General features: G+C 66.7%; 100 protein-coding genes (2 of these 100 cut by a window edge). 53 read left to right on the top strand and 47 right to left on the bottom strand.

From position 1 onward, the window contains the following. From ACSQ3M_RS03255 to ACSQ3M_RS03240, 4 genes are all read right to left on the bottom strand, one after another. Positions 1-290, bottom strand: partial view of a SufB/SufD family protein gene (locus tag ACSQ3M_RS03255; protein ID WP_436148628.1) — the 5' portion only. The gene continues 1,060 nt to the left of window position 1, outside the view; only the first 290 of its 1,350 coding nucleotides appear in the window; the start codon lies at positions 288-290; its stop codon lies off the left edge, out of view. Then, positions 290-1,042 (bottom strand): Fe-S cluster assembly ATPase SufC, encoded by a 753-nt coding sequence (sufC, locus tag ACSQ3M_RS03250; RefSeq protein ID WP_436148627.1) that lies wholly within the window; start codon positions 1,040-1,042, stop codon positions 290-292. Before sufC ends, ACSQ3M_RS03255 begins: the two co-directional genes overlap by 1 nt. A gap of 110 nt (positions 1,043-1,152) precedes the next feature. After that, positions 1,153-2,625 (bottom strand): Fe-S cluster assembly protein SufB, encoded by a 1,473-nt coding sequence (gene sufB / locus ACSQ3M_RS03245; RefSeq protein ID WP_436148626.1) that lies wholly within the window; start codon positions 2,623-2,625, stop codon positions 1,153-1,155. Positions 2,626-2,685: 60 nt separating this feature from the next. Beyond that, entirely contained in the window at positions 2,686-3,891 is a 1,206-nt protein-coding gene (locus tag ACSQ3M_RS03240; RefSeq protein WP_436148625.1) for a cysteine desulfurase family protein, read from the bottom strand. 292 nt (positions 3,892-4,183) lie between these two features. Between ACSQ3M_RS03240 and ACSQ3M_RS03235 the strand changes: the two genes are divergently transcribed. Then, positions 4,184-4,855, top strand: a complete 672-nt coding sequence (locus ACSQ3M_RS03235; protein ID WP_436148624.1) for an alpha/beta hydrolase — start codon at positions 4,184-4,186, stop codon at positions 4,853-4,855. A 10-nt stretch (positions 4,856-4,865) separates the two neighbouring features. Here the strand turns inward: ACSQ3M_RS03235 and gcvA are convergent, their stop codons facing one another. Further along, a complete protein-coding gene (gene gcvA / locus ACSQ3M_RS03230; RefSeq protein ID WP_436148623.1) occupies positions 4,866-5,816 on the bottom strand; it encodes a transcriptional regulator GcvA in 951 nt (316 codons plus the stop codon). On the opposite strand from gcvA, the gene ACSQ3M_RS03225 reads away from it, so the two are divergent. Both ACSQ3M_RS03225 and tyrS read left to right on the top strand, forming a co-directional pair. After that, the gene (locus ACSQ3M_RS03225; protein ID WP_436148622.1) at positions 5,815-6,165 is read left to right on the top strand and encodes a DUF1127 domain-containing protein; all 351 of its coding nucleotides are present in this window, start codon (positions 5,815-5,817) and stop codon (positions 6,163-6,165) included. The two genes, gcvA and ACSQ3M_RS03225, sit on opposite strands and share 2 nt — an antisense overlap. Before the next feature lie 94 nt (positions 6,166-6,259). Next, positions 6,260-7,510 (top strand): tyrosine--tRNA ligase, encoded by a 1,251-nt coding sequence (tyrS, locus tag ACSQ3M_RS03220; protein ID WP_436148621.1) that lies wholly within the window; start codon positions 6,260-6,262, stop codon positions 7,508-7,510. A 70-nt stretch (positions 7,511-7,580) separates the two neighbouring features. Here the strand turns inward: tyrS and ACSQ3M_RS03215 are convergent, their stop codons facing one another. Continuing rightward, on the bottom strand, positions 7,581-10,988 hold the full coding sequence (locus ACSQ3M_RS03215; RefSeq protein ID WP_436148620.1) for a hypothetical protein: 3,408 nt from the start codon (positions 10,986-10,988) through the stop codon (positions 7,581-7,583). 293 nt (positions 10,989-11,281) lie between these two features. On the opposite strand from ACSQ3M_RS03215, the gene ACSQ3M_RS03210 reads away from it, so the two are divergent. Both ACSQ3M_RS03210 and ACSQ3M_RS03205 read left to right on the top strand, forming a co-directional pair. After that, complete coding sequence (locus ACSQ3M_RS03210; protein ID WP_436148619.1) at positions 11,282-11,746, top strand: peroxiredoxin; 465 nt, start codon at positions 11,282-11,284, stop codon at positions 11,744-11,746. Positions 11,747-11,894: 148 nt separating this feature from the next. Next, positions 11,895-13,172 carry a M23 family metallopeptidase gene (locus tag ACSQ3M_RS03205; protein WP_436148618.1) on the top strand — a complete coding sequence of 426 codons (1,278 nt, stop codon included), beginning with the start codon at positions 11,895-11,897 and terminating at the stop codon, positions 13,170-13,172. 96 nt (positions 13,173-13,268) lie between these two features. Here ACSQ3M_RS03205 and ACSQ3M_RS03200 read toward each other — a convergent pair whose 3' ends face one another. The 5 genes from ACSQ3M_RS03200 to ACSQ3M_RS03180 form a co-directional block, all read right to left on the bottom strand. Then, positions 13,269-14,378 (bottom strand): SGNH/GDSL hydrolase family protein, encoded by a 1,110-nt coding sequence (locus ACSQ3M_RS03200; protein WP_436148617.1) that lies wholly within the window; start codon positions 14,376-14,378, stop codon positions 13,269-13,271. Next, a protein-coding gene (gene prfB, locus ACSQ3M_RS03195; RefSeq protein ID WP_436148616.1) for a peptide chain release factor 2 occupies positions 14,375-15,503 on the bottom strand; the annotation gives its coding sequence in 2 pieces (ribosomal slippage) (positions 14,375-15,433 and positions 15,435-15,503; 1,128 coding nt in all). The genes ACSQ3M_RS03200 and prfB overlap by 4 nt, the downstream gene beginning before the upstream one ends. Positions 15,504-15,600: 97 nt before the next feature. Next, positions 15,601-15,822, bottom strand: a complete 222-nt coding sequence (locus ACSQ3M_RS03190; RefSeq protein ID WP_436148615.1) for a hypothetical protein — start codon at positions 15,820-15,822, stop codon at positions 15,601-15,603. 41 nt (positions 15,823-15,863) lie between these two features. Next, entirely contained in the window at positions 15,864-18,311 is a 2,448-nt protein-coding gene (locus ACSQ3M_RS03185; protein ID WP_436148614.1) for a penicillin-binding protein 1A, read from the bottom strand. Positions 18,312-18,466: 155 nt separating this feature from the next. After that, positions 18,467-19,663 carry an N-acetylmuramoyl-L-alanine amidase gene (locus tag ACSQ3M_RS03180; RefSeq protein WP_436148613.1) on the bottom strand — a complete coding sequence of 399 codons (1,197 nt, stop codon included), beginning with the start codon at positions 19,661-19,663 and terminating at the stop codon, positions 18,467-18,469. A 710-nt stretch (positions 19,664-20,373) separates the two neighbouring features. On the opposite strand from ACSQ3M_RS03180, the gene ACSQ3M_RS03175 reads away from it, so the two are divergent. After that, positions 20,374-23,139, top strand: coding sequence for an Rne/Rng family ribonuclease (locus ACSQ3M_RS03175; RefSeq protein WP_436148612.1), 2,766 nt, complete (start codon positions 20,374-20,376; stop codon positions 23,137-23,139). Positions 23,140-23,194: 55 nt separating this feature from the next. Next, on the top strand, positions 23,195-23,569 hold the full coding sequence (locus ACSQ3M_RS03170; protein ID WP_436148611.1) for a hypothetical protein: 375 nt from the start codon (positions 23,195-23,197) through the stop codon (positions 23,567-23,569). Between the two features lie 22 nt (positions 23,570-23,591). Here ACSQ3M_RS03170 and ACSQ3M_RS03165 read toward each other — a convergent pair whose 3' ends face one another. The 5 genes from ACSQ3M_RS03165 to ACSQ3M_RS03145 all read right to left on the bottom strand — a co-directional run bounded on the left by ACSQ3M_RS03165 (position 23,592) and on the right by ACSQ3M_RS03145 (position 30,051). Beyond that, positions 23,592-25,856, bottom strand: a complete 2,265-nt coding sequence (locus tag ACSQ3M_RS03165) for a mechanosensitive ion channel family protein (protein WP_436148610.1) — start codon at positions 25,854-25,856, stop codon at positions 23,592-23,594. Positions 25,857-25,915: 59 nt separating this feature from the next. Further along, complete coding sequence (locus ACSQ3M_RS03160; protein WP_436148609.1) at positions 25,916-27,106, bottom strand: pyridoxal phosphate-dependent aminotransferase; 1,191 nt, start codon at positions 27,104-27,106, stop codon at positions 25,916-25,918. Between the two features lie 63 nt (positions 27,107-27,169). Further along, a complete protein-coding gene (locus ACSQ3M_RS03155; RefSeq protein ID WP_436148608.1) occupies positions 27,170-27,736 on the bottom strand; it encodes an ImmA/IrrE family metallo-endopeptidase in 567 nt (188 codons plus the stop codon). Positions 27,737-27,797: 61 nt separating this feature from the next. Further along, positions 27,798-28,766 (bottom strand): Gfo/Idh/MocA family protein, encoded by a 969-nt coding sequence (locus tag ACSQ3M_RS03150; protein ID WP_436148607.1) that lies wholly within the window; start codon positions 28,764-28,766, stop codon positions 27,798-27,800. Positions 28,767-28,824: 58 nt separating this feature from the next. Beyond that, positions 28,825-30,051, bottom strand: a complete 1,227-nt coding sequence (locus tag ACSQ3M_RS03145; RefSeq protein WP_436148606.1) for a diguanylate cyclase domain-containing protein — start codon at positions 30,049-30,051, stop codon at positions 28,825-28,827. A 171-nt stretch (positions 30,052-30,222) separates the two neighbouring features. On the opposite strand from ACSQ3M_RS03145, the gene ACSQ3M_RS03140 reads away from it, so the two are divergent. The 22 genes from ACSQ3M_RS03140 (at position 30,223) to ACSQ3M_RS03035 (ending at position 55,068) form a co-directional block, all read left to right on the top strand. Next, entirely contained in the window at positions 30,223-31,143 is a 921-nt protein-coding gene (locus ACSQ3M_RS03140) for a MerR family transcriptional regulator (protein WP_436148605.1), read from the top strand. 87 nt (positions 31,144-31,230) lie between these two features. Next, entirely contained in the window at positions 31,231-31,908 is a 678-nt protein-coding gene (gene tenA / locus ACSQ3M_RS03135; RefSeq protein ID WP_436148604.1) for a thiaminase II, read from the top strand. A 239-nt stretch (positions 31,909-32,147) separates the two neighbouring features. After that, positions 32,148-33,362 carry an MFS transporter gene (locus ACSQ3M_RS03130; protein ID WP_436148603.1) on the top strand — a complete coding sequence of 405 codons (1,215 nt, stop codon included), beginning with the start codon at positions 32,148-32,150 and terminating at the stop codon, positions 33,360-33,362. Positions 33,363-33,608: 246 nt separating this feature from the next. Next, positions 33,609-34,859, top strand: a complete 1,251-nt coding sequence (locus ACSQ3M_RS03125; RefSeq protein WP_436148602.1) for an ABC transporter substrate-binding protein — start codon at positions 33,609-33,611, stop codon at positions 34,857-34,859. 166 nt (positions 34,860-35,025) lie between these two features. Continuing rightward, complete coding sequence (locus ACSQ3M_RS03120; protein ID WP_436148601.1) at positions 35,026-35,880, top strand: AraC family transcriptional regulator; 855 nt, start codon at positions 35,026-35,028, stop codon at positions 35,878-35,880. Beyond that, on the top strand, positions 35,873-36,886 hold the full coding sequence (locus ACSQ3M_RS03115; RefSeq protein WP_436148600.1) for a branched-chain amino acid ABC transporter permease: 1,014 nt from the start codon (positions 35,873-35,875) through the stop codon (positions 36,884-36,886). Before ACSQ3M_RS03120 ends, ACSQ3M_RS03115 begins: the two co-directional genes overlap by 8 nt. A 2-nt stretch (positions 36,887-36,888) precedes the next feature. Beyond that, on the top strand, positions 36,889-37,977 hold the full coding sequence (locus tag ACSQ3M_RS03110) for a branched-chain amino acid ABC transporter permease (protein WP_436148599.1): 1,089 nt from the start codon (positions 36,889-36,891) through the stop codon (positions 37,975-37,977). Continuing rightward, complete coding sequence (locus ACSQ3M_RS03105) at positions 37,974-38,762, top strand: ABC transporter ATP-binding protein (protein ID WP_436148598.1); 789 nt, start codon at positions 37,974-37,976, stop codon at positions 38,760-38,762. The genes ACSQ3M_RS03110 and ACSQ3M_RS03105 overlap by 4 nt, the downstream gene beginning before the upstream one ends. Further along, on the top strand, positions 38,755-40,995 hold the full coding sequence (locus ACSQ3M_RS03100) for an ABC transporter permease (protein WP_436148597.1): 2,241 nt from the start codon (positions 38,755-38,757) through the stop codon (positions 40,993-40,995). The genes ACSQ3M_RS03105 and ACSQ3M_RS03100 overlap by 8 nt, the downstream gene beginning before the upstream one ends. Then, on the top strand, positions 40,992-41,867 hold the full coding sequence (locus ACSQ3M_RS03095; RefSeq protein WP_436148596.1) for a phosphoenolpyruvate hydrolase family protein: 876 nt from the start codon (positions 40,992-40,994) through the stop codon (positions 41,865-41,867). The genes ACSQ3M_RS03100 and ACSQ3M_RS03095 overlap by 4 nt, the downstream gene beginning before the upstream one ends. A gap of 27 nt (positions 41,868-41,894) precedes the next feature. Then, positions 41,895-44,651 carry a flotillin domain-containing protein gene (locus ACSQ3M_RS03090; protein WP_436148595.1) on the top strand — a complete coding sequence of 919 codons (2,757 nt, stop codon included), beginning with the start codon at positions 41,895-41,897 and terminating at the stop codon, positions 44,649-44,651. An 11-nt stretch (positions 44,652-44,662) separates the two neighbouring features. Continuing rightward, the gene (locus ACSQ3M_RS03085) at positions 44,663-45,100 is read left to right on the top strand and encodes an SRPBCC family protein (protein WP_436148594.1); all 438 of its coding nucleotides are present in this window, start codon (positions 44,663-44,665) and stop codon (positions 45,098-45,100) included. A gap of 2 nt (positions 45,101-45,102) precedes the next feature. Continuing rightward, positions 45,103-45,555: an SRPBCC family protein gene (locus ACSQ3M_RS03080; protein ID WP_436148593.1), complete on the top strand. Its 453-nt coding sequence runs from the start codon at positions 45,103-45,105 to the stop codon at positions 45,553-45,555. Between the two features lies 1 nt (position 45,556). Next, on the top strand, positions 45,557-46,378 hold the full coding sequence (locus ACSQ3M_RS03075; protein ID WP_436148592.1) for an FAD binding domain-containing protein: 822 nt from the start codon (positions 45,557-45,559) through the stop codon (positions 46,376-46,378). An 11-nt stretch (positions 46,379-46,389) separates the two neighbouring features. Then, entirely contained in the window at positions 46,390-46,872 is a 483-nt protein-coding gene (locus ACSQ3M_RS03070) for a (2Fe-2S)-binding protein (RefSeq protein ID WP_436148591.1), read from the top strand. 14 nt (positions 46,873-46,886) lie between these two features. Further along, the gene (locus tag ACSQ3M_RS03065) at positions 46,887-48,647 is read left to right on the top strand and encodes a xanthine dehydrogenase family protein molybdopterin-binding subunit (RefSeq protein ID WP_436148590.1); all 1,761 of its coding nucleotides are present in this window, start codon (positions 46,887-46,889) and stop codon (positions 48,645-48,647) included. Position 48,648: 1 nt separating this feature from the next. Beyond that, entirely contained in the window at positions 48,649-49,692 is a 1,044-nt protein-coding gene (locus ACSQ3M_RS03060; RefSeq protein ID WP_436148589.1) for a xanthine dehydrogenase family protein molybdopterin-binding subunit, read from the top strand. A gap of 4 nt (positions 49,693-49,696) precedes the next feature. Next, positions 49,697-50,581, top strand: a complete 885-nt coding sequence (locus ACSQ3M_RS03055) for an AAA family ATPase (RefSeq protein WP_436148588.1) — start codon at positions 49,697-49,699, stop codon at positions 50,579-50,581. Then, positions 50,578-51,693 (top strand): vWA domain-containing protein, encoded by a 1,116-nt coding sequence (locus ACSQ3M_RS03050; protein WP_436148587.1) that lies wholly within the window; start codon positions 50,578-50,580, stop codon positions 51,691-51,693. Before ACSQ3M_RS03055 ends, ACSQ3M_RS03050 begins: the two co-directional genes overlap by 4 nt. Next, the gene (locus ACSQ3M_RS03045) at positions 51,690-52,571 is read left to right on the top strand and encodes an amidohydrolase family protein (RefSeq protein ID WP_436148586.1); all 882 of its coding nucleotides are present in this window, start codon (positions 51,690-51,692) and stop codon (positions 52,569-52,571) included. The genes ACSQ3M_RS03050 and ACSQ3M_RS03045 overlap by 4 nt, the downstream gene beginning before the upstream one ends. Before the next feature lie 17 nt (positions 52,572-52,588). Continuing rightward, complete coding sequence (locus ACSQ3M_RS03040) at positions 52,589-53,437, top strand: N-acyl homoserine lactonase family protein (protein ID WP_436148585.1); 849 nt, start codon at positions 52,589-52,591, stop codon at positions 53,435-53,437. A 14-nt stretch (positions 53,438-53,451) separates the two neighbouring features. Beyond that, entirely contained in the window at positions 53,452-55,068 is a 1,617-nt protein-coding gene (locus ACSQ3M_RS03035) for an isochorismatase family protein (RefSeq protein ID WP_436148584.1), read from the top strand. Positions 55,069-55,167: 99 nt separating this feature from the next. On the opposite strand, the gene ACSQ3M_RS03030 is transcribed toward ACSQ3M_RS03035, so the two are convergent. Further along, complete coding sequence (locus ACSQ3M_RS03030) at positions 55,168-55,824, bottom strand: O-methyltransferase (RefSeq protein WP_436148583.1); 657 nt, start codon at positions 55,822-55,824, stop codon at positions 55,168-55,170. A 95-nt stretch (positions 55,825-55,919) separates the two neighbouring features. Here ACSQ3M_RS03030 and ACSQ3M_RS03025 point away from each other — a divergent pair, with 95 nt between their 5' ends. After that, the gene (locus tag ACSQ3M_RS03025) at positions 55,920-56,558 is read left to right on the top strand and encodes a TetR family transcriptional regulator (protein WP_436148582.1); all 639 of its coding nucleotides are present in this window, start codon (positions 55,920-55,922) and stop codon (positions 56,556-56,558) included. Positions 56,559-56,776: 218 nt separating this feature from the next. On the opposite strand, the gene ACSQ3M_RS03020 is transcribed toward ACSQ3M_RS03025, so the two are convergent. After that, positions 56,777-60,502 (bottom strand): vitamin B12-dependent ribonucleotide reductase, encoded by a 3,726-nt coding sequence (locus ACSQ3M_RS03020; protein ID WP_436148581.1) that lies wholly within the window; start codon positions 60,500-60,502, stop codon positions 56,777-56,779. Positions 60,503-61,209: 707 nt separating this feature from the next. Between ACSQ3M_RS03020 and ACSQ3M_RS03015 the strand changes: the two genes are divergently transcribed. From ACSQ3M_RS03015 to ACSQ3M_RS03005, 3 genes are all read left to right on the top strand, one after another. Next, complete coding sequence (locus ACSQ3M_RS03015; RefSeq protein WP_436148580.1) at positions 61,210-61,905, top strand: NIPSNAP family protein; 696 nt, start codon at positions 61,210-61,212, stop codon at positions 61,903-61,905. Between the two features lie 72 nt (positions 61,906-61,977). Continuing rightward, positions 61,978-62,388: an NADH:ubiquinone oxidoreductase subunit NDUFA12 gene (locus ACSQ3M_RS03010; protein ID WP_436148579.1), complete on the top strand. Its 411-nt coding sequence runs from the start codon at positions 61,978-61,980 to the stop codon at positions 62,386-62,388. A gap of 95 nt (positions 62,389-62,483) precedes the next feature. Continuing rightward, the gene (locus ACSQ3M_RS03005) at positions 62,484-63,680 is read left to right on the top strand and encodes an MFS transporter (RefSeq protein ID WP_436148578.1); all 1,197 of its coding nucleotides are present in this window, start codon (positions 62,484-62,486) and stop codon (positions 63,678-63,680) included. Between the two features lie 9 nt (positions 63,681-63,689). On the opposite strand, the gene ACSQ3M_RS03000 is transcribed toward ACSQ3M_RS03005, so the two are convergent. After that, positions 63,690-65,036, bottom strand: coding sequence for an Nramp family divalent metal transporter (locus ACSQ3M_RS03000; RefSeq protein ID WP_436148577.1), 1,347 nt, complete (start codon positions 65,034-65,036; stop codon positions 63,690-63,692). Positions 65,037-65,273: 237 nt separating this feature from the next. Here ACSQ3M_RS03000 and ACSQ3M_RS02995 point away from each other — a divergent pair, with 237 nt between their 5' ends. After that, positions 65,274-65,888 carry a DUF2155 domain-containing protein gene (locus tag ACSQ3M_RS02995; RefSeq protein ID WP_436148576.1) on the top strand — a complete coding sequence of 205 codons (615 nt, stop codon included), beginning with the start codon at positions 65,274-65,276 and terminating at the stop codon, positions 65,886-65,888. A gap of 2 nt (positions 65,889-65,890) precedes the next feature. Continuing rightward, entirely contained in the window at positions 65,891-66,271 is a 381-nt protein-coding gene (locus ACSQ3M_RS02990) for a VOC family protein (protein ID WP_436148575.1), read from the top strand. 7 nt (positions 66,272-66,278) lie between these two features. On the opposite strand, the gene aat is transcribed toward ACSQ3M_RS02990, so the two are convergent. From aat to ACSQ3M_RS02965, 5 genes are all read right to left on the bottom strand, one after another. Then, positions 66,279-66,956, bottom strand: coding sequence for a leucyl/phenylalanyl-tRNA--protein transferase (gene aat / locus ACSQ3M_RS02985; RefSeq protein ID WP_436148574.1), 678 nt, complete (start codon positions 66,954-66,956; stop codon positions 66,279-66,281). Positions 66,957-67,118: 162 nt separating this feature from the next. After that, entirely contained in the window at positions 67,119-68,483 is a 1,365-nt protein-coding gene (accC, locus tag ACSQ3M_RS02980) for an acetyl-CoA carboxylase biotin carboxylase subunit (RefSeq protein ID WP_436148573.1), read from the bottom strand. Positions 68,484-68,512: 29 nt separating this feature from the next. Further along, positions 68,513-68,977 carry an acetyl-CoA carboxylase biotin carboxyl carrier protein gene (gene accB, locus ACSQ3M_RS02975; protein WP_436148572.1) on the bottom strand — a complete coding sequence of 155 codons (465 nt, stop codon included), beginning with the start codon at positions 68,975-68,977 and terminating at the stop codon, positions 68,513-68,515. A 235-nt stretch (positions 68,978-69,212) separates the two neighbouring features. Beyond that, positions 69,213-70,952, bottom strand: a complete 1,740-nt coding sequence (locus ACSQ3M_RS02970) for a hypothetical protein (protein ID WP_436148571.1) — start codon at positions 70,950-70,952, stop codon at positions 69,213-69,215. A gap of 111 nt (positions 70,953-71,063) precedes the next feature. Continuing rightward, complete coding sequence (locus ACSQ3M_RS02965; protein WP_436148570.1) at positions 71,064-71,846, bottom strand: DsbA family protein; 783 nt, start codon at positions 71,844-71,846, stop codon at positions 71,064-71,066. A 373-nt stretch (positions 71,847-72,219) separates the two neighbouring features. On the opposite strand from ACSQ3M_RS02965, the gene ACSQ3M_RS02960 reads away from it, so the two are divergent. Beyond that, the gene (locus ACSQ3M_RS02960) at positions 72,220-72,501 is read left to right on the top strand and encodes a YARHG domain-containing protein (RefSeq protein WP_436148569.1); all 282 of its coding nucleotides are present in this window, start codon (positions 72,220-72,222) and stop codon (positions 72,499-72,501) included. 175 nt (positions 72,502-72,676) lie between these two features. On the opposite strand, the gene ACSQ3M_RS02955 is transcribed toward ACSQ3M_RS02960, so the two are convergent. Beyond that, positions 72,677-73,390, bottom strand: a complete 714-nt coding sequence (locus tag ACSQ3M_RS02955) for a DNA helicase (RefSeq protein ID WP_436148568.1) — start codon at positions 73,388-73,390, stop codon at positions 72,677-72,679. Between the two features lie 137 nt (positions 73,391-73,527). Next, positions 73,528-74,463 carry a LysR substrate-binding domain-containing protein gene (locus ACSQ3M_RS02950; protein ID WP_436148567.1) on the bottom strand — a complete coding sequence of 312 codons (936 nt, stop codon included), beginning with the start codon at positions 74,461-74,463 and terminating at the stop codon, positions 73,528-73,530. A 120-nt stretch (positions 74,464-74,583) separates the two neighbouring features. On the opposite strand from ACSQ3M_RS02950, the gene ACSQ3M_RS02945 reads away from it, so the two are divergent. The 5 genes from ACSQ3M_RS02945 (at position 74,584) to ACSQ3M_RS02925 (ending at position 78,428) form a co-directional block, all read left to right on the top strand. Further along, positions 74,584-75,309, top strand: coding sequence for an SDR family oxidoreductase (locus tag ACSQ3M_RS02945; protein ID WP_436148566.1), 726 nt, complete (start codon positions 74,584-74,586; stop codon positions 75,307-75,309). A gap of 11 nt (positions 75,310-75,320) precedes the next feature. Then, positions 75,321-75,782: a carboxymuconolactone decarboxylase family protein gene (locus ACSQ3M_RS02940; RefSeq protein ID WP_436148565.1), complete on the top strand. Its 462-nt coding sequence runs from the start codon at positions 75,321-75,323 to the stop codon at positions 75,780-75,782. A gap of 11 nt (positions 75,783-75,793) precedes the next feature. Next, a complete protein-coding gene (locus ACSQ3M_RS02935) occupies positions 75,794-76,165 on the top strand; it encodes an Atu4866 domain-containing protein (protein WP_436148564.1) in 372 nt (123 codons plus the stop codon). Between the two features lie 146 nt (positions 76,166-76,311). Then, positions 76,312-77,817: a helicase HerA domain-containing protein gene (locus ACSQ3M_RS02930; protein ID WP_436148563.1), complete on the top strand. Its 1,506-nt coding sequence runs from the start codon at positions 76,312-76,314 to the stop codon at positions 77,815-77,817. Positions 77,818-77,819: 2 nt separating this feature from the next. Beyond that, positions 77,820-78,428, top strand: a complete 609-nt coding sequence (locus ACSQ3M_RS02925; protein ID WP_436148562.1) for an HAD-IA family hydrolase — start codon at positions 77,820-77,822, stop codon at positions 78,426-78,428. Positions 78,429-78,430: 2 nt separating this feature from the next. Here ACSQ3M_RS02925 and ACSQ3M_RS02920 read toward each other — a convergent pair whose 3' ends face one another. Further along, positions 78,431-79,000, bottom strand: coding sequence for a TIGR00645 family protein (locus ACSQ3M_RS02920; RefSeq protein ID WP_436148561.1), 570 nt, complete (start codon positions 78,998-79,000; stop codon positions 78,431-78,433). A 213-nt stretch (positions 79,001-79,213) separates the two neighbouring features. On the opposite strand from ACSQ3M_RS02920, the gene ACSQ3M_RS02915 reads away from it, so the two are divergent. From ACSQ3M_RS02915 to ACSQ3M_RS02905, 3 genes are all read left to right on the top strand, one after another. Then, a complete protein-coding gene (locus ACSQ3M_RS02915; RefSeq protein ID WP_436148560.1) occupies positions 79,214-79,663 on the top strand; it encodes a BA14K family protein in 450 nt (149 codons plus the stop codon). 132 nt (positions 79,664-79,795) lie between these two features. Continuing rightward, positions 79,796-80,575 carry an exodeoxyribonuclease III gene (gene xth, locus ACSQ3M_RS02910; RefSeq protein WP_436148559.1) on the top strand — a complete coding sequence of 260 codons (780 nt, stop codon included), beginning with the start codon at positions 79,796-79,798 and terminating at the stop codon, positions 80,573-80,575. Positions 80,576-80,577: 2 nt separating this feature from the next. Beyond that, positions 80,578-80,868 carry a putative quinol monooxygenase gene (locus ACSQ3M_RS02905; RefSeq protein WP_436148558.1) on the top strand — a complete coding sequence of 97 codons (291 nt, stop codon included), beginning with the start codon at positions 80,578-80,580 and terminating at the stop codon, positions 80,866-80,868. A gap of 26 nt (positions 80,869-80,894) precedes the next feature. Here the strand turns inward: ACSQ3M_RS02905 and ACSQ3M_RS02900 are convergent, their stop codons facing one another. The 3 genes from ACSQ3M_RS02900 to ilvD form a co-directional block, all read right to left on the bottom strand. Next, positions 80,895-81,263, bottom strand: a complete 369-nt coding sequence (locus ACSQ3M_RS02900) for a hypothetical protein (protein ID WP_436148557.1) — start codon at positions 81,261-81,263, stop codon at positions 80,895-80,897. Between the two features lie 164 nt (positions 81,264-81,427). Continuing rightward, a complete protein-coding gene (locus ACSQ3M_RS02895; protein WP_436148556.1) occupies positions 81,428-82,291 on the bottom strand; it encodes a tetratricopeptide repeat protein in 864 nt (287 codons plus the stop codon). A gap of 76 nt (positions 82,292-82,367) precedes the next feature. Continuing rightward, positions 82,368-84,098 (bottom strand): dihydroxy-acid dehydratase, encoded by a 1,731-nt coding sequence (gene ilvD, locus ACSQ3M_RS02890; protein WP_436148555.1) that lies wholly within the window; start codon positions 84,096-84,098, stop codon positions 82,368-82,370. Positions 84,099-84,762: 664 nt separating this feature from the next. On the opposite strand from ilvD, the gene ACSQ3M_RS02885 reads away from it, so the two are divergent. From ACSQ3M_RS02885 to ACSQ3M_RS02875, 3 genes are all read left to right on the top strand, one after another. Then, entirely contained in the window at positions 84,763-85,776 is a 1,014-nt protein-coding gene (locus ACSQ3M_RS02885) for an extracellular solute-binding protein (RefSeq protein WP_436148554.1), read from the top strand. Beyond that, positions 85,773-87,470: an ABC transporter permease gene (locus ACSQ3M_RS02880; protein ID WP_436148553.1), complete on the top strand. Its 1,698-nt coding sequence runs from the start codon at positions 85,773-85,775 to the stop codon at positions 87,468-87,470. The genes ACSQ3M_RS02885 and ACSQ3M_RS02880 overlap by 4 nt, the downstream gene beginning before the upstream one ends. Before the next feature lie 179 nt (positions 87,471-87,649). Then, positions 87,650-89,398 carry an AsmA family protein gene (locus ACSQ3M_RS02875; RefSeq protein WP_436148552.1) on the top strand — a complete coding sequence of 583 codons (1,749 nt, stop codon included), beginning with the start codon at positions 87,650-87,652 and terminating at the stop codon, positions 89,396-89,398. A 149-nt stretch (positions 89,399-89,547) separates the two neighbouring features. On the opposite strand, the gene gyrA is transcribed toward ACSQ3M_RS02875, so the two are convergent. From gyrA to ACSQ3M_RS02860, 3 genes are all read right to left on the bottom strand, one after another. Further along, positions 89,548-92,271 carry a DNA gyrase subunit A gene (gene gyrA, locus ACSQ3M_RS02870; RefSeq protein ID WP_436149280.1) on the bottom strand — a complete coding sequence of 908 codons (2,724 nt, stop codon included), beginning with the start codon at positions 92,269-92,271 and terminating at the stop codon, positions 89,548-89,550. Between the two features lie 293 nt (positions 92,272-92,564). Continuing rightward, a complete protein-coding gene (locus ACSQ3M_RS02865; RefSeq protein WP_436148551.1) occupies positions 92,565-93,068 on the bottom strand; it encodes a hypothetical protein in 504 nt (167 codons plus the stop codon). 68 nt (positions 93,069-93,136) lie between these two features. Continuing rightward, a complete protein-coding gene (locus tag ACSQ3M_RS02860) occupies positions 93,137-94,120 on the bottom strand; it encodes a Bug family tripartite tricarboxylate transporter substrate binding protein (protein WP_436148550.1) in 984 nt (327 codons plus the stop codon). A gap of 254 nt (positions 94,121-94,374) precedes the next feature. Here ACSQ3M_RS02860 and ACSQ3M_RS02855 point away from each other — a divergent pair, with 254 nt between their 5' ends. Then, the gene (locus ACSQ3M_RS02855; protein ID WP_436148549.1) at positions 94,375-95,007 is read left to right on the top strand and encodes a MarC family protein; all 633 of its coding nucleotides are present in this window, start codon (positions 94,375-94,377) and stop codon (positions 95,005-95,007) included. 61 nt (positions 95,008-95,068) lie between these two features. Here the strand turns inward: ACSQ3M_RS02855 and ACSQ3M_RS02850 are convergent, their stop codons facing one another. The 4 genes from ACSQ3M_RS02850 to ACSQ3M_RS02835 all read right to left on the bottom strand — a co-directional run bounded on the left by ACSQ3M_RS02850 (position 95,069) and on the right by ACSQ3M_RS02835 (position 98,140). Then, positions 95,069-96,418 (bottom strand): PepSY-associated TM helix domain-containing protein, encoded by a 1,350-nt coding sequence (locus tag ACSQ3M_RS02850; protein WP_436148548.1) that lies wholly within the window; start codon positions 96,416-96,418, stop codon positions 95,069-95,071. 99 nt (positions 96,419-96,517) lie between these two features. Further along, complete coding sequence (locus tag ACSQ3M_RS02845) at positions 96,518-96,907, bottom strand: hypothetical protein (RefSeq protein WP_436148547.1); 390 nt, start codon at positions 96,905-96,907, stop codon at positions 96,518-96,520. Between the two features lie 71 nt (positions 96,908-96,978). Continuing rightward, positions 96,979-97,326, bottom strand: coding sequence for a gamma-glutamylcyclotransferase (locus ACSQ3M_RS02840; RefSeq protein ID WP_436148546.1), 348 nt, complete (start codon positions 97,324-97,326; stop codon positions 96,979-96,981). 148 nt (positions 97,327-97,474) lie between these two features. Then, the gene (locus ACSQ3M_RS02835) at positions 97,475-98,140 is read right to left on the bottom strand and encodes a DJ-1/PfpI family protein (protein ID WP_436148545.1); all 666 of its coding nucleotides are present in this window, start codon (positions 98,138-98,140) and stop codon (positions 97,475-97,477) included. A gap of 74 nt (positions 98,141-98,214) precedes the next feature. On the opposite strand from ACSQ3M_RS02835, the gene ACSQ3M_RS02830 reads away from it, so the two are divergent. Then, positions 98,215-99,177, top strand: coding sequence for a GlxA family transcriptional regulator (locus ACSQ3M_RS02830; RefSeq protein WP_436148544.1), 963 nt, complete (start codon positions 98,215-98,217; stop codon positions 99,175-99,177). 12 nt (positions 99,178-99,189) lie between these two features. On the opposite strand, the gene ACSQ3M_RS02825 is transcribed toward ACSQ3M_RS02830, so the two are convergent. Then, positions 99,190-100,368 carry an E22 family MetX-like putative esterase gene (locus ACSQ3M_RS02825; protein WP_436148543.1) on the bottom strand — a complete coding sequence of 393 codons (1,179 nt, stop codon included), beginning with the start codon at positions 100,366-100,368 and terminating at the stop codon, positions 99,190-99,192. A 230-nt stretch (positions 100,369-100,598) separates the two neighbouring features. Next, positions 100,599-101,714: a M20 family metallopeptidase gene (locus tag ACSQ3M_RS02820; RefSeq protein WP_436148542.1), complete on the bottom strand. Its 1,116-nt coding sequence runs from the start codon at positions 101,712-101,714 to the stop codon at positions 100,599-100,601. Between the two features lie 246 nt (positions 101,715-101,960). Here ACSQ3M_RS02820 and ACSQ3M_RS02815 point away from each other — a divergent pair, with 246 nt between their 5' ends. Then, positions 101,961-102,161, top strand: coding sequence for a hypothetical protein (locus ACSQ3M_RS02815; RefSeq protein ID WP_436148541.1), 201 nt, complete (start codon positions 101,961-101,963; stop codon positions 102,159-102,161). Here the strand turns inward: ACSQ3M_RS02815 and ACSQ3M_RS02810 are convergent. The 3 genes from ACSQ3M_RS02810 to ACSQ3M_RS02800 form a co-directional block, all read right to left on the bottom strand. Then, on the bottom strand, positions 102,148-103,734 hold the full coding sequence (locus ACSQ3M_RS02810) for an ABC transporter substrate-binding protein (RefSeq protein ID WP_436148540.1): 1,587 nt from the start codon (positions 103,732-103,734) through the stop codon (positions 102,148-102,150). The genes ACSQ3M_RS02815 and ACSQ3M_RS02810 overlap by 14 nt on opposite strands. 121 nt (positions 103,735-103,855) lie before the next feature. After that, the gene (locus tag ACSQ3M_RS02805) at positions 103,856-105,067 is read right to left on the bottom strand and encodes a DUF2336 domain-containing protein (RefSeq protein WP_436148539.1); all 1,212 of its coding nucleotides are present in this window, start codon (positions 105,065-105,067) and stop codon (positions 103,856-103,858) included. Further along, a complete protein-coding gene (locus ACSQ3M_RS02800; protein WP_436148538.1) occupies positions 105,064-106,200 on the bottom strand; it encodes a lytic transglycosylase domain-containing protein in 1,137 nt (378 codons plus the stop codon). The genes ACSQ3M_RS02805 and ACSQ3M_RS02800 overlap by 4 nt, the downstream gene beginning before the upstream one ends. Positions 106,201-106,336: 136 nt before the next feature. Here ACSQ3M_RS02800 and ACSQ3M_RS02795 point away from each other — a divergent pair, with 136 nt between their 5' ends. Beyond that, the gene (locus ACSQ3M_RS02795; protein WP_284170215.1) at positions 106,337-106,828 is read left to right on the top strand and encodes a MaoC family dehydratase; all 492 of its coding nucleotides are present in this window, start codon (positions 106,337-106,339) and stop codon (positions 106,826-106,828) included. Next, positions 106,828-107,706 (top strand): HpcH/HpaI aldolase/citrate lyase family protein, encoded by an 879-nt coding sequence (locus ACSQ3M_RS02790; protein ID WP_436148537.1) that lies wholly within the window; start codon positions 106,828-106,830, stop codon positions 107,704-107,706. The genes ACSQ3M_RS02795 and ACSQ3M_RS02790 overlap by 1 nt, the downstream gene beginning before the upstream one ends. 182 nt (positions 107,707-107,888) lie before the next feature. Here ACSQ3M_RS02790 and ACSQ3M_RS02785 read toward each other — a convergent pair whose 3' ends face one another. Genes ACSQ3M_RS02785 through ACSQ3M_RS02775 form a run of 3 tightly spaced genes read right to left on the bottom strand, consistent with a single transcriptional unit; the run spans position 107,889 to position 109,263 of the window. Then, a complete protein-coding gene (locus ACSQ3M_RS02785) occupies positions 107,889-108,074 on the bottom strand; it encodes a hypothetical protein (RefSeq protein WP_436148536.1) in 186 nt (61 codons plus the stop codon). A 5-nt stretch (positions 108,075-108,079) separates the two neighbouring features. Continuing rightward, a complete protein-coding gene (locus tag ACSQ3M_RS02780; protein ID WP_436148535.1) occupies positions 108,080-108,688 on the bottom strand; it encodes a flavin reductase family protein in 609 nt (202 codons plus the stop codon). Positions 108,689-108,693: 5 nt separating this feature from the next. Continuing rightward, positions 108,694-109,263, bottom strand: a complete 570-nt coding sequence (locus ACSQ3M_RS02775) for a nitroreductase family protein (RefSeq protein WP_436148534.1) — start codon at positions 109,261-109,263, stop codon at positions 108,694-108,696. Between the two features lie 114 nt (positions 109,264-109,377). Here ACSQ3M_RS02775 and ACSQ3M_RS02770 point away from each other — a divergent pair, with 114 nt between their 5' ends. Then, positions 109,378-110,301, top strand: coding sequence for a hypothetical protein (locus ACSQ3M_RS02770; protein WP_436148533.1), 924 nt, complete (start codon positions 109,378-109,380; stop codon positions 110,299-110,301). 15 nt (positions 110,302-110,316) lie between these two features. Here ACSQ3M_RS02770 and ACSQ3M_RS02765 read toward each other — a convergent pair whose 3' ends face one another. Beyond that, entirely contained in the window at positions 110,317-111,147 is an 831-nt protein-coding gene (locus ACSQ3M_RS02765; RefSeq protein ID WP_436148532.1) for an SGNH/GDSL hydrolase family protein, read from the bottom strand. After that, on the bottom strand, positions 111,084-112,239 hold the 3' portion of the coding sequence (locus tag ACSQ3M_RS02760) for an OpgC family protein (RefSeq protein ID WP_436148531.1). Its footprint extends 29 nt past the window's final position; only the last 1,156 of its 1,185 coding nucleotides appear in the window; its start codon lies beyond the right edge, outside the window; its stop codon occupies positions 111,084-111,086. The genes ACSQ3M_RS02765 and ACSQ3M_RS02760 overlap by 64 nt, the downstream gene beginning before the upstream one ends.

Here is a 112,239-nt window from a genome sequence, read left to right as displayed (position 1 = left end):
GTGACGAAGCGCCGGCCGGCGATGGTCTGCAGCGCCAGCCGGTCGGCGATCGCCTGCGGCCGTGCCGGGCGACGCGCCAGCGGCATCGCCTCGCGCACCAGATTGCGCAGATCGGTATAGCGCCAGGATTCGAGCCGGCGATGCGGCAGGCCCTTGGCCTCGAAGCCGGCGAAGGCGTCTTCGCGCAGCTTGCGCATCGCGCCGGCGCCCGGCAGCTCAGCCTTGATGCTGGCGAACTGCTCGGCGAGCTGCTGCTCGGCCGCGGTCTTGAGCGGGGTGATAAGCGCCATCACGCCGCCTCGGCATAGGCGGCGTAGCCGCTCTTCTCGAGCTCAAGCGCCAGTTCCTTGCCGCCGGTCTTCACGATCCGGCCCTTCGACATCACGTGCACGGTGTCGGGCACGATATGATCGAGCAGGCGCTGATAGTGGGTGATGACGAGGAAGCCGCGATTCTGGGCCCGCAGCGCGTTGACGCCGTCGGCGACGATGCGCAGCGCGTCGATGTCGAGGCCGGAATCGGTTTCGTCGAGAATGCACATCGACGGCGCCAGCAGCGCCATCTGCAGAATCTCCATGCGCTTCTTTTCACCGCCGGAGAAACCGACATTGAGCGGCCGGCGCAGCATCTCGCGGTCGATACTCAAGCTGTCGGCGGCAGCGTTGACCTGCCTGATGAACTCCGGCGTCAGCAATTCGGCCTCGCCGCGCGCCTTGCGCTGGGCGTTCATCGCCGCCTTGAGGAAGGTCATGGTGGCGACGCCCGGGATCTCCAGCGGGTACTGGAAGGCGAGGAAGATGCCAGCGGCGGCGCGGGCATCGGCCTCCATCTCCAGCAGGTTCTCGCCATTGAGCAGGATCTCGCCGTCGAGGACCTCATAGTCCTCCTTGCCGGCGATGACGTAGCTCAGCGTCGACTTGCCGGAGCCGTTCGGCCCCATGATCGCAGCGACCTCGCCGGCGTTCACGGTGAGGTTGAGGCCGTTGAGGATCTGCTTGTCCTCGTCGGCGATCTTAACGACCAGATTGCGAATTTCGAGCATAGTTCAGAGTTCCATTCTGCTGGAGATGGTCGGATCAGGCCCAACCATGACGCGGTTCACCCTGGCGTCATGCCCGGGCTTGACCCGGGCATCTCGGAAACGATCGGGCGTCAGCCCACGGAGCCTTCAAGGGAAATCGTGATCAGCTTCTGCGCCTCGACGGCGAACTCCATCGGGAGCTGCTGCAGCACCTCCTTGACGAAGCCGTTGACGATCAGCGCCACCGCCTCCTCCTCGGAGAGGCCGCGCTGCTGGCAATAGAACATCTGGTCCTCGCCGATCTTCGACGTGGTCGCCTCGTGCTCGAAAATCGCGGTCGCGGTCTTGGCCTCGATATAGGGGATGGTGTGGGCGCCGCACTGGTCGCCGATCAGCAGCGAGTCGCAATTGGTGAAGTTGCGCGCGTTCGTCGCCTTGCGGTGGGCCGAGACCATGCCGCGATAGGTCGAGTCGGATTTGCCCGCCGCGATGCCCTTGGCGATGATCTTCGACGTCGTGTTCTTGCCGAGATGCAGCATCTTCGTGCCGCTATCGACCTGCTGCGCCCCGTTCGACACCGCGATCGAGTAGAACTCGCCACGCGAGCCGTCGCCGCGCAGGATGCAGGACGGGTACTTCCAGGTGATCGCCGAGCCGGTTTCGACCTGCGTCCACGAGATCTTCGAGTTCTTGCCACGGCAATCGCCGCGCTTGGTCACGAAGTTGTAGATGCCGCCCTTGCCCTCGGAATCGCCCGGATACCAGTTCTGCACGGTCGAGTACTTGATCTCGGCATCGTCGAGCGCGATCAGCTCGACCACCGCCGCATGCAGCTGGTTCTCGTCGCGCTTGGGCGCCGTGCAGCCTTCGAGATAACTCACATAGGAGCCCTCGTCGGCAATGATCAGCGTGCGCTCGAACTGGCCGGTATTCTGCTCGTTGATGCGGAAATAGGTCGACAGCTCCATCGGGCAGCGCACGCCCTTGGGGATGTAGACGAAGGAGCCGTCGGTGAAGACGGCGCAGTTCAGCGTGGCGAAATAATTGTCGGTCACCGGCACGACGGTCGCCAGGTACTTCCGCACCAGCTCGGGGTGCTCCTGGATCGCATCCGAGATCGAGCAGAAGATCACGCCGGCCTGTGCCAGCTCCTTCTTGAAGGTGGTGACAACCGAGACCGAGTCGAACACCGCATCGACCGCGACCCGGTTCTCGGGTGCGACGCCGGCCAGAATCTCCTGCTCGCGCAAGGGGATACCGAGCTTCTTGTAGGTTTCGAGGATCGCCGGATCGACCTCGTCGAGCGATTGCGGCGAGGCGCCGCTCTTCGGCGCGGCGTAGTAATAGATGTCCTGGTAGTTGATCGGCGGGTAGTTGACGCGCGACCAGGTCGGCTCGGTCATCGTCTTCCAGCGCCGGAAGGCGTCGAGCCGCCATTCCAGCATCCAGGCCGGCTCGTTCTTGCGCGCCGAGATATAGCGCACCGTGTCTTCGGTCAGGCCCTTGGCGGGCTTGTCCATCTCGATCTCGGTGACGAAACCGTATTTGTACTCGGTCACGTCGATCGACTTGACCTGATCGATGGTCTCCTGGACCGCTGCCATCTCTACACTCCTGTCGCGGGTTCAAGGCCCGCCGGTTCGGTCTTGCTCTTGCGGATGGCCTCAGGCGGCTGCCTGAACCTTCCGGTTCGGGTTCGCGGCCAGCGCCTTCGCATAGGCCGCGATAAACTGGTCGATGTCTGCCTCGCAGGTGGTCCATCCGAGCGAGGCGCGCAAGGCCCCTTCGCTCATGACAGGGTCGACGCCCATGGCTGACAGGACGTGCGAGCGCCTGACCTTGCCGGACGAGCAGGCCGAGCCCGAAGACAAAGCGACGCCGGCGAGATCGAGCATGATCAGCGCCGTCTCGGCCTTGATGCCGGGCGAGGCGAAGGCGGAGGTATTGGGCAGGCGCAGAGCCTTGCCACCGAACACCACCGTATCGGGCGCCAGCGCCACGAGTTGGGTTTCAAGCCGGTCACGCAAGGCAGCCAGACGGGTCGCCTCAGCCGCAAGCGCCCTGCCTGCTTCATCTGCGGCGACGCCGAAGCCGACGATGCCCGGCAGGTTCTCGGTGCCGGCGCGCCAGCCGCGCTCCTGACCGCCGCCACGCAAGGGCTTGTCGGCGAGTTCGAGAGCGCCGGTCCGGAAGACGATAGCGCCGACGCCCTTGGGGCCACCGATCTTGTGGGCGGACAGCGTCAGAGCATCGGCGCCCAAGGCATTGATATCGATTGCGATCTTGCCAGCGGCCTGGACCGCGTCGGAATGCACGAGTGCGCCATGGCGCTTGGCGATGCCGACGATCTCGGCGATCGGCTGCACCACGCCGGTCTCGTTATTGGCGAAATGGACCGAGACCAGCGCGCGTTCAGCGGGGCACTCGACTCCAAATCGCGACAGCCGTGTATCGAGCCAGCCGAGATCGACGAGCCCCTCGCCATCGACCGGGATCACCTCGACCTGGCCGGCCGGGAAACGGTGGCCGTCGCGCACGCAAGGATGCTCGCTGGCGCTGTGCAGCAGCAGCGTCACCGGCGCCCGCACGCAATCGCGCGCGCCGCTGCAATCGCTGAGGCCAGGAGACAGGATCGTCGCATTGGCTTCGGTGCCGCCGCTGGTGAAAACGACATTGCTCGCCTTCGCGCCGACGAGCGAGGCGACCTGCTCGCGCGCCTGTTCGATTGCGCCACGCGCCGCACGGCCCTCACTATGGACGGAAGACGGGTTGCCCGGCATCTGCAACGCGCGCAGCATCGCCTCGGCCACGGCCGGGCGAACCGGCGTCGTGGCGTTATGGTCGAGATAGCTGCGGGTCGTCGCAAACACCTGCGCTTTTGCTCCGCTCCGGAGGGCTTGCCCGAAGACGCGGCACGAAATGCTTGAAATCGCACCCCTGCGCCGTGCTATAGCCGCCCGTCCGAGCCGCGATGAACCGGAACAGTAAGCGACATCCGCTTGCACGTTCCAGTTTTGTTCACGGCCGTTAGAACCATTCTAAGTGCCTGATGTAGGGCGCGAGCGGCGGGGTCGTCAAGGGTGGAACGGGTAGTTGGCAGCCGCATGGCCGCTTTCGGCCCGATTCACCGGCGGCTTTCGTCCAGCAAGAGGCGGGATCAGAATGCCTGAGGTAATTTTCAACGGACCGGCCGGCCGGATCGAGGGCCGTTACCAGCCCGCCAAGAAGCGTGGCGCGCCCCTGGCGATCATCCTGCACCCGCACCCGCAGTTCGGCGGGACGATGAACAACCAGATCGTCTACAACCTGTTCTATACCTTCGTGAACCGCGGCTTCTCGGCCCTGCGCTTCAATTTCCGCGGCGTCGGCCGCAGCCAGGGCCAGTTCGACCACGGCGCCGGCGAGCTCTCGGACGCGGCCGCCGCCCTCGACTGGATGCAGGCGCTGAACCCCGAGGCGAAGAGCTGCTGGATCACCGGCGTCTCCTTCGGCGCCTGGATCGGCATGCAGCTCCTGATGCGCCGCCCCGAGATCGAGGGTTTCATGTCGATCGCGGCGATGGCGAACCGCTACGACTTCTCCTTCCTCGCCCCCTGCCCGTCCTCCGGCCTGTTCGTGCACGGCTCTGAGGATCGCGTCGCTCCGGTCAAGGAGGTGATGGCGGTAATCGAGAAGGTGAAGACCCAGAAGGGCATCCAGATCGAGCACGTCGTGATCGAGGGCGCCAACCACTTCTTCGACGGCCGCGTCGAGCAGCTGATGGAGCAGGTCAGCGTCTATCTCGACCGCAAGGTCGGCCCCGAGATCCTGAAGAGCGAGCAGGAAAAGGCCTGAGCCGCCTGGCTCACGCTGATGGGTGGATCAAGCCCCGGCTCGCGGCCATGAAGGGCAGCGTCATCTCTGCTGCCCGCGCCTCCGCCAGTATCCAGTCCCGGAACAGCCTGATCTTGCGCTCGCGCTGGCGTTCCACCGGATAGACGACCCAGTAGGCCCATTGGTCGCGTATGGCGTGCTCCACCGCGAAGACGAGCCGCCCGGCCGCGATATCGTAGGCGAAGAGCTCGGGCACGGCCATCGCGACGCCGTGCCCGCGCATCGCGGCCTGGACGTTCATCGCCTGCATCTCCAGCGACATCGCCCGCCCGCCCTGCTCGGGCCGGTCAAGGCCGAGATCGGCGAACCAGACCTTCCAGGACGTCTCGTCGGGACTGAGCAACGGCGCGCGCAGCAGATCGGCCGCCTCGCGCAGTTGCAGCCGGTCGCGCAGTTCGGGGGCACAGAGCGGCGCATAGTGGCAGGCGAACAGCTTCTCCGCCGCGACACCTGGCCATGAGCCCGGCCCATAGCGCACGGCAAGATCAACAGCCTCGGTGGCGAAGTCGACGAGATGCTGCGAAGTCCGGACGCGCACGGCGAACTGCGAGTTCTCGATCTGGAATTGAGCCAATCGCGGTGACAGCCAGTTGATCGCCATCGTCTGCAGCGAGGAGATCGTCAGGACCGTCTGGTTTGCCTCGCAGATGTCGCGGAACACCGTCCCGATATCGGCGAGCGCCTTGCCCACCGGCCCTGCGAGCCGTTGACCGATCGCCGTCAGCACGACCTGGCGCGGTTGGCGCACGAACAGCGCAGCTCCGACGCGATCCTCCAGCAGCCGGATCTGATAGCTCACGGCAGCCTGCGTCATGCCGAGTTCCTCGGCGGCGCGGGTGAAATTCTGGTGGCGCGCCGCAGCCTCGAAAACGCGGACCGCGGCGAGGGGCGGAAGCTTCGGCGGCGGCGGAGGCACGGGCATGCCAAAGCATAAGCTCTCTTTATGGCAGATGACAATCTTCAGCTTTGTCGCCCTGCCCCGCCTGGCCCAGATTCACCTCACATCAGCGGGCACTGCCGCCTGCTCCACCGAGGATCGAATCATGACCTGCCTTTCGCAAACCGTGCCGCTCGCCCCACGCGGCGGTGCTTCCCTCCTGCACGGCCTGCTGGCGCTCTGGCAGCGCCACGCGAGCGGCGCTCGCACGCGTTACCCTCTCGCGACGCTGGACGATCGCGCGCTCCGCGACCTTGGGCTCACACGCGAAGTCCTGGAGCCACCGCACCGCAGCATCCGCGCCGGACTATGGCTCGATCGCATTCCCGGATGAGACCCGCGGCGGTTCCGCCGCAAAACCGGTTTCCACTTTGGCGGAACATGCTCTAGACGACGGCGAGACGATAAAGAGCAGATCCCAGGCCGCCATGACCGCCTTCAAATCCGATTTCCTGCGCGCGCTCGACGAGCGCGGCCTCATCCATCAGGTCTCCAACCCGGAGGAGCTGGACGCGCTCTGCCGACAGGGGCCGCAGACCGCCTATGTCGGCTATGACGCGACCGCGACCAGCCTGCACATCGGCAATCTGATCTCGGTCACCATGCTCTACTGGTTCCAGGAGACCGGGCATCGGCCGATCACGCTGATGGGCGGCGGCACCTCGATGGTCGGCGATCCGTCCTTCCGCGACGACCAGCGCAAGCTTCTCTCCATCGAGGAAATCAACGCCAATATCGAGAGCATCAAGAAGGTCTATTCGCGCATCCTGCGCTATGGCGACGGCCCGACCGATGCGCTGATGGTGAATAACGCCGACTGGCTGCTCAAGCTCAACTATGTCGAGTTCCTGCGCGAGGTCGGCCGGCACTTCTCGGTCAACCGCATGCTGTCCTTCGACTCGGTCAAGCTGCGGCTCGATCGCGAGCAATCGCTGTCCTTCCTCGAATTCAACTACATGATCATGCAGGGCTACGACTTCGTCGAGCTCAACCGCCGCTATGGTTGCCGCCTGCAGATGGGCGGCTCCGATCAGTGGGGCAACATCATCAACGGCGTCGACCTTTCGCACCGCATGGACGGCAAGCAGCTGTTCGCGCTGACCACGCCGCTGCTGACCACCTCCTCCGGCGCCAAGATGGGCAAGACCGCCAGCGGCGCCGTTTGGCTCAATGGCGACCTCTTCAGCCCCTATGAGTTCTGGCAGTATTTCCGCAACACCGAGGACGCCGATGTCGGCCGCTTCCTCAAGGTGTTCACCCGCCTGCCGCTCGCAGAGATCGCCAGGCTCGCGGCGCTCGGCGGCTCGGAGGTCAACGAAGCCAAGAAGGTGCTCGCAACCGAGGCGACCGCGCTGCTGCATGGCCGCGAGGCGGCTGAAGCCGCGGCCGAGACCGCCCGCAAGACCTTCGAGGAAGGCGGGGCCGCCCACGACCTGCCGAGCGTCGAGGTGCCGTCAGCCGAGCTCAAGGCCGGGGTCGGCGTGCTCAACGCCTTCGTCACCGCCGGTCTCGTGCCTTCGACCGGCGAGGCCCGCCGCCAGATCAAGGCCGGCGGCCTGCGCGTCAACGATGCCCAGGTCAGCGACGAGCGCGCGACGCTGTCGCCGGCCGACCTGGTCGACGGCGCGATCAAGCTCTCCTTCGGCAAGAAGAAGCACGTCCTGCTGCGGCCGGTCTGACGGACGCCCATCGCCAGGCAAGAGATGGTTTGAGCGCCCGGCTTGCAACGCAAGCTGGGCGCTTCTGCATCTAGCGTTCCGCGGCACTCGGCGCGGGTAATCTGGCGCCCGGACGCGGCTGTTCCAATGGCCCGCCGCCGAGCGGATCGACGAAGCGGCGCAGGATGCCGGGTGCGATCGCCGAGAGCGGGTTCACGGTCATCGTCGGCTGGCTGGCCGAGCCCGAGACGCGGAAATTCACCGCGAACAGGCCGCCATACTGCCCGCCGCCAAGGATCATGCCGACCACGGGCACCTGGGCGAAGGCGTTGTTGAACGCATAGCCCGGCACGAAAGTGCCGCCTATGTCGACACGGTCGCGGCCATAGTCGACGCTGCCCTGGATGGTGAAGCCGACCTGCTGGCCCCACAGCACCGCGTCGCTGACATCGATCCGGCTGGCACTGCGCACGAATTCCGCCCGTAGCTTGGTGAAGGCGACATCACTCGCATCGATGCGCGCAGCCGGCGCTCCGGTGCTGTCGAGCGCGTTCGGCGTCTGGGAGCCCGGTGGGCCGACGACGCGGCGCAAGGCCGGCTCGTCCCGCACAGTGAAATTGCGCAGGAGCAGCTCGCCAGGCTGGCGCCCTTCGCCGGCCCCGAGCTGCAGGACCAGGTCGCCGCCATAGGCGCGGCGATAGAGGTCGAGGAAGCGCAGCGTGGCGCCCCCGTTCTCCGACTGCATGACCAGTTGGCCGGCGCCATCGCCCTGCTTGGCCTGCTTGATCGAGAGATCGGCCTTGCCGATGCGGCCTTGATAGGCGACCGAGCGCAGCGTCCCGTTCCGACGCGAGAGCTTGAGCTGCGAATTGCCGAGCGCCTCATTGTTGAAACCGGTCAGGATCGGCACGTCGAGATCGAGATCGAAATCCGGGCCCGATGCAGCGCTCTGGCCGCCGCGCGCGCCGCGGGTCGGAGCTGCCGGCGCGTCGAACAGGTCGCGGATGAAAGGCCTTGCATCGAGCACGGCCCCGCGCACCGAAAGCTTGGTCACATTGCCGTCGCGGCCGATCTCGACCTTTGTCAGATTGTCGCCGGCCGACAGGCGCAATTGCGAGAAGCTCGCGCTCTCGAATGTGTTCTGCTTGGTCAGCGAGATCCGCCCCTTGGCCAGCAGCGGCGCACTCTCGATCGTCAGGTCTTCGAGATCCGGGCCATCGTCGTCGACGACATAGGTGAAAGCTGCCTTGCCGGCCCGGCCCGCAGGCTTGCTCACGCCTGGTACGCCTGAATCGATCGCGGCCTTGGTCAGGTCGACCTCGACCCGCGGCGGCGCCTCCGGGGTCTTGCCCAGCGGCTTGATCACCTTGAGCTGCACCGGCCCGCTGATGCCGGTCTCGGGGCCGAAGCCCCGCCGCTTGAGCGCGGCGTTGTCGAGGCTAAGCGAGACGGTCGCCTCGCCCTGCCCCTTGGCGTTCTGCTTGAGTTCGATCGGCGCCTTGTCGCCGCCGACCTTGCCCTCACCCTTGATCGAAAGCTGACCACGATCATAGACCAGGGCCAGATTGGCGCCGTCGAGCTTCTCGCCGCCGAGCAGGTTGTCGGAAGCGACATTGGACAGGGTGCCGCTGCTGCGGATCACGACGTCGGCGAATTGCAGGTCGTTGACGAGCGGCAAGGAGAGCTGGCTGGTCAGATCGACTGCCCCACGCAGCGCCCCCGGCTCGATCTTGAGCGGCGAGAATTCGCGCAGGGACGGGAAGTTGAGGAGAGCGACCAGCGCATCGGCGGAGCCCGTCGACTTGAAGCTCATCCGCGCCTGCGGCCGATCCGCCCAGGTGTCGGACATGGCGAAGGTGCCTTCGCTCAATGTCAGCTTGCGACCGTCGCCGAGTTCGGCCGTGGCTTGCGAAATCACGAGGTCGACAGTGCGGCCGGTCGTCGAACCCACGACACGCGCATCGGTGAGGAGCGGCAGGCCCGGATTGGGCAGGAAGCTGACCTGAGAGGCCTTCAGCTTCACGGCGACGGCGTCTTCGTCCATGCCCTTGCCGCTCGACAGCCGCATGTTTGCTTCCGGCGACATCGTCACCTTGACGTCGATCTCCTCGACCCGCCCGCTCTGTACCATCTCCGACAGGGCAGCGTGCAGCCCCGGCGAAGTCACCGCCGGCCAGACCGCGAGCGCGGCCCGCATATCGGTGTCGACGGCCCTGATCTGGAACTGATGCGAGTTCTGCTCGTCGCGTCGGCGCGCCACGCCCGAGCCTTCGGCGTTGATCAGCGGCCCCTTGATCGAAAGCTGCCCGAGCCGGATCTCGCCCGCACCGGGATCGACATCGAGCTGCGTGCGCAGCGCCGAGATCGCGACGGCGGCATCCTTGCCGATGCCGGCAACCTGCCCGGCTCCGTCCAGGGCCAGCCGCCAGATGCCACCCTCGTTCCGCGCCTGCCCGCTGCCGGCAAGCTTCGTCTCACCGGCCTGGAGTTCGGCAGTGGCGACCTTGATCGTCTTGAGGCCGTCCTCGCTGGTGAAGTCGAGCTTCGCCCCTTGCACCGCGATCGGGTCGAGCCCGGCATTGTGGACACGGACAACGCCCGGCGCGACGGTCAGCCCCGCCGTGAGCTTACGCTCACCGTTGCCTGCCTGGGTCAGCGAAATCTTGCCGCTGAGCGCCATGCCATCCAGCGCGACCATGGCATTACCGAAGGCGAGTGCCACGGCCTCGGCCGGCTCGAAACGCTGGATATCGATGGTCGCGCTGCGCGTTCCGTCGGGAGCGTTCGACAGGTCGATGGCCAGTTCCTTCCAGCGCGGCCCGATCCGCCCCTTCATCGACAGGCGGGCCTGCCCGCCGCCGAACCGCTCCAATCTGACGTCGACGTCTTCAAGGCCGGATCGTTGCCGCCCGGCCGGATCGATCAGCGTGACACGCGCTCCACCAATGCCGGCGACCTCGAGCGAGCCGAGCAGGCCTTCGTTCGAGACCAGTGCGCCGATCGCATTCATGGCGCCGGCGAAAGCGTCCCAGTCGACCGGATCACCGGCCACGGGTGTCTTCGATACCTGCTCCGGCTGGGCATCCTGCTCCAGCAGCAACGATCCGTCCTGCCTGACACCGAGCCGGATATTGACGCCGCGCAGGTCGAGCGAGACCAGGCGGATATTGCCGCGGAGCAGCGCCATCGCGTCGTAGCCGAGGACAGCCTCCGGCGCCCGGAACGATGCCCCACCGGCATGCCGGAACGACACCTCGCGAACCCGCAAGCGCGAACGGCCGTCGACACGATCGAGCTCGGCCTGCGCGGCCGTGACCTTCCAGTTCGGCCCGAGCCGCTCCTCGATGGCGGTGGAGATGCGGCCTTCGAGCCCTGAAAGGGGGATGAAGCCGCTGACCAGCAAGGCGGCCGCGACAAAACCGAGGGTCACCACCGCAACGCAAACGGCCACTGCAATGGTGACGATACCGCGCCAGGCGCGTTTCGCTACGGCGGCCACCTCCTGGCATTCCGCCGCGGAAGTCGCGCCAGATGCGGAAGTAACACTGATCTTGCTGTTCTCGGTCAAACGGAAACGCTTCTTGTCTTGCTGCTCGAATCGTGCGGATCGATGTAACGGCTCCGGCGGCGGGCCGCCTTGCTGTCCGCATGATGCGCCTGATCCCGGGAGCGGTACAGCAACACGCAAGCTAGCTGATTCGTTCCGGGCGGTTCTGGTCTGTGGTCTGAGCCGGCTTGTCGCAGGCGGCTTGCCCGGCCCTTGCACGTGATCGAGACCAAAGGAAGGCGAAGATGGCGTTGAACGAAGGCATTGCGGCCCCGGACTTCACCTTGTCGACGGATGGCGGCGGCTCGCTCACACTCTCCAGCCTGCTCGGCGGCAAGGTCGTGCTCTACGCCTACCCGCAGGACGACACGCAAAGCTGCACCAACGAGGCGCTCTCCTTCGACGCACTGCGCGAGGAATTCGCTGCTGCGGGCGCCACAGTGATCGGCATCTCGCCCGATTCGGTGAAGCGCCACGACAAGTTCAAACAGAAGTACGGGCTGCACCTCACTCTGGTTTCGGACGAGGAGCGCAAGGCAATCGAGGCCTACGGCCTCTGGGTCGAGAAGCAGATGTACGGACGTCAGTATATGGGGGTCGAGCGCAGTACTTTCCTGATCGATGCGACGGGCAGGATCGCTCGCGTCTGGGCCAAGGTCAGGGTCAAGGGCCATGCCGAGGAGGTGCTCGCCGCCGCCCGGGAACTCTGACGCTTACAGGCCGAAATCCTGCGAAATCGGCCGCGGTTTGCGATTGATTAACCCTAACGGGGTCTAATCGAACCATCGCAGCGTCAACTCGGTTTTGCGTATGATTCCCTCGGATTCTCGTGCCCAAGCTCCTGGCCCCGCACTCCCGGTGACCGGGATCCTGTCCCGCCGCAGCTTCACGATCAGCCGCTCGACCGCGCTGTTCGGCCTGAGCCTGCTGGCGCTGACCACCGCATGGAGTGGGGCCACGAGCTGGTACATCCTGCGCAAGGACGATCTCGCCGCACGGCTGATCACTCGCGAGACCTCGCGCCAATACGCTTATGAGGACCGGATCGCGGCGCTGCGCGCCGATGTCGATCGGCTCGCTAGCCGTGCCTTGCTCGATCAGGACGGGGTCGAGGCCCGCGTCGGCGAGATCGCCACGCGCCAGGCCGAGCTTGAATCGCGGCAGTCCCTGGTCAACGCCGTTGCCGAGAGTCTGCAATCGGCCGGCATCGGCGTGTCGCAGGCCGCGAAGAACCCGCTGCGCCAGCGCATGATCAAGCCCGAGGAGCCGATCCGTGCCTCCGGCGTCACCAGCTTCGCGCCTTTCGCCTCCGGCAAGCCGACACCGGCGCCGGAGACCCTGCCGCTGCGCGGCGCCGACGACCGTCCGGCCCCCTGGCAATCGGGCGAGGCCGAGGAGCCTGTGCCGCCAGCCAAGCGTGTCGCCGGGGCGCTGATCCAGCTCGATCAATCGATCGAGCGCAGCTCGGCCGCCCAGCTTGCAGCCCTGCGCGACATCGACCGGACCCTCGGCGAAACCCAGAAGACGCTGCGCGGCGCGCTCGCGGAAACCAGGCTGGACACAGACAAGCTCGCAGCGGCGAGCTCTGTCGCAAAGGGTGTCGGTGGACCGCTCGTCCCCCTCAACATCGATCCTGCCGCCGGCCCCTTCGAGGCGACACTGAGTTCGTTGCAGCCCCGCATAGCGACTGTATTCAACCTGCGTGGCCTCGCCGAACGGTTGCCGCTGAACAGGCCGCTCGACGGAGAGCTCGAGCTGAGCTCCAATTATGGCTACCGCGCCGATCCCTTTACGCGTGGGGCCGCTCTGCACACCGGCATGGACCTGCGCGCTGAGCACGGAGCGCCGGTACGCGCCACGGGCCCGGGAAAAGTCGTGACCGCCGAGTATTCGGGTGGCTACGGCAACATGGTCGAGATCGAGCACGCAAACGGCCTGACCACACGCTACGCTCACATGTCGGCGATCCTGGTCAGCCTGGGGCAGACGGTGGCCAGCGGAACCCTCGTCGGCCGCGTCGGCTCGACTGGCCGCTCGACCGGGCCGCATTTGCACTACGAAACCCGTCTCGACGGCGACCCGATCGATCCCAACCGTTTCCTGCGCGCCGGCAACAAGCTCGCCGGCCGGGTCTGAGGCTCACGTCCTCAGGAGTAGTTTTCCAAGCTCAATCATCTTCACAGATCGCCGAAACACTTACGCGCAGCGATCTGTTTTGATTCGTGAATCAGTTCAACGCAAGGCTTCGGCGATGGCGGCGGCTGCGACCTGATGGCCGTACTCGTTCCAGTGCGCGTCGGCCTGGAACTCGAAGCGCTTGCCAGCCCTGGCCCATTCGGCGGCGAAAACCGGATGCAGGTCGAGGAAAGCGATACCGTGCTTGCCGGCCATCTCGGCGGCGATCCGGTTGAGCTTCAGCGCCGGGCTGTCGGCCCGGCCGGCATAGATCGCCTCGCGATCGCCATCCATAACGATCTGGAGCTTTGCCCCGATCGCGTCAGCGCGGGCCTTTAGCCGGCCGAACAGGTAATCCGTCGCGATGCGGATATCGGCCTCCTGCGCCAACACGCTCGCCACGTCGATATTGGCCGCAAAGCCGTCCTCGCCCGCGGCCCTGGCCGGACCGAGGATCGCATCGACCAGCGCCTGTGGCCTGACCTGCCAGCGATAGAGCAGGAAGCGGGCCGTCGCGCTCTGGCGGACGAATTCGAGCCAGCCGGCGCGCCAGGGCTCGGGCGTGACCTCGCCGACGACCTTGCCGCCTTCGATCTTCAGCTTGAGGAAGCTCGAGGTGTAGCGCCCCGGCTTGAAGGCGAAGCTCTCGTCGAAATCATTATGGACCAGGTTGACGACGATCCGATCGGGCCGCCGCGGCACGACCTCGCGCTCGATCATCTGCAGATACTGGCTGAGCGGAGCGCCGGCGACCCCGAAGCGCTGAATCTCGACCGGCCCCGCGACAGCCAGCTTGGCGCCAACCGCTTCGGCATAACTCTTGTCGAACGGCACCTGCAGCGCCTCGACGAAACTGTCGCCGACGAAGGCGATGCGGGTGACGCCGGGCTTGCGCTCGACCGGGTAGTCCGGCAGCGGCGAGTTCCAGCCCTGCGCATTGATCCGATAAGGCGCCGCGATCTCGTCGCGCACGCGCCAAACGCCGTTCTGCCCCGGCTGGTAGCGCACCACCTCGTTGACGAATGCATTGCGCGGCACATCGCTCGCCGGCAGCACGAAGCGGAACAGCACGAGCTCGCAGAACAGCAGGAAGACGACGACGCTGCCGACCGAGACCGCGAGATTGATCAGGATCTCGCGGCCGCGGGAGCGTTTGCCCCCGCTCAATCGAGGTCCTCGACTTCGACGGTCGTGCCATAGACGCGCTGCGCCAGCGACGCCTCCATGAACGGGTCGAGTTCGCCATCGAGCACGTCGGCCGGCGCCGTCGAGGCGACGCCCGTGCGCAGATCCTTCACCAGCTGATAGGGCTGCAGCACATAGGAGCGGATCTGATGGCCCCAGCCGATGTCGGTCTTGGAGGCCTGCTCGGCATTCGCCTTGTCTTCGCGCTTCTTCAGCTCAACCTCGTAGAGGCGGGCGCGCAGCATGTCCCAGGCCTTGGCCCGGTTCTTGTGCTGCGAGCGCTCCTGCTGGCAGGTCACTGCGATCCCGGTCGGGATATGGGTGATGCGCACCGCCGAGTCGGTCGTGTTGATGTGCTGGCCACCGGCGCCCTGGGCCCGGTAGGTGTCGATCCGGCAGTCGGATTCCTTGACGTCGATGATGATCCGGTCGTCGACCACCGGATAGACCCAAACCGATGCAAAGGAGGTTTGCCGCCTTGCATTGGAGTCAAACGGCGAGATCCGCACCAGCCGGTGCACACCCGATTCCGTCTTCAGCCAGCCATAGGCATTGTGGCCCTTAAACTGCAGCGTCGCCGACTTGATGCCGGCCTGGTCGCCGTCCTGATAGTCGAGCACGTCGACCTTGAACTTTCGCCGCTCGCCCCAGCGCCGGTACATGCGCAGCAGCATCTCGGCCCAGTCCTGGCTCTCGGTGCCGCCAGCGCCGGGGTGGATCTCGACATAGGTGTCGAGCATGTCGGCCTCGCCCGAAAGCAGGGTCTCGACCTGCCGGCGCGCCGCCTCGACCTCGACCGCCTTGATCGCAGCCTCGCCCTCGGAGACGGTCGCCTCGTCGTCTTCCATCTCGCCGAGCTCGATCAGCGTCAGCGCATCGTCGAGATCGCGCTCGAGCTTGGCGATGCCGTTGATCTGATCCTCGAGCGAGGTTCGCTCGCGCATCAGCTTCTGAGCGGTCTCGGCGTCGTTCCAGAAATCCGGGCCTTCGGAGAGCGCGTTCAGCTCCGCCAGGCGTCGTTGTGCGACATCCCAGTCAAAGATGCCTCCTCAGCAGTCCGATCGACTGCTTGGCGTTGTCGAGTTGCGTCTGAATCTCTGGGCGCATGGAGCTGGATCGAAGTCCTGTACAAAAGGGGCTGTCCGGGCGCTGGCATAGAAAGGATGCGCGGCGCTGTAAATGCCCGGCCCTGAATGGCCGGCGCTCAGAAGCCGCAGGCGAGGCAATGGCGCCCGCCGTCATGGCGATATTCGGCTTTCCAGTAATGCGGGTCGTTGATGTCCGCGTAGTCGAGCCCCGCCGTCAGCGTGTAGCGTTTGCGAAAGGGTCGTTGGAGGATCACCAGCAGCTCGCAATGCGGAGGCCAGTCGGCGATCTCCGCGATCCGGTTGCCGCGCGCCAGTTCCGCCCGCAGGATATCCCGCAAAGGCGCGGCGAGCGCCGCCGCCCTGGCGGGAATGGGAGGGCTCAGTAGAGCCCGCCGGTGCCGGAGCCGACCGAGCGACCGCCCGCCGGAGCAACACTCATCGCCCCGCCCGTGCCGTCGGACGCGCCGATCACCGAATAGCTGTCCGGCGGCGCCGTGCCCGGCTTGAACGCTTCCAGGATACCGCCTTCGCCGCCGGCGCGCATGCCGGTACGCGGATCGACCCGGATCAGCTTGATGCCGGGCGGCACGCGGAATGGCGTCGCCGGCTTCTCCTTCAGCGCGACGGTCATGAAATCGCGGAAGATCGGTGCGGCATACTGGCCGGCGGTCGCCGAATTGCCGAGCGATTTCGGCTTGTCGAAGCCCATATAGACGCCGACGGCGAGATCGGGCGAGAAGCCGACGAACCAGACGTCCTTGGCGTCGTTGGTGGTGCCGGTCTTGCCGGCGAGCGGCTTGCCGACCGACTTGACCACCTGCGCCGTACCGGCGTTGACGACGCCTTCCAGCATCGAGACCATCTGGTAGGCGGTCAGCGGGTCGAGCACCTGCTCGCGATTATCGACCAGGCGCGGCTCGCGCTGGTTCGCCCATTTATCGGCCTCGCAGCCCTCGCAGGTGCGCTGGTCGTGCTTGTAGATCGTCGCGCCCCAGCGGTCCTGGATGCGGTCGATCAACGTCGGCCGGATGCGCTTGCCGCCATTGGCCAGCATCGAATAGGCCGCGGTCATCCGCATCACCGTGGTCTCGCCGGCGCCAAGCGACATCGAGAGAACCGGCAGCATATCGTCATAAATGCCGAAGCGGCGGGCATACTCCGCGATCAGCGGCATCCCGACATCCTTGGCGAGGCGCACCGTCATCAGGTTCTTCGAGAACTGGATGCCGTAGCGCAGCGTCCGCGGGCCGGTGAACTTGCCGTCATAGTTGCTCGGCGTCCACATGCCGAGGCCGCCACCCTGGTCGACCTCGATCGGCGCGTCGAGCACGATGCTGGACGGGGTGTAGCCATTGTCGAGCGCCGTCGCATAGACGAAGGGCTTGAACGACGAGCCCGGCTGGCGCAGCGCCTGCGTCGACCGGTTGAATTCCGACTGGTCATGCGAGAAGCCGCCGACCATGGCGAGCACGCGGCCCGAGAACGGGTCCATCACGGTGATGGCGCCATTGACCTCGGGCATCTGGCGCAGGCGGACCTGGCCAGGTTTGCCGTCGAGCGGCTCGACATAGACCACGTCGCCCGGCGCGACCGCCTGCGAGACGCGGGTGCGCCGCGTCCAGCGGATACCGTCCGGGCCGAGCGTCACCGTCTCGCGCTCCGGCCGGAGCTGGCCCGATGTCTCGCGCACCGGCTGCAAGCCGAGGCGCGCGCTGTCGCCGGCAACGTCGAGCACGACGGCGAGGCGCCAGGGCTTGACGTCGCCGAGCACCGGCAATTCGGCGATGGCGAGGCCCCATTCGCGGCTCGCCGCATCGATCTTCTGGATCGCGCCACGCCAGCCGCGCGCCTCGTCGAAGCGCACGAGACCATCGACCAGCGCCTTGCGCGCCATCAGCTGCATCTTGGGATCGACGGTGGCGCGTACCGAGAGCCCGCCCTCGAGCAGCTTCTTCTCGCCATAGCGATCCTGCAGCTCGCGCCGGATTTCCTCGGCGAAATAGCCGGCGGCGATCTGGTTCGGCGAGACCGTGCGCGGATTGACGCCGAGCGGCTGCTTCTTGGCAGCCTCCGCATCGGGCCGCTTGAGGAAGCCGTTCTCGGCCATGCGGTCGAGCACGTAGTTGCGGCGCTCGATCGCGCGCTCGCGGTTGCGGAACGGGTGCAGGTCGGTCGGCGCCTTCGGCAGCGCCGCGAGATAGGCCGCTTCCTGCGCGTTCAGCTCATGCACCGACTTGCCGAAATAGTTCAGCGCCGCCGCGGCGACACCATAGCTGCCCTGCCCCGGTGCCGGTGCGCCGAGATAGATCTCGTTGAGATAGAGCTCAAGGATCTTGTCCTTCGAGTAGGTCGACTCGATGCGCAGCGCGATCAGCGCCTCGCGGATCTTGCGCTCAATGCTCTGCTCGGAGCCGACCAGGAAGTTCTTCGCCACCTGCTGGGTGATGGTCGAGGCGCCCTGCGGCCGGCGGCCAGAAGCGCGATTGCGGAAGTTCGAGATCGCAGCGCGGGCGAGGCCCTCGGGGTCGACGCCGAAATGCTTGTAGAAGTTCTTGTCCTCGGCCGAGAGGAAAGCGTCGATGATCAGCTTCGGCACTGCCTGGATCGGCAAATAGAGCCGGCGCTCCCTGGCGAACTCGGCGATCAGGCTGCCGTCGCCGGCATGGACGCGGCTCATCACCGGCGGCTCGTAATTCCGCAGCTGCGCCGAATCGGGCAGGTCTTTGGAGTAGTGCCAGATCACGCCGGCTGCGCCTGCGACACCGATGACGAACAGGATCGTACCGGCGGCGAACGCCCATCCGAAAAGGCGCAATATGAACCGCATCGAGAAATTTGACCTCGGCTAACGGCAGCGGCGGCGCCCTCCCCCGTTGGCGTCGCGCCGTGCCCGGCTAATCTTGAACTCGTCTCTATATCATGGCGGACATGGCGGAACCGTGGCTTTACGACCACAAATCGCCATCTTCGACCACTCCACCGTCAAGGCTTGCTCTGCGCAGCCTTGCCCGGTGTCTGCAGGCGTTCGAAATACTGGTCGATCGCCTGCTGGACAGCCGCCGAGGCCTGGTTGCGCCAGCCCTCGGAATTCAACAACTCGGCATCCTTGGGGCTCGACATGTAGCCGAGCTCGATCAGAACCGACGGCACATCGGGAGCGGTCAATACGCGAAAACCTGCGGAACGCAACGGAACCTTGTGCATCTTGACCGAGCCGCCGAGCCGCTCGACCAGATTTCGCGCGAAGATCGTCGAGAAGCTGCGGGTCTCGCGCTTGGCGAGATCCATCAGAATGCCGGCGACATCATGCACGTCCTCGCTCGAATCGAGGCCGGCGACGGCATCCGCCTGGTTTTCCTTTGCCGCCAGCCGCGCCGCTTCGGCATCGCTCGCGCGCTCCGAGCCGGTATAGATGGTGGCGCCGCGCACATCCTGCGCTTGTGCCAGCGAATCGGCATGGATCGAGATGAACAGGCTGGCCTCGACTCCCCGCGCGATACGGACACGGTCGCCCAGCGAGATGAAGGTATCGTCCGAGCGGGTCATGATCACCCGGTAGCGCCCTTGCGCCTCGAGCTGCTCCTTCAGCTTCAGCCCGAAGGCGAGCACGACCGCCTTCTCGGCGATCGCAGCAACCTGGGTGCCGGGATCGATACCGCCATGGCCAGGGTCGATCACCACGATGCGGCGCGAATCGCCCTCGGCCTTGCGTTCGACCGGGATGCTCGGCAGCTGTGCCTTGGCGGCTTCTTCCCGGGCGAGAGCGACGAACTCCTCGCGGCTCGTGCGCTTCAGCTCGATGGTGAGCTCGCCAAAGCCGCCGCGCTGCGGCTTGACGGAGACGCTCGCCACCATGGCTGGCTGCGCAAGGTCGAGGATGATGCGGGCACGGTCGGCCATGAACAGGCCGTAGCGGAAACCGGAGACGAAACCGGCCGATTTGCGGCCCTGCTTCGGCTCGATCTGGAAATTGATCGACGGCAGGTCGACGATGACGCGATCCGGGCCCGCCATCACGGTCGCGCTCGCGGTCACCGGTCGCGACAATGTCAACGTCAACCGGACCGTATCGCCCTGAGCTTCGATGCGCGCATCGGTGGCGACGGGAGAATCGCTGGCGCCGCGGCCGCTGTTCGCCGCCACAGTGGTCGCAAGCAGGCAGCCCAGCGCCGCGGTCACGACAAAATGCCGCGCCAGCATGGCGATTCGGCCGATGCACGCCACAGAAAGGCGAAGCCCGTGCAGCAGGAGAAAGCTCCTCGATTCGCTTGCTCGACGCTTAACGAAGGTTAACCATAGCGCCGCCATTCGTTGACAACCCGTTACCATGCGGGCGTAGCGCCGGGAACCGCCCGCCAAAACTTGGCCACTGTTAACGCGCTTGCAAAAATGCATCGCCTGTCTGTAATGGAGATGGTTGCAACGCGAAGGCTACCGCAGCGCACAAGCTGGGCCATTGGCCCGCCCGCGCCCTGCGAATTGGCCGAACGACCGGATCGGTTAAACCGATCCGCGCCGGCGCGGAGGCAGCCAACAACGGAATCGTCCGCGGACGAGCCTGCGCCAGGCAGCAATCGGCGCCGGTCTTCTTGTCCGCGAGCGTGTCAAACGCGGTGTGCCTCGTTCTAGAGGTGCGCTGTAGGTCAAAGGTCAGATGTCGGGGCAAACGACGCCGCTTTCCCTTTCGGTGTTTCGTCGAGACCTTTCAGGTGGCGACGGGCTTTTTGCCCGCCCCGCCGCTCGCTCCCGTCGTCGTCTCTTGATCGAATTCCTTCCCCTGCAACATGCCGGCCACAGCCGGCTTACGCGCGGTGCCCCTGCCCGCGGCCGCGGATTCGCATCCGCAGCCCGGCGGATTGCCAAGGCCGCCGCGCCAATGGATTTGTCCCATGGCCAACAAGATGCTTATCGATGCCACCCACCCGGAAGAGACCCGGGTCGTGGTGTCCCGCGGCTCTCGTATCGAAGAGTTTGATTTCGAATCCGCCAGCCGCAAGCCGCTCCGCGGCAATATCTATCTGGCGAAGGTGACGCGCGTGGAGCCCTCGCTCCAGGCCGCCTTCGTCGAATATGGCGGCAACCGCCACGGTTTCCTCGCCTTCTCCGAAATCCATCCGGACTATTATCAGATCCCGATCGCCGACCGGCAGGCGCTGCTCGCCGAGGATGCCCGCGCCGAGCGCGAGGAAGAGCACGATGAGGAAAAGCGCGAGCGCCGCGGCCGCCGTGGCCGCCGCGATCGTGACGGCCGCGACAACCGCGCCAAGCGCACCGCCGAGAGCGGCGAGACCGTCAGCGCCGAGGCCGAGGCACCCAACGGAACTGTCGAGACCGACGGCAAGGAAGCCGCCATGGTCAATGAAGGCGCGCCCGCCTTCGGCCAGTCCTTCGCCCCGGCCGTTGCCGAATCCGACAGCGAGAATGTCGTCGAGAACGCTGCGCCGCTGACCTTCGAGACCACCGAGGTCGCCGCATCGGAAGATGGTGGCGAGGAGACAAAGGCACGCCGGCCGTCGCATGACGACGAGAGCGGCGACGACGAAAACGGCAGCGAAGAGGCCCAGGAAGAGCCAGAGCAGCTCGGTGGCGGCGACGCCCTCGACGACATCGCCGAACGGCCACATCGCCATTCGCGCCGCCAGTACAAGATCCAGGAGGTGATCAAGCGCCGCCAGATCATCCTGGTCCAGGTTGTCAAGGAAGAGCGCGGCAACAAGGGCGCGGCTCTCACCACCTATCTCTCGCTCGCCGGCCGCTATTCTGTGCTGATGCCGAACACCGGCAAGGGCGGCGGCATCTCGCGCAAGATCACCAATGCCGAGGACCGTAAGCGCCTGAAGGAGATCGCCCAGGAGCTCGAGGTGCCGGAGGGGATGGGCATCATCCTGCGCACCGCCGGCGCCTCCCGCACCAAGCCCGAGATCAGGCGCGACTACGAATATCTGATGCGGATGTGGGAGAGCGTGCGCGAGCTCACGCTCGGCTCGGTCGCCCCGGCGCTGGTCTATGAGGAGGGTAACCTCGTCAAGCGCTCGATCCGCGACCTCTACAACAAGGATATCGACGAGGTTCACGTCGCCGGCGAGAACGCCTATCGCGAGGCGAAGGACTTCATGCGCATGCTCATGCCGAGCCATGCCAAGAGCGTGAAGCCCTATCGCGAGCAGACCCCGCTCTTTGCCGCCTTTGGCGTCGAGAGCCAGCTAGACGCGATGTTCTCGAACACGGTGACGCTGAAGTCGGGCGGCTACATCGTCATCAACCAGACTGAGGCGCTGGTCGCGATCGACATCAACTCCGGGCGTTCGACCCGCGAGCACAACATTGAGGACACCGCCCTCAAGACCAATATCGAAGCGGCGGAGGAGATCTCCCGCCAGCTGCGCCTGCGCGACCTTGCCGGCCTCATCGTGATCGATTTCATCGACATGGAGGAGAACCGCAACAATCGCGCCGTCGAGAAGAAGCTCAAGGACTGCCTGAAGAACGACCGCGCCCGCATCCAGGTCGGCCGCATCTCGGCTTTCGGCCTGCTGGAGATGTCGCGCCAGCGCATCCGCACCGGCGTGCTCGAGAGTTCCTCGGTGCCCTGCGCGCACTGCGCCGGCGCCGGCCTCGTCCGCTCGACGCCGTCGATCGCGCTGCAGATCCTGCGCGCGCTCGAGGAGGCGCTGATCAAGAGCGCCTCGCATAACCTCGAGGTCCGGACCCGGCCGGAGGTCGCACTCTATGTGCTCAACCAGAAGCGCGCCCATCTGCGCGACCTGGAGGAGCGCTTCAACATCGCCATCATCATCTCGGCCGACGCCGCTCTGCTCGGCACCCGTTACTTCGAGGTCGAGCGCGGCGAGTTCGTCGGCAACGAGAACCGCGTCGTGCCGGTGTCGAGCATGCGCGCCGAGGCGATCATCGACGAGCCGGAGGATGACGATGTCGTCGAGGCCGAAGTCGAGGTTGAGGTCGAGGTTGAGAGCGAGGCCGAAGGCGAGACCGGGGCTGAGCCGCGCGCCGCTGCCGAGGGCGAAAGCCAGGAGAGCCGCGACGGTCGGCGTCGGCGTCGGCGTCGGCGTCGTCGGCGCGGTGGCGAGCGTGACGGGCAGGACCAGCAGGGCACTGCCGAGGGCGACGACCAGGCCGAGGGCGATGATGACGACTCGGACGAGAACGCTGCTCCGGCTCCCGTCGCGGTTGCCGCCGAGGACGCAACCCCGGCCGTAACCGAAGCGCCTGCTCCGGAGGCCGAGGCCAAGCCGAAGCGCGCGCGCCGCGGCCGTGCCAAGAAGGCCGACGCGGAGGCTGAAACCGTCGAAGCCCCCAAGGAAACCGCAAAGGAAGCGGCAAAAGAAGCCGCCAAGGCAGTGGAGAGCACGGGCGAGAGCGTCGCCGAGCCGGCCGAGAAGCCGAAGCGCAGCCGCTCGCGCAAGAAGGTCGTGCCGATCACCGAGGATGGCGTCGCTGCCGCTCCGGTCGAGCCGGTGACCGCTCCCAAGCCGACCAAAGCCGCAGCCCCTCAGCCGGAGCCTGCTGCCGAAGAGCCGCCTACCCCGCCTGCACCACGCATAGTCGAGGAGCCGGTCGCAGTCGTGCTGACACAACCGGATCCGGACCGGCCCAAGCGCGGCGGCTGGTGGAACAAGCTGGCCGGACGCAAGTAAAAATCGGGGCCGTCGCGAGCAATCGCGGCGGCCTTTTTCATTGCGGGAGGAAGGAATGCGCCCGCCGCGAAGCCGTGAGCGCCTGGTGGTGAGGGCGATCGCCTGTGCCGGATTGCTCGGCCTTGCCTGGCTTGCCCAGCAGACGATCGGCTGGCTCGGCGTCGGCCTGCTCGGCCTGTTCACCCTCTTCGTCGCGGTGCGTTACGAGCTGGAGGGCAACCTGCCTGTCGGCCCGCAGATGACGCCCGACCTCTATGCCAGCCAGTTCCACAAGCACGGTCGCGAGCACGCCGCCGAACGCGCCGGCCAGCGCCATGAATGGGTGAACCAGCTCTCCGCCGCTCGCCTCGCCGCCGGCATCGGTGCCCTGTTGGCGCTGATCGGCTTCGGCTTCTTCTTCATGCTGGATTTCGGCTACCAGCCCGGGTGAAGGCACCCGGCCCGGTCGAGGTTCATTCAGCCGCCGGCGCGAGCGGGGTCGGCGGCGGCACGGCCGCGATCGCCGCGGCAGCGCTCCTGCCGCCCCCTTCCTTCACCGTGACCGCATTCGAGGCGAACGGAACCCCCGCCTCGTTCAGCCCGCGATAGACCCGCTTCAGCGCCTCGCGCTGCAGCATCGAGGCCTGGTTCGGCTTGCCGGTGAACTTCAACCTGATCACGATCGCCGAATCGGTGATGTCGGCAACGCCCTGCATCTTGAGCTGGGCGATGAAATGCGGCCCGTATTCCGGGTCTTCGAGCAAGGCGAGCCCGACCTTCTTGATGGTCTTGCGGGCCTTTTCGATATCAGCGGAGTGGTCGAGCCTCACGTTGAACTTCACCGTCGCCCAATCGCGGCTGGCATTGGTCAGCGACTGCACCTGGCCGAACGGGACGGTATGGATCTGTCCGCTCTGGTGGCGCAATTGCATCGAGCGCAGCGAGATCTTCTCGACCGTGCCCTTGAGGCGGCCGTTGTCGACGTATTCGCCGACGCGGAAGGCGTCCTCCAGCATGAAGAAGAAGCCGGAGACGATGTCGCGCACCAGTGCCTGCGAGCCGAAGGAGATGGCAAGGCCGAGAATGCCGAAGCCCGCCAGCAGCGGCCCGATATCGACGCCGAGCCGCGACAGCAGCACCAGTCCGGTCAGGGCGAACACGGCTGTGAGCACGACGCCGCGCAGCACCGGTAGCACGGTCGCCAGCCGCGACGGCACATGGTCGTGCGCGACCGCATCCTCGTCGCCCGGCATGCTTGCCGTCGACTTGGGCGTATAGGCGTCGAAGAAGCTGCGCAGGAAGACGATCGCGACCCAGCCGCCGAAGGCGAGCGCGGCGACGCCACCGGCCTGGCGCATGAGCACGGCGAACTGGTCGGAGCTGACGCCGAACAGGAAACCGGCCCAGAGCCGCGCGAGCAAATAGAAGCCACCGGCCCAGATCGCACCGCCCGCCGCAGCGCGCAGGGCATGGCCGATCGCGAGCGAGAGTGGCGCGGTCTCGCCGAGTGCGGCTGCATGTGCCTGCCGGCAGGCCATCAGGCTGGTGATGCCGACGGCCAGGATCGGCGCCAGCACGATGATGAACTGCGTCAGTGCGGCAGCCTCCGCCCAGCGCGCCCCACCCTCCATCATCGAGGATGCATTGCCGACCATCCAGATCAGCACGGCGAGTGCGGCATAGAGCCAGCCCGTCGTCAGGGCGATCACGCGGCGCGTCGGCCCGGGCTCATGCGCTGAACCGAGGATGAGCGCCGCAAGATCGTGCCGCGCATCGATGAACCACCAGACCTTGAACAAGGTCGCGACAATGCCGACCAGAGCGAATAGCCCGACGACGGCTCCGGGGCCGGTGGCATGCTGGATCGACACCGTCGCCGTCAGCAGGACGGGCGTGAGAATGCCGAAGAAGATCAGGAATTTGAAAGCCCGCTCGGCCCGCGGCAGCGGCATGACCCGACGTTCCGAGGCGCCGGGAGCGAGCAGGAAGCGTCCGATGATCAGATATCCGGCGCCGATGGTGAGGCCGTTGGCGATCGTGCGCAGCACCATCTGGGCGAGGTCGGGCTCCGGCAGCCAGAATCTGCGCGCCGCATGCAGCACTGCGAGCCAGAGCCCGAGCGTCGCCAGGTCCTGCAGCAAGCCCCAGGAGGACGCGATCAGGCGCGGCGTGAACTCCGGCCCTTGCGGCCGCAGCCGGCGAGCGAACCAGCCTGCGGTCGCGAGCCGGAACAGCCCGGCCACAGTGAGCGCGAGCAAAAGACCAATTGCGAGCCGCCAGCCGGCCGAGACGCCGCTTGCGCCGTTGCGGTTCTGCGCCCAGGCGCTACGCCAGGCATCCGGTATCTGGGCAAGGCGCGGTACGGCCCCAAGGCCCTGCGACACCCCATCGACGAAATGATCCCAGAAGGCCTCGGCCGGGGTTTCATGCTCTGCCGGAGTGCTGCTCGACGATGGCGGCAGCGCTGCACCAGCTGCGGCAGACGCCGGTGCCGCAGGAGCCGCAGCTGCCTCGCCCTTGCCGGCGAACCTGATCTCGACCTTGCGTCCACCGGCTGACAGGGCATCGACGAGCTTGCGCACCGTCTCGGGCGTCTCATCGCCGCGCAGGGTCAGCACGGTCGACGAGTCCGTCTTGGCGTGCTGCGCCGCGACCGGTTGCGGGCCCGTGACAAAGCTAGCCAGCGCGACCGCGCTATAAAACGCCAGGGCTTTCAGCCAGTTCCGCATTGCGACCATGTCCTGCCCCCAAGCCGGATCAGATTGAGTCCGTCGCGTCGCCTTGGCAAGCACCCGCTTCAGCGCGTCTTCAGCCAGCGCCCCATGCGGGCGACCGCCTCCTCGCATTCGGCCAGCGAGCCGGCAAAGGAAAGCCTGACGGTCCGCGCGCCGCGACCCTCGTCGAAATCGAGACCCGGCGTGATGGCAACGCCGGCGTTTTCGAGAGCATCCCGGCAGAAGCTCATAGAATCGTTCGAATATCGTCCGATGTCGAGATAGATGTAGAAGGCGCCGTCGACGGGCAGGAAATCTCCGAGCCCGATTTCCGGCAGCGCCTTGAGCAGATAGGCGCGATTCTCGGCGTAGCCGGCCTTGATCGCCTCGCATTCCGCGGTCGCGTCGAAGGCGGCTTCGCCGGCGACCTGGCTCAGCATCGGCACCGAGATCGAGAAGTTCTGCTGCAACCGCTCGATCGTACGCACCAATCGCTCCGGCACCACCAGCCAGCCCACCCGCCAGCCGGTCATGCAATAGTACTTCGAGAAGGAGTTGACGATGATCGCGTCCGGATCGGCGGCGAGCGCTGTCGTCGCCGGCCGCTCATAGGTCAGGCCGTGATAGATCTCGTCGGAGATGTACCAGAGCCCGAGCCGCCGGCATTCAGCCGCCACGGCGGCGATCGCTTCGGGCGCCATCACCACGCCTGTCGGATTGGCCGGGCTCATCGTCAGCACGCCGGCGAGCGGCTTTTCTGCATGCGCCCGGGCGATCAGCTCGGGCGTCAGCGCATAGCGCGTCTCCGGGCCGACCGGGATCGCCACCGGCTCGAGTCCGAGCGCGATCAGGATATTGCGATAGGCCGGATAGCCCGGCGCCGTGATGGCGATGCGCGCACCCGGCTCGAAACAGGCGAGGAAGCTCAGGATGAAGCCGCCGGAGGAGCCGGTCGTGACGACGACGCGCTCGGCCGGCACCTCGACGCCGTAGCGCTCGCGATAATGCCGGGCGATCCGGGCTCGCAGCGAGCCGATGCCGAGCGCCTGGGTATAGCCGATCCGGCCATCCTCCAGCGCCCGCGACGCAGCCGCCCGGATGCTCGCCGGCGTCGCCGCCGAAGGCTGGCCGACTTCCATATGCACGACCGAGCCGCCACGCCGCTCGATCGCCTCGGCCGCGTTCATCACGTCCATCACGATGAAGGGCGAAACGGCCTGCGCCCGCTGGGCGGGCCTCGGCGCCGGCGGCAGGCCGGAAACGGCGATGGTCATGGCAGCCTCGTAGTGATCGCGTTGCCCGAGCCATGCCCTGTGAGCGCGTCGACGGCAAGCCGCTCAGAGGTCGAGGCCGGCCTGCCGCAGAGACAGGGCTCGCGCGCTCGCGCCCGATCTCAGCTCGCTATGACGCACGATCGCGGCGCTCATGCTGACCCGGTAGCGTTCGCTCAGCGCGGTCGCGTCGAACTGGCGCACCGCCGGCGTGTCCGGGATCAGGAAGGCGGCCGCATAGCGCCGCGCCTGATACTCCATCGACCGCAGCTTCACCGAAACCCGCTCAGCCCTGCTGCCGGCGGGTGCGCGGTTGAGACTGCCCTCATGACCAAGCAGCGCGTGGCCGACCTCGTGGGCTACCGTCATCAGCGCCCTGCCCTCGCCGCGATCGGCGGCCTGGAACACGCTTTCCGGGATCAGCAGCCGCTTCCCCAGCGAATCCCACTGCGCTTCGGCCTCGCCAAGCGAGCCATCGGGCACACGCTCATAGGCGAACTCCGGATAGCGCGCCTTGAGCCTGGCCAGCAGCGTCATGGCGTCGACGGCCTGATCGTCGGCAAAGCCGAGCTCGCGCCGATGCGCCAGGGCGCGCGCGTCGATCTGGGCGTCGGTTAGGAAGGCATGGCGCATCGGCAGGCCTCCTGAGCCCACCGATCATAGCCCTCCTGCCATGTCGCCTCAATGAAGGTATCTAACTGGCCAGGATCGCCTCGACGATCTCCTGCACGTTGAGCGCCTCCTCCAGCGTAGCGAGCTGGTGAGCCTCTCCGCGCGTCAGCTTCGCGACGCCTTCAAGCTGCCGCTTCAGCGCGACCGGGCGCGCCTCGAGCTGGGTCAGGGCATCTGGTGCGCGCTGCCAAGAGCCGTCCGGCTGGCGGCGTTCGGCCAACGACCAGTCGCAGAGCCGAATCGCTCCCGCCTCGCCTTCGAGCAGCCAGATGTTGTGGTCGTCCTTCTGCGTCGCGCCGACGCTGCCGATGAGCGTCACCGGGGTGTCGCCGGCCAGCAGCCGTGCCTCGATCCGGCGCTCCGACTTGCCCGCTTCAGGGAAGGAGGCGCTCGCCTGCAGGCTGTGCAGCCGCCCGCCGAGCCGGCGGCTCAGGAAGAGGAAATGCGAGACGACTTCGCGGGTGAAGCCGCCCTGCTCGCGCCGGTCGAGCCAGCCGGCCGCATCGGCCTGCCAGGAGCGCGGCCAGGTCGCGAAGGCGACCTCGATCGAAATTCGCCTGCCGCCGCCGACAGCCCCGGCCTTGAGCCAATCCTGCAATTGCGCAACCGCGGGCGACGAGGCGAAGGGGAAGTTGACTGCGCCGCGCGCTCCCGCCTCGGCGACGAAAGCGCGGGAATCGGCAACGTCGATCGCGAGTGGCTTCTCGCAGAACACGCTTTTCCCAGCCGCGAGCGCGGCGCGCGCATGGCCAAGATGCGAGGCCGGCGGCGAGGCGACATAGACGCAATCGCTCGCCACGATCACCGCAGCGGCATCGGCAACCCGCGCGACCTGCGGCAACTCCTGCGCGATCCGGGCCATCGCCTGCTCGGACGGATCCCAGATCCCGGTGGCGCGCACGAGCTCGGGCGCCTGCGCCAGGATCGCACGCAGCATGCGTTCGCCCATGATGCCGGCGCCGATCAGGCCGATGGAAACGGGTTCGGACATGGGAATTCTCTCATCGCGAAGGGAGGCGCGCCACATAGCAGCTCGGCGGCGGACGCGGCTAGCCTGCCAGGCGCTCGCCGCTCTCGCCCAACTCGACCCGGTTCCGGCCCGAGGCCTTGCCGGCGTAGAGTGCGGCATCAGCACGCCGATAGAGATCGACGGCCGTTTCCTGCCCGTCGAAACCGACGGCCCCCATGCTGACGGTGATGTACTGCGCCGTCGGCGAGGCCGCATGCTCGATCCTGAGCTCGGCGATCGCCTGCGCCGCCTGCTCCAGTCGCTCCTGCGCCTTCTCCGGCGTGGTGTCGTAAAGGAACAGGCCGAATTCCTCGCCGCCCAGCCGCCCGACCATATCCATCGGCCGGCGCAGCGTGCCATCGACGGCGCGGGCGATCAGCGCCAGCGCGATGTCGCCGGCCTGATGACCATAACGGTCGTTGTAGCGTTTGAAATGGTCGATATCGAGTACCGCAAAGACAACCGGCATGCGGTCGCGCCGCGCCTGCAGCAACGCCATGGCGACATGCTCCTCGAAACCACGCCGGTTGGCGATCCCGGTCAGGGCATCCGACATCGCCCGGCTGTGCAGCATACGCCGCAACAGGAACTGGTCACGTTCGGCCCGCTCGCGCAGCCAGGCGCCGACAGCGCTGACGAAGACGGCGAAGAACAGCAAGATCGACAGCCGGCCATGTTCAGCCAGTTGCGCCGGTTCGAGCATGACGAAGCCGAGTACGGTGGTGAACAGGGCGATCAGCAGGGCGACGCCGAGGCTCTGCAGGAAGGTCAGCCCGACCGGCAGGAACACCGCGGCGATAATCACGAGCTGGGCGATGTCCGCCTGCGGCAGACCGCGCAGCTTGTACATGTTGGCGATGAAGGCGCAGGTCACGCCGATCAGCGCCAGCGCCAGCATGGTGAGATGATGATAGGAACGTGCCTGCCGGTTGCGGCGCACGATCCAGACCAGCCGCAGGATCACGGCGAGCGTCCCCAGCCGGAGCGCGATGGCGAGCTCGACCGAGCCGTCACCGCTTGCGATCGCGGCGAGATTGTCGAGCCGTGTCAGATCGAGCCCGATGAAGGTCAGCCAGATACCGAGCGCCGTGATGAGGCAGACCAGCGTGCTGCTGCGCTGATCGGTGCGCATGTGCTGCCGGTACTCGCGTTCCAGCGCGGGCTCGTAGCCGAGACCATCGAAGCCGCGCACCAGCGTGGCGCTGCGAGGCGCTTCGCTCGCCGGTTCGGCGTGCCTGGAGATCGGATCGTGGCGTGGGGCGTGCACGCGCAGGAAGATGGCCGCGACACACTAATTTCGCTTTGACGCATCGCCGGCGACACACAGCTTTCGCCGCACAGGGTTTCGCATCTCTGTTCGGAATCCAGTGCATTTGAGTGAGGCCTCCGTCGCAGTGGCGCTTGACCCTCCATCAGGTGGAGACGCTAGGACGGCCTCATGACCATGACCGACCAGCGCTACACCATCGGCGAGCTCGCCCGCCTCTGCGGCGTGCCCGTGCGGCGCATCCGCTTCTATTCCGACAAGGGGCTGCTGCCGCCGAAGACCCGCACCATGGCGAACTACCGTGTCTACTCCGACGCCGACGCGGCGCGGCTCGACCTGATCCAGGCGCTGCGTGCCATGGGCACGAGTCTCGCCGCGATCCAGGGCATCCTCGCCCGCAAGGGCTCGCTCGCCGAATTGCTGGCCCTGCGCCTTTCGGCGCTCGAGGCCGAGATCGCCGGCAAGCGCCGCATCGCCGCGACACTGCGCGCCGCCTTGCGCAATCCCGAACCCACCGCCGACGACATCAGGAGATTGTGGACCATGACCAATCTGTCCAATGCCGATATGCGGGCCCTGACCGAGCGCTTCTACGACGAGGTCACCGGCGACAGGATGAATCCAGACTGGCGGCAGAAGGCGATCGAGGCCGGAGCGCCAGAGCTGCCCGATGACCCGACGCCGGAGCAGATCGACGCCTTCGCCGAGCTCAGGGCGATGCTGAGCGACGAAACCGTCATCGCCAGCGCCAAGGCCGATGCCGCGGCGATGTGGACGCCCGAATTCGACCCTGCCGCCTATCACGCCGCCGCCGAGCGCATCTTCGCCGAGATCCGCAAGGCGATGGCGGCCGGCGAAGCTCCTGACTCGCAGGTGGGCCGTGCCATCGCTCAGGGCTGGCTGGATGCCTCGGCCACAGCGATGAAGCGCGAGCCGGACGAGAGCTTCCGCGCCTGGCATCTCGATCAGCACCGCCGGCACCACGACCGCTCGCTGCGCTATCAGCAGTTGCTGGCGACCCTGCGCGGCGAGGATGCGCCCGGCCAGGAATGGCGGTGGATCAACGAGGCGATGAAGGCGCTCGTGCTGTAACTGGAGGGCGCCGCACCAGGCACGGCTTCCTCCGGGTCCCGCCTGCGCTAAGACTGCGGCCGGCGCTTTGAGTCGCGAGAGGAAGCCGTGGACATCTTCGACAGATTGAGAACCGCTGCGGCGGCGGACTGGGCATCTTATGTCGAGCATGATTTCGTCCGGCAGATGGGCGACGGCTCGCTGCCCGAGGCGGCCTTCCGGACCTATCTCGTCCAAGACTATCTCTTCCTGATCCAGTTCGCTCGCGCCTATGCGCTGGCGACCTATAAGAGCCGCAACCTCGCCGACATGCGCGCCGCCAAAGCTGGCCTCTCCGCCATCCTCGATCTCGAGATGGATCTGCATGTCCGGCTCTGCGAGCGCTGGGGCCTCTCCCCGGAACAGCTGGAAGCTGCCCCCGAGCACCGGGCGACAGTCGCCTATACCCGCTTCGTGCTCGATTGCGGGCAGGCTGGCGATCTGCTCGATCTTCACGTCGCGCTCGCGCCCTGCGTCGTCGGCTATGCCGAGATCGGCACTCGCCTCGCCACCGGGCTCGGCCCTGCGCTCGCGACCCATCCCTATCGCGACTGGATCGGCGAATATGCCGGAGAAGCCTACCAGCAGGTCGCCCGCGACGCCCGCCGGCATCTCGACGCCCTCGCCGCTCGCGCCATGACCGAAGCGCGCTTCAGCGAGCTCGCAGCCCTGTTTGGCCAGGCCTCAAGACTGGAAGCCGATTTCTGGCAGATGGGGCTGGAGACGACGGCGCCAGCTGTAGGCTAGCGGCAAAGATCCCTACGGCCGCCCCAACGTTCCAGCCCGCCCTCGCAGCCAAGCTCGAACGAGATCAAACGGCAATAAGACCAGCCGGCGCATGCGCCCGATGCAGGCCCGTCAGCCCATCTCCGGCCTCGACTGCTCCCCCGCATTGCCGGAAGACCAATCCAACGTCGCGACCCTCCAGCACCGCCTGTTCGGGTGCTGGGGCATAACCTAACGTCGGCGAGGCCGGGGGACCTGGTTTGAAGCTGCCATTGTGGGGGAGCGCCCTGAGCGCGACTCTCCTCGTGCAAGTCGTGAGCTCGTTCGCCGCTGCCGCGATCCCGCTGCTTGGGCCGATCCTGACGCTGCGCTGGGGCCTGGCGCCTGAAAACATCGGCTATGTCTCGGCCGTTGTCTCCGTCGGGATCTGCTGGTTTCTGGCCTGCGGCGGCCCGATGCTCGATCATTACGGCCCTATCCGCACTTTGCAATTGGGCCTGATCTTCGTCGCCGCGGGCCTGGCACTCTTGTCGCAGCCGGCCATCTCGCTCGGGCTCGCCGGGGCATTGCTCGTGGGCCTTGGACTGGCGCCCAACACACCTGCCGGCAGCCAGGTCCTGATGCGCGCTGCGCCAGCCGAGCATCGCACGCTGATCTTCTCGATCAAGCAGGCGGGCGTGCCGCTCGGAGGAGCCATTGCCGGGATCACCGTCGCCCCTCTTGTCCTGGCATTCGGCTTCGTCGGCGCCGTTTCGGCGCTCGTCGCCAGCGTGCTTGCCTGCGTCGTGCTGGTTCAGGTCTTTCAACCGCGGCTCGATGCGGAAAAGGGACCACGGAACCAGGGCTGGGCTCGCCTGTTCCTGTCGCCATCGTCGCTGACGAGAGCCGCGCGGATCATCAACGCCCATCCGGGCTTGCCGATGCTCACCGCGATCGGCGTGTCGTTCTCGATCACGCAAGCCTGCATCACCGCCTTCACCGCGACCTATATGGTCATCCAGCATGGCGCGAGCCTGGCCCAGGCCGGGCTCTACATGTCGGTGCTGCTTGCGACGAGTACGCTCGCACGCATCGCCTTCGGCTGGCTGGCGGACCGGTTGGGATCGGGCCTTCTGGTACTGTCCGTTCTGGCGCTCGCCGCAGGCGGCGCAATTCTGCTGCTGGTGTGGTCGGCAACGGCAAGCCCCTGGCTGGTCTATGGCTGCATGGCGCTGGTCGGGGCGACATCGATGGGCTGGAACGGGGTCCACATGGCCGAGCTCGCGAGGGTCTCGCCGCTTGCGATCATTGGTGATGTGACATCGAGCGCCAGCATGTTCGGGTTCATCGGATCGATCTGCGGGCCGTTGGCTTTTGCCATGCTCGCCAGCAAGACCGGGAGCTTCACCTGGCCCTTCATCCTCGTCGCCGGTCAGTTGATCGCGTTTGGGGCGTTCGCCCTTGCGATCAAATTCTCTCCTCGATCGCGGGGATGAGAGGCGCAGCGCGTTCTATAACGCGACCCAGTTCACTCCAGGGCCGTCGCCTTGATACCGATAGCTGACGTTCGATATCTCCCAGCCGAGCCCTTCCGGCGGCGAAAAGCAGACCCTCGGCAATGTCTACGACCTTGGCAGTAGACCGGCCTGTGCTAGCCTAGATTTAGAGCGGAACAAAAATCCGCCATCGGCTCCGCCGTTGGAAACCTTCGGCGCGGTCGGCCACGCAGGGAGGTGAATGCAATGCGGAAGGCACTTATGGCCGCCGTTGCGGTCGGCGCTTTGATTGCGGCCGGTGGAACCGGCCAGGCTCAGGAAAAACTCAAGATCGGCATGCTGGCGACGCTTTCGGGCGCGCTGACGTCGGGCGGCGAGGACGGCGTGCGCGGTGCTCAGGTTGCCCTGAAGCTACGCGGCGGCAAGATTGCCGGCCGGGAGGTCGAGTTCATCATCGCGGCGACCGACGCCAGCCCGGACTCGGCGCTCCGGGCCGCGCGCAAGCTCGTCGAGCAGGACAAGGTCCAGCTCATCCTCGGCCCGCTCTCGGGCTCCGAGGGCATCGCGATGCGCGACTACTCGAAGACGGTTCCCAACGTCACCGTCGTCGACGCGTCTTCGGGAGCGCTCGAGACCACCTACGTCAATCCATCGCCGAATTACTTCCGTTTCAACAGCAACGGCGCGATGTGGATGGCCGGCCTCGGCGAGTATGTCTTCAAGGACAAGGGCTACAAGAAGCTTGCGGTCATCGGCGAGGACTACTCCTTCCCCTATACGCAGGTCTTCGGCTTTGCGCTCGGCTACTGCAAGGCCGGCGGCCAGATCGTGCAGCGTCAGTGGGTGCCGCTCGGCACCAAGGATTTCGGCTCGGTGATCGCCAACATCCCCGATGACGTCGACGCGGTCTTCCTCGCGCTTGGCGGCGGCGACTCCGTGAACTTCCTCAACCAGTACGGCCAGACAGGCGGCAAGGCGAAGTTCGTCGGCGGCTCGATCATGGTCGACCAGACCGTGCTGTCGTCTCGCGGCAACGCCAAGCGCCTGCTCGTCGGCACCCCGTCCTCGGGCGGTGTGGCGGATGCCTGGGACGATCCGAAATGGAAGGCCTGGGTCAAGGCTTATCAGGACGCATTCCCGGCGGATAAGCGCTTCGCAAGCCCGTCGCTGTTCGCGACAAACTATCACAATGCCTTCAACGGGTTGGCCACCGGCCTTGAGAAAGTGAACGCCGATCTCTCCGACGGCGGCGCCAAGCTTCGGGCCGAACTCGCCAAGGTCGAGCTCGATGCGCCCAACGGCCCGATCAAGCTCGACGACAACCGGCAGGCGATCGCCACGACCTTCATCACCGAGGTCGTCGAGGCGGCCAATGGCGATCTCACCAACAAGTTCGTCAAGACGGTGCCGAACGTCTCGCAGACGCTCGGTCTCTCCGCCGAGGCGTTCAAGGCTGTCGGGCTTCCGTCCCGGACCAATCCGGAATGCAAGCCGTAGTCGCCAGCACTTGACTCCCGGGAAAGGACGCAACCGGAAACGCGCCCTTTCCCGCCTGCCGTCCCATTCCGGTCGACGATGTCGCGCGCGGCTCGCGTGCGCCATCGGGCCAAGGCTCACCTGATGAGGCGGCCTTGACCCACCGGACATTGCTACGCGAGGAGCCATGAGTCGCGCAGTCGCGGTCTGCCACGGTCCGTTCGGACGGGTATCGATCTACGATCTCGACCGCCCGCTCGTGGTGCATGCCCACAGGGAAGCTCATCTGATCTTCTTCCTCGACGGATCGCGCGGGCTCGTGACCGTCAACGATTGCACGGTTCGGGTCGATCCTTTCATGGGCGTCGCGATCAATCCCTGGGAGCCGCATAACTTCCAGCCAGAGCAGCCGGGTGCCTTCGGGCTGTTCCTCGTCGTTTATCTCAAGCCGGAATGGCTGGCGGCACAGGCCATGCCGTCGGCCGGTTCGCTGGTCTTCCCGTCCTCCGAGCTGGTCATGACCCGCGAGCTCGCCGCCTGGCGCGATCAGGCGGTCGAGATGCTGCTGTCGCAGCATCGCGAGCTCAACCTTGCCCCGGTGCTGATGGCGCTGGCGCAGGCCTCCAGCGAACCGATCGGGCCCGAGCTCGCCTCCTCGCTGCTGCACCTCTCCGCGGAAGGCGCGGTCGACCGGCGCGTGCTGCGCGCCTGCCGGCTGCTGGAGCAGCGCCCGTCCTGCGAAGGCGCGCTCGCCCGTGTCGCACGAGAAGCCGGGCTGTCGCGCGCCCATTTCTTCAAGCTCTTCCGCGAGCAGGTCGGCGTCACGCCGACGGTCTTCGCCAATACGGTCCGGCTCGACGCGGCGCTTGACCGGATCGTTCTCTCGAGCGACCCGGTGACCAGCATCAGCCACAGCCTCGGCTTCTCCGGCCAGAGCGTCTTCACCCGCTTCTTCACCGCTCATATGGGCATGGCGCCGCGCGACTATCGGCGAGCGCTGCGGACCGTTGGCCTGCCGCAATCGCAGGCGAGCCATGTCTGATTTCATCGGCCGCCGCCCGATCTGGTCGCTGATCATCCTGATCGCGATCGCCCTCCTCGCCTTCCTGGTCTTCGCGGTCTGGACGCCGTGGATGGAGCTGACCTTCGGCAGGAAGCGCGTCTTCCTGAGCGCGCTCTTCAACGGCATCACGCTCGGTGGGCTCTATTTCCTCGTCGCCAGCGGCTTCACGCTGATCTTCGGCCTGATGCGCAACGTCAACCTGGCGCATGGCTCGCTCTATCTGTTCGGCGGCTATGTCGGCTACAGCATCGGAAACCTCACCGGATCCTGGTTCGCCGCGCTGATCGGCGCCTTCGTCGTCGTCGCTTTGGCCGGCATGCTGATGCAGGTGCTGCTCTTCCGCTGGATGGAAGGACAGGACCTGCGCCAGACGCTGGTGACGATCGGGCTCTCGATCATCGTCGCCGACCTACTGCTCTGGGGTTATGGCGGCGACACCTTCCAGGTGACGACGCCGGACTGGCTCTCCGGCCCGGTGCAGCTGCCTTTCGTCGTCGCGCTGCGCAGCAATGGCGAGGCAGTGATGATGATGTACCCGCTGGTCCGTATAGCGATCCTGATCGGCGCGATCATCCTCGGCGTCGGAATGTGGCTGGTGCTCAACCGCACGCGCATCGGCATGCTGGTGCGCGCCGGCGTCGATGACCGCGACATGCTTTCGGCGACCGGCGTGCGCGTGCAGCTCGTCTTCATCATGGTCTTCGCTTTCGGTGCCGGGCTCGCCGGCCTCGCCGGCGTCGTCGGCGGCACCTTCCAGTCGCTCCAGCCCGGCGAAGACACCAAGATCCTGCTGTCATCGCTCGTCGTCGTCATCGTCGGCGGCATGGGCTCGATCCCCGGCGCGGCGATGGGAGCGCTCATCGTCGGCCTCGCCGAGCAGTTCGGCTCGGTCTACATGCCGACCTACGCGGTGATGCTGACCTTCGTCATCATGGTCGTGGTGCTGGCGATCCGGCCGCAGGGCCTGGCGGCGGTGAGGCGCTAAAGATGGCGCTCGCAGAACCCCGCCTCGCGATTGCCACTCCGCGCCCGCGCGAAGGGCTCAGCGAGGTAATTGCCCGGCAGGGCACGGCGTTCTGGATCGTCGCCGCGCTGCTGCTGGTGATGCCGCTGATCGCGAACCCGTTCTGGCTCGTCCAGATCCTGGCCTACGCGATGATCCTCGGCATGATCGCGCTCAGCCTGATGTTCCTCGCCGGCTATGGCGGCATCGTCAGCCTGATTCAGATGACCGTGGCGGCCTTCGCCGCCTATCTCGTCGCCATCTTCGGCGACAGCGCCATCACCCAGATCAGCCTGAAATGGCCGTGGTGGACGGCGGTCCCGGTCGCGATCCTGCTGGCCACCCTGTTCGGCACGCTGGGCGGCATGCTCTCGGTCCGGACCGAGGGCATCTACACGATCATGATCACGCTCGCGATCGGATCGGCCTTCTATTACCTGACGCTGCAGAATTACACGATCTTCAACGGTTTCAGCGGCTTCAACGGGGTTCTTCCTCCGATCTTCCTCGGGGTCGACTGGGGCAGCACCGTGCCGTTTTACTACCTGACGCTCGGCTGTGCCGCCCTCGCCTATGCGGTGGTCGTCTATGTCTCGCGCGCCCCATTCGGCCTTGCCTTGCAGGGCACGCGCGACAATCCCAGGCGCATGGCGGCGCTCGGCTTCGACGTCGTCGCCCATCGCATCGCCGCCTATGCCTTCGCTTCGGTGATCGCCGCTTTCGCTGGGGTACTGCTGGTCTGGTACCAGCGCCAGGTCTCGCCCGGAACCGGCGGTGTCGGACCGGTGGTCGACATCCTGATCATCGCCGTAGTCGGCGGCCTCAGCCGCCCGATCGGCCCGTTCATCGGTGCGCTGGTCTATGTGCTGCTGCGAACCTTCGCGCTCGACCTGCTCGAAGCGGTCGGGTTCGAGGGCAAGCGCTATCAGCTGCTGATCGGCCTCGGCTTCCTCGTCATCGTGCTGTTCTCGCCGGACGGGCTGATCGGCATCTGGCAGCGCCTGCGCGACCGCTATCGCAAGAGCCGCGAAACGCAGGCAGCACAGATGCGGGTCGGCGGAGGCGCGCCATGAGCGCCGTGCCGAGCCTGGACCGGCTGAGCACGGCCGGCTCGGCCAATGCGCTCGAACTGCGCGGTGTCTCGCGCCTGTTCGGGGCGCTCGCGGCCTTGTCCGACGTCACGCTGTCGGTCCGGCCCGGCGAGCGGCGGGCGGTGCTCGGCTCGAACGGCGCCGGCAAGACCACGCTGTTCAACTGCGTCACCGGCGATTTCACGCCGAGCTCCGGCGTCATCCGCTTCTTCGGCGAGGATGTGACGACTTTCCCGCCGCATGAGCGTATCCGCCGCGGCCTCAGGCGCACCTATCAGATCTCCTCGCTCTTCGCCGGGCTGACGGTGGTCGACAATGTCTACCTCGCCTGCCGCGGGGTCTCGCGGAACCGCTTCTCGCTGCGGCGGCCGCGCCGTGACGATACGCTCCAGCATGCGGCCGAGAGTCTGGTCGATGCCGTTCACCTGACGGCCGTCAAGGACCGGCTGGTCGGGGAGCTCGCCTATGGCCAGCAGCGCCAGCTCGAGATCGCGCTCGCCCTCTCGGGCGCGCCGCGCTTCATCCTGTTCGACGAGCCGGCGGCTGGACTGTCGCCGACCGAGCGTCAGGATCTCGTCCGGATCCTGACCTCGCTCCCGGCCCATATCGGCTACATCATCATCGAGCACGACATGGACGTGGCGCTGCGCGTCGTCGAGAGCGTGACGATGATGCACAACGGCCGCATCTTCAAGGAAGGCCGGCCGGACGAGATCGAGTCCGATCCCGAGGTGCAGGAACTCTATCTGGGGGGCGGTCATGGCTGAGCGCCTGAAAGCCCCGCCCGCCGCCGGCGTTCCGATCCTGCAGATCGCGGGCCTCAACGTCTTCTATGGCCGCTCGCACGCCGTCCAGGGCGTCGACCTCACGCTGCAGCACGGCGTCCTCTCCGTCGTCGGTCGCAACGGCATGGGCAAGACGACCATGTGCAAGGCGATCATGGGACTGGTGCCGATCAGCTCCGGCTCGATCCGCTTCTTCGGCGAGGAGATCGCCGGCCGTTCCCCCGCGGAGGTGGCGCGGCTCGGCATCGGCTACGTGCCGCAGGGCCGCCGGCTCTGGCGCTCGCTGACGGTCGACGAGCATTTGCGGCTGATGCAGCGCGGCAAGCGCGGGCCCTGGACACCCGAGCGCATCTACGAAGCCTTTCCGCGCCTGGCCGAGCGCCGCAACAATGGCGGCGGCCAGCTCTCCGGCGGCGAGCAGCAGATGCTGGCGATCAGCCGGGCGCTGCTGCTCAATCCGCGCCTCCTCGTCATGGATGAGCCGACCGAAGGGCTCGCCCCGGTCATCGTCGCCCATGTCGAGGAGATGCTGGTCCGGCTCGCGGAGCAGGGTGAGGTCGCGATCCTGGTGATCGAGCAGAACATCGGCGTCGCCACGCAGATGTCCGACCCCGTCGCGATCATGGTCAACGGCCGGATCAACCGCATCATCGCCTCCGCGACGCTCGCCGGCGATCGCGAATTGCAGCAGCGCCTGCTCGGCGTCGGCCGCCATGGCCATGACGAGACCGATGCGGTGTCGGACGCGGCGCGTCCCGGCGCGGCCGCGGAGGCCGCCTCCCCCGCTCCGACCGGGCCGATCCGCGTCTATGTCTCGAACCCGGTCATCCCGAACCGCTGGTCGCAAGCCGTGCCGGCCGCACGGATCGAGGCTCAGGCCCGCACCATCTCGCGCCCGACGCTGGCGACCCGCGATGGCCAACCGATCGGCGGGATCCGGCCGCTCGCGGCCGCGGCGAGCAGCGAACCTTACGTCGTCATCGCCGGTACGCTCGACACCAAGGGCGAGGAGCTGCGCTTCATCCGCGACCTGATCCGGGCCGAGGGCCTGCGCACCCGCCTCGTCGACCTGTCGACATCCGGCCGCAGCGCCGGCGGCGATGTCACGCCGCAGGAGGTCGCCCTCGCCCATCCGAAAGGCTCGGCCGGCATCGCCTCTGGCGATCGCGGCACCGCGGTCGCGGCGATGACGGAGGCGTTCAAGGCCTGGCTGCCGCGCCAGCAGGGCTTGCTCGGGATCATCTCGGCCGGAGGCTCGGGCGCGACCGCGATGGTGACGCCGGCGATGCAGGCGCTGCCGGTCGGCCTGCCCAAGCTGATGATCTCGACCATGGCCTCGGGCGATGTCCGCGCCTATGTCGGCGCCACCGACATCGCGATGCTGCACGCCGTCACCGATGTGCAGGGCATCAACCGCGTCTCCCGCCTCGTGCTCGGCAATGGCGCGCACGCCATCGCCGCCATGGCCAAGGCCCGCCTCGCCGAGCTCAAGCCCGAAGGGCCGCGCCGCCGGGATCCCGAGAAGCCCCTGGTCGGGCTCACCATGTTCGGCGTGACCACGCCTTGCGTGCAGCAGGTCGCCAAACTCCTCGCCGGGGAATGGGAGCCGCTCGTCTTCCACGCCACCGGCACCGGCGGCCGCTCGCTGGAGAAGCTGGTCGATTCCGAGCTCGTCGGCGCGGTGATCGACGTCTCGACCACCGAGATCTGCGACATGCTGATGGGCGGCATCCTGCCGGCGACTGAAGATCGCTTCGGCGCGATCATTCGCACCCGCATCCCCTATGTCGGCTCGGTCGGCGCGCTCGACATGGTGAACTTCGCCGCGCCTGACAGCGTGCCCGAGCGCTATCGCGGCCGCCTGCTCTACCCGCACAACCCGCAGATCACCCTGATGCGGACGACGGCGGAGGAGAACACGCGCATGGGCCGCTGGATCGGCGAGCGGCTGAACCAGATGGAAGGGCCGGTCCGCTTCCTGATCCCCGAGCTCGGCGTCTCGGCGCTGGATGCGCCCGGCCAAGCATTTCACGACCCGGCCGCCGACGCGGCCTTGTTCCAGGCGCTGGAGCAGACGGTGCGCACCGGCCCGAACCGGCAGCTCATCCGCCTGCCGCTCCACATCAACGACCCCGCCTTCGCCGCCGCATTGGTGCAACAGTTCCGCGCGCTGCACGCCGGCCGGCGGCGCGAGCGGGCCGGAGGCAGGTCATGACGCGCTTCGACAAGAAGGCCCTGCTGAAGCACTTTCGGGCGATGATCGCCAGGGGCGAGCCAATCGTCGGCGGCGGCGCCGGCACGGGTCTGTCCGCCAAATGCGAGGAGCTGGGCGGCATCGACCTGATCGTGATCTATAATTCCGGCCGCTACCGCATGGCCGGCCGCGGCTCGCTCTCCGGCTTGATGCCCTATGGCGACGCCAACGCCATCGTCATGGAGATGGCGGCCGAGGTGCTGCCGGTCGTGAAGGCGACGCCGGTGATCGCCGGCGTCTGCGGTACCGATCCGTTCCGGCGGATGGACACCTTCCTCGACGAGGTCCAGCGCATCGGCTTCTCCGGCGTGCAGAATTTCCCGACCGTCGGGCTGATCGACGGCACCTTCCGCGCCAATCTCGAAGAGACCGGCATGGGCTTTGGCCTCGAGGTCGAGATGATCGCCCTCGCCAGTGCCAAGGGCCTGCTGACGACGCCTTACGTCTTTTGCGAGGACGACGCCCGGGCGATGGCGAAGGCCGGCGCCGACATCATCGTCTGCCATCTTGGCCTCACCACCGGCGGCTCGATCGGCGCCGGGACGGCGTTGAAGCTCGAGGATAGCCCGGCGCTGGTCGAGCGCTGGGCCAAGGCTGCGCTCGCCGTGAAGAAGGATGCGATCATCCTCGTCCATGGCGGGCCGGTCGCCGAGCCGGCCGATGCCGACTTCATCATGAAGAACACGGTCAACTGCCACGGCTTCTACGGCGCGTCCTCGATGGAGCGCCTGCCGGTCGAGGTCGCGATCCGCGATCAGACCCGCGCCTTCAAGCAGATCGGCCGCGACCTCAAAGCCAGCAAGCCGGCGCGCAAGCCCGGCAAGACGAAATGACCCGGGCACGGGCGGGAGGATGATGACATGACGGGGCAGCTGATCGGATCGCTGATCCTCTGGCTGATCGTGGCGGTGATCATCATCGCCATCGTCGTCTATCTGGTGAACTGGCTCTATCGCCGGTCCTCGAAGGAGGTCTCCTTCGTCCGCACCGGCCTGTTCGGCGAAAAGGTCGTGATCAATGGCGGCGCCTTCGTGCTGCCGATCATCCACGACGTCACGCCGGTCAACATGAACGTGCTGCAGCTCGCGGTGACGCGGGCGAGCAACGACGCGCTCATCACTCGCGACCGGATGCGCGTCGACATCGACGCCGAGTTCTATGTCCGGGTGAAACCGGAGCGGCAGTCGGTCTCGATCGCCGCGGCCACGCTCGGCCGGCGCACCCTGCAGCCGGACCAGCTTCATGCCCTCCTGTCCGGCAAGTTCATCTCCGCTCTCAGGACGGTCGCCTCCGAGATGACGATGGAGGAGATGCACGAGCAGCGCGGCGCCTATGTCCAGCGCGTCAAGGATGCCGCCGCCGAGGCGCTCGACCAGAATGGCCTCCTGCTGGAATCGGTCGCGCTCACCGACCTCGACCAGACCGACCTGCAATATTTCAACCCGTCCAACCGCTTCGACGCCGCCGGTCTGACGCGGATCATCGAAGAGATCGAGGACAAGCGGAAGCTGCGCAACGACATCGAGCAGGACTCGATGATCCGCATCCGCACCCGCAATCTCGAAGCCGAGCGCCAGGCGCTCGACATCGAGCGCGAGAGCGAGACGGCGCGTCTCGACCAGCAGCGCGAGATCGAGATCAAGCGCGCCATGCAGCGCGCCGAGGTCGCCCGCGAGCGCGCCATCCGCGATACCGAGGCCGAGCAGGCGCAGATTTCCTCGCGCGAAGAGATCGAGAAATCGCGCATCGCCAATGAGCGCGGGATCAGCGAAGCGCGCATCGCTTCGGAAAGGGATATCCGCCAGCAGGAGATCGCCCGGACACAGGCGGTCGAGGAGGCCGAAATCGTCGCTCGCGAGCATGTCGAGAAGGCGCGCATCGCCAACGAGCAGACGATCAACGCCGCCCGCATCACCTCCGAGCGCGAGATCAGGCAGCAGGAGATCGAGCGCACCAAGGTGCTGGAAGCCGCGGAGATCGACGCGCGCGAGTCCACCGAGAAGGCCCGCATCCTGCAGGAGGCTTCGGTGAATGGCGAGCGCATCACCCGCGAGCAGGAGGTCCGCAACCGCGAGATCGAGCGCACCCGCACGCTCGACCAGGAAGATATCGCGGCGCGTGAGGCGGTCGAAACCGCCCGCATCGGCCAGGAGGAGCGCGTGCGCGCCCTCCAGATCGCCCGCAACAGAGCACTGGACGAGGCTGAGATCAGCGCGCGTGAAGCGGTCGAGAGGGCAAGGATTGCCCAGGAAGACGCGATCATGGCCGACCGGATCGCACTCGACCAGCGCAAGAGCCTCCTCGAGATCGGGCGCACCGAAGCGATCGACACGGCCGAAATCTCGGCCCGCGAAGCGACTGAAGCCGCCCGCATCGGCCAGGAGAAGGTCGTTGCGGCCGGGCGCATCGCCGCCGAGCTCGCGACCAAGGGGCTCGAGATCAAGCGCAATGCCGAGCTCGACACCGCTGAGCTGAAGCGCCGCGACGCGGTCGAGCGCCAGCGGATTGCGACCGAGCTCGGTCTCGACGAAGAGCGGATCAATTCGAGCAAGACCCGCGAGATGCTGCAGATCGCCCAGAAGGAGGCGATCGAGGTCGCCGAAGAAGAGCGCGCGATCGTGCTCGCCGCCAAGAAGGTCGAGCGCACCGACGCCGACAAGTCGCTGCGCCAGGCCGAGATCACCGCGCGCCAGCAGGTCGAGACCGTCGACATCGCCCGCGAGCAGGCGTTGGAAGCGGTGCGGATCGAGCGTCGCCGTGCGCTGGAGCAACTGGAAATCGCGCGCAATCAGGCGCTGCAGGAAGCGCAGATCGTCTCGAACGAGGAGGTCGAGCGGGCCCGCATCTCCTCCGATCGCGGCCTCGACGAGGCCCGCGTCGGCCGCCAGCGCGAACTGCGCAAGCTCGAGATCGGGCGCGAACGCGAGGTCGAGACGGCCGCCATGGACAAGGCCATCGCCATCTACGCCAAGTCGCTGGAGGAATCGGCGGCGCAGGCCAGTGCGGAGATCGCCCGCGCCAAGGCGGTCGAGGCCGAGGAAAAGGTCAAGACCGTCCGCGAGAGCGAGAGCGCGCAGCGGCGCAAGACCGTGGAGATCCTGCTCGCCGAGAAGGCCGCCGAAGAGTCCCGTATCGCGTCCGAGGCCGAGAAGGTGCGCCGCGCCGTCGATGCCGAGGCGCAGAAGCTGCTCTACGAGGCCGAGAACGTGCTCAGCGATGGCGCCCGCTACGGGCTGTTCCGCCGCCGCCTGCTCGACAAGATCGAGGGCATCGTGCGCGAGAGCGTCAAGCCGTTGGAGAAGATCGAGGGCATCCGCATCCTGCATGTCGACGGGCTCGCCGGAGCGGCCAGCGGCAGCGGTGGCGCGGCACGCTCGCCCACCGACGAGGTCATCGAGTCGGCGCTGCGCTACCGGGTCCAGGCGCCGATGATCGACCAGGTGCTGAAGGAGATCGGCATCGAGGGCGGCAATCTCGCCAAGATGGGCGGGCTGATGCGCGAGGCCTCCGACTTGCAGCGCGTCGCCAAGGAAGCGCAACCGGCCAAGCCGAAGGACGGTGGTGGCGAACCTGCCCCCGAAGGCGGCGGCCGCTCCGGCTCCGGCAAGAAATCGTGAGGCGCTGACCGATGGCCCGCGTCTACGTTTCCAGCGTCATCGCCGCCCCCGCCGCCAAGGTCTGGGCCCGGCTGCGCGATTTCAACGGCCTGCCGAACTGGCACCCCCGCATCGCCGAGAGCCGGATCGAGAACGGCGAGCCCGCCGACAAGGTCGGCTGCATCCGCGCCTTCTCGCTGCGCAGCGGCGACCGGTTGCGCGAGCAGCTCCTCGGTCTCTCCGACTACGACATGTTCTGCACCTATGCGATCCTCGACTCGCCGATGCCGCTGACGAACTACGTCGCGACGCTGCGGCTGACGCCGATTACCGACCAGGAGCGGACCTTCATCGAGTGGTCTGCCGATTTCGACTGCGCGCCGGAGAAGGAGGCCGAGCTGGTCGCAGGCATCGGCACCAATGTCTTCCAGGGCGGCTTCGACGCCCTCAAGCGCGCCTTTGGGGGATAGCCATGCCCCATGTCGTCCGCAGCACGATCATCGATACGCCGGCGGACCGGCTCTGGTCGGTCCTGCGCGACTTCAACGGGCACGACAAGTGGCACCCGATCGTGGCGCGGAGCGAGATCGAACGCGCCTACCCGGCCGACCGCGTCGGTTGCATCAGGCGCTTCGTCCTGCGCGACGGCAGCGAACTGCGCGAGCAGCTGCTGACGCTCTCCGACCTCGAAATGACCTTCAGCTACTGCCTGCTCGATACGCCGATCCCGCTGTTCAACTACGTCGCCCATGTCCGCCTGTTGCCGGTGACCGACGGCAATCGCAGCTTCTGGCATTGGGAAAGCCGCTTCACCACGCCGCCCGGGCGGGAGGCGGAGCTCGCCAGGCTCGTCGGCGACGAGGTCTACACCAACGGCATCGAGGCGGTCCGCCGCCTGCCGCAGATCGTCGGCGAGGAGGTCTGACATGCTCGATCTGAGAACCTGCGCGAGCCTGTCGGAGGCCGCCGGCATCCTCTCCGGCGACCGTCAGGCGCTTCTCATCGGCGGCGGCACATTGGTGATGCGCGAGGTCAATGAGGGCCGGCTGACCGAGGGCACGCTCGTGCGCGTCACCGATCCGGCCTTCCGCCAGATCAGCGCCGGCGGCGCCCGCGTCGAGCTCGGCGCCGGCGTGACCATGGCGATGGTGCTGGCAAGCCGCGACCTTGCTTATCTGCACGCTCCGGCGCGCGGCATCGGCGGGCCGGCGGTGCGGACGATGGCGACGATCGGCGGCAACCTCTTCGCCGCTACGCCCTATGGCGATTTCACCGTGGCGCTGCTGGCGCTCGATGCGCAAATCGTGCTGCAATCCGGCTATGGCTCGGGCCGCGCGGTATCGCTGGAGGATTTCCTGAGCGCACGCGAGCGCGGCGGCCAGGGCCTGGTCACCGCGGTTCAGTTCGCCAGGCCGAAGAACCCGGCCGAGCTCCATTTCCGCAAGATCAGCCGGGTCAAGCCGAAGGGCATCTCGGTGCTCTCGATCGCGGCCTATCTGCCGCTCTCGGGCGGCCGCGTCGCGCAGGCGCGGGTGGCTTATGGCGCGATGGCGCCGACCCCGATCCGCGCTCGCGGCGTCGAGCGCGCGCTCGACGGCAAGCCGCTCGACCAGGCGGCGATCCAGGCCGCAAAGCAGGCGGCGCTCGAAGGCTGCCGGCCGGCGACAGATGCGATCGCGAGCGAGTGGTACCGGCGCGAGATCCTCCCCGTCCATCTCGGCCGGCTGCTCGCCGGCGAGCCGCGCTGAGGAGGCGCGCCATGGCCAAGCTCCCGGTCCAGTTCCGCCTCAATGGCAGCGATCGCGCCACCTTCGTCGATCCGGCGAGCAATCTGCTCGATACGCTTCGGCGTGGGCTCGGCGACTTCGGTCCCAAATATGGCTGCGGCCAGGGCACCTGCGGCGTCTGCACCGTGCTGGTCGACGGCGAACCGCAGCTCGCCTGCCTGACGCTCGCGGTCTCCTGCGAGGGCCGCCAGATCGAGACCACCTCGGGGATGGCTGATGGCCCGGAGCTGCATCCGCTGCAGGCCGCCTTCATGGACCATTTCGCCGCCCAATGCGGCTTCTGCACGCCCGGCATGCTGACCGCCGCGCGGGCGCTGCTGGCGAAGAACCCGCAGCCGAGCCGCGACGAGGTCGTCGAGGCGATCAGCGGCAATATCTGCCGCTGCACCGGTTACGAGCCGATCATCGCCGCCATTCTCGCCGCAGCGGGCGCGCCCGGCGCGCGCCGGGCCTGAAGAAGGAACCCGCCATGCTCGAGATGCGCAAGGACCTGTTCGCCGACGAGCGCGACGACAATCTCAACGTCGTCGGCAAAGCCTTGCAGCGCCAGGACATGCCCGGCCATGTCACGGCGCGCACCCGCTTCTTCGACGACCACGCCTTCGACGGCATGCTGCATCTCAAGGTGGTACGCAGCCCGCATCATCATGCCCGCATCCGCGCGATCGATACCTCGGCCGCCGAGCGCGCGCCCGGCGTCAAGCGCGTGCTGCGCGGCGCCGACGTCCCCGTGAACAAGAACACGCTGCTCAGCCTGATCAATTTCGGCAAGGACGACGAGCCTTCGCTGGCGGTGAGCAAGGTCGCCTACAAGGGCGAGCCGGTCGTGGCGATCCTCGCCGACAGCGAGGCGCAGGCGCAGGCGGCCTGCAAGCTGGTCCGGATCGACTACGACCCGCTGCCGGCGGTGTTCGACGTTGAGGAAACCCTGAAAACCGGCGCGCCGGTGGTCAACGAGACCTATCCCGGCAACTACTTTGAATATCACGAGCGCTTCGACCATCAGAAGCTGCGCTTCGGCGATGTCGAGCGCGGTTTTTCCGGCGCCGACATCGTGATGGAGCATCGCTACCAGATGTCGCCGATCGAGCACGCGCCGACGGAGACCAACGGCTCGATCGCCGCGCCCGAGCAGAACGGCCGCTTCGTCGTGCACTCCTGCGCCCAGGGCCTGTTCTTCGCGCTGGGCACGACCGCCAAGATCGTCAATGTCGAGTCGAACCAGCTGCATTTCATCGGCGGCACGGTCGGCGGCGGCTTTGGCGGCAAGGTCGACACCCTGACCGAACCGCTGGCCGTGCTCGGCGCGATGCTGACCGGAAGGCCGGTGCGTTTCGTCCTCGATCGCGAGGAGGAGATGCTCTACGGCTCGCCGCGCGGCGCCGAGCGCATCTACATCAAGGATGGGCTGATGCGCGACGGGCGGATCATCGCCCGCCATATCCGCAGCTATTTCGACGCCGGCGCCTATACGCGGCTGTCGAGCTATGCGGCGGTCAAGTGCACGGCGCATCTGCCGGGGCCGTACTGGATCCCCAACGTCGCCTCCGACGTCTATGTCGCCTACACCAATCGCTGCCCGTCCACCGCCATGCGCGGCTTCGGCGTCACCGCGGTCGACTTCGCGCTCGAAGTCCAGATGGACCGCCTCGCCGAAGCCGCGAACATGGACCCGATGGAGCTGCGTATCCTCAACGCCTATCGCGATGGCGATATGAAACCGCATCGGCGCGCCGCCAAGAATACGGCGCTGGTCGAATGCGTGCAGGTTGCGGCCGAGAAGGCGAACTGGCCGCTGTCCGAGCAGGCGAAACGGGCGTCCTCGCTGAGCGGCGGTGGCGTCGGCGAGCGCGCGCAGATCCCGGCGACCCAGCTCGACGCCCGCGGCCAGATCGGCCGGCCCGACACGCGCAGCGGGCCGGTGACGCAGGTGTTGCCGGCCGGCACGACCCGGATCGCGCTGAGCAAGCAGCCGGTGATGGAGGGCGCTCGTGATGGGCGCGCCGCGCCGACGCAGGTTCCGCGCTACGAGCCGCCACGGCCAGGCACCCCACCGGCTCCAGCGCCCTATCAGCCGACACCGTCACCCTATCAGCCGGCCAGTTCGCATCCGGCACCACCCGCCTACCAGCCGCCGCCCGCTCCCCCTGCTCCGCCGCCTGTTGCCCCCGCGCCGACGCAGCACGGCGCGGTGCGGTTCTCGTCGGTCTTCGGCACGAGGAGGCGCTGAGATGGCCCGTCACGAAGGCCGCGGCATGGCCTCGGTCAACTATCCGATCGGCATGAATCTCGGCGGCGATCCAAGCCAGGCGCTGATCCATTCCAACCCCGACGGCAAGTTCACCGTCGCGCTCTCGGCGATCGATCTCGGCCAGGGCATGAAGCAGGTCTCGCGCCAGATCGCGGCAGAGACGCTCGGCGTTCCCGTCGAGGACGTCTATGTCGACACCGCCGACAGCGACACCGGCCCGCACGACATGGGCTCCTTCGCCTCGCGCGGCACGCACCGGATGGGCAACGCCATCATCGTCGCCGCCCGCGAGGCCCGCGGCGTGCTGCTCGAAGCCGCAGCCGAGGAGCTCGAGGTCAACGCCGCCGATCTCGTCACCGACGGGCTCGGCAACATCCATGTCCGCGGCGCGCCCTCGCGCAGCATCACGGTCAAGGCGACGGCGCAGGCGGCGCAGTTCAAGCAGGGCAAGACCATAGCCGGGCGCGGCATCTTCCTGATCCCGCTTTCGGCCGTCGATGCCGAGACCGGCGAGATGAACCCGAACACCGCCTTCGCCCATGCCTGCCTCGTCGCCGACGTCAGCGTCGACGACGAGACCGGCGAGGTCGAGGTGCTCCGGATGACCAGCGCCTATGAGCTCGGCCGCGTCATCAATCCGCGCATGGTCGAGCAGCAACTGGTCGGCGGCGCCTGGATGGGCATCAGCCACGCATTGTATGAAACGCCGGAACCGTATTACCCCAGCCCCGAGCACGGCCCGCGCGACTTCAATGAATACCTGATGCCGGGACCGGGCGACATCGCGCCCTATCACGTCACCGTGCTGGAGCGCCCGGCGCCGGACGGGCCGTTCGGCGGCAAAGGCCCGGGCGAGATGTGCGCCAACCCGGTGCTGCCCGCGGTCGCCAATGCCGTCTACAACGCGATCGGCGTGCGGGTCGATGAACTCCCGATCACGCCGGAGAAGATCCTGCGCGGCATCAAGGCCAATGGCGGCGTCAAACCGGGCCCGCGCCGCGGCGGCCCGGTGAACTGGCGGTGACGGCATGGCGCTGAGGACGACCGTCGCCGGCATCTCCAGCCCCGAGGACCTCGCCGAGGCCCTGCAGGCGGCGATGTATCTCGCCGATGACGGCATCGCGACGGCTGGTTACCTCTCGCTCGCGCTCGGCAAGCCGCTGCTGCTCGAAGGCGCGCCCGGCGTCGGCAAGACGGAAGCCGCCAAGGCGCTCGCTGGCATTCTCGGGCGCCAGCTCATCCGCCTGCAATGCTTCGAAGGCATCGATGCGGCCGCCGCACTCTACGAGTGGAACTATCCGCGCCAGATGCTCGCCATCCGCCAGGCCAAGGAAGGCGAACAGCTCGACATCTATCGCGACGACTTCCTGATCGAACGGCCGATGCTGACGACGTTGCGGCGACCGGAATCGACCGTGCTGCTGATCGACGAGATCGACCGCTCCGACCATGAGTTCGAAGCCTTCCTGCTCGAATTCCTTTCGGATTTCTCGATCTCGATCCCCGAGCGCGGCACGCTGCGCGCGGCCGAGCGACCGGTCGTGATCCTGACCTCGAACCGCACGCGCGAACTGCATGAGGCGCTGCGCCGCCGCTGCGTCTATCACTACATTGCCTATCCCGAACCGGAGCGCGAGGCGCAGATCATCATGCTGCGCTCCTCGGCCGTTGCCGAGAGCACGGCCCGTGCCGTCGTCCAGGCCGTCGGGCTGCTGCGGCAGGAGCCGCTGGCCAAGCCGCCGGGCGTCGCCGAGGCGGTCGACTGGGCCGAGGCCGCGACTGCCCTCGCGCAGACCGGCGCAGCTTGGCCGGAGGCCTTCCGTCGCTCGCTCGGCGCCGCGATCAAGGATGAGGAGGACCTCGCGCACTTACGGCCGCGCCTGCCGCTCTTCATCCCCGGGCTGGCGGCATGATCGCGCCACTCCCCGCAGCCGCCCGGCTCTTCGTCGCCTTCCCGGCGTTGCTGCGCGAGCATGGCATCGCGGCCGCGCCCGAGCAGACGACCAGCTTCCTGATGGCGGTCGAATTGCTCGGCCCGCGCAGCATCGAGCATATCCGCAAGGCCGCCATCGCGACGCTCGCGCCCCATCCGGAACAGCGCGAGCGCTTCGATGCGCTGTTCGACATGCATTTCCTCGGCGGCGCCCTCGCCGAGCCTAGCGACGACGACTTCGCGCCGGACGAGGACATCTCGGTCCAAGAGGATACCGGCTCGCGCGAGGTGCTGATCGGCGAGGAAGCCAACGAGACCGGCCAGGTCGCGACCGGCGCTGAGGCTTTGTCGGTACGCTGGCTGAAGACGCTGGACGAAAGCGAAACCTTGCGCCGCTTCGGCCGGGCGCTGCCGGCCGCCCTGCCCCGCCGCCGCGGCTATCGTCATCGAACCGCACGACGCGGACCCGTCGTCGATCTCGCCCGCAGCCTCAAGGATGCGATCCGCCATGATGGCGAGGTGATGAGCCTGAAGCGGCTCCGGCGCGTGACGCGGCCGCGGCCGATCCTGCTGATGATCGACGTTTCCGGCTCGATGAAGCAGCGCAGCGACGCCAATCTCGCGCTCGCGCATACGATCGTGCAGGCGACCCAGCGGGTTGAGGTCTTCACCTTCGGCACGCGATTGACCCGCGTCACGCGGGCGCTGCGGCGCAAGCGGCGCGAGCAGGCGCTGGCGGAGGCTTCCGGGCTCGTTGCCGACTGGGACGGCGGCACGCGCATCGGCGACGCGCTGCAGGCCTTCCTCGCCGTCCCCCGCTTCGCCTCCTACGCGCGCGGCGCCATCGTCATCGTGCTCTCGGATGGTCTCGAACGCGGCGATCCCTCGGCTTTGGTCGGCGCCGTCACTCGGCTCGCGCAGCGCGCCCACCGCATCGACTGGCTGACGCCGCTGGCGGCCGATCCCGGCTATCGGCCCGAAACCGAGGCGCTCAGGCTGATAGCGCCGCGCCTCGCCAGCCTGTCGGATGGCGGCAGCACGGCGCGGATCTGCCGGCACATCCTTTCGCTCGGAGGCACGCTCGCTGCATGATCGATATCGTCGACTCTCATTTTCACATCTGGCGGCAGGCTGACCTGCCCTGGCTGCTCGGGCCGATGCAGCCGCGCATCTTCGGGCCCTACGAGCCGATCCGGCGCGATTACGCGGTCACGGAATATCTCGGCGATTGCCGCCCGACGGGTGTGACTGAAGCCGTCTATGTCCAGGCCAACTGGGCGACCGACCGCTATCTCGACGAGATCGCCTACGTCTCGCAGGCCTCGGAGGAATCCGGCTTCCCGATCGCCATCGTCGCCTATGCCGACATGCTCGCGGCGGATGTCCGTCCGCAGCTCGACCAACTCGCGCGCAACGCCCGAGTGCGCGGCGTGCGCATGCAACTGCACTGGCACGAGAACACGCTCTACCGCTTCGCCAGCGGCCCCGATCTTGCGCGCGATCCGCGGCTGATCGCCAATGTCGGGCGGCTGGCGGAGTATGGCTTCAGCTTCGACCTCCAGGTCTTCGCCGGCCAGATGGCGGGCGCCGCCGAGCTCGCAGCCGCCTGCCCGGGCGTGACCTTCGTGCTCCAGCATGCCGGCATGCTGGAGGACCTTTTGCCGGCGGGCATCGCCGCCTGGCGCGAGGGCATGACGCTGCTCGCAGCCCAGCCCAACATCGTCAGCAAGCTCTCGGGTCTCGGCACCTTCCTGCGCCGCAACGATCCCGAGACCATCGCCTTCATCATCGGCGAGACGCTCAATCTGTTCGGCGCGGAGCGCTGCCTGTTCGGCTCCAATTTCCCGATCGAGAAGCTCTGGACGACTTACGCCGAGCTGATCGATGCGCATCGCGCTGCCGTGCCCGAAACGGCGCAGGCCGCCGTGTTCAACGAGACTGCAAGGCGGGTCTACCGCCTCGGCCAATAATCAAGGGGAGGACGCTCATGGCCCTCGAAATCAAGATTCTCGATTATGGCGATATCGAGCTGGAATCGAGCTTCCTCGTGCTCGGCCGCGATTGCGGCCGCACAAGGCGGGTGCCGACCTACGGCTTCCTGATCCTCGGCGGACCCTGGCCGGTCGTGGTCGATACCGGCTACCGCCACAACCAGATCATGGAGAGCCTCGGCATGCGCGGCCTCCAGTTCCACGAGAACATGATCGAGAACCAGCTCGCCAGGCACGGCGTGCGGATGGGCGATGTGCGCTATGTCATGCACACCCATCTCCATATCGACCATGCTGGCAAGGACGAGCTCTTTCCGATGAACACCACGGTGCTCGTCAACCGGCGCGAGCTCGAATACTCGGTCTCCGGGCTGATGCACCCGCAATATCCGGCACCCGACATCAAGCACCTGATCGACCGGCTGCACACGCGCGACGCGCTGCGCTTCGAGGATCTCGAACTCTCCGGGATGATCGAGCTCTTTCCCGGCTGCTATCTCGAAGCCGCCGGCGCCCACACCGAGGGCTCGATGAACGTCCATGTCGACACCAACGAGGGCCGCGCCATCATCTGCGGCGACGTGATCTACGACTTCAACGACCAGATCGTCACGCCCTTCCACGAGCTCCACGCCAACGAACCGCGCACCACCGGCAATCACGGGGTCTCCAAGCGCGAGGAGAAGGCGGCGATCAAGAAGTTGCTCTCGGCCGGTGCGTTCCTGCTGCCTGTGCACGACAAGCCGGCCAAGATCGCCCATGGCCAGGTCGTCGGCCGCATGGACATGGCAGTGCCCGGCCCGGTGGTGCAGTCGCTGCCGGCGCGCAACTGGTTCGCGGCCTGACGGGGGCCGGCAGCATGACCACGCATCTGCCCGTCCAGCCCGGCTTCGCCGACCTGATCGACCTCTGGGCGCCGGTGCGCCAGCTCGGCACCGGTTTCGAGTTCAGCGAGGGCCCGATCTGGCATCCGGGCGAGCAGCACCTGCTGTTCTCGGACATGCCGGGCGATGTGCGTCGCCGCTGGGACAAGGACGGCGTGCGTGAGGTCAGGCGGCCGGCGAACAAATGCAACGGCATGACCTATGATGCCACGCTGAACCTGATCGTCTGCGAGCACGCGACCTCGGCGCTGGTGCGCGAGCGGGAGGACGGGCAGCGCGAAGTCATCGCCTCGCATTTCGAAGGCATGGAGCTCAACAGCCCCAACGACGTCGTCGTGAAGTCGGACGGGGCGATCTATTTCTCCGATCCCTGGTATGGCCGCATGCCGGTCTTCGGCGTCGAGCGCCCGCGCCAGCTCGGTTTCCAGGGGGTCTACCGCATTCCGCCCGAAGGCGGAGCGCCGCAGCTCCTGGTCGACCGCTATCTCTTCGACCAGCCGAACGGGCTCTGCTTCTGCCCGAGCGAGGACCGGCTCTTCGTCAACGACACCGTCCAGCACAATATCCGCGTCTTCGACGTCAAACCGGATGGCCAGCTCGGCTCCGGCCGGATCTTCGCCTCGGGCATCGTCGGGACCGAGCCCGGCGTCCCGGACGGGATGAAATGCGATGCGCAGGGCAATATCTGGGTCACGGGCCCAGGTGGCGTCTGGGTCTATTCGATCAAGGGCGAGCTGATTGGCAAGCTGCGTGTGCCGGAGCTCGTAGGCAATCTCACCTGGGGCGGGCCGGACTGGCGCACGCTCTTCCTCACCGCGAGCCATTCGCTTTACGCGGTCGAGACCAAGGTCGGGCCGCGCCGCGAGCCCTACATGAAGGCTGCCGCCCAGCAGCCCGGCCGCAGCGCCGCGGCGGAGCGGCCGCTCGCTGACGCCAGCCCCGCTGCCTCCGTCTCGGCGAACGGCACGAAGAAGGCCGCCGCCGGCTACGGGCTCGATCCGTCGCGCTGCGCCCTGATCATCCAGGACATGCAGAACGACGTCGTCATGGAGGGCGGCGCCTTTGCCAGCTCGGGCTCGCCGGAGCATTGCCGCCAGCAGAACGCGATCGCCAATGGCGCGCGTTTGGCACAGGCGGCGCGAGCGCGCGGCATTCCGGTGATCCATGTCTGGTTCATTGTCGAGGCCGGCACGCCCGGCGTCACCATGAACGCGCCCTTGTTCGAAGGCCTGGCCGATGCCAAGGCGCTGGTACGCGGCACCTGGGGCGCAGCGCCCGTGTCGGGCCTCGAGGCGCAAGGCGGCGACCATGTCGTCGAGAAGCAGCGCATGAGCGCCTGGGAAGGCACGCGGCTGGAGACCGTGCTCAAGGCGCTCGGCCGCGACATCGTCATCGTCACCGGCGCCTGGACCAACATGTCGATCGAGCACACCGCCCGCACCGGCGCCGACAAGGGCTATTTCATGGTGGTGCCGGAGGATGCCTGCTCGACGATGAATGCCGAATGGCACACCGCCTCGGTCAACTACGCGCTGCAGAATGTCGGCGTCGTGACGGATGTCGACGCCGTCATCGCCGCAACCGGTGCGTGAGGGCTCGGCGCTCGCACTACCGACAGTGCGGAACTCGGGCCGCGTGATGGCACGCTTGGCATGGTCTCCGGGCCGATTGGTCAAGACCTGCCCCGCGCCTCAGCCGAGGCACATGGACAATTCGACGTCGTCGGCGAAGGGGACGGACAGGTAACCACTGCCGGGTGCACGCACCTGCTGCAGGTATTCCGGGCAGTCATCGGCGTTGTCCGCGACGACGAACGAACCGGAACGGAGGCTGCCCTTCACCAGGCCGAGGATGTCGGGATAAAGCGACTTGGCGCCATCGAGCAGCAGCAGATCGACCGTTTCAGGAAGATCGGCACCGAGCGTCTTCAGCGCATCGCCCTCCCGGATTTCGACCAGGTCGGCGAGGCCCCCGGCATTCAGATGCTCGCGCGCTCGTGCCACCTTGGCGGGCTCGAACTCGGAGGTGATCAACCGCCCCCCGCCATTGTCGCGCAAGGCAGCAGCAAGATGCAGGGTCGAGATGCCGAAGGAGGTGCCGAACTCGACGATCGTCCGGGCGCGGCTGCTGCGTGCCAGCATGTAGAGCAGCACGCCCGTCTCCCGCGAAACGGGAAGCCAGAGATCCTTCAGGCGACCATAGAGGTCGAGATATTCGGTCTTGCTGCGCATGAGGCGTTCGCGCTCCTCATGCGAGAAGCCCACCAGCGCAGGGCTGGAGGCCGCGTTCGCCTGCTCGAACAGGTGGTCCAGGAGGGGCGCAAGCGGCGCTGCTGTCAGGGTCGTCATGGGGTCTGCTCCGATCGGAAGTTGGCGGGTCTTGTCTCGGCGCAGAAAATACGAATAATTCGTCGCGTTTCCTATTCGCATTGGCGGAGCGCAATATGGCCGATCGGCCAACCTCCCGGATTTCCTCACGAAAAGCGCCGAAGCAGGCCCGCTCGGCGGAGCTGGTGTCGGCCATCCTTGAGGCCGCTGTTCAGGTTCTGGCAAAGGAGGGCGCGCAGCGTTTCACCACGGCGCGAGTGGCCGAAAAGGCCGGCGTCAGCGTCGGCTCGCTGTATCAGTATTTCCCGAACAAGGCGGCCATCCTGTTCCGGCTGCAGAGCGACGAGTGGCGGCAGACCAACGCGATGCTGGCCGGCATCCTCGGCGATGCAACCAAACCACCGCTCGCCCGCCTGCGAACGCTGGTCCACGCCTTCATCCAGTCCGAATGCGACGAGGCCGCGGTGCGTATCGCACTCAACGATGCGGCGCCTCTATACCGCGACACTCCCGAGGCGCGGGAGGCACGCGCGGCCGGCAGCCGGCTTTTCGAGACGTTTATGGTGGCGGCGCTGCCAGCCGCTTCGACCGGTGAACGCGCCCTGGCTAAAAATCTCATCACCATGACGCTGAGCGCCGTCGGCAAGGAGTTCTCGGCAACTGCGCGGACCGATGCCGAAATCCAGGCCTATGCCGACGCCCTCGCCGACATGTTTTGCGCCCATCTGCGCCATTTGGAGCAAGACGGCAGATGACGCCGGCTGGTGCGAGCCAAAACCTCGCAAAGCTGAAGGGTTCTAGAAGGCCCATAAACGGGGGTCACTGCCTAGATGTCTACTAGTTGCTCCACATGCGAGCCGGCACGTCCTGGTTCCCGTTGACGTCGACCCTGAAGCGCTCACGCCAAGAAAAAGCGCCCGGTCTAAGCCGGGCGCCCTCTCGCGATTGCAGAACTTTCAGCTGAAATCCAACCTCACGAACACCCAGTCGTCGAGCCGCAGGTGTTGCACTTCAAGCAGGTGCCGTTCCGCACCAGCGTGAAGTTGCCGCACTCGCCGCACGAGTCGCCGACATAGCCCTTCATGATCGCCTCGGCCCGGCGCTCGGAGGCGCTTGGCTGGGCGGCGGGGGCGGCAAAGCCGAGCTTGCTCATCTCAGCCTCGCCATAGGCCTCCGGCTCCTCCTTCAGCGCGGTCGCGCCGAGGGTCGAGATACCGGTCAGGCTGGCGCCGCCGCGGGCGACCGCGTCGTTGGCCGCAGCGCCGCCCTGGATGGCGAGCAGGTTGATCGGCTTGCCGCGGCGGAAGCCCGAGGAGGCCAGCGGGGTCGAGGTGATCGGCCCGGCCGCATCCGGCGCCCTGCCCTGCTCGACGCCGCCGCCCATCACGTCATGGCCGATCTCAGAGGGATCGACATGGGCGAGGTCGTGCCGGCCGAGATAGGAGATCGCGAGCTCGCGGAAAACGTAGTCGAGGATCGAGGTCGCGTTCTTGATCGACTGGTTGCCCTGCACGAAGCCCGAGGGCTCGAAGCGGGTGAAGGTGAAGGCCTCGACATACTCCTCCAGCGGCACGCCGTATTGCAGGCCGAGCGAGACCGCGATGGCGAAGTTGTTCATCATCGCCCGGAAGGCCGCGCCCTCCTTGTGCATGTCGATGAAGATCTCGCCGAGGCGCCCGTCGGAATACTCGCCGGTGTGGACATAGACCTTGTGGCCGCCGACCACCGCTTTCTGGATGTAGCCGGTGCGGCGCGAGGGCATCTTCTCGCGGTCGCGCACCCGCTCGACCCGCTCGACGATGCGCTCGACGATCTTCTCGGCGATCTGCGTGGCGCGCGCCGCCAGCGGCTGCTGGTAGAGCGCCTCGGTCGCGTCGTCGGCGTCGTCGTCCTCGTCGGCGATCAGGGCCGAGTTCAGCGGCTGCGACAGCTTCGAGCCGTCGCGGTAGAGCGCGTTCGCCTTCAGCGCCAGCTTCCAGGAGAGCAGATAGGCGCTTTTGCAATCCTCGACGGTGGCGTCGTTCGGCATGTTGATGGTCTTGGAGATCGCGCCCGAGATGAAGGGCTGCGCCGCCGCCATCATGCGGATATGGCTCTCGACCGAGAGATAGCGCTTGCCGATGCGACCGCAGGGATTGGCGCAATCGAAGACGTTGTAGTGCTCCTTCTTCAGGTGCGGCGCGCCTTCCAGCGTCATCGCCCCGCAGACATGGACGTTGGCGGCCTCGATCTCGGCTTTGCTGAAGCCGAGGAAGGGCAGGAGCTCGAAGGTCACGTCGGCGAGCTTCTCGGCCGGTACGTTCAGCGTACCGGTGAGGAAGTCCTCGCCCAGCGTCCACTTGTTGAAGACGAACTTGATGTCGAAGGCGCTCTTCAGCCCCTTCTCGATCGCCTCGATCTTCTCGTCGCTGAAGCCCTTGGCCCGGAGCGAGCCCGGGTTGACGGCGGGCGCCTGCTTCATCGAGCCATGGCCGACGGCATAGGCCTCGATCTCGGCGATGTCCGCCTCGCGATAGCCGAGCGCACGCAGCGCGTCCGGAACCGCACCATTGATGATCTTGAAATAGCCGCCGCCGGCGAGCTTCTTGAACTTCACCAGCGCGAAATCGGGCTCGATGCCGGTGGTGTCGCAGTCCATGACCAGGCCGATCGTGCCGGTCGGCGCGATCACGGTCGACTGGGCGTTGCGGTAGCCGTGCTTCTCGCCCAGCGCCAGCGCCTCGTCCCAGCTCGCCTTCGCCCGCTCCGACAGTGTCGCCGAGGAACCGCCGAGGCGCTCCAGCGTGGCATGGTCGAGCGGCACCGGCGTGACCTGCAGGTCCTCATAGCCGGCAGCCTGGCCATGGGCCGCGACGCGGTGGTTGCGGATGACGCGCAGCATGTGCCGGGCGTTCTTCTTGTAGCCGGGGAACGGTCCGAGCTCGCCCGCCATCTCGGCCGAGGTCGCATAGGCGACGCCGGTCATGATCGCGGTCAGGCCACCGGCGAGCGCCCTGCCCTCGTCGGAGTCGTAGCCGAGGCCCATGGTCATCAGCAGGCCGCCGATATTGGCGTAGCCGAGGCCGAGCGTGCGGTACTCATAGGAGAGCTCGGCGATTTCCTTCGAGGGGAACTGCGCCATCGTCACCGAGATCTCGAGCACGATGGTCCAGAGCCGGCAGAGATGCTCGTAACCGGCGACGTCGAAGGCCTTCGCCTCGCGGTCGTAGAACTGCAGCAGGTTGGCCGAGGCCAGGTTGCAGGCGGTGTCGTCGAGGAACATGTACTCCGAGCACGGATTCGAGGCGCGGATGCGTCCAGAGGCCGGGCTGGTGTGCCAGTCGTTCATCGTGGTGTTGAAATGCAGGCCGGGATCGGCCGAGGCCCAGGCGGCGTAGCCGATCTTCTCCCAGAGGTCGCGCGCCTTCAGGGTCTTGGTGACCTTGCCGGTGGTGCGGCCGATGAGGTTCCAGTCGCCATCGTTCTCGACAGCGCGCAGGAAGTCGTCGGTCAGCGAGACCGAGTTGTTCGAGTTCTGGCCAGAGACGGTGAGGTAGGCTTCTGAATCCCAGTCGGTGTCGTAGGTGTCGAACTGGATATCGGTGTAGCCCTGCTTGGCGAACTGGATGACGCGCTTGATGTAGTTGTCAGGCACCATCGCCTTGCGGGCGAGCTTGATCTCGCGCTTCAGCGCCGGGTTCTTCTCGGGATCGAAACAGGCGTCGTCGGCAGCCTCGCAGTTCACGCAGGCCTTCATCACCGCCTTCATCGCCTTCTGGACGATCTTGGAGCCGGCGACGAGGGCCGCGACCTTCTGCTCCTCCTTCACCTTCCAGTCGATATAGGTCTCGATGTCCGGGTGATCGACGTCGACCACGACCATCTTGGCGGCGCGGCGGGTGGTGCCGCCCGACTTGATCGCGCCGGCGGCGCGGTCGCCGATCTTGAGAAACGACATCAGGCCGGAGGAGCGACCGCCGCCGGCGAGCTTCTCGCCCTCGCCGCGCAGCATCGAGAAGTTCGAGCCGGTGCCGGAGCCATACTTAAAGAGGCGCGCCTCACGGACCCACAGATCCATGATGCCGCCCTCGTTGACGAGGTCGTCCTGCACGCCCTGGATGAAGCATGCATGCGGCTGCGGGTGCTCGTAGCTCGACTTCGACTTGACGAGCTTGCCGGTCTTGAAGTCGACGTAGAAATGGCCCTGGCTCGGCCCGTCGATGCCATAGGCCCAATGCAGGCCGGTGTTGAACCATTGCGGCGAGTTCGGCGCGACCATCTGGCGGGCCAGCATGAAGCGCAATTCGTCATGGAAGGCGTGCGCATCCTCTTCCGAGGAGAAATAGCCGCCCTTCCAGCCCCAATAGGTCCAGCAGCCGGCGAGCCGGTCGAAGACCTGCTTGGACGAGATCTCGGAGCCGTAGCGCTCAGCCTCAGGCAGCTTCGCCAGCGCGGCCTCGTCGGGAACCGAACGCCAGAGGAAGGAGGGAACGTCGTTCTCCTCGACGCGTCTCATGGCGGCGGGAACGCCGGCCTTGCGGAAGTACTTCTGCGCGAGCACGTCGCTGGCGACCTGCGACCAGGCTTCTGGCACCTCGATGCCCTCGAGCCGGAAGACGATCGAACCATCCGGGTTACGGATCTCGCTCACCGTCGAGCGGAAGGGGATCGCCGCATAGGGCGACTGGCCGGCGGTGGTATGGCGGCGCTCGATGCGCATAAGCTTCGTCCCCAATGCTTGCCGCGGACGCACCCTGGCGCCCCGCGCGGCCGGTTGCTCACCGGCTCCTGATGTCAATCCAACTCGGTTTGATGCCCCTGGATCCCGCGGCGGTGTCACCCCGCCGTCGAGCGTCCGGTTGCGACCAGGCGAAGCACGCACGTCGCCGTTCGTCGTCGCCATAGCTGGCGCGCCGCGGTGATCGCCCTGACCCGTCTGGGAACTCGTTTCGCGGGCCGAAAAAGGCGTCTCCGCCAGCCGTCACGCGACTGTCAAAATTTAGTCCCGAATGGGCTGCGACGTCAAGGACTAGTGCACGGTGACAGGTGTGGATACGACATCTTGTAGGAAGATGTGGATCATGGGGATAAGTTTCAAGGCACTGGCTAAGCCCAAGGAATCGCATGCGGAATCGCCGCGCCGTTGCCAGCTTGCAACGATCCTTGTCGCTGTGAAATCCCTAAAATCCACCGGACCATGGTTAACCGAGCCCTAATCGGGCTAGCGCGACCTACCAGCGAAAGCGCTCTCTGCAGCAGCGACCACAAGTGCTTGAATCCGCGCGATGCTTGGCTGGCTGACGCGATTTCGGAACCGGCCACGGCGCGTCTCGAATCATGACCGAATCGTGGCGAGGCTCCACATGACGCTGCTGACGGAATTGGTCCGCCCCGCGGCCTACCTGCAAGGACCACGGGAGAGCCACCATGACCGACACCGTCTTCGAACTGCGCCGCTACACCTTGAAGCCTGGCGCGCGCGAGGCCCTGATCGACGTCTTCGACACTCATCTCGTCGAGACGCAGGAGGCGGTTGGGATGAATGTCGTCTGCCAGTTCCGCGATCCCGCTGCGCCCGACCAGTTCGTCTGGTTCCGCGGCTTTGCCGATCAGGAGGCGCGGACCCGCTCCCTCCCCGCCTTCTATGACGGCTCGGTCTGGGCCGAGCATGGCCCCGCCGCAAACGAGACCATGCTGGAATGGCACGACGTGCTGATGCTGAAGCCGGCAACGCCTGGCTCCGGCTTGGATACATCCAGCCTCGAACGGCTGCCGCCGGGCACGGCCGACCTCGATGACGGGCGCAATTACATCGTCGCCATCCATCATCTCGCGCCGGAGGCAGCCGACGTTGAGGCCACGGTTGCGGCGAAGGCGATCGCCGATGCGGTAGGCTCAACTGGCGGCGCAGTGATCGCCAGCCTGATCAGTGATCGCAGCGAGAACGACTTCAAGCAGCTACCCGTGCGCGAGGGCGAATGCGTCGCCGTCACGCTCGCCCGGCCTGCGGTAGCGCAGGCAATACCGGCGCTCGAGGCCGCCTTGCGCGCGGTTCCAATCGGCAGCAGCCGCGTTCCCGATATCGCCCGCCTCGTCCCGACCGCCCGCTCGCTGCTGCGCTGAGCCGCACTGGACATCGCGCACCCGCATCTTCATAAGTCGCGCGACGGCCCCGACCTGCGCGGACGCGAAGCGATGAACCAGACCCTGCTCCAGATCTTCACCTGGTGGAACGGCCAGACCATGGGCACGCGCTTCCACACCTGGCGCTTCGGCGAGAAGGTCGGCGAGGACGAGTTCGGCAACATCTATTACCGCACCAAGGGCGGCAAGAAGGACAAGGCGCTCGGCATCCAGCGCCGCTGGGTCGTCTATAACGGCCCCGCCGAGGCCTCGATGATCCCGCCCGGCTGGAACGGCTGGCTGCACCACACCGTCGACGTCGCCCCGTCCGAGGAAAAATACGTCGCCCGCGAATGGGAGCAGTCGCACCAGCCGAACCATACTGGCACGGCGCTGGCCTATCGGCCGAAGGGCTCGACGCTCGGCGACAACGAGACCCCGGCGGCGACCGGCGACTACCAGGCCTGGACGCCGGGGCGCTGAACGATTCGCGCCTGTCACGAACGGGCGCGCTTCCCATCATTTGATGAGGCTATGGCATTTCGGGCGGTAGGCCGCACGAGTCGTCGAGGCATGTCGTGACCACACCGGCCTCCCTCGCCGCCGTCTCCCGCGCCATCCCGCGCAGCGTCTGGTTGCTCGGTCTCGTCAGCATGCTGATGGATATCTCCTCCGAGATGATCCAGACGCTGCTGCCGCTCTACCTCGTGACCGGACTTGGCGCCTCTGCCATCACCATCGGCCTGATCGAGGGCTTCGCGGTTGCGACCGCCATGGTCACCCGGCTCTTCGCCGGTGTGTTGTCGGACTGGTCCGGGCGTCGCAAACCGTTGATCCTCGCCGGATACGGGCTTGCGGCCCTGTCGAGGCCGATCGTTCCGCTCGCGGATACGGCAGGCTGGATCGCCAGCGCCCGTTTCCTCGACCGTATCGGCAAAGGCATCAGGAGCGCGCCGCGCGATGCGCTGATCGCGGATGTCACCCCGCCCGAATTGCGCGGTGCCAGCTTCGGCCTGCGCAAGTCGCTCGATACAGTCGGCGGCTTCGTCGGCCCACTGGTCGCGATCGGCCTGATGCTGCTGAGCGGCAACAACTTCGTCACCGTCTTCTGGATCGCAGCGGTGCCGGCACTGATCGCCGTCGCGGTCATCGCGATCGGCATCGAGGAGCCTGAGACCCCGGCCACCGGGAAACGCGGTGAGCGCCCCCGCCTCGCCACACTGGCGCAGCTCGACCCGGCGGTCTGGGTGGTGATCGGGCTCTGCGCCGTCCTCACCTTCGCTCGGTTCAGCGAAGCCTTCCTGTTGCTCAAGGCGCAGCAGGCTGGCTTCGCCCTCGCCTGGGTCCCGCTGATCATGGTGCTGATGCATCTGGTCTACGGCCTCACGGCCTATCCCGTCGGCATCCTGTCCGACCGCATGGGCCGTCATGGCATGTTGGCTGCGAGCCTCGTCTTCCTGATCGCCGCCGATCTCGTACTCGCCTTCGCGCAGACGCCGGGGCCGCTGATCGCGGGCATCGCGCTTTGGGGCCTGCATATGGGCTTTTCGCAGGGCATCCTCGCAACGCTGATTGCCGACAGGGCCCCGGCCGCAGCGCGCGGCACCGCCTTCGGCGCGCTCAACCTCGCGACCGGTCTTTCGGTTCTCATCGGCAATGTCGTCGCCGGAGTGCTCTGGGAACACTATGGCGCCGCCGCGACCTTCCTCAACGGAGCTGCCTTCGCCGCGCTCGCTCTGGTTGGCTTCCTGATCGCGGCCAAGCGTGGGCGCTGATCGCCCGCCTCACCCAGCCCCGCCGGCGAAATCGACCAGCAGCTTGACGTTCAGCGCCGCGATCACCACCGCGATCAGCACGGCGAAGGCGACGAGCCAGCGCGGCGCGACGAGCTCGCCCATCTTGGCCCTGTCGGCGGTGAACATCACCAGCGGGAAGACGGCGAAGGAGAGCTGCAGCGAGAGCACGACCTGGGTCAGGATCAGGAGCTTCGCCGTCCCGGCATCGCCATACCAGATCGTCACCGCCGCCGCCGGCACGATCGCGATCGCCCGCGTGATCAGCCGGCGCAGCCAGGGCGGCAGCCTGATCTTCAGGAAGCCCTCCATGACGATCTGGCCGGCGAGCGTCGCCGTCACCGTCGAATTGATGCCGCAGCAGAGCAGCGCGATGCCGAACAAGGTCGGCGCGATGGCCAGGCCGAGTAGCGGGCCGAGCAGCTTGTGAGCCTCGCCGAGTTCGGCGATCTCGGTCTGCCCGGTCTTGTGGAAGGTCGCCGCCGCCAGGATCAGGATCGAGGCATTGACCAGCAGCGCGAACATCAGCGCCACCGTCGAATCGATCGTGGCATATCTCAGTGCCTGGCGCTTTTCGGGCAGGCTCTCACCATAGGCCCGCGTCTGCACGATGCCGGAGTGCAGATAGAGGTTATGCGGCATCACCGTCGCGCCGAGGATGCCGAGCGCGAGATAGAGCATCTCGGGATTGGTGATGATCTGCGTCGTCGGCGCGAAGCCGCGGATGACCTGCCCCCAATCCGGATCGGCGAGCGCGATCTGGATGGCAAAGCAGATCGCGATCACGCCGAGCAAGGTGATGATCAGCGCCTCGACCCAGCGGAAGCCGAGCCGTTGCAGGTAAAGGATCAGGAAGACGTCGAGGGCGGTGATAATGACGCCGAGTTCGAGCGGGATGCCGAAGATCAGGTTGAGGCCGATCGCGGTGCCGATCACCTCGGCGATGTCGGTGGCGATGATCGCGACCTCGGCGAGGAACCAGAGCGTATAGGCGACAGGCTTCGGAAAGGCGTCGCGGCAGGCCTGGGCGAGGTCGCGGCCGGAGGCTATGGCGAGCCGCGCGCAGAGCGACTGCAGCACGATCGCCATGATGTTGGAGACCAGCGCGACGACGAGCAACGTGTAGCCGAACTTCGAGCCGCCGGCGAGCGAGGTCGCCCAGTTGCCCGGGTCCATATAGCCGACGGCGACGAGATAGCCCGGGCCGACGAAGGCGGCGGCGCGGCGCCAGCCGGGCCCGGAATTGCGTACTGCGATCGAGCGATGGACGTCGGCCAGCGAAGCCTCCCCCCGCTCGCCACGCCAGCCGGTCGGCTTTCCCTCGACGCGCGCTTCCATACGGACCCCAATTTTGCAGTTGCAAGCCATTCGCAAGATACCGACTTGCAAATGGCTTGCAACTGCATCTTTTGAGCCTGTGAGCATGCCAGCCATGGCAAGCACGCAGGACGCCGTCGGCTTTTCGGCCAGCCCGGCCGAGCAGACTCTAGGCCATCCGCCCTTTTTCCGCTGCGATTGCCGTGCTACTGCGCCCCGTCGCGGCTCGGCCGCGCTGCAAGAGAATCACAAGCCAGCATGCTCTCGCTCCGCAGGATCCTCGCCCTCGCCGCCGTCTCCGGCGCAGCGCTCGCGCTGGCCGTCCCCGCCAAGGCCGACCGCATCCGCAATCCCACCGCGGTTTTCGCCGGGCTCGACAAGATCACCGGCCGGATCATCTCCTTCGAGGTGGCGATCGACGAGACGGTGCAGTTCGGCGCACTGCAGATCACGCCGCGCATCTGCTGGACGCGCCCGCCGACCGAGGCGCCGCAGACGACCTCCTTCACCGAGGTCGACGAGGTCACCTTCAACAACGAGTACCGGCGCATCTTCACCGGCTGGATGTATGCTTCCAGCCCCGGCCTGCACGGCGTCGAGCACGCGATCTACGATGTCTGGCTGACCGACTGCAAAGGCGGCACAGAACTGGTGGTCGACCCGAAGGAGCCGGAAGCGCCGCCCCCGCCGACGGCCGGCCAGCGCCCCGAGCGTCCGGTGCGCCCGGCTCAGCAGACACCGAACCAGCCGCCGCCGAACCAGCGCATCGACATTGCACCACCGCAGGGTGTTCCGGTTCAGCCACGTGCGCCTACTCAGCGCTTCTTCCCGACCAACCCGGTCCAGGGGCGCGATCCCACCGGCAGCAACTGACGATGGCGCGGGTCACCGGCATCGGCGGCCTGTTCTTTCGCAGCAGCGATCCGCAAGCTTTGGCGGCTTGGTATGAGCGCCATCTCGGCATCGCCGACCTGAACAAGACAGTCTGGAGCCAAGAGGCAGGCCCCACCATCTTCGGTCCCTTCGCCGCAACGACCGACTATTTCGGGCGGCCGAGCCAGCAATGGATGGTGAACTTCCGCGTCGATGATCTCGACGCGATGATGGCGTCGCTGCGCGCGGCGGGCATCCCGGTCGAGACCCGGCCGGAATGGGATTCCGAGGTCGGCCGCTTCTGCCGCATCCACGATCCCGAGGGCAATCCGATCGAGCTATGGGAACCGTCGCCGATGGCGATCGGCGGGCCAGCAGCCTGAGAGGCGTTCAGCCAAGCAACTCCGCCAGCGCCACCTCGCCGCTGACGCGCTCGCCCGGTGGCCAGGCCCACCAGTCGCCCTCAGCCGCCACCGCCGCGTCGAGCAGGTCGCGATAGGCCTCGCGCGGGATCTCGCGCGTGCCGAACTGGGCGAGATGCGCGGTCTGGAACTGGGTGTCGAGCAACCGGTAACCGCCGCGCCGCAGCCGGGCGACGAGATGCACCAGCGCCACCTTCGAGGCGTCGGTCTCGCGGTGGAACATGCTCTCGCCGAAGAAGGCGCCACCGAGCGACAAGCCGTAGAGCCCGCCGACGAGCCTGCCCTCGCGCCAGCATTCGACGGTGTGGACGTAGCCGAGATGGAAGAGCTCGCCATAGAGCCCCCGGATGCGACCGTTGATCCAGGTCTCGGCCCGGTCCGGCCGGCTTTCGGCGCAAGCTGCGATCACCCCCGCGAAATCCTGATCGACCCGGATTTCAAACCGATCGGAGCGGACAACGCGCGCCAGCCGGCCTGGCAGATGGAAGGCGTCGAGCGGAATGATGCCGCGGATCTCGGGTTCGACCCAGAACAGGGCGGGATCGTCGGCGCTCTCGGCCATCGGGAAGACGCCGGCCGCATAGGCGCGCAGCAGGATTTCCGGCGTGATCGCCGGCGCGCGCGCGGGTGTGGAGCGGGCCTTCATGAGGTGATGGGAGCGCGGGTCGGCGGGGGAGTCAAACTCAGAACGTCATTCTCGGGCGGAGCGAAGCGCAGACCCGAGAATCTCGTGACGAGGAAGCTCCGACAAGAGCCTCATCGCGCCTGAGATGCTCGGGTCAAGCCCGAGCATGACGGGGCGCGCGCCTCACCCCTCGCCCGGCTCTTCCATGCCGCCATTGGCAAGGAATTTCTCCAGCCAATGGATGTTGTAGTCGCCGTTCAGGATGTCCGGGTTGCGCACCAGCGTGCGAAACAGCGGCAGCGTGGTATCGACGCCGTCGACGACGAATTCGTCGAGCGAACGGCGCAGGCGCATCAGGCATTCGTCCCGGTTGCGGCCGTGCACGATCAGCTTGCCGACCAGCGAATCGTAGTGCGGCGGGATGACGTAGCCCTGGTAGGCGGCCGAATCGACGCGCACGCCGAGCCCGCCCGGGGTGTGGAACGAGGCGATCTTGCCCGGCGAGGGCCGGAAGGTCGCGGGGTGCTCGGCATTGACGCGGCATTCGATGGCATGGCCCTCGATGACGACGTCCTCCTGCCGGATCGAGAGCGGCGCCCCGGCGGCGATCCTGATCTGCTCGTTGACGAGGTCGATCCCGGTGATCATCTCGGTCACCGGATGCTCGACCTGGATGCGGGTGTTCATCTCGATGAAGTAGAACTCGCCGTCCTCGTAGAGAAACTCGATCGTACCGGCGCCGAGATAGCCCATATCGGCCATCGCCTTGGCGCAGACCTCGCCGATCCGGTCGCGCTCGCCGGCATTGAGGGCGGGCGACGGGCCCTCCTCCCAGACCTTCTGGTGGCGGCGCTGCAGCGAGCAGTCGCGCTCGCCGAGATGGATCGCCCGGCCCTTGCCGTCGCCAAGCACCTGGATCTCGATATGGCGCGGCTTCTCGAGATACTTCTCGATGTAGACCGCGTCGTCACCGAAATTGGCCTTGGCCTCGGTGCGGGCGGTGGAGAGCGCAACGGACATCTCGTCCGCGTTGCGCACCACCTTCATGCCCTTGCCGCCACCGCCGGACGCCGCCTTGATGATGATCGGGAAGCCGATCTCGAGCGCGATGCGCTGCGCCTCATCGTCATCGGTGACCCCGCCCTCCGAGCCGGGCACGCAGGGGATGCCGAGGCGCTTGGCGGTGCGCTTGGCCTCGATCTTGTCGCCCATGCTGCGGATATGCTCGGCCTTGGGGCCGATGAAGGCGATGTTGTGCCGCTCGAGGATCTCGGCGAAGCGGGCATTTTCGGAAAGGAAGCCGTAACCGGGATGGACCGCGTCAGCGCCGGTGATCTCGCAGGCGGCGATCAGGGCGGGGATGTTGAGATAGCTCTCGCGCGCCGGCGGCGGGCCGATGCAGACGCTCTCGTCGGCGAGGCGCACATGCATGGCGTTGGCGTCGGCGGTCGAATGCACCGCAACGGTCGCGATGCCGAGCTCCTTGGCGGCGCGCAGCACCCGAAGCGCGATCTCGCCGCGGTTGGCGATCAGGATCTTGTCGAACATCTTCAGCCCGCTCCCGCCCGGATGGATCCTCACTCGATCACCAGCAGGGGCTCGCCGTATTCGACCGGCTGACCGTCCTCGACGAAGATCGCAACGACCTTGCCGGCGCGCGGCGCAACGATGTCGTTGAAGGTCTTCATGGCTTCGACCAGCAGCACGCGCTCGCCCGCCTTCACCTCCTGGCCGATCTCGATGAAGGGCTTGGCCTCGGGCGAGGGCCGGCGATAGGCGGTGCCGACCATCGGCGAGTTGACCGTGCCGGGATGAGCGGCGGCGGCCTTGGCTTCGAGCGGGGCGGCGGCTGGAGCCGCCGCAGGCGCCACGGCAAAGCTCGGCGGGGCCGCGACCGGCGCCATCATCGTCGCGGTGATGGTGCGGGCCACGCGGATGCGCAGGTCGCCCTTCTGCACCTCGATCTCGGTGAGATCCGTCTCGTTGATCAGTTGCGCCAGCTCGCGCACGAGTTCGGGATCGATGGGGCTCTTGGTCGCCATGGCGGATTTCACCGTCTTCGTGAGCTCGATGGGCGGGACGGCAGGGTCCCGAAGGAGATGCGCATATGCGAAGGAATGACGCCGGATCAAGCCGGCGGCCTCGCGATGTCGCGCGTCTTTACCCGGATTGGCGGGTCAGGAAAAGGGCGAAGGTCGAGGCATCCCCGTCATCGTTCGTCCAAACGACGATCGCCCAGCATCTGTATTGGACGAAGTAGAGCTTCGCGACGGAGTTCTACGCCGTTCCACAACGACCATCTGGAAAGCGCCGGCGCATCCCTGCGACCTGATGGAGAACGCGGCGACGATCCGCTTCGATCATAGACGCCAACACGCCAGCCGCTGTGGCATTCTGCTCGCCCAAGGTGAAAATGCCTACCACGAGTTCGGAGTTCCCTCGGTCAGGCTGGCCCCGATACTCCTCGACAATCGTCTCGACGGCGGGAAGCAGTTGCCCGCGCCATGGCTCATCAGCCGCACAAACGCCGGTTATTGCCGAGTCCCGCCTCGCGCTTCGCCCGCTGCTCAACCGGGACTGCAAAAGCCCGGTCGGATCAATTCCGAAGCGACCCACAACCTGCAGCAGGGGCGCGTAGTGCCACTGATCGGACAGCGCCGCTGTCGCCAGGAGACGTTCGCCATAGGGCTTCAACCTGTTCAGCGGCACCCGAATAAGAATCCAGACCAACTGATTTTGCTCATGCCCGATCGATTCCGGTGCGGGACGCTGCAGACGATCGAGAATCGCCTCGATCGCAGCCGCACCGATCAGGTCGAACTTCTGCATGACCTCGAAAATGCGCGCCTGCTCGGTCACGCGCGGATCCGTGATGAGACGCTCGAGCATTCGAACATCTGTGGGCGCGAGGTCCTTCTTCCCCTGCAGGCTGCCCAGATAAGCGCTGATGAACACCTTCAGCTCAGGCCCGAAAGCGTCGCTGCCGGGAGAACTTAGCAGGCGCTCTATTGTATCAAGAGGCAGCTCTTCAGGAGGAGTTTCCAGTGCCCGAAGTTTGAAACCCAGCGTCTCGCGCAACACCAAGCCGAGATCAGCTGATTTTAGCACGGCTTGCGTTTTCAGGAGGCCGAGCATCGACGACCCAGAAAGACTGACAGCTCCGTAGATGAGAGGGAAAACCGGCACTGACGCCCTCATCTCGGTCAGCCTTGCCAATGGCGATGTCGAACTCCCTCCTTCGCCGAAAACTTCGAAGCGTATGAGCGAGCGGCCCAACTCTGCGGGTTTTTCCAGCAGCAACCAGTCCGAAGCCCTGGTGACGAGAATCCTGACGCTCGGTAGCCACGCGTTACCCATAGTCGCGATGATGCATTCGCCACGCAAGGCGCGCAGCCGTGTGGCAGGTAAGGCGATTTCGGCCTGTGCAAAAGCCTTTGGACAGCTCCAGCGTTTTGCGTAGCTGTAGACAACGGAGGAGTGGGTAATGGTGAACCGCGCCGCTCCCCCTTTGCGATCGCGCGGAGAATCGTAGGCCTCTTGGATCGGCGTGACACGAAGCTCGTCGACTTCGCCGTTCAAAAGGAGAGTTTGGCAGTATTCCTCACATCGCGCATTAAGCAGCGGATCGTTAGGTCCGCCATACCCGGATGAGTTCGACAGGATTTCCAACCGCCGCGGCGGAGCAACAAGGCGGCCGGATATATCTTGAGCAAGGATTGGCCAGGCGTCGCGATAAGCCAACCACCGCCCCCATAAGCTAGGCCCGGCTGAGACCAGAACGATACCGACGATTCCGAGTATCACGCCCGCACGAAAATCCCGCATATCTCTCGAAAGAAAGAATCCGGGAGCAATCGCCGTCATATAAATCAGCGGAGTCGGCGCATAAAAAAAGAAACCAAGAAAAACAACTGTAAAAACGATTAACAATAACGGAAAATACAAAGATAATACAAAAAGAACCGCAACGACTACCGACAAGGCATAGGCCGTTACAAAAAACTTCATCGAACTCACGGCAGACACTCCGAACTAGGAGCTAGACCACCTTACACTCATCTAGATGTTGTAAATCCCGCCTCTGACGAGGCGGGATTCTGATGTTGAGCTTAACGAAATCGTGTGGCCTCAGCCGCTGCAATTCGTCTTGCCGCATTTGCGGACGGCGTCGATCTTCTGCTTCAGCGCCGGGGCGCCGACCGCGCCGAACACCACCTCGTCACCGACGATGAAAGCCGGCGTGCCGGTCAAGCCGAGCCGATCGCCGAGCGCGACCGTCTGCTCGATCACGGCGCGCGTCGCCGGCGCGTCCATCTCCTTCTTGACGCGCTCGATGTCGGCGCCCGCGTCCTTGGCGATTTCCAGCGCCTTGGCGCCGTTGATCCTGCCCTTGGTCGCCATCAGCTTGAGGTGGAAATCCCAATACTTCTGGCCCTGGAGCTGGTTCTTCACCGCGATTGCGACGCGGCTCGCCTCGACGGAATCAGGGCCAAGGATCGGGAAGTCCTTGATCACGACCTTGAGCTTGGGATCGTCCTTTGCGAGCACGCGGACGTCTTCCATCGCCCTTTTGCAGAAGCCGCAATTGTAATCCATGAACTCGACCAGGGTGACGTCGCCCTGCGGATTGCCGGCGATGACCGAGGTCGCGGGATCGGTCAGGCTGGCCTTCTCGGCCGCGAGCGCATTGCGCTGAGCCTCGACCTGCGCGACCTGATTGCGCTTTTCGAGCTCGACCATCGCCTCCTGGATCAGCTCGGGATTCTTGAGCAGCGTCTCGCGGATCAGCTCGACCACCGCCTTGCGCTGGTCGGGCGACAGCGCCTGGGCCTGCGCCGGCACAGCGGCGGCGCCGAGCGCACAGGCGGCGATGCCGGCGAGAGCCAGGCGGCGCAGCGAGGAGAAGATCATGGCGACGGTCCTTTCAGGGCGCGATTCGAGCGCACTATCGTTGTTGTTTGTCGGGTGCAACATAGGCGACGATGTCGCGAGCGCGCAGTGCCCCAGGCGACCCCTGCGGCAATTTAGCCAAGGCTCGGCTCGCTTGCGTATCGGCGATGGTCCACTCGTCCTTGGCAAAATGTGGGCGTTGAAGACGAAAGGGCTGCACGACCCTGGCGATTCTTGTCCTCCACGGGCGCGGCAGCGTCAATTCACAGCTTTGCCAGCGGAGCGACCCTGCGTTCCTGCAACAGGATCGTGATCCTGCCATGGCAAAGCGCGAAAAGGCTTGTCGCGCCCGCAAGGCAGGGCAACAGATAACGCGCAACCGCAAGAGGCCGTCATGTCGAAGCTGCTCCTCCCTGCCCTCGCCCTCGGGCTCGTCCTGCCGCTCTTCGCGACCGCGACGCCCGCAGCGGCCCAGAGCTGCGAGGATCTCTGGTATCAGCGCAACGAGATCTACAAGGCCCAGGGCTACTGCTTCCGCACCCAGCGTGGCATCAGCGCTTTCGGCAATGCCGGCTGCCAGTACGACAATGTCGAGGACGTGCCGCTCTCGGCGACCCAGCGCCGCGTCATCGCCGACATCCAGCGCGCCGAGCGCACGCATAGCTGCCCGCGCTGAGGCGTTTCCTGCTTCGTTTGAAGCGATTTCGACTGGTTTGAGTCGTCATTGCGAGCGAAGCGAAGCAATCCAGGGGGACGTAGAGCGCGGCCGCCCCTGGATTGCTTCGTCACTTCGCTCCTCGCAATGACGATTCTACTCGGTCTGAGCATGCTTCCGGCTTATCGGACCATCGCTAGCTCGCCGCCTGGAACCGCACCTCGCCCTGGTTCAGGAAGCAGGTCTTGCTGAACAGCGAGAGGTCCAGCGGGTTCGGCAGGCGGATGTCGCGGAGGTCCGGACAAGGCTTGATCGCCGGATCGTAGGATCGATCGATCTGCGAGATGAAGGCGAGGATCAGGCCCCTCTCCTGCGCGAAGGCCTTGAGCGCACGGATCTGGACCATAAGCTCGGGATTGCCGCGCTTCTGGTCGAGCAGTTGCAGATAGTCGACGATCGCGAGCGTGCCCCGCGGCGCCTCGGCCAGCGACCGCATGATGTGATCGGCGCTGATCGCGTCCGAATCGTCGAAGCCGAACAACGCCTCGAATTGCGCCGGATCGGTGCCGAGCGCCCTGAAACGATCCAGCACATCCTTCGCGGTGTACTCCAACGTGAAGAACACCGCCCGGCGGCCGGCTTTCATCGCCTCCATGGCGAGCTCGAGGCTGAGCAGTGTCTTGCCATGCCCCGGCCGCGCGCCGATCAGCAGCAAATCTCCGGGCGTCAGGCGGGCGAACAACTCATCGGCCGAAAATGAACCGGCCGATTTGGCCGCGAGCAGGCTCCAGGCGCCGAAACCTTCGCCGATGGCGACGCGGTCGAGCGCGAGATGGAGCGGGATGCTTTCCTTGCGCGCCAGAACCCTGGCCTGGCGCTTCAGTCGATAGACGGGTGCGGTGAGCTTCATCGATGACCTCCTGATGCGAGCCGTTTCCGCAACCCCTCCTTATGCGCAGCGCTCGAACAGTCGGTTCGACGATCGGATAGGCCCTGCACGGCAGCGTGCTTCCCGGTTGGAGGGAGGAGGCGCGGGCAGCGCCAGAATCAGAGCATAACCGATGCTGCTCGTGCCGTCGCCTCATGCCGATCCCAATTGAAGCTGCGCAGATGGTCGACGAGGGCGCGCAGCTTCGGCGCGGCGGCGCGGCGGCTCGGGTAATAGAGATAGAAGCCCGCGAAATACGGGCAGTACTCCTGCAGCAGTGGCTCGAGCTCGCCGCGCGCGATCGCCGGGCGGAAGCTCTCCTCCATGCCGAAGGTGATGCCGGCACCCGCGACCGCGAGCTTGATCATCAACGCCATGTCGCTGGTGGTGATCTCCGGCGCGACGGCGACACTGAATTCCTTGCCATCCTCGGCGAACTCCCAGCGATAGGGCGGCAGCTTCGGCCCCGGCCGCCAGCCGATGCAGCGATGCGCCGCCAGCTCGCGCGGATGCTCCGGCACACCGAAGCGCTCGCGATAGCTCGCCGCGCAGACGGGCAGCTGGCGCTCCTCGCCGCCGATCACGACGGCGATCATGTCCTGCTCAATAACCTCGCCGAGCCTGACCCCGGCATCGTAGCCGGCGGCGACGATGTCGAACTCCTCGTCGGTCACGGTGATGTCGAGCTCGACCTCCGGATTGGCCGCGGCGAAGCTCGACAGGAACGGCCCCGACAGGAAGCGCTCGGCGATCGACGAGACCGCGAGGCGCAAGCGCCCGCGCGGGCCGGCGCGCAAATCCCGCGTCGCCTCGACGGCGGCGCGCAGGTCAAACAGCGCGGGCGCAAGATCGGCAAGGAGACGCTCGCCCGCCTCGGTCAGGCTGACGCTGCGCGTGGTGCGCTGCACGAGCGCGATGCCGAGCCGCTCCTCCAGCTTTCTGATCGTCTGGCTGACGGCCGAGCGCGTGACGCCGATGCGGCCCGCCGCGCCGCGAAAGCTCCGCTCCTCGGCGACGAGCGCGAACACCGCGAGGGCGTTGAGTTCCATCTCCATTGGTTAGAAAAACTCTCCAGATTGGAAAGGAATGGGCGGCTTATCGCGACAATGACCTGCTCCTAGCTTTCGGGCAACCGCAACGATGCGGTTCCACCGAACATCCAGACGGAGATCGACATGGCTCTCGACAAGGTCGTCCTCATCACCGGCGCCTCCAGCGGGATCGGCGCCGGCATCGCCCGCGAGCTCGCGGCCGCCGGAGCGACGCTGATGCTCGGCGCGCGGCGCACCGACCGGCTGGATGCGCTCGCCGAAGAGATCGCGGCGAAAGGCGGCGAGGTCCGCACCCGCCGGCTAGACGTCACCGACCGCGCCGATGTCGCCGCCTTCGCCGACGCAGCGCGCGACGCCTTCGGCCGCGTCGACGTCATCATCAACAATGCCGGCGTCATGCCGCTCTCGCCGATGGCCTCGCTGAAGGTCGACGAGTGGGACCGGATGGTCGACGTCAACATCAAGGGCGTGCTCTACGGCATTGCCGCGGTGCTGCCGGAGATGACGGCACGCGGCTCCGGCCATGTCATCAACATCGCCTCCATCGGCGCGCTCAGCGTTTCGCCGACAGCCGCCGTCTACTGCGCGACGAAATACGCCGTGCGCGCGATCTCGGACGGGCTGCGCCAGGAACACGCCGACCTGCGAGTCACCTGCATCCATCCCGGCGTGGTCGAGAGCGAGCTCGCCGGCACCATCACCGATCCGGCCGCGGCCGAATTGATGCGGAGCTATCGCGCCATCGCGCTCCAGCCGGACGCGATCGGCCGGGCCGTGCGCTTCGCGATCGAGCAGCCGGACGATGTCGACGTCAACGAGATCGTCATCCGCCCCACCGCCGCCCGCTGAGGAGGAACACCATGACCATGTCGATACAGTCCCCGCTGCGCGCCGCAGCCACGGCCTTCGCCATCGCGGTGATGCCCGCTCCTGCCATCGCCGAGTCGAGCGAGGAGCGCCGCAAGCGCGGCGAGGCCGTCGTCCGCAGCCTGAACAACAATGCCCCCCAGCCGGCGCTGGAGCGCATGCGGCAGGAGTTCCCCTTCCTCGCCGACGCGACCGAGGCCTATGCGCTCGGCGATGTCTGGTCGCGGACCGGCCTCGACAGCCGGACGCGCCAGCTCGCTGCGGTGGCGGCGTTCGCCGCGACCGGCCAGACCGCCTTCATGAAGGTCCACGCCGGCTACGCGCTCAACATCGGCGTGTCCGAGGGAGAACTGAAGGAGATCGTCTACCTGATCACCGTGCCGGCCGGCATTTCGCGGGCGATCACGGCATCCCAGGCGCTGTCTGAACTCTTCGCCGAGCGCCGCAAGCCGTGAAGGGAACGATCATGACCCCCTTGCTCGTGAACGCCTTGCTGTTGCTGGCCGCCGGCGTCGGCCTTGCCACCACGACCATCAAGACTGAACCTGAAGGATCGACCCGCATGATGATTGCCCAGACCGCCGCGGCCCAAAGCCCGCAGACCCACCCCTATGTCGGCATGTGGGTCACCGCCGACGGCCATGTCCGCCATAACCTCCTGCCGAACGACCGCTATGACGAGGCACGCGGCAATCGCGAGAGCGCCTATCGCGGCCGCTACAAGGTCAGCGGCAATTATATCGAGTACTGGGACGACACCGGCTTCACCGCCGACGGGACCTTCGTCGACGCCGATACGCTGCATCATGGCGGCATGATCCTGCGTCGCCGCCCCTGACATGAGGTGTCGGAACCGCCGCGCATTTGTTGTGGATGCGGCATCCGGCAGCACCAGCGTGCTCGCGCCCGCGTGCTAGACCACCCCGCTCGCTCGTCCCGCTCCGGGGCGGGCCGCGGGGACCTCAAGGCGACACGCTGGCTGGCATGAAGACGGGCATCGAGATGGGCGCGACGGCGGGCGGTGGGCCGGCTGAGCTCGACCTGGCCGAACTGCTGGCGACGCGGCTCCTGGTCCAGGGCAATTCCGGCTCGGGCAAGTCGCATCTGCTGCGCCGCCTGCTGGAGCAGAGCGCGCCGCTGGTCCAGCAGGCGATCATCGATCCCGAGGGCGACTTCGTCTCGCTCGCCGACCAGTTCGGCCATGTCGTGGTCGACGGCACCGCGAGCCCGGTCGAACTGCAGAAGATCGCGCTGCGCGTGCGCCAGCACCGCGTCTCTGTCGTGCTCAACCTCGAAGAGCTCGACGCCGACGAGCAATTGCGCGCCACCGCCGCCTTCCTCGGCGGGCTGTTCGAGATCGACCGCGCCCACTGGTATCCGATGCTGGTCGTGGTCGACGAAGCCCAGCTCTTCGCGCCGGTGATGGCGGGCGAGGCCTCGGACGAGGCGCGGCGCCAGTCGCTTGGCGCGATGACCAACCTGATGTGCCGCGGCCGCAAGCGCGGGCTCGCCGGCGTGATCGCGACGCAGCGCCTCGCCAAGCTCGCCAAGAACGTCGCGGCGGAAGCCTCCAACTTCCTGATGGGCCGCACCTTCCTCGACATCGACATGCAGCGCGCCGCCGATCTGCTCGGCATGGACCGGCGTCAGGCCGAGATGTTCCGCGATCTCGAGCGCGGCCAGTTCGTCGCGCTCGGGCCTGCCCTGTCGAAGAAGCCGCTGCCGGTCCGGATCGGCCCGGTCGCCTCAGTCGATCGCGGCGGCGCGCCGAGTCTGCTGCCTTTGCCGGAGCAGGCGCCAGAAGATGCCAGCAAGCTGATCTTCACCGCCGGCGAAGGCGAGGCCGCCCCTGCCCCTTGGCCGCGCCAGCCGCGCCCGCGTCCGGCGGTGGCGCCCGAGATCATCCGCCGGATCGAGACGCACCAGCCGGTGCCGCCGCCCGAGCCCGAGATCGAGATGGACCCGGCCGAGCGCGCGGCGGCGCTGGTCGAAATCCTGAACGAACTGCTCGACGATCCCGAAGCGCGCGACCGGCCGGTCGCCGTGCTCTACCAGGACTTCACCGTGCGCTGCCGGATGCGCCGCGTCAGCGGCCCGGAGACCGGGTTGGACGCTTTCCGCAAGCGCCTCGCCGTCGCCCGCGCCGGGGCGAGCGAAGCGGTGTTGTCGTCGGAGGCCTGGGAGAAGGCGCTGACGGCGGCCGAGACCCTGCCGGAGGATCTGCACGGGCTCTTCCTGTTCATCGCCCGCAGCGCGATCGAGGGAGCGCCCTGCCCGTCCGACGCCGAGCTGGCCGAGGCCTATGGCAGCCATTCGCCGAGCCGAGCGCGCCGCCTGATCGGCTATATCGAGGAGCGCGGCCTCCTCGTCTGCCATGTCGATTTCCGCGGCCAGCGCACGCTGGCGCTGCCGACGCTCGGCGTCGAGACCGCGCCGGGCCTCGCCTCGCCATTGGTCAAGGGCCTGCCGCCCCGACGCGCGCGGGGGTAGGTGTGATCCGAGCGCTCCTCGTCGATATCGATGGTGTGCTCGTGACCGGCCGTCCTGAGGACGGTTTGCCTTGGAGCCATGGCCTCGAGCGCGATCTCGGCATCCCGCCCGACCTGCTCCAAAAACACTTCTTCGCCCGATATTGGCCGGATGTCGTCACCGGCCGCGCCGGACTGCGCGAAACGCTTGCGCCAGTCCTGGCTGAGATCGCCCCCGCAGTGAGCTGCGAGGTCCTTCTGGAATACTGGTTCGGTCGCGATGCGCAGCTGAACGAGGCTTTGATGCAGGAGATCGCGACGCTGCGCCGTGACGGCCTGATCGTCGCCTTGGCGAGCAATCAAGAGCATCTACGGGCTCGCTACCTTTCGGAGCGGCTCGGCCTTGGAGCGCAGGTCGACCACTTCTACTATTCGGCGGCAATCGGCGCCCGAAAGCCAGACGTCGCCTTCTACCGCCGCATCGAAAGCGATCTGGGCGAGACGCCCGAAGCGCTTCTCCTGATCGACGATACCGTGGAGAACGTTCACGCCGCGCGGCAAGCCGGCTGGCGGGCCGCCCACTGGGCGACCCCACTACGCCTTGCCGATATCGTGGCCGAGGCTGGTTCTTAGCCTCAATGCCCCTTGCTGGTGCCGCTGAGGGTCATCTTGTCGACCCAGGCGATGCCGAGTGCCGAGACGATGAAGATGGTGTGGATCAGCGTCTGCAGCAGCACGCCCGTGGTCGTGTAGTTCGTCGCCGTCGGCCCGCCGATATTGCCGGCCTCGATGAAGGTCCGCAGCAGGTGGATCGACGAGATGCCGATGATCGCCATGGCGAGCTTGATCTTGAGCACCGAGGCGTTGACGTGGCTGAGCCATTCCGGCTGGTCAGGATGGTTCTGCAGCCGCAGGCGCGAGACGAAGGTCTCGTAGCCGCCGACGATCACCATGATCAGCAGGTTCGAGATCATCACCACATCGATCAGGCCGAGCACGACCAGCATGATCTGCTGCTCGCTGAAATTGAAGGCGTGGCTGACGAGGTGCCAGAGCTCCTTCAGGAACAGGAAGACGTAGACGCACTGCGCCACGATCAGGCCGAGATAGAGCGGCACCTGCAGCCAGCGCGAGGCGAAGATCACCATCGGCAGCGGCCGCAGCGGCGCGTTGGCGGGAAGGTCGGATGGATCAGCGGCGGCCATGGGGCTCCCAGTCGGGTTGATGCATGCGTCAAGGGTTAGCCAGATGGGGCCGAAACCGGCGCCATGCAACCCGGATCGCGCCTCCTGCCCGAGGAATTTGTTGAAATTTCGCCGTGTTTTGCGTCTACTTCCGAGGCTGAGGTCACAGCTTCGGGCGTTATCGGTAAGCACGCCCGGCAAATCCTCCCATCCGGGAGGGAAAAGGAGTTCGAGATGATCAGGACGACGATGATCGCCGCCGCGCTTGCGGGCGGCTTCGCCCTCGCGACGCCGGCAGGCGCCGCGCCGCTTGCGCCCGCTACGGCCGTGGTTGCCACCGCCGGCACGACCAATCTCGTCGAGCAGGTGCAGTATCGCCGCTATTACGGGCCGCGTTACGGCTATCGCGGCGGCTATTATGGACGCGGCTATCGCTACAACCGCGGCGCGGCCGTCGGCGCCGGCATCGCCGCCGGTGCGCTCGGCGCCCTCGCCGCTGGCGCCCTGCTCGCGCCTGGCCCGGTCTATGCCGCGCCGCCGCCGCCGGTCTACATGGCACCGGCTCCCGTCTACGCCTCACCGGATGGCGACGCGATCGCCTATTGCTCGCGCCGCTTCCGCACCTACGACCCCGAGACCGGCACCTATATCGGCTCGGGCGGCGTGGTCCGCGCCTGCCCGTAAGGCCTTGTCGGATACGCAGAGCAATCCAAACCTCCCGGCCTTGGCCGGGAGGTTTTTTGTGGTCGCTGCTGACTTGCATTGACGGCTTGGCCGTCTCTTATTCTCCGCTCGTCTGAAATCGGAGCCGGCCCCGTGCGTATCGCCACCTGGAACGTCAATTCGATCCGCCAGCGCCTGACGCATGTGCTCGCCTTCCTCAAGGAAGCCGAGCCCGACGCGCTCTGCCTGCAGGAGCTGAAATGCGTCGATGCCGATTTCCCGCGCGCCGAGATCGAGGACGCCGGCTGGCAGGTCGCGATCCACGGCCAGAAGGGCTTCAACGGCGTCGCTATCATCTCGCGCAGCAAGCTCGAGGATGTCCGCCGCGGCCTGCCGGGCGATGATCGTGACGAGCAGGCGCGCTATCTCGAAGGCGTGCTGCCGCATGGCAACGGCGTGGTGCGGCTGGCCTCGATCTATCTGCCCAACGGCAACCCGCCGAACACCGAGAAATACCCCTACAAGCTCGCCTGGATGGAGCGGCTGGCAGTGCATGCGAAAGGCCTGCTCGCGCATGAGGAGCCGCTGGTGCTCGCCGGCGACTACAATGTCATCCCCGAGCCGCGCGATGCCCGCGATCCGGCCGCCTGGACGGGCGATGCGCTGTTCCTGCCGCCGACCCGGACCGCCTTCCGCAAGCTGCAGAGCCTGGGCTTCACCGAGGCGCTGCGCGCCACCACCGACGCAGCCGGGCTCTACACCTTCTGGGATTATCAGGCCGGCGCCTGGCAGCGGAACAACGGCATCCGCATCGACCATCTCCTGCTTTCGCCGCAGGCGGCCGACAAGCTCGGCGCCGTCTCGATCGCCAAGCATGTCCGCGGCTGGGACAAGGCCTCGGACCATGTGCCGGTGCTGATCGAGCTGAACTGAGCATGCTGAAGGTCATCGCCCAGGACTTCATCAGGCCGGAGAGCATCGAGCTGGTGAAGCCGCTCTACCGGGAACTGGTCGAGAAGACGCGGGCTGAGCCGCTCTGCCTCGCCTATGATCTCTTCATCGACCAGAAGGATCCCGGGCATTTCGTCTTCGTCGAGCAATGGCCGGATCAGGCGGCGCTGGACGCCCATTGCCGGAGCGAGCATTTCACCCGGCTGGTGCCGCTGATCAACCAGCACCAGCGGCAGGACTGCATCGTCACGCTGATGGGTGCGTTCGCAGCCTAGGCAAAGGCTGGCTTCAGGCGTCGCGGCTATTGCGACGAGCCGCGCTTGATACCGTCCTTGATGAACACCCGGAACGGCGTCGTGCCGCTGGCGCTGCCATCGGCCGAGCGCCATTGGCCCTTGCTGCAGAGCACGCCGCCTTGCGTCTGCGTCGCCTCGAACTCGATCAGGTTGTGATAGGTCGTCCCGTTCGGCTCGACGGCGCGGAACTTCGTCGCGCATTTGTCGCCGGAGACCACCGGATCATAGTCGTGGATCATGATCCCGCCGCCGCCCGTGCTCGGAAACGGGTTGGTCAGCGGGGACCAATCGCCAAAGTTCTCCTGGGCGCCGGCGCCGTGGATGGCGAGCGCGGTACACGCTGCGATGAAGCTGAAGAATGCGGCGTCGCGCATGGCAAGGCCTCCGAGGTCCGATACCTCGGCTACGTGGCCTGACAGTGCTTGGATGCAGTCGCGCACGCATCGGGCCGAAAAGTGGAATCCACTTTTCGGAAGAATCCGATGCTAAAACTATGTGATAGATCATCGTGATCGCGTCCATTCGGACGCGCGATGATCTAGCGCCGCTCGGCGCGGCCGTGCTGGCGCTCGACCAGCGCGAGTGCCGCCGTCCGATCGTTTGCGCTCGCACTGGCAAAGGCGGCGTCGTAGCGCTCGACGATCCAGGTCTCACGCGTGGCGTCGGCGCCTTCGCGGGCCAGCGCCAGCCACATCAGCCCGATGATCGGGTGCCGTGGCACGCCATCGCCGCCACGCAGCAGCATGTCGCCGAAGACGGCGCGCGCCGGGGCATGGCCCTTCTCGGCCGCGAGCTTCATCCAGCGCGCCGCCTGGCGCGGATCGCGCGAGACGCCGGTGCCGTTGAGATAGAGCCGGGCGAGATTGTACTGGCCGTCCGGGTCGCCGAAATAGGAGGCGGCGTAATGGAACATGTCGAAGGCGCGATCGGGATTGGGCTTCACATAGGTGCCCTTGATCCCGTCCAGGAAGTAGCCGCCGAGCGCGACGAAGGCCGCCGAGACGATGCGGCCGTCAGAGGTGCCGGGCATCTCGTCGGCATTCTCGTCCGCTATCTTCGAGAAATACTCGAAGGCCTTGAGATCGTTGGTGGGTACGCCATCGCCGCTGGCATAGACCCGGCCGAGCTTGAACTGCGCCGCCAGGTGCCCCTGGGCGGCAGCATATTCGAGCGCCTTGACCGCGCCGGCCTGATCGCCGGCAGTCGAATCGCGCATCCAGGCCTTCAGCGCGTCGCGGGCGCTGCTGAACGGGGCGAGCGGCAGTGCGGTATGCGCAGCAGGACCGCTCGGAGCCGGTGCGATCGCGCCACGGCCGGGAGCGAGCGGCACGGGCACGGCGAGATCCTGCGACTCCGGCTCCGGCAGGGCGATGCCCGGAATCGGGCGCGGCGGCACTAGCATGCGCCCGGCGGAAGCGTCCTGCGCCCAAGCTGCCTGCTGGCAGCCTAGAGCGAGCAACGCTCCGGCAATGATGGCGTCAGATATCCGCATAGCACTGTATCTCGGCTGCGCCTCCCGGATGGGTGACGGCGCCGCCCTTGGCGGAACCGACCGTCTGCGCGTATTTCCAGAGTGCGCCCGACGTGTAATCCGTCTTGCGCGGCGTCCAGGCCTTACGACGCTCCTCAAGTTCGGCATCAGAAAGGCGGACTGCGAGCTTTCCTGTGATCGCGTCGAGCTCGATGATGTCACCGTCGCGAAGCAGGCCGATCGGCCCACCAACGGCAGCCTCGGGGCCGACATGACCGACGCAGAAGCCGCGCGTCGCGCCCGAGAAGCGGCCATCGGTGATCAGCGCCACCTTGTCGCCCATGCCCTGGCCATAGAGTGCCGCCGTGGTCGACAGCATCTCGCGCATGCCGGGGCCGCCCTTCGGCCCCTCATAGCGGATGACCAGCACGTCGCCGACCTCGTATTCGCGTTTGCTGACGCAGGCGAAGGCGTCTTCCTCGCAATCGAAGCAGCGCGCCGGCCCGGTGAAGACGAGCTGCTCGGACGTCATCCCGGCGATCTTCACGATCGCGCCCTCCGGCGCCAGATTGCCGACGAGGCCGACGACGCCGCCATTGTCGGAGAGCGGCTTGTTCGCCGGACGGATCACGTCCTGCTCGTCGTTCCATTTCACCGAGGCGAGGTTCTCGGCGATGGTACGGCCGGTGACCGTCATGCAGTCGCCGTGCAGGAAGCCGTGGTCGAGCAGGGTCTTCATCAGCAGCGGGATGCCGCCGACCTCGAACATGTCCTTGGCGACGTATTTCCCGCCCGGCTTCAGATCGGCGATATAGGGCGTCTTCTTGAAGATCTCGGCGACGGCGAACAGGTCGAAGTCGATGCCGCATTCATGCGCGATCGCCGGCAGGTGCAGCGCGCCATTGGTCGAGCCGCCGGAAGCGGCGACGACCATGGCGGCGTTCTCCAGCGCCTTGCGGGTGACGATGTCGCGCGGCCGGATGTTCCGGGCGATCAGCTCCATCACCATCTCGCCAGCGGTGTAGCAGAAGGCGTCGCGGACATCGTAGGGCGCCGGCGCGCCGCAGCTATAGGGCAGCGCCAGCCCGATCGCCTCGGCCACCGTCGCCATGGTGTTGGCGGTGAACTGGGCGCCGCAGGAGCCCGCGGACGGGCAGGCCGCCTCCTCGAGCTCCTTCAGGTCCTCGTCCGACATGGCGCCGACCGAATGCTTGCCGACCGCCTCGAACACGTCCTGGACCGTGACCGGCTTGCCCTTGAAGGTGCCGGGCAGGATCGAGCCGCCATAGATGAAGATCGACGGCACGTTGAGGCGCACCATTGCCATCATCATGCCGGGCAAGGACTTGTCGCAGCCAGCGAGGCCGACCAGCGCATCATAGCAATGGCCGCGCATGGTGAGCTCGACCGAGTCGGCGATCACTTCACGCGAAGCCAGCGACGACTTCATGCCCTGGTGGCCCATGGCGATGCCGTCGGTCACCGTGATCGTGCAGAACTCGCGGGGCGTGCCACTGGCCGAGGCGACGCCCTTCTTCACGGCCTGGGCCTGGCGCATCAGCGAGATATTGCAGGGCGCGGCCTCGTTCCAGCAGGAGGCGACGCCGACGAAGGGCTGCGCGATCTGCTTCGCGGTCATGCCCATCGCGTAATAATAAGATCGATGCGGCGCACGGGCCGGCCCGACACTGACATGCCGGCTGGGCAACTTCGACTTATCGAAAACGCGCGCGTTCATGCAAACTCTGTCCCGCCACCCCACCTGGCGGGCGCCAGATGTGCCACGCTGTTGCCCGCCGGTGCAATCATCTGCCCCGAGGCGGCATGCGAAGCATTTTTCTGCTCCGCACCCTGCCCGACGGGGCTTAATTCTTCCGTATCTCAGATAGTTATCGAAATTCAGCGCTGGGGCCGCTTTGTGGCGGCTTCGCGGCAATCATGGCCGCGCGCTGGGTCAGCACTGCAATAGCTGCCGATGTTGTAGAAATGTCACGAATTTTAGGGATCGCGGCGGGACATGCGGTATCTCAACTGCAACCCCGACGCCCCGAGAGAGCCCAGCGGTTCACAATCCCGGTACCGGCGAGGCGCGGGAAAAAGCCTTCGGATGGAATGAGCTGATCCTGGCGATACATCGGGTCGCGCCAGTCGCCCTGGGGCGGCAAGCGCACCACTCTCAAGTCATTGGAGTCTTACGATTTTTGAATCGTACGACGGGTGTCGCCCTGTGTCGGAAGGCGGAGCCCGAACTCATCAGATTAGAATTTGTACAATCAAAGTGCAGTTTAGAATTTATATAACACGTTGAAATAAAAGGGAAATTTCTTGACCACCTCGGTTTGTCGCTCTACCGCTCCGCCTTACATGGCCGATTTAACAGCCCCAGCCTGAAGGAGCGAAACATGACCATCAAGACCGCGCTTGCCGCGACAGCTTTGGCCTCCTGCCTGCTGGCCGCCCCTGCCCTAGCGCAGAGCGTCAACCTCTACACGACGCGCGAGCCGGCCCTGCTCAATCCAGTCATCGAGGCCTTCACCAAGGACACCGGCATCAAGGTCAACGCGGTCTTCCTCAAGGATGGCCTGCAGCAGCGCATCCAGGCCGAGGGCGCCAACAGCCCGGCCGACGTGATGCTCGTCGTCGATGTCGGCGAGATCCAGGCCGCGGCCGACGCCGGCATCACCCAGCCGGTGCAGTCGGCGCTCGTCGACAAGACTGTTCCCGCGGCTTTGCGCGGCGCTGGCAACAACTGGGTCACGCTGACCCAGCGCGCCCGGATCGTGGTCGTCTCGAAGGACCGGGTGAAGCAGGACGCGATCACCTATGACGAGCTCGCCGATCCCAAGTGGAAGGGCAAGTTCTGCATCCGCGCCGGCCAGCACCCCTACAACAACGCCTTCTTCGCCGCCTATCTCGCCCGCAACGGCGCCGAGAAGACAGAGACCTTCCTGAAGGCGATCAAGGCCAACACCGCCCGCAAGCCCGGCGGCGGCGACCGCGACGTCGCCCGTGACATCCTCTCGGGCCAGTGCGATATCGCCCTCATCAACACCTACTATATCGGGCTGATGAGCAAGGCGACGAACGAGCAGAAGGGCTGGTATGAGGCGATCAAGCCGCTGAAGACCACCTTCGCCGGCGGCGGCACCCATGTGAACGTTTCGGCCGCCGCGATCGCCAAGAACGCACCGAACAAGGACAGCGCCGTCAAGCTGATCGAGTACATGCTTGGCGAGAAGGCACAGCACCTCTATGCCGATGGCAACTTCGAGTATCCGGTCAACCCCGACGTCAAGGAAGCCGAAGCCGTGAAGCTGCTCGGCGCGCTGACGCCCGACACCACCCCGCTCGGTGACATCGCCAAGAACCGCAAGGCCGCGTCCGAGCTCGTCGACAAGGTCGGCTTCGACAATTGAACCTAAACGCATCCGCGACACCTGCAGAACGGTCGCCAGCAACCAGCTGGCGGCCGTCGACGCGTCTGCTCTATGTCGCGGCGGCTGCGGCCGCTCTTGTCGCGCTGCCGGTATTGGCGCTCGCTTTCACTGCATTGTCGCGCGAGGCGCTGACGGTCTGGCCGCACCTGACCGCCAACGTCTTGCCGGTCGCGCTCTGGAACACGGCCCTGCTGCTCGCCGGCATCGCGCTGTTCTGCGGGGCCGTCGGAACCGGCGCGGCCTGGCTGGTGACGCAATACGAGTTTCCCGGCCGCCGTAGCCTCGAATGGCTGCTCGTGCTGCCGCTCGCGCTACCGACCTACATCACGGCTTACGTCTACGTCGAAATCCTCGGCTTCCAGGGACCGTTCCAGAGCGCGCTCAGGGCACTCACCGGTTGGCGCTCGCTGCGCGACTACTGGTTCCCCGATCCGCGCAACCTGCCGGGCGCGATCCTGATCCTCGGGCTCGTGCTCTACCCTTATGTCTATCTCAGCGTGCGCGCGCTCTTTGCCATGCAGAGCGCCGCGCTGATCGAATCCGCCCGCACGCTCGGGACCAGGCGCTGGCCGCTGTTCTGGCGCATCGGCCTGCCGATGGCCCGTCCCGCCCTCGCCGCCGGGCTGACGCTCGCTCTGCTCGAGACGCTGAACGACATCGGCGCCAGCGAATATCTCGGCGTCCGCTCGCTGACCATCTCGGTCTACACCACCTGGATCAATCGCGGCTCGCTGGCGGGCGCCACCCAGATCGCCTGCGTGATGCTGCTCGTCGTCGTCGGGCTGATGGTCGCCGAGGCGCGCACGCGCGGGGCGCGGCGCTTCACCCTGCCGGTGAAACGGCCGCGACCGGTCGGCCGCATCCGGCTTACGGGTACCCGCGCCTGGGTGGCGGCAGTCGCCTGCTTCCTGCCGGCACTGTTCGGCGCGGTGCTGCCATTCTCCTATCTGCTCGGCGAGTTGTGGCGCCGCGACCTCTTCGCCCAGGCCGATGCGGCGCTCTGGCGGGCGCTCGCCAACACCGTCGCGATCTCGGCGCTCTCGGCCGCGCTGATCGTCGCCATCGGGCTCGGCATCGCGGCGGCGCTGCGGCTCGGGCGCGAGCGCGCCCTGCCGGCCCTCGCCCGCATCGCCTCGCTCGGCTACGCATTGCCCGGGACGGTGCTGGCGCTCGGATTGCTGGTGCCGCTCGCAGCCTTCGACAACCTCGTCGCCGATGCGAGCCGGGCAGTTTTTGGCGCGAGCCCCGGCCTGCTGCTGCTCGGTTCCGGCGCTGCGCTCGTGATCGCCTATCTGGTACGCTTCCTGACCATCGCGGTGAACGGCGTCGAAAGCGGCTATGCCCGCATCTCGCCGCGCATCGACGACGCGGCCCGCTCACTCGGCGCGAACAGGCACGAGCTCCTGCACCGGCTGCATTGGCCACTCATGCGCCCCGCCATCGCCGCCGCCGCCCTGCTCGTCTTCGTCGACTGCATGAAGGAGCTGCCGGCGACGCTGCTGCTGCGGCCACTGAACTTCGACACTCTGGCCACGCTGGTTTACGGACATGCCGCTCGCGGCGTGTTCGAGGACGGTGCATTGGCAGCCTTGCTGATCGTTGCGATCGGCATCTATCCGGCGCTCAGGCTCGCCCGCGCCGGCGAGCATTTGCCGGATTCGCGGGAGAATTGAATTGTTTCCCCGGCTTTGCGACCTTCTCCTGGGGTGCTGAACTCGACATTCGTAAATCGGGGGGCTAAACCCTTGCCGCGCGACATATATCGGCCGCCTCAAGCCGATTCGGCCGCGATATCAGGTTGCCTGACGACGACCCCTCCGCCGTCGGGCCGATGAAGGCCAAACGCCAGGCCATGTCACGACGCACTCTCTTCCTCGGCCTCGCCGCCGCTGCGCTGCTGCTCGTCCTCGGGCTGCGGCCGTGGAATCTTGCGTTGTCGCATGTCGAGCGTTCCGTCGTCGCCGGCATCGAGGCCCGGACCGGCCTCAAGGTGACGGCGCTGCGCCGCGCCGAGATCGCCTTTCTGCCTCTGCCCCGGATCAGCCTGTCGGATGTGAGCTTCATCGATCCGCAGGGCGTGCTGTCCGGCAAGGCGGCGCGCCTGCGCGCCCGCGCCCGGCTGCTGTCGCTGATCGGCGGCCAGCTCGATTTCGACCGCATCGACCTCGTCGCCCCGGAGCTCCATCTCGCTGTCGCGGACACCGGCGGCAGCTATGCCGAGTGGCAGAACCGCGCGCTGGGTTATCTCACCCGCCTCGAGAGCCAGACCCGGCTCGTCCTGACCTCCGGTAGCGTCATGGTCCGTGCTGGGGAGACGGTCCTGACCACGCTGCGCGACGTCAATGTGATGATCGACGAGCGCTCTGCCCAGGCACCGGTCACCCTCACCGGCTCGTTCACCTGGCGTGGCGAAGCCACCAAGGTTGACCTGCTCTGGCCGGTGGCGGGTGAGCGGGCGCGCACTGCCTTCTCGCTCGGCTCGCGCTTGATGAGCCTGCGGTTCAACGGCACGCGCTCGGCCGCGCAGGGCGTCACCAATGGCCAGATCGAGTTCAGCACGAAATCGCTCCCGGACGCCCTGGCCTGGATCGGCCCGCGCCCGCGTATCGCCTCGCTGGTTCGCCAGGTCGAGCTGACCGCGCAGGCCCAGCTCAATCAGGATAGCGCCTCGCTCGACTCGGTCGTCGCTACTGTTGATGGCGACCAGCTCGAAGGCGCGCTCAAGCTCGACGGCTCGATGCCGAACTGGGCGCTCTCCGGGACGCTTGCCGGAGCCGAGTTCGATCTCGGCCGCCTGCTCCAGCAGGCTGGGCTGCTAGCGCCCCCCGGAGGCGGCGATGCCGGCAATACGCCACTGGAGTTCGACGGCTGGACGACCAACGACATCGACCTGCGCCTGTCGCTTGATTCCGCCAAGGTCGGCCCTGCCCGCTTCCGCGATCTGGCGGCGCAACTGCTGATCCGCAAGGGCCGGTTCGAAGCCTCGCTGCTGCGCACCGCCGCCTATGGCGGCTCGGCCCGCGCCCGCATCCTCGCCACACCGGTTGCAGCCGGCTCGGACGTCAAGCTGCAGCTCGGGCTGGACAAGGTGAACCTGGCGCTGGTGGCGGACGACCTGCCGGAACTCGCCCGCCTCAGCGGCACGGCCACTGGGCAGCTCGCCTTCGACGGCGTCGGAAGCAGCCTGGACCAGGTCGTGAGTTCGCTGACCGGCCGGGCCAATCTGACGATCCGGCAGGGCGAGTTCCGCGGCATCGCCTTCCCCGATTTGCTGCGTAAGGCCGAGAAGCCTCCGGCCTCCGCCCGCGACTGGCGCCAGGGCAAGAGCGCCTTCGAAACCCTGCAGCTTTCCGCGCTCGCCAATCTCGGCGTGGTCTACCTCACCGATACCCAGCTCGCCGGCTCCGGCTACGGCGTCGTCCTGAACGGCACTGCCGATCTCAGCCGGCGCTGGCTCGATCTCAATGGCGCCTTGAGCTCGACCACGACCTCGGCGCGCGTGCCGTTCGAGGTCCGCGGCCCCTTCTTCGGCGCCGCCTTCACCCCCGAGATCGACGCGGCCTTACGGACGCTCGGGCCGGCGATGCCGCTACTGCGCTGATTGGACTCGGCGTCATTCTCGGGCGAAGCGAAGCGCAGACCCGAGAATCTCCGGACACGAAGGCGCTGATTGACGCCTCATCCTGCCTGAGATGCTCGGGTCAAGCCCGAGCATGACGTCACTTCACGGCGGGCCCCGCCGGAGTCGGCTCACGCCTCCCCAGCCGGCTCCTCGCCCCCACCGTTCTCGCCCCCGCTGTTCTCGACCTCGCCGTTCTCACCGCCCTCGTCGGCTTCCTCGCCGATCCGCTCGACCGAGACGACCTTCTCGCCCTCGGCCGTGTCGAACACGGTGACGCCCTGCGTCGAGCGCCCGGCGATACGGATCGGCTTGGGACCCTCCACCGGCATGCGGATGACCTGGCCGCCATCGGTGACCAGCATGATCTGGTCGGTCTCGGTCACCGGGAAGGAGGCGATCAGCTTGCCGTTGCGCTCGTTGACGACCATGGCGGTGATGCCCTTGCCGCCGCGCCCCGTGACCCGGTACTCGAAGGACGAGCTGCGCTTGCCGTAGCCCTTCTCCGACACGGTCAGGATGAACTGCTCGGACGCGCCCATCTCGGCATACTTGTCCTGGCCGAGCTCGATGTCGCCCGCAGCCTCTTCCGCATCCGCGACCGGCGCGGCCGTCTCCTCGCCATCGCCGGTCACGGCGCGCCGCGCCGCCGAGGCGAGCTTCAGGTAAGCAGCCCGCTCATCGGCCGTAGCGTCGAGATGGTGCAGGATCGCGAGCGAGATCACCTCGTCGCCATCAGCCAGGTTGATGCCGCGCACGCCGGTCGAGTCGCGGCCCTTGAAGACGCGCACTTCCGGCACGGCGAAGCGGATGCTCTGGCCCTCGGCCGTGGTCAGCAGCACGTCGTCATGCTCGGAGCAGATCTGCACGTCGACGATGGAATCGCCCTCGTCGAGCTTCATCGCGATCTTGCCGTTGCGGTTGACTTGGACGAAGTCGGAGAGCTTGTTGCGCCGGACATTGCCGGTTCTGGTCGCGAACATCACGTCGAGCCGGCCCCAGCTCTCCTCGTCCTCCGGCAGCGGCATCACCGTGGTGATGCGCTCGTCCTTGTCCAGCGGCAGCATGTTGTTGAGGAACTTGCCGCGCGCGTTCGGCGCCGAGAGCGGCAGCCGCCAGACCTTCTCCTTGTAGGCCTGCCCCAGCGAGGAGAAGAAGATGATCGGCGTATGCGTATCGGCGACGAAGAGGCGGGTGACGAAATCCTCCTCGCGCGTCGACATGCCGGAGCGGCCCTTGCCGCCGCGCTTTTGCGCCCGATAAGTCGAGAGCGGCACGCGCTTGATGTAGCCGGCATGGCTGACGGTGACGACCATGTCCTCGCGGGCGATCAGGTCCTCGTCGTCGAGATCAGAACCCCAGTCCTGGATCACGGTACGGCGCGGCGTGGCGAAGGCGGCCTTCACCTCGGAAAGCTCGGTCTTGATGATCTCCTGGATGCGCACCCGCGACCGCAGGATGTCGAGATAATTGGCGATCTCCTTGGCGAGCTTTTCCAGCTCGTCGCCGATCTCGTCGCGACCGAGAGCGGTCAGGCGTGCGAGGCGCAGCTCGAGGATCGCCTTGGCTTGCGCGTCGGAGAGGCGGTAGGTGCCGTCGGCATTGATCGGATGGCGCGGATCGTCGACCAGCGCGATCAGCGGCGCGATGTCCTCGGCCGGCCAGTCGCGAGCCATCAGCGATTCGTGTGCGGCAGCCGGTGTCGGCGCCGTGCGGATCAGGCGGATGACCTCGTCGATATTGGCGACGGCGGTAGCGAGGCCGCACAGCACATGGGCGCGCTCGCGCGCCTTGTTGAGCAGAAAGCGCGTGCGCCGCGAAACAACCTCTTCGCGGAACTCGACGAAGGCGGAGATGAAGTCCTTGAGATTAAGGACCTCGGGCCGACCGCCGGTCAGCGCCACCATATTGGCGCCGAAGGAGGTCTGCAGCGGGGTGAAGCGATAGAGCTGGTTCAGCACGACATCGGCGACGGCGTCGCGCTTGATCTCGATGACGACGCGCACGCCCTCGCGGTTCGATTCGTCGCGCAGGTCGGAGATGCCCTCTATCCGCTTCTCGCGGACGAGATCGGCGATCTTCTCGACCATCGAGGCCTTGTTCACCTGGTAGGGCACCTCGGTGACGATGATCGCCTCGCGCTCCTTGCGCAGCTCCTCGATATGGGTCTTCGAGCGCATCACGATCGAGCCGCGCCCGGTGTGATAGGCCGAATGAATACCGCTGCGGCCCATGATCGAGGCGCCGGTCGGGAAATCGGGGCCGGGCACGAACTCGATCAGCTCGTCGATCGTGATCTCGGGATTGTCGATCAGCGCAATACAGGCGTCGATGACCTCGCCGAGATTATGCGGCGGGATGTTGGTCGCCATGCCGACCGCGATGCCGCCGGCGCCATTGACCAAGAGGTTCGGGAACCGCGCCGGCAGGACCGTCGGCTCGTGCTCCTTGCCATCATAGTTCGGTTGGAAATTGACGGTGTCGAGGTCGAGGTCCTCGAGCAGACTCATTGCCGCCTTGTCGAGACGCGCCTCGGTATAGCGATCGGCCGCCGGAGAATCGCCGTCCATCGAACCGAAATTGCCCTGGCCGTCGATCAACGGCAGGCGCAGCGAAAAGTCCTGCGCCATGCGCACCAGCGCGTCATAGACCGCCAGATTGCCGTGCGGATGGTATTTACCCATCGTGTCGCCGACGATGCGGGCGCATTTCGTATAGGACCGCTCTGGCGTGTTCTTGTTCTCGTGCATCGAGAACAGGATGCGCCGGTGCACGGGCTTGAGGCCGTCGCGGACATCGGGAAGAGCGCGGCTCACGATCACGCTCATCGCGTAATCGAGATAGCTCTTCTTCATCTCGTCGGTGATGGCGATCGGCTTGATGTCGCCGCCGAAATGCGGCTCGTCGGGGCGCTTGTCGTCTGTGTCGTCGCTCAAGGGAAAAAGTCCCGTTTACCGCTGGTTTTTCAACGTTCTGGCTAGCCGATTCCGGCGCGCGAAGCCAGCAAAACGCGACTCTATTCAGAGAAAATAAAACCGTTTCTCTACAGCGGGTTACGGGGCGTTTCTGATTCGCTTTCGCGCCCCTTCCGCATTCTCGCCATGTTTCGCCGATGGCGATGCGCCCAAATGACCGAACTCAATCGAAACTAGACCTTCCGGGCATGGGGAGCGAAGCGCCGAAAGGCAGCTTCGACTCCCACGTCGCTACAAGCAATCGAGTCGAGAGCGAGACGAAAGCCGCGCGAAAAGACCGGCCACGCAGTCAACGATAGCCTTGACCTCGGTCCGTACGACTTGGGCTCGATGACCTCGACGTAGAGCTCCAGCCCGCCCTCATGTCCGTGTTCGAGCGCAAAGCCGGTGATCGCACCCCAGGGCAGCTTCTGCTCGAAGACCGTCGGGACCGACAGCCCCTCGTGATCGAACGCCAGATCGACTTTTCGCTCCGGGATCGTGATCGCCCTGCCGTAGGCCGCCCTGAAAAGCAGGCAGCCGAAGAGACCCACCACCAACCCGCCACGCGACAGAAAATACCCGATAGCGATCACACCAAGGACGAAATAGGCCACGAGTATCCAGTCGGCCTTGCTCCTCTCAAACTCGATGATCGCCGATGTTTCGGCTTCGGCCTGCACATCGACGGTGCTCATCTGGTCTGCCTCGCTTTCAAGCCCCATCCGCAGCCTCGCCATGCTTGGCAGAGCACGGTACCGCCAGGCTATTCGATCGTGATCTTGGCCTCGCGCGCAATCTTGCCGAACTTCTCGTACTCGGATGCCGTCAGCGCCGTGAGTTCGGCCGGGCTCGATGCCTTCGGATTGAAGCCGGCCTGCAGCAGCTTGTCCTTGACCTCCGGCGCGCCGAGCGCCTCGACGAAAGCCGCGTTGAGAACCTCGGCGACGGCCTGCGGCAGGCCGCTTGGTCCATAGACGCCGAACCAGGGCTCGACCGCATAGCCGGGCAAGCCAGCCTCCGCGATCGTCGGGACATCCGGCAGCGCCTGCGAGCGCGTCGCGCTCGCGACCGCCAAGGCGGTGAGCTTGCCGGCCTGGATATGCGGCAGCGAGGCCGGAAGATTGTCGAACATCGCGCCGAGATGCCCGCCGAGGAGATCGTTGATGCCGGGCGCGCTGCCGCGATAGGCGACATGGGTCAGTTGCGTGCCGGTCATCTGCCCGAACAGCACCGCAGCGAGATGCATCGAGGTTCCGTTCCCGGCGGTGCCGTACTGCAACCCCGGCTCGGCCTTGGCCCGGGCGATGAACTCGGCGACGGTTTTCACCGGCAGCTTCGGCCCGACCTCGAGCACGATCGTCGAGGTGCCGAGCAGGCTGATCGCGGTGAAATCCTTGCGCGGGTCGAACGGGACGCTCTTGTAGATGTGCGGATTGAGCGCGTTCGTCGAGATCGCGCCGAAGCCTATCGTGTAGCCGTCCGGCGCCGCTTTCGCGACCGCATCCATGCCGATATTGCCGCCGGCGCCCGGCCGGCTCTCGATCACGACCGGCTGACCGAGGCGCGCGCCAACCTTGTCGCCGACGAGGCGGGCGACCAGATCGGTGGTGCCGCCGGCGACATAGGGCACGATGAAGCGGATCGGCTTGCCGGGATAGGCCTGCGCCTGCCCCCGACCGGCAATGGCGATCAGCGGAGCCGCAGCAAAGGCTGCGGCCAGCTGGCGGCGGGACAAGGCGTAGTCCATCTCGATGCTCCGGCTTGGCGGCTGGCGGCTGGCAGCCGCGCATGTCGGATGCTCGCCAATCCGGACGCGTAACGCAACCGACCGCAAGAGAGGCAAGCCTCGGCGTGATCGTCGCTACAATCGAGCTGGACAAACCGAACAAGCAGCGCAAGCCCGGGTTTCCATCGACGAGTATTGGGCACTACGATGGAATCAGGCGCTCCGCTGAAATGGTGAGGGCCCGCAAGAGCAGAGCAATAAGCTCGGGGAGAGACATGTTCGCCGAATATCTCTCCTCCGCCCTCGTCACCCTGCTAGTCACGCTCGATCCTCCGGGGCTGGCGCCGATCTTCCTGTCGCTGACGCGCGGTATGTCGGAGAGCGAGCGGCGGCAGGTCGCGGTCCGCGCCTGCATCATCGCCTTCTGCATCATGGCCTTCTTCGGTCTTGCCGGCGACGTCGTGCTGAAGGCGCTCGGCGTCTCGCTGCCGGCCTTCCGCATCGCCGGCGGGCTGCTGTTGTTCTGGATCTCGTTCGAGATGGTGTTCGAGCGCCGCAACGAGCGCAAGCAGCAGACCGCCGACACCGCGATCACCCAGGATCATATCCGCAACGTCGCCGCCTTCCCGCTGGCGATCCCGCTGATGGCCGGCCCCGGCGCGCTGACCGCGATGATGCTGCTCGCCGGCCGCGCCGACGGCAACATCGCCATGCTGTCCTCGCTCGCCGTGATCTGCGGCCTCGTGATCCTGTCCTGCCTCGCCGTCTTCTTCCTGGCCGTGCCGATCGCGCGCCTGCTCGGCGTCACCGGCAATGTCGTGCTGACCCGCCTGCTCGGCGTCATCCTCGCCGCACTGGCCGTGCAGTTCGTCATCGACGGCATTCGCGCCGTGATCCGGAGCGGCTGAGCCGCCCCGGATCGAGTTTCGATTCAGACAGTTCGCACCAGCCGCCAGCGGGCGATATCGATCAGCACGAAAAGGGCGAGGCGCTGATGCCGGCCAGCGGCAGCGCCCAGCCCAATCCCGCGGCAACGAGAACCGCCGCCGTCCTGCCCGGCCAGCCGAGCCTCAGCCATGCCTGGACGAGCGTGCGCGGCAATGAGCCCGGCGCCGGCCGCTGGCGCCACCAGATCCGGTAGCCGAGCAGGGTCGTCACCATCAGTGCGATGCCGAGCCCCGCCATCAAGAGCTGGTTCGGCCAGCCGAACAGGATGCCCATGTGGGCGTCGATGCCCCAGCGGATCAGCTTGGCGATCAGCGGGAAGGTCTCGAAATCGGCCCGGCTGACCACCGAGAGATCGCGCGGATCGAGCGCGACAGTGTCGACCTGCGTCGGCCAGCTCCGGTCATATACTCGCACCAGCCAGGCCTGACCCTCGCCACGCGGCGGTCGCATCTCGACATGCGGGGAATCGATGCCAGCCACCTTGGCCGCGGCGAGCGCTGCGTCGAGTTGTCCGATGCTGCCGGGCGCGGCCATGCCAGCGCCCTGCCCACCGCCACCATGATGAGCATGCTCGTCGGCCGGGGGCGCCGCGCCGAGCTTGAGCGAGACCGAGGGCGTGACCCAGCCGAGATTGGCCCGCAAGGCGTCGATCCGGTCGCCGGCGTATTTCGACCAGGTCAGCCCGGTGATAGACAGGAAGACGAGGCCGAGCGAGAGCGTCAGCCCGATCAGACCGTGCCAGCGCCGGTCGCGCAGTGCGGGGTTCGCCCGCGCCCGCTCGGCGGCCCGCGGGTTGCGCCGCCAGAACCACATCAGCACGCCGCCGAGCACCACCGCCCAGAGCCACGATGCTGCCAGCTCGCTGTAATGGCGCCCGAACTCGCCAAGCAGCAGATTGCGGTGCAGATAGTCGAGCGTCGTCCGGAACGGCAGGATTCCACTGGTTCCGTAGACCGTGAGATCGCCCTTCACCGCCAGCGAGACCGGATCGATGAAGATCGCCCGGCTCTCGGAATCGCCGAGACCAGGCTGCGCGAACATCACGCGCGTCGTCTCGCCCGGTCTCGGAGCGGGACGGATGGCGAAGAAGCGTGGCCCCTCGCCGATATGCTTGCGTGCGACCTCGACCTGAGCGGCGAGCGAAGCCGGTTCGCCTGCCGTCGTCGCGGCCAGTTGCTGGCGATAGATGAGGTTCTCGATCTGCGGCGTCAGCACATAGAGCGTGCCGGTCAGCGCCGCGACCAGGATGAACGGGCCGACGAACAGCCCGGCATAGAAATGCAGCCTCGCGATGAAGGCCTTGAATTCAGACGATAATGCGAAGGCGCGGCCGGCCCCGGCACGCGCTTGGACATCCGCATGGGCGGTCATTGCTGGTTTCCTCGATAGACCTGCCGGTCACCTGCCGGCGAGCTCTCGCCCGGCAAAGGTCCGGTCGTTGCGACGAATGCGGCCGGAGCCGCTGTGGCGTCAGGTCTGGAGAGGAGGTCCTCTGGGGCGAGCAGCGAGCCGCTCCTGTCCCGGCAGCCGTGACTCAGCCAGGTCGTCGAACCAGACGAGCGTAGCGCGCGGCACGACCGCTTCGATAACCGCGGCGCGGGTCGGAGGAGCGTAGGCGGCGCCGATCCAGGCGCAGCCGAGCAGGCAGCAGGCCGGCAGATGTGGCGCAGGTTCCTCGCCCGGGAGCGGAACGCTTTCGGCGCCCGGCGCGCAGAGCGTCAGATGCGCGGCGCGATCGAGCAGCGCCGGCGCAAGGTTCTGTCCCGACACGACCGCGCCGAACAGCCCCTGCAGCACGAGCACATAGGCCGCGACGATCGCGACCCAGGATCTTGCTCTGATGGACTTGGCTGCGCTCAAGGACAGGCTCTCCGGCATCGTCGATAGCGAGGTGCCGGGCCCCTGTCCATCAGCCGAACCGCCGCAGCGGGCTAGGCCTTCACATAGACGAAAGCCTCCTTGCCGGAGGCCAGCCGGACACTGATGCGCTTGTAGTCGGCGACCTCGTAGCGATCGGCTGCCGCGAGCTCCTCGGCGCTGATGGAGAACACCTTGCCGGGGACGCTGTCGGCCGGATTATCGCTCGGCGCCACCACCGGATGGAAACGCTTGCCGCTGGTGCGGATCACCTCCGGATCGGTGATCTCCAGCATGGTCTGGGAGAAACCCGGCATGGCGTCTTCATGGCCGCCGAGGAGGCGGCCGAAGGACGAGAGCTGGACGTTCTCCTGCTGCAGCGTGCCATAGGAGAAGAGGAGAATGCTGCGCTCGTCGGCCATGCTCGCGATCTCCGCCTCACGCGGCTAGAGCAGGATGCGAAAAAGTGGAAACCGGTTTTCGCAAGAATCCTGCTCTAACTCTTTGATGAGAGACGGATTCAGATTTCAGATGGAACCGCAAAGCGATTCCATCTGAAATCATCCGGCTCTAGAGCGCCGCCAGCAGCTTTTCGCGCGCCGCACGCGAGCCGGCAAGACGCTGCCGTGCCGCAGCCAGGATGGCCGCCGGCGCCTCCTGCGGCGTACCGGCCTTGAACGGCGGCTCAGGCGCATATTCGAGCGAGAGCTGGATCAGTTGCGCCTCCTCCTCGCCAAGCAGTTCGGCGATCACCGTCAGCCCGAAATCGATGCCTGAGGTAACGCCGCCTGCGGTGATCAGATTGCCGTCGCGCACGACGCGGCCCTGCGTCGGGATTGCACCGAACCGGGCCAGGAAATCATGCGCATTCCAATGGCTGGTCGCGCGCTTGCCCTTGAGCAACCCGGCCATGCCGAGCACCAGCGATCCCGTGCAGACCGAGGTCAGATAGCGCACCTGCCCCGCCCGCTCGCGCAGGAAAGCCAGAACGACCTCGTCCTGCAGCAAGGCGTTGACCCCGGCACCGCCCGGCACACAGAGCACGTCGAGCGGCGGGCAGTCCGCAAAGGTCGTGGTCGGCGTCAGCACAAGCCCGGTCGCGGCCTTGAGCGGCGCGGTATCCTTCCAGATGAGATGAACCTCTGCATCCCGGGCCGAGGCGAAGACCTCATAGGGGCCAGTCAGATCGAGTTGCTGGGCCTGCGGGAAGACGAGGATGCCGAAGCTGAGGGGCATGGTGCGAACTCCTGATTGACTGACGCAGCCTAGCGCGCAAAGCTCTGGCCGAACTGCCAAGCATCCCTCGCTTCATGCCAAACCAGCGCCGCATCGAGATCCTGACCTTCCCCGGCGGGCAATTGCTCGACGTTGCCGGGCCCTTGCAGGTCTTCGCCACCGCCAACGACCTCGCGCACCTCGCCGGCCGGCCCCTGCCCTATGAGACCGCTGTCGTTGCCACTGAGGGCCGTGTCGTCACCAGCTCGAAACTCGAACTCGGCGCAGCCTCGCTCCCCGAGCCGACCGCACCGCTGCACACGCTGGTCGTCGCCGGCGGCTACGGCGTCAACGCCGCCTGTCGCGATGCGGCGCTGGTCGCCTGGGTCCGGCAGCGCGCTGGAGCAGCGGAGCGCGTCGCCTCGGTCTGCAGCGGCGCCTTCCTGCTCGCGGCGGCCGGATTGCTCGACGGCAAACGCGCCGTGACGCATTGGGGTCGCTGCGCCGAATTCGCGGCGATGTTCCCTTCCGTGCGGCTGGAGCCCGATCCGATCTATATCCGCGATGGCGCTGTCTGGACCTCGGCCGGCGTCACCGCCGGGATCGACCTCGCTTTGGCGCTGGTCGAGGCCGATCTTGGCCGCGAGCCGGCGCTCGCCATCGCCCGCCAACTCGTCGTCTTCCTGAAGCGTCCCGGCGGGCAGGCCCAGTTCAGCGCCGCACTGACGCTGCAGGAAAAGGACGAGCGCTTCGACCGCCTGCATGGCTGGATCGTCGAGAACCTGAGCGGCGACCTCTCGCTGGAGCGGCTCGCCGGCGCAGCCAATATGAGCCTGCGCAGCTTCGCCCGGCATTATCGCCAGGCGACCGGCCGCACGCCGGCCCGCGCCGTCGAAGAGCTCCGGATCGAGACTGCGCGCCGGTTGCTCGAACAGGGCCTCTCCGTCGCGCAGACCGGTCGCCGCTGCGGCTTCGGTTCCGAGGAGACCCTGCGCCGCGCCTTCCTGCGCCGGCTCGGGGCGAGCCCGCAGGCCTATCGCGAGCGCTTTGCGGGATAGCTCGGTCGGCGGCTACTTCTCCAAAAACGCCTTCACCGCCCCTTCGGCCTGCTTCATCGAGATCACCCCGTCGAGATGGCCGCGTGTGCCCTGGATGGCGACGTGGGTCACGTCGCGGCCGGCCTTCTTCGCCTCGGCGACGGTGCGCTGGATCATCTCGTCCGGAAAGACCAGGTCCTTGGGCTGATTGACGATCAGTAGCGGCGCCTTGATCCGGCTCATCGCATCGGCAAGCGATTTGCCACCGGCGGCGTAGAGCTGGTTGGCCTTGACCAGGTAGAGGAAATGGTTGGCGTCCGAGACCTTGGCACGGGCCTCGCCGGCATTGTCGAGGATGCTCTGGACCTGGAACTTGTTGCCGAGCGCCTTGGCGGGATCCTCGCCCTCCTTGGCCGGACGACGGCCGAAGGTGGCGTTGGCCCAGTCGCTATGATTGGCCTGCAGCGTCAGCACTGTGAAGGCCTTGGCGAGGCCGGCATTGGGCGGCGTCTTGCCGTAATAGTCGCCCTTGTTCCAGTTCGGGTCGAGCAGGATCGGCGCCGCCCAGACGTCGAGCCAGGCGATGAGCTGGGCGTCCGCCTCCGCCGCACCGATCACCGCCATCGCCTTGCCGACCATGTCGGGATAACTCGCCGCCCATTCATAGGTCTGCAGCGCGCCCATCGACGGGCCGGCGACCATGACGAGCTTCTTGATTCCAAGACTCTCGACCAACGCTTTCTGGACATTGACAAAATCGCCGACCGTCACGACCGGGAAATCGAGCGCATAGGGCTTGTTGGTGTCTGGGTCGATCGAGGCCGGGCCGGTGGTGGTGGTCTTCGGGTCGCCGGCGTTGAGGTTCACCAGCGTGTCGGAGGAGAGGACGAAATACTTGTTGGTGTCGATCGCCTTGCCGGGGCCGATGATCGCGTCCCAATAGCCCGGTGCCGCGTCCGCAGCCGCGTATTTGCCGGCAGCGTGCGAGTTGGCCGAGAAGAAATGGCAGATCAGGATCGCGTTGGACTTGTCGGCGTTGAGCGTGCCGTAGCTCTCCCAGCCGACCTTGACGTTCTTCAGCGTCCGCCCGCTTTGCGTGGTGTAACTCGGCAGGTCGAAGACCTTCTTCTCGACGATCAGATCCTGCGCCTGCGCCATTCCCGTCACCATCACGCCAACGACACCGAGAACTCCCGCGATCCAAGCCTTCATGCCGCACTCCTCCCGCTCCGGCCGTCATACGGCCTTGAGGGGATCAGAGCGGATTTGTCCGGCTAACGGAAGGGGCCTTCCTTCTCCCCTCGGGGGAGAAGGTGTCTGCGCAGCAGACGGATGAGGGCAGTGCGACCGGGCGAGACAAGGATAGGTTACGGCTGTCCTTCCCTCATCCGTCAGCGCTTCGCGCTGCCACCTTCTCCCCCGAGGGGAGAAGGAAGCCTTCATCACAGCGTCTCGAGCAGCCCCTTGATCAGCGCACGACGCGGCGCGACCGAGGAGATCAGCGCGTATTCCTGCAAGGTATGGGCGCCGTCGCCGTCGATGCCGAGCCCATCCAGCGTCGGGATGCCGAGCGCCGCGGTGAAGTTGCCGTCCGAGCCTCCGCCGGTCATCGGGCAGTCCTGCAGGTCGAGGCCGAGCCCGGCCGCCACCGCCCGCGCCTGCTCGTAGAGCGCCGCGACCTCCGGCGATTTCTCGTAAGGCGGCCGGTTCATGCCGCCGGTGATGGTGAGCTTCACGTCCGGATCATGGGGCTTCAGGCCAAGGATGCGCTCTTCCATGACTTTGCCATCGACCACCGAGGTGACGCGGCAGTCGACGCTGAACCAGGCGTGCTGCGGGATGACGTTCGCCGCCGTGCCGCCGCCGACCAGCGCGACGGTCGTGGTGATGCCGCGCGAATAGTCGGTCATGCCCTCGATCGCGAGGATCTGGTGCGCCGCCTCGCGGATGGCGTTGCGGCCATCGGCATGGCGCGAGCCGGAATGCGCCGGCCGGCCCTCAAGCTTGACCTCGAAGCGGCCGACGCCCTTGCGCGCCGTGACGATCTTGCCGCCCTCGCGCGCCGGCTCGGTCACCAGCACCGCCATCGCTTCGCGGCCGATATCCTCGATCAACGCCCGCGAGGTCGGCGAGCCGATCTCCTCGTCAGGCGTGAACAGGAACACCAACGGCCGCTGCACCGTGCCGGCCTTGGCCGCATCCTTGAAAGCCTGCAACGCCAGCCAGGCACCGCCCTTCATGTCATAGACGCCGGGACCGTAGAGCCGGTCGCCCTCGACCCGCACCGGCAGGTCCTTGGCGCTGGTCCCGACCGGGTGGACCGTGTCGAGATGCGACATCAATGCGATCGCCTTCTCGCCGTTACGAACGCCGGCGCGCAGGATCAGGTTGTCGCCGAGCCCGTCGCGGCCGGGAATGCGCTCGACGGCGATCGGCAGGCCTTCGACCTCCCTGGCGACAAGGTCCATCATGCCGTTGACGCCGGGGACATGATGAGTGGGGCTCTCCAGCGCTACCCAGACGGAGAGCGCGGGGACGGCAGGATCGTGAATGGTCATGATGGGAAGGGTTTTCGCAGGAAAGCGTGGCGATAACAGGACATTGGCCAATTCGCCGGCTTTGTCCATGTCGAAAGGCGCCTAGCTGCCCTGCAGGCCCGGCGCCTCAAAAAAAGTTTCACCCGCCTGTCGGCAGCACCGCCCCCCGTCCGTCCTCGAAGCAAACCCGCCGAGGACCAGACGATGCGCCCGCCCGCCGCCCCCGCCATTGCCATACTGCCGGCCCTGTATTGGCTGCGCAGCCTCATGGCGGCGCTCGCTGGCTTCACCGCAGTCCTCGTGCTCGCTCTCCTCGCCGACCAGCTCCTGCGTTCGCTCGGCCTGCCGCCTCCGGCGGCCCAGCCCATGCCGGAACTCGGCCGCCAGGCCCTGGCGGCCTGGCTGCGGGCGGGCTGCCTGCTGCTCGGCGCCCTCCTCGCGAGGGCCGCAATCGCTAGACGCGCTTGACGTTCCAGAAGGTCGGAAAGCTCGGCAGCACACCCGTGAGCTTGCGGCTGAACGCCGTCGGCTGGAAATATTGGCCGAGCGGCGCGTATGGCACATCCTCGAAGGCCTGCTTCTGCAGCTCGGCCGCGATCTTTTGCTTGGCCGAAAGATCGGTGGCCTCCATCCAAGCCTCGCGCAGCGCCTCGATCTTCGGCGCCACCGGCCAGCCCGGCCAGGCCGCGGTGCCATTGCCGCGTAGCGAGATGTGGCCGACCGGATCAAGGATGTCGATGCCGTTCCAGCCGGTGAAGAAGCAATTCCAGCCGCCATTGCCGGGCGGCTCCTTGTTGGCGCGCCGCGTCACCACCGCGCCCCAGTCCATCACCTGGTAGTCGACGTTCATGCCGATGCGCTTCAGCATCTCGGCGCCGACCTCGCATTCGGCCTTGAGATTGGCGAGATCGGTAACGCCGAGCAGGACAACCTTCTCGCCCTTGTAGCCGGCCGCCGCCAATGCCTGCTTGACCTTGGCGATGTCGCGCGGGCCGTTCAGCACCTCCATGCCGGCATCGTTCGCCATCGGCGTGCCGGGCGGGAACAGGCCGACGCCGGTGCGCCACAGCTCCTTGTCGGGACCGCCGACCGCCTCCATGAACTCGGCCTGGTCGATCGCCATCAGCACGGCGCGGCGGATCGCCGGATTGTCGAAGGGCGGATGCAGATGGTTCATCCGCATGATCGCGATCGAGCCGGTCGTCTCCTTGATCGCGACCTCGAGCCTGGGATCCTTCGCCAGCAGCGGCAGGATATCCGGCAAGGGCTGCTCGACCCAGTCGATCTCGCCGCTCTGCAGCGCCGCCGCTGCCGTCGCGGGGTCCGGCAGGGTGTGCCACTCGATCCGTTCGACATGGACGATCTTCGGTCCGGCGGTACGGCCGGGCCTGCCGTCGCTCCGCGGCACGTAACCGGCGAACTTCTCGTAGACCGCCCGGCTTCCGGACTGACGCTCGCTCGCGATGAAGCGGAACGGCCCGCTGCCGATCACTTCGGTGACCTGCGTCGTCGCCTCGGTCCTGGCCAGGCGCTCCGGCATGATCACCGGCACCGAAGCCGTCATCTTGGCAAGCGCATCCGGCAACAGCGGGAACGACTTCTTCAGTCGGAAACGCAGGGTCTTGTCGTCGACCGCGGCGAGCTCGTCGGTCTGCGCCATCAGCGTCTGGCCGAAGGAATCGCGCTTGCCCCAGCGGTTCAGGCTGGCGACGCAATCCTTCGCCAGCACCGGCGTGCCGTCATGAAATGTCAGACCCTCGCGCAGCTTGATCGTCCACGTCTTGCCGTCGGCCTCGGCAAGCGCGCCCTCGGCCATTTGCGGCTGGGCCTTGTAGCTCTCGTCCTGGCCGAACAACGTGTCATAGGCGAGGAAGGCATGGTTGCGGGTGACGGTCGCCGTCGTCCAGATCGGGTCGACCACGGCAAGATCGCCCTGTGGCACGAACTTGATTACGTTCTTGTCGGCGCCACGGCCGATATTGGGTTTGCTGACCGCAAAGGCGGCAGCCGTGCCTGCGATGAAAGCGCGACGTGTCGGCATTTCAGGCTCCCTGCAACAGGGCGTCGATCCGGGATGGTGAAGCCCTGGCGATACGGCAGCGCTCAGGCAATCAGCATGCCAGCGGCCGGTCAAGCCGGCCGCGCACGAGCCTGCGGCTCGTTCAGGCCGCGTCGCGCAGGTCGTCCAGATCGAGTTCGACCAGAAAGTCCGGATCAGCCTCGATCAGCAGCGCCAGCGCCGCGTCGTCGGCGAGCGAATCGGCCAGCATCCGGGCTTCGTCGCGCGCAGCTTCCGCATCGAGCCGGCGCAGCAGCGCCATCAGCGCATTGGCCTGCGGGCCTTCCAGGCCCTCGCAAGCGATCAGGACGTGCGCCAGCAGATCGCGATCGATACCGCCCGCGCCCCGCTGGCCTGGACCAGCCTGCTTGAGTGCATCCACGGTGGCGGCAAAGGCCGGCAGCAAGGCCTCCGGCATTGCCGCCTTGCGATAGAGCGCCTTGAGGCCGGCGCCACGCCGGTCCCAGAGCAGCGCGCGGACGCGGTTGAGCGGCAGGCCGGAGAGCGCGGCGAAGGCCGCTTCTGCGAGGGCCGGTTCATTGCTCAGCAGCGAGCGCAGGATCACGCCGGCGGTTAGTCGGCCATTCTCGCGCAGGCAATCGACGATAGCCGGGGCGTCGCTCGCCTCGCCGCCCGCGGCGAGCGCAACGGCGACCCGCTCGGTCGATTCGCGAGCGAGGCGCGCGCTGCGTTCCTGGGTGAGCCAGCCGCAGCCTGAGACGAAGGCGGCAAGCGCGTCGGAGACCTTGGCCGCGATCGCCTGGCGCAGGCCTGCCGGAAGATCATCGCGCGCCAGCATGGCTTCGCGCACGGTGCCAACCTCGCCTGCGCGCTCGAAGATGCGCTCCAGCGAGAAATCCGGGATTTCGGCGGTGGGATTGGCGAGCAGCGCAACCAGCGCTTCCTCGACCCCGACCTCGCCAAGCGCAGCGCAGATGCCGGCCGACAACCAGGGCCGCTGTGCGATCGCACGCTGCGCCAGTCCGTCGCCGATCGCGGCGGCATCGACCAGGTCGGCCTCGGTCAGCACCGGCGACTGCGCCAGCAGCAGAGCGGCGATATCGCTCTGCTCGGCGATCAGGCCAAGCACCACATTGCGGGGTGCCAGCGGCGTAGCCGCGAATTCTTCCGCGAGCGCACGTCGCACCAATGGCGAGGGATCGTCGACAAGCGAAATCAGCGCCGTCTCGGCCTCGCGTCTGTCTTCCGGCGACATCGCCGAGCGCAGATAGGCGCCAGCCAATGCAGCGGCCCCTTTCGCTCGCGCCTCGGCCGGAGCGGTGCGGGCCCAGAGCAGGAAACGGCGGACGATCATCCGCGCCTCCCATGGAGCATGAACTGGCTGAGGTCGAGCGGGCCGCGTCGTGGCTTGCGGGGCGCAACCGTTTCGCTGGAAGCGGTCTGCGTATCCGCCACGGCAAGGTCACGCGGCCGCGACGGCGGCAACGGAGCCATGGCACTGGCCGGAGCAGTCGAACTGACCGCGCTTTCCGTCTTGGCGACCTTGCCCGCGGACGAGACATCGCCGCCACTCGCTGCCGAGCTCACGCGCGGGAAATAGCGGGTCGCAGGATCGTCATCGGTGGTGCGGGACGCAGCGCTGCTACGCGGCGTGGTCCAGAGATTGGCGACCGCCTTCGAGACCGGAGTGCGCGGCCCTTCGGTCGAGAACAGGCCGATCAGCCCCTTCGCCCGGCCCGGTGCCAGCGCGGCGGCGATCGGCGCGACCGGTGGCTCAGCCGCATAGGCCGTAGCGGTCGTAGCCGCGCCTGTCGGCTTGGCCTGCGCCAGCATGGCGCCCGTGGTCGCCGCGACCTGGGTGTTGGCGTGGCTGGCGGCGAGCAGGCCATAGACCTCCTGGGCGCTGCGGGCCCTGCCCCCCTTGTCGAAGAAGATCGAGCGATTCGCCGCCGCGGCGTCCGGGAAGTCGCGTGCCGCGGCACGCGTCGGGTCGTTTCCGACGGTGCGGATCAGGTCGGTGGCGCCGCGTGCGCCGAGCACATGGGCCATATAGAGCTCGCCCGCCTGCGGCTGACGCCCGAGCGCCTGGCCGAGCTGCTCGGCATTCTTTTGCGTGAGCGCGCCGGCCATCACGGTCGCGACATGCGGATCGGTGCGCAGCTGCAGGATCTTCTCGCGCAGCGCCGGATCGGCCACGGTCAGCCGGCCGCTGCCATCCTCGCTGATCGCGCCGGCATAATTGGCGAGCCCCTGCTTGGGCCCCTCCTGGCGCACCATCGACAACCAGGTCTGCTCGATGAACTGGAACAGTCCGGTCGCGCTCGAGGTCCGCGCTTTCGCATCTGGCGCGAGCGCCGATTCCCGCTGCGCCGTCTTCAGGAGATAGTCGAAGCCGACGCCGGTCTTGTCCGCCCCTTCCTTGATCGCGTTAACGACCGGGTTGGCAGGCGTTGTCTCGCGGGTACTCGGCGTGCTGAAAAGGAACATGAGGTCACTCGGTCCGCTGCCGTTCCAGGCGGACCGGAGCACCCGAAGAGACTGGACCGGTTATGGTAAGCGAACCGTTAAAACGGGCGTTCGCCAAAGCCGGTTCCGGGCGGAAAAGTGCCACAGGAGCAAGACGATGGCGGAAGCGACGCGGCACAAGCGAGGCGGGCTCTATTTCGAGGATTTCGAGATCGGCGCCTCGATCGAGCATCGGCTGACCCGCACGGTCACGCAGATGGACAACATGCTGTTCTCCAACATGACGCTGAATCCGCAGCCTCTTCACATCGACGCGCATTTCTGCGCGACCGAGACCGAGTGGGGCAAGCCGTTGATGAACTCGCTGTTCACGCTCGGCCTGATGATCGGCATCTCGGTCAACGACACCACGGTCGGCACCACCATCGGCAATCTCGGCATGACCGACGTCACCTTCCCCGCCCCGCTTTTCGAGGGCGACACGGTGAACTGCGTCACCGAGATCGTCGCCAAGCGCGAATCGAAGTCGCGGCCGGATGCCGGCATCGTCGACTTCCACCACCGCGCCTATAAGCAGGACGGCACGCTGGTGGCCCAGTGCCGCCGCCAGGCCTTCATGAAAAAGCGCCCGACCGGAGGACAGGCCTGATGCGCTCGCTTCTCTTCGTCCCCGCCGACAACCAGAAGAAGCTGCAAAAGGGTCTCGAAAGCGGCGCCGACGCGCTGATCCTCGATCTAGAGGATTCCGTTGCGCTCGACGCCAAGCCGGCAGCGCGCGAGCTGGCCCGTGATTTCCTGAAGGAGGTCGCGGCCTTGCCGCGGCGCCCACGCCTGATCGTCCGCGTCAACGCGTTGATCACGGGCATGACCGCGGCCGATCTCGATGTCGTCATGCAAAGCGGGCCCGACGCGATCATGCTGCCCAAATCCGAGGGCGGCTCCGATCTCAGCCATCTTGCCGCGCATATCGCCGTGCGTGAGGCCGAGTACGATCTGCCCGACGGTGCGACCAAGATCATCGCGATTGCGACCGAGACCGGAAAGGGCATCTTCGGCCTCGGCAGCTATGCCGGCGCCAGCCACCGACTCTCCGGCCTGACCTGGGGTGCGGAAGATCTATCGGCCGATCTCGCCGCCGAGACCAATCGGCTCGAGGACGGTTCCTATGCCGATCCCTATCGTATGGCCCGCTCGCTTCTGCTCTTCGCTGCCGCGGCAGCGCAGATCGACGCGATCGACACCGTCTTCACTGCCTTCCGCGACGAAGCAGCCCTGCGCGCCGAATGTGTTGCGGGACGGCGCGACGGCTTCACCGGCAAGATGGCGATCCACCCGGCGCAGGTGCCGGTGATCAACGAGGTCTTCTCGCCTTCGCCCGAAGCGCTGGCCCGGGCCGAGGCGATCATCAAGCTGTTCGACGCCAATCCCAATCTCGGCGTGATCGGGCTCGACGGCGAAATGCTCGACCGGCCGCATCTGATGCGCGCCCGCCGGCTGAAGGCGCGGGCTGACAGATTGCGTCAATGACCGGGCGCAAGCGATTCTGGTGATTCGGGTTTTGGAGACCCGCCCCTAACCGCGATACTCTTCCAGCTCGTCATGCTCGCCCTTGTGGCGAGCATCCACGTCTTGAACACCGCATTCGATTAGCAAAGAGAAGACGTGGATGGTCGGGACAAGCCCGACCATGACGGGAGAAGCGGCCTCACCTATTTGAGTTGCCGGCACTGATGTCGCGCCGCGCTCGCCAGGCACTCTTGCGCCTTCTTGGCGGCATTGAGTTCGCGCAGCAGCCAGAAGCCCGCCCCGATCATCACCAGCACGGCGATGACCGCGAGGAGGTTCACGGTCATGCGCCATTGCTCGTCCGGCTCCTCGTCCTGGCGTCGGACCATGGCGGTCAGCCGCCGCCGGCGGGCCGGATGATCGAGAACATTTCGCTGACCTCGGCGTAATCGCTGTAGCCACAGCGGGCGATCGGGTTGGCGCCGGCCGTATCGAAGCGCCCGTCGCGGATGAAGGCCTCGTCGATATAACCCGCGACAACCTGCCCGAACACTATCCAGTGCGGCACGTCATTGCCATCGATGTCCCTGACTTGCTGGATCGACAGGAGCTTGCATTCGAGCGCGGCTGGGCTCGCCGCGACCCGCGGCGGCTTCACCACGCGCGACGGCGCCATCTCAAGCCCGGCATGGCCGTATTCGCTTGTCCCGCGCGGCAGCGGAGCCGAGGTCAGGTTCATCTGCTGGTCGAGCGCCTTGGTGACCAGGCTGCAGGTGAACTCACCGGTCTCCTCGATGAAGGCGACGGCATCCTTCTTGTTCTCGGAGGAGAACATCACGATGTTCGGGCGCGCCGAGACCGCGTTGAAGAAGCTGTAGGGCGAGAGATTGACCTCGCCCTTCGCATTTATCGCGCTGATCCAGCCGATCGGCCGCGGCGCCACGATCGCCTTAAACGGATCGTGCTTGAAGTCGAGGTCACGGCCTTCGTCGGTATAGTACATGACGCTCACGCTCCAAACCGGCTGACGATCGCGGCGAGGTCCGGCCGCTCGCGGTCGGCCGGGCGGCCGTCGGCCTTGCCGAGATGGACGAAGCCGGCGATGCGCTCATCCGGTTCGAGCCCGAAGGCATCGAGCACCTTGCGGTCGAAGGCGAACCAGTTGGTCAACCAGGAGCCGTTGAAGCCGAGCGCCTCGGCGGCGATCAGCATGTTCATGCAGACCGCGCCGGCCGAGAGCTCCTGCTCCCATTCCGGGATCTTCTCGTGCTTGCGGGCCCGCGAGACGACGGCGATCACGACCGGAGCGTGGAGCAGGCGCTTGCGCTCGAACGCCACCTTGTCCTCATCGGCCTGAGGATTGCGCTCCTTGAAGACGCCCGCAACGATCTCGGCCGCCTGCTCCTTCGCTGCACCGGAAAAGACGATGAAGCGCCAGGGCGCGAGCTTGCCATGGTCCGGCACGCGCGCCGCCACGGTCAGGATCTCGCGCAGCTGGCCTTCGTCCGGCCCGGGAGCAGCGAGAAATTGCGGTGGCACCGAGCGACGGAGCTTGAGCAGGGAGAGCGTGTCGGTCATGAACGATCCGGAAATGGCGCGGCTGGGATGATGGTCTCCCAGTTAAGGTTTCGCCATGATGAGGACAAGCGAACCTGCTCCTTCGCTGGCGCAGGGACGATGACGGCGCAGCGCATGTTTCAACGCGACAAGTTTCAGATTCAGATGCGGACCATGGCCAGGGTCGGCATCACGCTGCTTGCCGCCGCGCTCGCAGCATCGCCCAGCCTTGCCCAAACGCCCGGTGCCGCGACATCCGCCACCACGCCCGGTTCGCCGCCGAACGCGGCACCAGCCGCAAGACCCGGCCAGGCGACGCTCGCCCTCGGCGCCCAGTTCTCCGGCAACCGCAAGCCGATCCGCTCCGGCCTGGTCTGGCGGGTGCTGACCGAATCCTTCGACGGCTCGCCGCCCCGGATCGTCGCCCGCTCGAACGATGCCGAGCCGAATTTCGCGCTCGACCCAGGCGTCTATCTTCTGCACGCCGCCTATGGTTTCGCCAGCGCCACCAAGCGCGTCACGCTCGGCGCGCAGGGTCTGAGCGACAAGCTCAGCATCAGCGCCGGAGGGCTCTCCCTCGCCGGCTCGATCGGTGAGACCCCAATCGCGCCGGCCCAGCTCAGTTTCTCGGTGTTCGTGCCGTTGCAGGGCAATTCCGAGGGCCGCCTCGTCGCTTCCAACGTCAAGTCCGGCGAGCTGATCCGCCTGCCGGAGGGCACCTATCACATCGTCTCGACCTATGGCGATTCGAACGCCATCCAGCGCTCCGATGTCCGGGTCGAGTCGGGCCAGGTCACCCAGGCGACGCTGCATCACCGCGCCGCGCAGGTGACGCTCAAACTGGTCGCCGGTCCTGGCGGCGAAGCTTTCGCCGGCACCGCCTTCAGCGTGCTCACCCCCGGCGGCGACGTCATCCGCGAGGCGATCGGCGCTTTCCCGCAGGTGATCCTGTCCGAGGGCGACTATGTGCTGATCGCCCGGCAGGAGGGGCAGGTCTTCTCGCGCGACTTCAAGGTCGAGGCTGGACGCGATCGCGATATCGAGGTGATCGCGCGCTGACGCGCCTGCTGCGGCTCAATTCGTCGACTTGCCGGGCTCGCGCCCACCCGTCAGCTCGTTGATGATGCCGTCGGCCAGACGAATTCCGAAGCAGCGATAACCGGCCTCGACCACCTGGAGCCCGTCCATGCCGACGATCTCCTCCTCGCTGAACTGCTTCGAGCCCGACCAGCTCTTCATCATGGCGTAGCGCGGAAAGACCGAAACGCCGCTTTCGCTCGCCGTTTTCGCCAGCACGGCCCGGTAGTCGTCGTATTTGGGGTAGCGGCCCTCGCGCTGCAGCCAGGGCATATCCATCAGCACGAGATCGACCCCGGCCTCCTGCAGCTTGTGGGCGCCCTTGCGCAGGATCTTCGCCAGCTTCTCCTCGCCGATATCGCGGATGGCGTCGTTCACCGCCGTCTGCCAGATCACCAGCGCCGGCTTCTCGGGAATGACCTCGCCCTCGAGCCGCAGATACATCTCATAGGCCGACTGGCCGCCGACACCGAGGTTCACGACCTTGATCTCGCGCCCCGGCAAGCGCCGGCGCAGTTCGGCCTCCAGCACGGCGGGGTAGCTGCGGTCGGCATCGCTCGCACCCGTCCCGGCGGTGCTGGACGAGCCGAGCGCGACGATTGTGAGCTTATTGGTTTCGGTCAGGGCACGCTTCGCTGCCGATAGCGACGGCCTGAAGGGGTGCTGGGCCGCGCCGGCCCGGCAGCGCCCATCCACCACTTGAGCGAGCGGCTTTGGCCCGGCGAATGCCGGCAGGGCCGACCCCAGGATCAGAAGAAGGGCGCTCAGGCCGTAGCGGCCTGCTCGCGAGGGGCGCTGGCGGCGCGTGCCGTAAGCGACTTGTACCACGAGAGAAATGTTCCTAGCCCGATCAGGATGGTAATCCCGGCGAGGTTTACGATCAATTGCATCAAAAGGGCGAAGGAGGTCTCCGCAAGGATGATCTGGCCGGTGATCGCCAGCACGATTCCGGCGCAGAAGACCTCGAGCGAATGCCGCCCGAGCGCGGCCAGCCTCCTGCCAACCGCCCCCTTCAGCAGGTTCGCATCGGGCTTGAGGAAGCGCAGCACGAGCCAGGTCAACGCCACCAGGTGAACCACGCGCAGCCAGGCGAGATTGGTCTTGTCGATGCCGATCTGCAGGCTCTCGATCCAGTCGTTCAGGAGCGCGATGCCGAACGGGTTGCCGGAAGACAGCTTCACCGTCGCCGCTAAAAGGATGATGGCCGCAGCTGCAAGATCGGCGATGACCAGCTTCGGCAAGGCGGCGCCGACGATGCCGAGGCGACCGATCACCACGCCGAGCGTGAACACCATCTGCCAGGCGAACGGGTTGAAGAACCAGCCGCCCTCGCCCGGATGGTTCGGCAGGTTGAGCCCGGCATGGGTGGCGCCCTGCCAGATTGCGAAGGAGACGAGCAGCGTCGCGAGCGGGCTGGTCCGCGCCGCGACATAGATCAGCGGAAACAGCGCCAGCAGCACGATGTAGAGCGGCAGGATGTCGAGATAATAGGGCTGATAGACCAGCCCGAGCGCGTTGACGATCGCAGCCTGCGTATCGCTGAAGAAGGGCTGGATGTTGATCGCCTCGACATAGAGCGCGTTCTGGGTGCGCACCACTGCGGTCGCGACAATGCCGCAGACCAGCACGAACAGCGCCAGATGCGCGATGTAGAGCGTCCAGATCCGCGCGCCGACCTTGAGCGAGCCGACAAGCAGCCCGCGCTGGTCGATCAGCCGGCCATAGGCGAAGGCGGCCGAGACGCCTGCGAGCAGCACGAAGACATCGGCAGCGTCGGAGAAGCCAAAATTATGCGGCATCGCCGAGGCGACGATGTTGCCCGGTATGTGGTTGACGAAGATGACGAGCAGGATCAGGCCGCGGATCACGTCGATGCGCAGGTCGCGGCCGGGCGAGGCCGCATCGCGGGGCCCTTTTCCG

Source organism: Allobosea sp. LjRoot90, from assembly GCF_964254315.1.
Lineage (GTDB): Bacteria > Pseudomonadota > Alphaproteobacteria > Rhizobiales > Beijerinckiaceae > Allobosea.
This window is presented reverse-complemented; position numbering and strand designations above follow the sequence as displayed.

Excerpts from the sequence above, each read along its gene's own strand:
- ACSQ3M_RS02995 (WP_436148576.1), top strand. The coding sequence starts at position 65,274 with ATGCTCTCGCTCCGCAGGATCCTCGCCCTCGCCGCCGTCTCCGGCGCA.
- ACSQ3M_RS02920 (WP_436148561.1), bottom strand. The coding sequence starts at position 79,000 with ATGGCCGCCGCTGATCCATCCGACCTTCCCGCCAACGCGCCGCTGCGG.
- ACSQ3M_RS03120 (WP_436148601.1), top strand. The coding sequence starts at position 35,026 with ATGAGTCGCGCAGTCGCGGTCTGCCACGGTCCGTTCGGACGGGTATCG.
- ACSQ3M_RS03085 (WP_436148594.1), top strand. The coding sequence starts at position 44,663 with ATGGCCCGCGTCTACGTTTCCAGCGTCATCGCCGCCCCCGCCGCCAAG.
- ACSQ3M_RS02815 (WP_436148541.1), top strand. The coding sequence starts at position 101,961 with ATGGCGGCGCTCGCTGGCTTCACCGCAGTCCTCGTGCTCGCTCTCCTC.
- sufB (WP_436148626.1), bottom strand. The coding sequence starts at position 2,625 with ATGGCAGCGGTCCAGGAGACCATCGATCAGGTCAAGTCGATCGACGTG.
- ACSQ3M_RS03160 (WP_436148609.1), bottom strand. The coding sequence starts at position 27,106 with ATGACCATCGCCGTTTCCGGCCTGCCGCCGGCGCCGAGGCCCGCCCAG.
- ACSQ3M_RS02930 (WP_436148563.1), top strand. The coding sequence starts at position 76,312 with ATGAAGACGGGCATCGAGATGGGCGCGACGGCGGGCGGTGGGCCGGCT.
- ACSQ3M_RS02960 (WP_436148569.1), top strand. The coding sequence starts at position 72,220 with ATGTCGAAGCTGCTCCTCCCTGCCCTCGCCCTCGGGCTCGTCCTGCCG.
- ACSQ3M_RS02875 (WP_436148552.1), top strand. The coding sequence starts at position 87,650 with ATGTCACGACGCACTCTCTTCCTCGGCCTCGCCGCCGCTGCGCTGCTG.
- ACSQ3M_RS03065 (WP_436148590.1), top strand. The coding sequence starts at position 46,887 with ATGCTCGAGATGCGCAAGGACCTGTTCGCCGACGAGCGCGACGACAAT.
- ACSQ3M_RS03100 (WP_436148597.1), top strand. The coding sequence starts at position 38,755 with ATGGCTGAGCGCCTGAAAGCCCCGCCCGCCGCCGGCGTTCCGATCCTG.
- ACSQ3M_RS02885 (WP_436148554.1), top strand. The coding sequence starts at position 84,763 with ATGACCATCAAGACCGCGCTTGCCGCGACAGCTTTGGCCTCCTGCCTG.
- ilvD (WP_436148555.1), bottom strand. The coding sequence starts at position 84,098 with ATGAACGCGCGCGTTTTCGATAAGTCGAAGTTGCCCAGCCGGCATGTC.
- ACSQ3M_RS03030 (WP_436148583.1), bottom strand. The coding sequence starts at position 55,824 with ATGACGACCCTGACAGCAGCGCCGCTTGCGCCCCTCCTGGACCACCTG.
- ACSQ3M_RS02850 (WP_436148548.1), bottom strand. The coding sequence starts at position 96,418 with ATGACCGCCCATGCGGATGTCCAAGCGCGTGCCGGGGCCGGCCGCGCC.
- ACSQ3M_RS02955 (WP_436148568.1), bottom strand. The coding sequence starts at position 73,390 with ATGAAGCTCACCGCACCCGTCTATCGACTGAAGCGCCAGGCCAGGGTT.
- gcvA (WP_436148623.1), bottom strand. The coding sequence starts at position 5,816 with ATGCCCGTGCCTCCGCCGCCGCCGAAGCTTCCGCCCCTCGCCGCGGTC.
- ACSQ3M_RS03050 (WP_436148587.1), top strand. The coding sequence starts at position 50,578 with ATGATCGCGCCACTCCCCGCAGCCGCCCGGCTCTTCGTCGCCTTCCCG.
- ACSQ3M_RS03055 (WP_436148588.1), top strand. The coding sequence starts at position 49,697 with ATGGCGCTGAGGACGACCGTCGCCGGCATCTCCAGCCCCGAGGACCTC.
- ACSQ3M_RS02940 (WP_436148565.1), top strand. The coding sequence starts at position 75,321 with ATGACCATGTCGATACAGTCCCCGCTGCGCGCCGCAGCCACGGCCTTC.
- ACSQ3M_RS02790 (WP_436148537.1), top strand. The coding sequence starts at position 106,828 with ATGCGCTCGCTTCTCTTCGTCCCCGCCGACAACCAGAAGAAGCTGCAA.
- ACSQ3M_RS03110 (WP_436148599.1), top strand. The coding sequence starts at position 36,889 with ATGGCGCTCGCAGAACCCCGCCTCGCGATTGCCACTCCGCGCCCGCGC.
- ACSQ3M_RS03225 (WP_436148622.1), top strand. The coding sequence starts at position 5,815 with ATGCCAAAGCATAAGCTCTCTTTATGGCAGATGACAATCTTCAGCTTT.
- ACSQ3M_RS03015 (WP_436148580.1), top strand. The coding sequence starts at position 61,210 with ATGACCGACACCGTCTTCGAACTGCGCCGCTACACCTTGAAGCCTGGC.
- ACSQ3M_RS02865 (WP_436148551.1), bottom strand. The coding sequence starts at position 93,068 with ATGAGCACCGTCGATGTGCAGGCCGAAGCCGAAACATCGGCGATCATC.
- ACSQ3M_RS02990 (WP_436148575.1), top strand. The coding sequence starts at position 65,891 with ATGGCGCGGGTCACCGGCATCGGCGGCCTGTTCTTTCGCAGCAGCGAT.
- ACSQ3M_RS03040 (WP_436148585.1), top strand. The coding sequence starts at position 52,589 with ATGGCCCTCGAAATCAAGATTCTCGATTATGGCGATATCGAGCTGGAA.
- ACSQ3M_RS02860 (WP_436148550.1), bottom strand. The coding sequence starts at position 94,120 with ATGGACTACGCCTTGTCCCGCCGCCAGCTGGCCGCAGCCTTTGCTGCG.
- ACSQ3M_RS03080 (WP_436148593.1), top strand. The coding sequence starts at position 45,103 with ATGCCCCATGTCGTCCGCAGCACGATCATCGATACGCCGGCGGACCGG.
- ACSQ3M_RS03125 (WP_436148602.1), top strand. The coding sequence starts at position 33,609 with ATGCGGAAGGCACTTATGGCCGCCGTTGCGGTCGGCGCTTTGATTGCG.
- aat (WP_436148574.1), bottom strand. The coding sequence starts at position 66,956 with ATGAAGGCCCGCTCCACACCCGCGCGCGCGCCGGCGATCACGCCGGAA.
- ACSQ3M_RS02965 (WP_436148570.1), bottom strand. The coding sequence starts at position 71,846 with ATGATCTTCTCCTCGCTGCGCCGCCTGGCTCTCGCCGGCATCGCCGCC.
- ACSQ3M_RS03235 (WP_436148624.1), top strand. The coding sequence starts at position 4,184 with ATGCCTGAGGTAATTTTCAACGGACCGGCCGGCCGGATCGAGGGCCGT.
- ACSQ3M_RS02855 (WP_436148549.1), top strand. The coding sequence starts at position 94,375 with ATGTTCGCCGAATATCTCTCCTCCGCCCTCGTCACCCTGCTAGTCACG.
- ACSQ3M_RS02905 (WP_436148558.1), top strand. The coding sequence starts at position 80,578 with ATGCTGAAGGTCATCGCCCAGGACTTCATCAGGCCGGAGAGCATCGAG.
- accC (WP_436148573.1), bottom strand. The coding sequence starts at position 68,483 with ATGTTCGACAAGATCCTGATCGCCAACCGCGGCGAGATCGCGCTTCGG.
- ACSQ3M_RS03140 (WP_436148605.1), top strand. The coding sequence starts at position 30,223 with ATGACCATGACCGACCAGCGCTACACCATCGGCGAGCTCGCCCGCCTC.
- ACSQ3M_RS03070 (WP_436148591.1), top strand. The coding sequence starts at position 46,390 with ATGGCCAAGCTCCCGGTCCAGTTCCGCCTCAATGGCAGCGATCGCGCC.
- ACSQ3M_RS02820 (WP_436148542.1), bottom strand. The coding sequence starts at position 101,714 with ATGACCATTCACGATCCTGCCGTCCCCGCGCTCTCCGTCTGGGTAGCG.
- ACSQ3M_RS03175 (WP_436148612.1), top strand. The coding sequence starts at position 20,374 with ATGGCCAACAAGATGCTTATCGATGCCACCCACCCGGAAGAGACCCGG.
- ACSQ3M_RS03075 (WP_436148592.1), top strand. The coding sequence starts at position 45,557 with ATGCTCGATCTGAGAACCTGCGCGAGCCTGTCGGAGGCCGCCGGCATC.
- ACSQ3M_RS03025 (WP_436148582.1), top strand. The coding sequence starts at position 55,920 with ATGGCCGATCGGCCAACCTCCCGGATTTCCTCACGAAAAGCGCCGAAG.
- ACSQ3M_RS02835 (WP_436148545.1), bottom strand. The coding sequence starts at position 98,140 with ATGCCCCTCAGCTTCGGCATCCTCGTCTTCCCGCAGGCCCAGCAACTC.
- ACSQ3M_RS02805 (WP_436148539.1), bottom strand. The coding sequence starts at position 105,067 with ATGATCGTCCGCCGTTTCCTGCTCTGGGCCCGCACCGCTCCGGCCGAG.
- tyrS (WP_436148621.1), top strand. The coding sequence starts at position 6,260 with ATGACCGCCTTCAAATCCGATTTCCTGCGCGCGCTCGACGAGCGCGGC.
- ACSQ3M_RS03165 (WP_436148610.1), bottom strand. The coding sequence starts at position 25,856 with ATGGTCGCAATGCGGAACTGGCTGAAAGCCCTGGCGTTTTATAGCGCG.
- ACSQ3M_RS02800 (WP_436148538.1), bottom strand. The coding sequence starts at position 106,200 with ATGTTCCTTTTCAGCACGCCGAGTACCCGCGAGACAACGCCTGCCAAC.
- ACSQ3M_RS02950 (WP_436148567.1), bottom strand. The coding sequence starts at position 74,463 with ATGGAGATGGAACTCAACGCCCTCGCGGTGTTCGCGCTCGTCGCCGAG.
- sufC (WP_436148627.1), bottom strand. The coding sequence starts at position 1,042 with ATGCTCGAAATTCGCAATCTGGTCGTTAAGATCGCCGACGAGGACAAG.
- ACSQ3M_RS03115 (WP_436148600.1), top strand. The coding sequence starts at position 35,873 with ATGTCTGATTTCATCGGCCGCCGCCCGATCTGGTCGCTGATCATCCTG.
- ACSQ3M_RS03210 (WP_436148619.1), top strand. The coding sequence starts at position 11,282 with ATGGCGTTGAACGAAGGCATTGCGGCCCCGGACTTCACCTTGTCGACG.
- ACSQ3M_RS02935 (WP_436148564.1), top strand. The coding sequence starts at position 75,794 with ATGACCCCCTTGCTCGTGAACGCCTTGCTGTTGCTGGCCGCCGGCGTC.
- ACSQ3M_RS03155 (WP_436148608.1), bottom strand. The coding sequence starts at position 27,736 with ATGCGCCATGCCTTCCTAACCGACGCCCAGATCGACGCGCGCGCCCTG.
- ACSQ3M_RS02775 (WP_436148534.1), bottom strand. The coding sequence starts at position 109,263 with ATGACCGACACGCTCTCCCTGCTCAAGCTCCGTCGCTCGGTGCCACCG.
- gyrA (WP_436149280.1), bottom strand. The coding sequence starts at position 92,271 with ATGAAGAAGAGCTATCTCGATTACGCGATGAGCGTGATCGTGAGCCGC.
- ACSQ3M_RS02825 (WP_436148543.1), bottom strand. The coding sequence starts at position 100,368 with ATGAAGGCTTGGATCGCGGGAGTTCTCGGTGTCGTTGGCGTGATGGTG.
- ACSQ3M_RS02780 (WP_436148535.1), bottom strand. The coding sequence starts at position 108,688 with ATGTACTATACCGACGAAGGCCGTGACCTCGACTTCAAGCACGATCCG.
- ACSQ3M_RS03010 (WP_436148579.1), top strand. The coding sequence starts at position 61,978 with ATGAACCAGACCCTGCTCCAGATCTTCACCTGGTGGAACGGCCAGACC.
- ACSQ3M_RS02945 (WP_436148566.1), top strand. The coding sequence starts at position 74,584 with ATGGCTCTCGACAAGGTCGTCCTCATCACCGGCGCCTCCAGCGGGATC.
- ACSQ3M_RS02900 (WP_436148557.1), bottom strand. The coding sequence starts at position 81,263 with ATGCGCGACGCCGCATTCTTCAGCTTCATCGCAGCGTGTACCGCGCTC.
- ACSQ3M_RS02810 (WP_436148540.1), bottom strand. The coding sequence starts at position 103,734 with ATGCCGACACGTCGCGCTTTCATCGCAGGCACGGCTGCCGCCTTTGCG.
- ACSQ3M_RS03095 (WP_436148596.1), top strand. The coding sequence starts at position 40,992 with ATGACGCGCTTCGACAAGAAGGCCCTGCTGAAGCACTTTCGGGCGATG.
- ACSQ3M_RS03105 (WP_436148598.1), top strand. The coding sequence starts at position 37,974 with ATGAGCGCCGTGCCGAGCCTGGACCGGCTGAGCACGGCCGGCTCGGCC.
- ACSQ3M_RS02915 (WP_436148560.1), top strand. The coding sequence starts at position 79,214 with ATGATCAGGACGACGATGATCGCCGCCGCGCTTGCGGGCGGCTTCGCC.
- ACSQ3M_RS02895 (WP_436148556.1), bottom strand. The coding sequence starts at position 82,291 with ATGCTAGTGCCGCCGCGCCCGATTCCGGGCATCGCCCTGCCGGAGCCG.
- ACSQ3M_RS03170 (WP_436148611.1), top strand. The coding sequence starts at position 23,195 with ATGCGCCCGCCGCGAAGCCGTGAGCGCCTGGTGGTGAGGGCGATCGCC.
- ACSQ3M_RS03150 (WP_436148607.1), bottom strand. The coding sequence starts at position 28,766 with ATGTCCGAACCCGTTTCCATCGGCCTGATCGGCGCCGGCATCATGGGC.
- accB (WP_436148572.1), bottom strand. The coding sequence starts at position 68,977 with ATGGCGACCAAGAGCCCCATCGATCCCGAACTCGTGCGCGAGCTGGCG.
- ACSQ3M_RS03185 (WP_436148614.1), bottom strand. The coding sequence starts at position 18,311 with ATGCGGTTCATATTGCGCCTTTTCGGATGGGCGTTCGCCGCCGGTACG.
- ACSQ3M_RS03060 (WP_436148589.1), top strand. The coding sequence starts at position 48,649 with ATGGCCCGTCACGAAGGCCGCGGCATGGCCTCGGTCAACTATCCGATC.
- ACSQ3M_RS03090 (WP_436148595.1), top strand. The coding sequence starts at position 41,895 with ATGACGGGGCAGCTGATCGGATCGCTGATCCTCTGGCTGATCGTGGCG.
- ACSQ3M_RS02785 (WP_436148536.1), bottom strand. The coding sequence starts at position 108,074 with ATGGTCCGACGCCAGGACGAGGAGCCGGACGAGCAATGGCGCATGACC.
- ACSQ3M_RS03045 (WP_436148586.1), top strand. The coding sequence starts at position 51,690 with ATGATCGATATCGTCGACTCTCATTTTCACATCTGGCGGCAGGCTGAC.
- ACSQ3M_RS02770 (WP_436148533.1), top strand. The coding sequence starts at position 109,378 with ATGTTTCAACGCGACAAGTTTCAGATTCAGATGCGGACCATGGCCAGG.
- ACSQ3M_RS02840 (WP_436148546.1), bottom strand. The coding sequence starts at position 97,326 with ATGGCCGACGAGCGCAGCATTCTCCTCTTCTCCTATGGCACGCTGCAG.
- ACSQ3M_RS02795 (WP_284170215.1), top strand. The coding sequence starts at position 106,337 with ATGGCGGAAGCGACGCGGCACAAGCGAGGCGGGCTCTATTTCGAGGAT.
- ACSQ3M_RS03035 (WP_436148584.1), top strand. The coding sequence starts at position 53,452 with ATGACCACGCATCTGCCCGTCCAGCCCGGCTTCGCCGACCTGATCGAC.
- ACSQ3M_RS03020 (WP_436148581.1), bottom strand. The coding sequence starts at position 60,502 with ATGCGCATCGAGCGCCGCCATACCACCGCCGGCCAGTCGCCCTATGCG.
- ACSQ3M_RS02830 (WP_436148544.1), top strand. The coding sequence starts at position 98,215 with ATGCCAAACCAGCGCCGCATCGAGATCCTGACCTTCCCCGGCGGGCAA.
- ACSQ3M_RS03000 (WP_436148577.1), bottom strand. The coding sequence starts at position 65,036 with ATGGAAGCGCGCGTCGAGGGAAAGCCGACCGGCTGGCGTGGCGAGCGG.